The organism is Rhizobium sp. NFACC06-2 (assembly GCF_900101425.1).
GTDB classification, from domain to species: Bacteria; Pseudomonadota; Alphaproteobacteria; order Rhizobiales; family Rhizobiaceae; genus Agrobacterium; species Agrobacterium leguminum.
In genome coordinates this window covers 171,024-286,366 of the sequence record NZ_FMVA01000003.1, presented here as the reverse complement: position 1 = coordinate 286,366, position 115,343 = coordinate 171,024, and the positions used below count along the sequence as shown (strand labels likewise).

The 115,343-nt window shown below is 60.0% G+C and carries 99 protein-coding genes (2 of these 99 cut by a window edge); 32 read left to right on the top strand and 67 right to left on the bottom strand.

Translation table 11 applies throughout. From position 1 onward, the window contains the following. The 5 genes from F3H58_RS08180 to bcsN form a co-directional block, all read right to left on the bottom strand. Positions 1–2,256 carry the 5' portion of a tetratricopeptide repeat protein gene (locus F3H58_RS08180; protein ID WP_188128827.1) on the bottom strand. 78 nt of this gene lie to the left of the window's left edge, so 2,256 of the gene's 2,334 nt are visible here — the first part of the coding sequence; its start codon is at positions 2,254–2,256; the stop codon falls past the left edge of the window. Next, the gene (locus F3H58_RS08175; RefSeq protein WP_149741841.1) at positions 2,247–3,302 is read right to left on the bottom strand and encodes a family 8 glycosyl hydrolase; all 1,056 of its coding nucleotides are present in this window, start codon (positions 3,300–3,302) and stop codon (positions 2,247–2,249) included. The genes F3H58_RS08180 and F3H58_RS08175 overlap by 10 nt, the downstream gene beginning before the upstream one ends. Next, positions 3,299–5,815, bottom strand: a complete 2,517-nt coding sequence (locus F3H58_RS08170; protein ID WP_149741840.1) for a cellulose biosynthesis cyclic di-GMP-binding regulatory protein BcsB — start codon at positions 5,813–5,815, stop codon at positions 3,299–3,301. Before F3H58_RS08170 ends, F3H58_RS08175 begins: the two co-directional genes overlap by 4 nt. Continuing rightward, positions 5,812–8,001 (bottom strand): UDP-forming cellulose synthase catalytic subunit, encoded by a 2,190-nt coding sequence (bcsA, locus tag F3H58_RS08165; RefSeq protein ID WP_065655596.1) that lies wholly within the window; start codon positions 7,999–8,001, stop codon positions 5,812–5,814. Before bcsA ends, F3H58_RS08170 begins: the two co-directional genes overlap by 4 nt. Positions 8,002–8,095: 94 nt before the next feature. Continuing rightward, positions 8,096–8,998, bottom strand: a complete 903-nt coding sequence (gene bcsN, locus F3H58_RS08160) for a cellulose biosynthesis protein BcsN (RefSeq protein ID WP_149741839.1) — start codon at positions 8,996–8,998, stop codon at positions 8,096–8,098. A gap of 446 nt (positions 8,999–9,444) precedes the next feature. Here bcsN and F3H58_RS08155 point away from each other — a divergent pair, with 446 nt between their 5' ends. Beyond that, positions 9,445–10,629, top strand: a complete 1,185-nt coding sequence (locus F3H58_RS08155; protein ID WP_149741838.1) for an AGE family epimerase/isomerase — start codon at positions 9,445–9,447, stop codon at positions 10,627–10,629. A 51-nt stretch (positions 10,630–10,680) separates the two neighbouring features. Here F3H58_RS08155 and F3H58_RS08150 read toward each other — a convergent pair whose 3' ends face one another. The 5 genes from F3H58_RS08150 to F3H58_RS08130 are packed head-to-tail and all read right to left on the bottom strand — an operon-like array spanning position 10,681 to position 16,116. Beyond that, positions 10,681–11,643: a glycoside hydrolase family 26 protein gene (locus F3H58_RS08150; RefSeq protein ID WP_065656277.1), complete on the bottom strand. Its 963-nt coding sequence runs from the start codon at positions 11,641–11,643 to the stop codon at positions 10,681–10,683. A gap of 13 nt (positions 11,644–11,656) precedes the next feature. Beyond that, a complete protein-coding gene (locus F3H58_RS08145; protein WP_003523821.1) occupies positions 11,657–12,160 on the bottom strand; it encodes a DUF995 domain-containing protein in 504 nt (167 codons plus the stop codon). 14 nt (positions 12,161–12,174) lie between these two features. Continuing rightward, entirely contained in the window at positions 12,175–14,112 is a 1,938-nt protein-coding gene (locus F3H58_RS08140; protein ID WP_149741837.1) for a glycosyltransferase family 2 protein, read from the bottom strand. Further along, positions 14,109–15,092: a UDP-glucose 4-epimerase GalE gene (gene galE / locus F3H58_RS08135; protein WP_149741836.1), complete on the bottom strand. Its 984-nt coding sequence runs from the start codon at positions 15,090–15,092 to the stop codon at positions 14,109–14,111. Before galE ends, F3H58_RS08140 begins: the two co-directional genes overlap by 4 nt. Position 15,093: 1 nt before the next feature. Continuing rightward, positions 15,094–16,116: a UDP-glucuronic acid decarboxylase family protein gene (locus tag F3H58_RS08130; protein WP_149741835.1), complete on the bottom strand. Its 1,023-nt coding sequence runs from the start codon at positions 16,114–16,116 to the stop codon at positions 15,094–15,096. A 393-nt stretch (positions 16,117–16,509) separates the two neighbouring features. On the opposite strand from F3H58_RS08130, the gene F3H58_RS08125 reads away from it, so the two are divergent. Beyond that, positions 16,510–16,860: a hypothetical protein gene (locus F3H58_RS08125; RefSeq protein ID WP_149741834.1), complete on the top strand. Its 351-nt coding sequence runs from the start codon at positions 16,510–16,512 to the stop codon at positions 16,858–16,860. Between the two features lie 59 nt (positions 16,861–16,919). Here the strand turns inward: F3H58_RS08125 and F3H58_RS08120 are convergent, their stop codons facing one another. After that, positions 16,920–17,693, bottom strand: a complete 774-nt coding sequence (locus tag F3H58_RS08120; protein ID WP_149741833.1) for a helix-turn-helix domain-containing protein — start codon at positions 17,691–17,693, stop codon at positions 16,920–16,922. 912 nt (positions 17,694–18,605) lie between these two features. Between F3H58_RS08120 and F3H58_RS08110 the strand changes: the two genes are divergently transcribed. The 5 genes from F3H58_RS08110 to F3H58_RS08090 all read left to right on the top strand — a co-directional run bounded on the left by F3H58_RS08110 (position 18,606) and on the right by F3H58_RS08090 (position 25,969). After that, on the top strand, positions 18,606–19,565 hold the full coding sequence (locus F3H58_RS08110) for a fibrinogen-binding protein (RefSeq protein ID WP_149741832.1): 960 nt from the start codon (positions 18,606–18,608) through the stop codon (positions 19,563–19,565). A 152-nt stretch (positions 19,566–19,717) separates the two neighbouring features. Next, on the top strand, positions 19,718–21,736 hold the full coding sequence (locus tag F3H58_RS08105) for a hypothetical protein (protein ID WP_149741831.1): 2,019 nt from the start codon (positions 19,718–19,720) through the stop codon (positions 21,734–21,736). A gap of 81 nt (positions 21,737–21,817) precedes the next feature. Further along, positions 21,818–24,022, top strand: coding sequence for a type I secretion system permease/ATPase (locus tag F3H58_RS08100; protein ID WP_149741830.1), 2,205 nt, complete (start codon positions 21,818–21,820; stop codon positions 24,020–24,022). 8 nt (positions 24,023–24,030) lie between these two features. Then, positions 24,031–25,389, top strand: a complete 1,359-nt coding sequence (locus tag F3H58_RS08095) for an HlyD family type I secretion periplasmic adaptor subunit (protein WP_035262274.1) — start codon at positions 24,031–24,033, stop codon at positions 25,387–25,389. An 85-nt stretch (positions 25,390–25,474) separates the two neighbouring features. Beyond that, positions 25,475–25,969, top strand: a complete 495-nt coding sequence (locus tag F3H58_RS08090; RefSeq protein WP_035262271.1) for a hypothetical protein — start codon at positions 25,475–25,477, stop codon at positions 25,967–25,969. A gap of 78 nt (positions 25,970–26,047) precedes the next feature. On the opposite strand, the gene F3H58_RS08085 is transcribed toward F3H58_RS08090, so the two are convergent. The 4 genes from F3H58_RS08085 to F3H58_RS08070 all read right to left on the bottom strand — a co-directional run bounded on the left by F3H58_RS08085 (position 26,048) and on the right by F3H58_RS08070 (position 30,665). Next, positions 26,048–27,358, bottom strand: a complete 1,311-nt coding sequence (locus tag F3H58_RS08085) for an O-antigen ligase family protein (protein ID WP_149741829.1) — start codon at positions 27,356–27,358, stop codon at positions 26,048–26,050. 7 nt (positions 27,359–27,365) lie between these two features. After that, positions 27,366–28,622 (bottom strand): polysaccharide biosynthesis/export family protein, encoded by a 1,257-nt coding sequence (locus tag F3H58_RS08080; protein WP_065656288.1) that lies wholly within the window; start codon positions 28,620–28,622, stop codon positions 27,366–27,368. Between the two features lie 194 nt (positions 28,623–28,816). After that, positions 28,817–29,497 carry a sugar transferase gene (locus F3H58_RS08075; RefSeq protein ID WP_003523803.1) on the bottom strand — a complete coding sequence of 227 codons (681 nt, stop codon included), beginning with the start codon at positions 29,495–29,497 and terminating at the stop codon, positions 28,817–28,819. Positions 29,498–30,116: 619 nt separating this feature from the next. Next, complete coding sequence (locus tag F3H58_RS08070) at positions 30,117–30,665, bottom strand: cupin domain-containing protein (RefSeq protein ID WP_003523802.1); 549 nt, start codon at positions 30,663–30,665, stop codon at positions 30,117–30,119. 145 nt (positions 30,666–30,810) lie between these two features. On the opposite strand from F3H58_RS08070, the gene aptA reads away from it, so the two are divergent. Next, positions 30,811–32,145 (top strand): omega-aminotransferase AptA, encoded by a 1,335-nt coding sequence (gene aptA / locus F3H58_RS08065; RefSeq protein WP_149741828.1) that lies wholly within the window; start codon positions 30,811–30,813, stop codon positions 32,143–32,145. Between the two features lie 144 nt (positions 32,146–32,289). Continuing rightward, positions 32,290–34,110 (top strand): methyl-accepting chemotaxis protein, encoded by a 1,821-nt coding sequence (locus F3H58_RS08060; RefSeq protein ID WP_149741827.1) that lies wholly within the window; start codon positions 32,290–32,292, stop codon positions 34,108–34,110. A 94-nt stretch (positions 34,111–34,204) separates the two neighbouring features. Here the strand turns inward: F3H58_RS08060 and F3H58_RS08055 are convergent, their stop codons facing one another. The 4 genes from F3H58_RS08055 to F3H58_RS27180 form a co-directional block, all read right to left on the bottom strand. Beyond that, a complete protein-coding gene (locus F3H58_RS08055) occupies positions 34,205–34,990 on the bottom strand; it encodes a L,D-transpeptidase (protein ID WP_149741826.1) in 786 nt (261 codons plus the stop codon). A gap of 19 nt (positions 34,991–35,009) precedes the next feature. Then, complete coding sequence (locus F3H58_RS08050; RefSeq protein WP_188128825.1) at positions 35,010–36,065, bottom strand: L,D-transpeptidase family protein; 1,056 nt, start codon at positions 36,063–36,065, stop codon at positions 35,010–35,012. Between the two features lie 174 nt (positions 36,066–36,239). Further along, positions 36,240–37,025, bottom strand: coding sequence for an SDR family oxidoreductase (locus F3H58_RS08045; RefSeq protein ID WP_149741825.1), 786 nt, complete (start codon positions 37,023–37,025; stop codon positions 36,240–36,242). Continuing rightward, positions 37,022–37,405, bottom strand: a complete 384-nt coding sequence (locus tag F3H58_RS27180) for a hypothetical protein (RefSeq protein ID WP_174036829.1) — start codon at positions 37,403–37,405, stop codon at positions 37,022–37,024. The genes F3H58_RS08045 and F3H58_RS27180 overlap by 4 nt, the downstream gene beginning before the upstream one ends. A gap of 97 nt (positions 37,406–37,502) precedes the next feature. Here F3H58_RS27180 and F3H58_RS08035 point away from each other — a divergent pair, with 97 nt between their 5' ends. Further along, complete coding sequence (locus F3H58_RS08035) at positions 37,503–38,084, top strand: DNA-3-methyladenine glycosylase (RefSeq protein WP_149741824.1); 582 nt, start codon at positions 37,503–37,505, stop codon at positions 38,082–38,084. Here F3H58_RS08035 and F3H58_RS08030 read toward each other — a convergent pair. The 3 genes from F3H58_RS08030 to F3H58_RS08020 all read right to left on the bottom strand — a co-directional run bounded on the left by F3H58_RS08030 (position 38,053) and on the right by F3H58_RS08020 (position 39,861). Next, complete coding sequence (locus F3H58_RS08030) at positions 38,053–38,247, bottom strand: hypothetical protein (protein WP_149741937.1); 195 nt, start codon at positions 38,245–38,247, stop codon at positions 38,053–38,055. The genes F3H58_RS08035 and F3H58_RS08030 overlap by 32 nt on opposite strands. Before the next feature lie 228 nt (positions 38,248–38,475). Then, the gene (locus F3H58_RS08025) at positions 38,476–38,673 is read right to left on the bottom strand and encodes a hypothetical protein (protein ID WP_003523793.1); all 198 of its coding nucleotides are present in this window, start codon (positions 38,671–38,673) and stop codon (positions 38,476–38,478) included. A gap of 174 nt (positions 38,674–38,847) precedes the next feature. After that, positions 38,848–39,861, bottom strand: a complete 1,014-nt coding sequence (locus tag F3H58_RS08020) for a substrate-binding domain-containing protein (protein WP_065656296.1) — start codon at positions 39,859–39,861, stop codon at positions 38,848–38,850. Positions 39,862–40,130: 269 nt separating this feature from the next. On the opposite strand from F3H58_RS08020, the gene F3H58_RS08015 reads away from it, so the two are divergent. From F3H58_RS08015 to F3H58_RS07990, 6 genes are all read left to right on the top strand, one after another. Next, a complete protein-coding gene (locus tag F3H58_RS08015) occupies positions 40,131–41,396 on the top strand; it encodes an ABC transporter substrate-binding protein (protein WP_080857284.1) in 1,266 nt (421 codons plus the stop codon). Between the two features lie 64 nt (positions 41,397–41,460). Beyond that, positions 41,461–42,441 carry a carbohydrate ABC transporter permease gene (locus tag F3H58_RS08010; RefSeq protein ID WP_149741823.1) on the top strand — a complete coding sequence of 327 codons (981 nt, stop codon included), beginning with the start codon at positions 41,461–41,463 and terminating at the stop codon, positions 42,439–42,441. Beyond that, a complete protein-coding gene (locus F3H58_RS08005) occupies positions 42,438–43,271 on the top strand; it encodes a carbohydrate ABC transporter permease (RefSeq protein WP_137004723.1) in 834 nt (277 codons plus the stop codon). Before F3H58_RS08010 ends, F3H58_RS08005 begins: the two co-directional genes overlap by 4 nt. A 10-nt stretch (positions 43,272–43,281) precedes the next feature. Beyond that, positions 43,282–44,310 (top strand): ABC transporter ATP-binding protein, encoded by a 1,029-nt coding sequence (locus F3H58_RS08000; RefSeq protein WP_149741822.1) that lies wholly within the window; start codon positions 43,282–43,284, stop codon positions 44,308–44,310. 57 nt (positions 44,311–44,367) lie between these two features. Next, entirely contained in the window at positions 44,368–45,153 is a 786-nt protein-coding gene (locus F3H58_RS07995; RefSeq protein WP_046801358.1) for a ThuA domain-containing protein, read from the top strand. A 6-nt stretch (positions 45,154–45,159) separates the two neighbouring features. Further along, positions 45,160–46,209, top strand: coding sequence for a Gfo/Idh/MocA family protein (locus F3H58_RS07990; protein ID WP_149741821.1), 1,050 nt, complete (start codon positions 45,160–45,162; stop codon positions 46,207–46,209). 195 nt (positions 46,210–46,404) lie between these two features. On the opposite strand, the gene queE is transcribed toward F3H58_RS07990, so the two are convergent. Genes queE through queC form a run of 3 tightly spaced genes read right to left on the bottom strand, consistent with a single transcriptional unit; the run spans position 46,405 to position 48,223 of the window. Further along, positions 46,405–47,160, bottom strand: coding sequence for a 7-carboxy-7-deazaguanine synthase QueE (gene queE, locus F3H58_RS07985; RefSeq protein ID WP_149741820.1), 756 nt, complete (start codon positions 47,158–47,160; stop codon positions 46,405–46,407). Continuing rightward, positions 47,157–47,513: a 6-carboxytetrahydropterin synthase QueD gene (queD, locus tag F3H58_RS07980; protein ID WP_020811477.1), complete on the bottom strand. Its 357-nt coding sequence runs from the start codon at positions 47,511–47,513 to the stop codon at positions 47,157–47,159. The genes queE and queD overlap by 4 nt, the downstream gene beginning before the upstream one ends. Then, positions 47,513–48,223, bottom strand: coding sequence for a 7-cyano-7-deazaguanine synthase QueC (queC, locus tag F3H58_RS07975; RefSeq protein ID WP_149741819.1), 711 nt, complete (start codon positions 48,221–48,223; stop codon positions 47,513–47,515). The genes queD and queC overlap by 1 nt, the downstream gene beginning before the upstream one ends. 224 nt (positions 48,224–48,447) lie before the next feature. Between queC and F3H58_RS27175 the strand changes: the two genes are divergently transcribed. Further along, positions 48,448–48,585, top strand: coding sequence for a hypothetical protein (locus tag F3H58_RS27175; protein ID WP_188128824.1), 138 nt, complete (start codon positions 48,448–48,450; stop codon positions 48,583–48,585). Next, positions 48,578–48,748, top strand: coding sequence for a hypothetical protein (locus tag F3H58_RS27170; RefSeq protein ID WP_188128823.1), 171 nt, complete (start codon positions 48,578–48,580; stop codon positions 48,746–48,748). The genes F3H58_RS27175 and F3H58_RS27170 overlap by 8 nt, the downstream gene beginning before the upstream one ends. A 94-nt stretch (positions 48,749–48,842) precedes the next feature. On the opposite strand, the gene F3H58_RS07970 is transcribed toward F3H58_RS27170, so the two are convergent. From F3H58_RS07970 to F3H58_RS07940, 7 genes are all read right to left on the bottom strand, one after another. Further along, positions 48,843–49,976: a Gfo/Idh/MocA family protein gene (locus tag F3H58_RS07970; RefSeq protein ID WP_149741818.1), complete on the bottom strand. Its 1,134-nt coding sequence runs from the start codon at positions 49,974–49,976 to the stop codon at positions 48,843–48,845. Positions 49,977–50,000: 24 nt separating this feature from the next. Continuing rightward, positions 50,001–50,765: a sugar phosphate isomerase/epimerase family protein gene (locus F3H58_RS07965; protein ID WP_149741817.1), complete on the bottom strand. Its 765-nt coding sequence runs from the start codon at positions 50,763–50,765 to the stop codon at positions 50,001–50,003. A 57-nt stretch (positions 50,766–50,822) separates the two neighbouring features. Next, on the bottom strand, positions 50,823–51,911 hold the full coding sequence (locus F3H58_RS07960) for an ABC transporter ATP-binding protein (RefSeq protein WP_059758596.1): 1,089 nt from the start codon (positions 51,909–51,911) through the stop codon (positions 50,823–50,825). A 5-nt stretch (positions 51,912–51,916) separates the two neighbouring features. After that, positions 51,917–52,858, bottom strand: a complete 942-nt coding sequence (locus F3H58_RS07955) for a carbohydrate ABC transporter permease (RefSeq protein WP_078052523.1) — start codon at positions 52,856–52,858, stop codon at positions 51,917–51,919. Further along, complete coding sequence (locus tag F3H58_RS07950; protein WP_059758547.1) at positions 52,851–53,753, bottom strand: carbohydrate ABC transporter permease; 903 nt, start codon at positions 53,751–53,753, stop codon at positions 52,851–52,853. Before F3H58_RS07950 ends, F3H58_RS07955 begins: the two co-directional genes overlap by 8 nt. Positions 53,754–53,897: 144 nt before the next feature. Then, positions 53,898–55,130, bottom strand: coding sequence for an ABC transporter substrate-binding protein (locus F3H58_RS07945; RefSeq protein ID WP_003525113.1), 1,233 nt, complete (start codon positions 55,128–55,130; stop codon positions 53,898–53,900). A 341-nt stretch (positions 55,131–55,471) separates the two neighbouring features. Further along, complete coding sequence (locus F3H58_RS07940) at positions 55,472–56,902, bottom strand: mannose-1-phosphate guanylyltransferase/mannose-6-phosphate isomerase (RefSeq protein ID WP_149741816.1); 1,431 nt, start codon at positions 56,900–56,902, stop codon at positions 55,472–55,474. 397 nt (positions 56,903–57,299) lie between these two features. On the opposite strand from F3H58_RS07940, the gene F3H58_RS07935 reads away from it, so the two are divergent. The 7 genes from F3H58_RS07935 (at position 57,300) to F3H58_RS07905 (ending at position 66,146) form a co-directional block, all read left to right on the top strand. Then, entirely contained in the window at positions 57,300–59,588 is a 2,289-nt protein-coding gene (locus F3H58_RS07935; protein ID WP_003524555.1) for an NADP-dependent malic enzyme, read from the top strand. Positions 59,589–59,986: 398 nt separating this feature from the next. Further along, a complete protein-coding gene (locus F3H58_RS07930) occupies positions 59,987–60,823 on the top strand; it encodes a transporter substrate-binding domain-containing protein (protein ID WP_149741815.1) in 837 nt (278 codons plus the stop codon). A 301-nt stretch (positions 60,824–61,124) separates the two neighbouring features. After that, positions 61,125–61,868, top strand: a complete 744-nt coding sequence (locus F3H58_RS07925) for an amino acid ABC transporter permease (RefSeq protein WP_003524557.1) — start codon at positions 61,125–61,127, stop codon at positions 61,866–61,868. After that, on the top strand, positions 61,865–62,647 hold the full coding sequence (locus F3H58_RS07920; protein WP_080854538.1) for an amino acid ABC transporter permease: 783 nt from the start codon (positions 61,865–61,867) through the stop codon (positions 62,645–62,647). Before F3H58_RS07925 ends, F3H58_RS07920 begins: the two co-directional genes overlap by 4 nt. Before the next feature lie 12 nt (positions 62,648–62,659). Then, positions 62,660–63,460, top strand: a complete 801-nt coding sequence (locus F3H58_RS07915; protein WP_078052519.1) for an amino acid ABC transporter ATP-binding protein — start codon at positions 62,660–62,662, stop codon at positions 63,458–63,460. Positions 63,461–63,464: 4 nt separating this feature from the next. Then, positions 63,465–64,811, top strand: a complete 1,347-nt coding sequence (locus F3H58_RS07910; RefSeq protein ID WP_149741814.1) for an MmgE/PrpD family protein — start codon at positions 63,465–63,467, stop codon at positions 64,809–64,811. Between the two features lie 18 nt (positions 64,812–64,829). Then, entirely contained in the window at positions 64,830–66,146 is a 1,317-nt protein-coding gene (locus tag F3H58_RS07905) for an LLM class flavin-dependent oxidoreductase (RefSeq protein WP_188128822.1), read from the top strand. Between the two features lie 84 nt (positions 66,147–66,230). Here F3H58_RS07905 and F3H58_RS07900 read toward each other — a convergent pair whose 3' ends face one another. After that, positions 66,231–67,967 (bottom strand): methyl-accepting chemotaxis protein, encoded by a 1,737-nt coding sequence (locus tag F3H58_RS07900; protein ID WP_149741812.1) that lies wholly within the window; start codon positions 67,965–67,967, stop codon positions 66,231–66,233. 319 nt (positions 67,968–68,286) lie between these two features. Here F3H58_RS07900 and F3H58_RS07895 point away from each other — a divergent pair, with 319 nt between their 5' ends. Continuing rightward, positions 68,287–69,540 (top strand): NAD(P)/FAD-dependent oxidoreductase, encoded by a 1,254-nt coding sequence (locus F3H58_RS07895; RefSeq protein WP_149741811.1) that lies wholly within the window; start codon positions 68,287–68,289, stop codon positions 69,538–69,540. A gap of 16 nt (positions 69,541–69,556) precedes the next feature. On the opposite strand, the gene F3H58_RS07890 is transcribed toward F3H58_RS07895, so the two are convergent. Further along, complete coding sequence (locus F3H58_RS07890; RefSeq protein WP_188128821.1) at positions 69,557–70,090, bottom strand: hypothetical protein; 534 nt, start codon at positions 70,088–70,090, stop codon at positions 69,557–69,559. Between the two features lie 69 nt (positions 70,091–70,159). After that, the gene (locus F3H58_RS07885) at positions 70,160–70,384 is read right to left on the bottom strand and encodes an aa3-type cytochrome c oxidase subunit IV (protein WP_003524572.1); all 225 of its coding nucleotides are present in this window, start codon (positions 70,382–70,384) and stop codon (positions 70,160–70,162) included. A gap of 414 nt (positions 70,385–70,798) precedes the next feature. On the opposite strand from F3H58_RS07885, the gene F3H58_RS07875 reads away from it, so the two are divergent. Both F3H58_RS07875 and F3H58_RS07870 read left to right on the top strand, forming a co-directional pair. Continuing rightward, positions 70,799–71,338 carry a TRAP transporter small permease subunit gene (locus tag F3H58_RS07875; protein WP_149741810.1) on the top strand — a complete coding sequence of 180 codons (540 nt, stop codon included), beginning with the start codon at positions 70,799–70,801 and terminating at the stop codon, positions 71,336–71,338. 32 nt (positions 71,339–71,370) lie between these two features. Continuing rightward, complete coding sequence (locus F3H58_RS07870; protein ID WP_078052517.1) at positions 71,371–72,840, top strand: TRAP transporter large permease; 1,470 nt, start codon at positions 71,371–71,373, stop codon at positions 72,838–72,840. A gap of 384 nt (positions 72,841–73,224) precedes the next feature. Here the strand turns inward: F3H58_RS07870 and F3H58_RS07865 are convergent, their stop codons facing one another. Further along, on the bottom strand, positions 73,225–74,322 hold the full coding sequence (locus tag F3H58_RS07865) for a TRAP transporter substrate-binding protein (RefSeq protein WP_003524575.1): 1,098 nt from the start codon (positions 74,320–74,322) through the stop codon (positions 73,225–73,227). 304 nt (positions 74,323–74,626) lie between these two features. On the opposite strand from F3H58_RS07865, the gene F3H58_RS07860 reads away from it, so the two are divergent. After that, positions 74,627–75,382, top strand: coding sequence for a gamma-glutamyl-gamma-aminobutyrate hydrolase family protein (locus F3H58_RS07860; RefSeq protein ID WP_149741809.1), 756 nt, complete (start codon positions 74,627–74,629; stop codon positions 75,380–75,382). Positions 75,383–75,462: 80 nt separating this feature from the next. Here F3H58_RS07860 and F3H58_RS07855 read toward each other — a convergent pair whose 3' ends face one another. The 20 genes from F3H58_RS07855 to F3H58_RS07760 all read right to left on the bottom strand — a co-directional run bounded on the left by F3H58_RS07855 (position 75,463) and on the right by F3H58_RS07760 (position 99,965). Continuing rightward, on the bottom strand, positions 75,463–76,494 hold the full coding sequence (locus F3H58_RS07855) for an ABC transporter permease (RefSeq protein WP_003524582.1): 1,032 nt from the start codon (positions 76,492–76,494) through the stop codon (positions 75,463–75,465). 32 nt (positions 76,495–76,526) lie between these two features. Next, positions 76,527–78,068, bottom strand: a complete 1,542-nt coding sequence (locus F3H58_RS07850) for a sugar ABC transporter ATP-binding protein (protein WP_080857299.1) — start codon at positions 78,066–78,068, stop codon at positions 76,527–76,529. Between the two features lie 240 nt (positions 78,069–78,308). After that, the gene (locus F3H58_RS07845) at positions 78,309–79,238 is read right to left on the bottom strand and encodes a sugar ABC transporter substrate-binding protein (protein WP_003524584.1); all 930 of its coding nucleotides are present in this window, start codon (positions 79,236–79,238) and stop codon (positions 78,309–78,311) included. Positions 79,239–79,518: 280 nt separating this feature from the next. Then, positions 79,519–79,656 (bottom strand): hypothetical protein, encoded by a 138-nt coding sequence (locus tag F3H58_RS27165; RefSeq protein ID WP_188128820.1) that lies wholly within the window; start codon positions 79,654–79,656, stop codon positions 79,519–79,521. Positions 79,657–79,755: 99 nt separating this feature from the next. Beyond that, entirely contained in the window at positions 79,756–81,198 is a 1,443-nt protein-coding gene (locus F3H58_RS07835; protein ID WP_149741808.1) for a M20 family metallopeptidase, read from the bottom strand. A 126-nt stretch (positions 81,199–81,324) separates the two neighbouring features. Then, entirely contained in the window at positions 81,325–82,869 is a 1,545-nt protein-coding gene (locus tag F3H58_RS07830; RefSeq protein ID WP_188128819.1) for an ABC transporter substrate-binding protein, read from the bottom strand. Between the two features lie 29 nt (positions 82,870–82,898). Beyond that, on the bottom strand, positions 82,899–83,741 hold the full coding sequence (locus F3H58_RS07825; protein WP_188128818.1) for a serine hydrolase: 843 nt from the start codon (positions 83,739–83,741) through the stop codon (positions 82,899–82,901). Positions 83,742–83,754: 13 nt separating this feature from the next. Further along, entirely contained in the window at positions 83,755–85,389 is a 1,635-nt protein-coding gene (locus F3H58_RS07820; protein ID WP_149741805.1) for an ABC transporter ATP-binding protein, read from the bottom strand. Beyond that, the gene (locus F3H58_RS07815; protein ID WP_035221040.1) at positions 85,386–86,204 is read right to left on the bottom strand and encodes an ABC transporter permease; all 819 of its coding nucleotides are present in this window, start codon (positions 86,202–86,204) and stop codon (positions 85,386–85,388) included. The genes F3H58_RS07820 and F3H58_RS07815 overlap by 4 nt, the downstream gene beginning before the upstream one ends. Next, positions 86,201–87,145 carry an ABC transporter permease gene (locus F3H58_RS07810; RefSeq protein WP_149741804.1) on the bottom strand — a complete coding sequence of 315 codons (945 nt, stop codon included), beginning with the start codon at positions 87,143–87,145 and terminating at the stop codon, positions 86,201–86,203. The genes F3H58_RS07815 and F3H58_RS07810 overlap by 4 nt, the downstream gene beginning before the upstream one ends. 180 nt (positions 87,146–87,325) lie before the next feature. Then, on the bottom strand, positions 87,326–88,231 hold the full coding sequence (locus tag F3H58_RS07805) for a LysR family transcriptional regulator (RefSeq protein WP_149741803.1): 906 nt from the start codon (positions 88,229–88,231) through the stop codon (positions 87,326–87,328). 116 nt (positions 88,232–88,347) lie between these two features. Further along, entirely contained in the window at positions 88,348–89,292 is a 945-nt protein-coding gene (locus tag F3H58_RS07800) for an isoaspartyl peptidase/L-asparaginase family protein (protein ID WP_149741802.1), read from the bottom strand. A 45-nt stretch (positions 89,293–89,337) separates the two neighbouring features. Beyond that, entirely contained in the window at positions 89,338–90,876 is a 1,539-nt protein-coding gene (locus F3H58_RS07795; protein WP_149741801.1) for a hydantoinase/oxoprolinase N-terminal domain-containing protein, read from the bottom strand. Next, positions 90,873–91,949: an S-methyl thiohydantoin desulfurase family protein gene (locus F3H58_RS07790; RefSeq protein WP_149741800.1), complete on the bottom strand. Its 1,077-nt coding sequence runs from the start codon at positions 91,947–91,949 to the stop codon at positions 90,873–90,875. The genes F3H58_RS07795 and F3H58_RS07790 overlap by 4 nt, the downstream gene beginning before the upstream one ends. 117 nt (positions 91,950–92,066) lie before the next feature. Continuing rightward, a complete protein-coding gene (locus tag F3H58_RS07785) occupies positions 92,067–93,662 on the bottom strand; it encodes an ABC transporter substrate-binding protein (RefSeq protein ID WP_188128817.1) in 1,596 nt (531 codons plus the stop codon). Between the two features lie 42 nt (positions 93,663–93,704). Continuing rightward, on the bottom strand, positions 93,705–94,838 hold the full coding sequence (locus tag F3H58_RS07780; RefSeq protein WP_149741798.1) for an S-methyl thiohydantoin desulfurase family protein: 1,134 nt from the start codon (positions 94,836–94,838) through the stop codon (positions 93,705–93,707). Further along, positions 94,831–96,387: a hydantoinase/oxoprolinase N-terminal domain-containing protein gene (locus tag F3H58_RS07775; RefSeq protein WP_149741797.1), complete on the bottom strand. Its 1,557-nt coding sequence runs from the start codon at positions 96,385–96,387 to the stop codon at positions 94,831–94,833. The genes F3H58_RS07780 and F3H58_RS07775 overlap by 8 nt, the downstream gene beginning before the upstream one ends. 14 nt (positions 96,388–96,401) lie before the next feature. Further along, positions 96,402–98,051: a nickel ABC transporter ATP-binding protein NikE gene (gene nikE, locus F3H58_RS07770; RefSeq protein WP_149741796.1), complete on the bottom strand. Its 1,650-nt coding sequence runs from the start codon at positions 98,049–98,051 to the stop codon at positions 96,402–96,404. 4 nt (positions 98,052–98,055) lie between these two features. Then, positions 98,056–98,937 (bottom strand): ABC transporter permease, encoded by an 882-nt coding sequence (locus tag F3H58_RS07765; RefSeq protein WP_149741795.1) that lies wholly within the window; start codon positions 98,935–98,937, stop codon positions 98,056–98,058. Continuing rightward, complete coding sequence (locus F3H58_RS07760; RefSeq protein ID WP_149741794.1) at positions 98,937–99,965, bottom strand: ABC transporter permease; 1,029 nt, start codon at positions 99,963–99,965, stop codon at positions 98,937–98,939. Before F3H58_RS07760 ends, F3H58_RS07765 begins: the two co-directional genes overlap by 1 nt. 136 nt (positions 99,966–100,101) lie before the next feature. Here F3H58_RS07760 and F3H58_RS07755 point away from each other — a divergent pair, with 136 nt between their 5' ends. Beyond that, positions 100,102–102,453: a helix-turn-helix transcriptional regulator gene (locus tag F3H58_RS07755; protein WP_188128816.1), complete on the top strand. Its 2,352-nt coding sequence runs from the start codon at positions 100,102–100,104 to the stop codon at positions 102,451–102,453. A gap of 3 nt (positions 102,454–102,456) precedes the next feature. Here F3H58_RS07755 and F3H58_RS07750 read toward each other — a convergent pair whose 3' ends face one another. The 10 genes from F3H58_RS07750 to F3H58_RS07705 are packed head-to-tail and all read right to left on the bottom strand — an operon-like array spanning position 102,457 to position 113,360. Further along, a complete protein-coding gene (locus tag F3H58_RS07750; protein ID WP_065657222.1) occupies positions 102,457–103,167 on the bottom strand; it encodes a ribonuclease activity regulator RraA in 711 nt (236 codons plus the stop codon). A gap of 34 nt (positions 103,168–103,201) precedes the next feature. Beyond that, complete coding sequence (locus F3H58_RS07745; protein WP_149741793.1) at positions 103,202–103,999, bottom strand: NAD-dependent epimerase/dehydratase family protein; 798 nt, start codon at positions 103,997–103,999, stop codon at positions 103,202–103,204. A 10-nt stretch (positions 104,000–104,009) separates the two neighbouring features. Then, positions 104,010–105,734, bottom strand: coding sequence for an L-arabinonate dehydratase (araD, locus tag F3H58_RS07740; RefSeq protein ID WP_149741792.1), 1,725 nt, complete (start codon positions 105,732–105,734; stop codon positions 104,010–104,012). Positions 105,735–105,771: 37 nt separating this feature from the next. Further along, entirely contained in the window at positions 105,772–106,851 is a 1,080-nt protein-coding gene (locus tag F3H58_RS07735; protein WP_003524613.1) for an ABC transporter ATP-binding protein, read from the bottom strand. Between the two features lie 22 nt (positions 106,852–106,873). Continuing rightward, the gene (locus tag F3H58_RS07730) at positions 106,874–107,917 is read right to left on the bottom strand and encodes a carbohydrate ABC transporter permease (protein ID WP_149741791.1); all 1,044 of its coding nucleotides are present in this window, start codon (positions 107,915–107,917) and stop codon (positions 106,874–106,876) included. Then, positions 107,910–108,878 (bottom strand): carbohydrate ABC transporter permease, encoded by a 969-nt coding sequence (locus F3H58_RS07725; protein ID WP_149741790.1) that lies wholly within the window; start codon positions 108,876–108,878, stop codon positions 107,910–107,912. The genes F3H58_RS07730 and F3H58_RS07725 overlap by 8 nt, the downstream gene beginning before the upstream one ends. Before the next feature lie 57 nt (positions 108,879–108,935). Continuing rightward, positions 108,936–110,207, bottom strand: coding sequence for an ABC transporter substrate-binding protein (locus F3H58_RS07720; RefSeq protein WP_149741789.1), 1,272 nt, complete (start codon positions 110,205–110,207; stop codon positions 108,936–108,938). A gap of 21 nt (positions 110,208–110,228) precedes the next feature. Next, positions 110,229–111,302 (bottom strand): Gfo/Idh/MocA family protein, encoded by a 1,074-nt coding sequence (locus F3H58_RS07715; protein ID WP_020813259.1) that lies wholly within the window; start codon positions 111,300–111,302, stop codon positions 110,229–110,231. Next, a complete protein-coding gene (locus F3H58_RS07710) occupies positions 111,299–112,315 on the bottom strand; it encodes a Gfo/Idh/MocA family protein (RefSeq protein ID WP_149741788.1) in 1,017 nt (338 codons plus the stop codon). Before F3H58_RS07710 ends, F3H58_RS07715 begins: the two co-directional genes overlap by 4 nt. Further along, positions 112,308–113,360, bottom strand: coding sequence for a Gfo/Idh/MocA family protein (locus tag F3H58_RS07705; RefSeq protein WP_149741787.1), 1,053 nt, complete (start codon positions 113,358–113,360; stop codon positions 112,308–112,310). The genes F3H58_RS07710 and F3H58_RS07705 overlap by 8 nt, the downstream gene beginning before the upstream one ends. A gap of 103 nt (positions 113,361–113,463) precedes the next feature. Between F3H58_RS07705 and F3H58_RS07700 the strand changes: the two genes are divergently transcribed. Together F3H58_RS07700 and F3H58_RS07695 are read left to right on the top strand one after the other, a co-directional pair. Next, positions 113,464–114,177: a GntR family transcriptional regulator gene (locus tag F3H58_RS07700; RefSeq protein ID WP_035240481.1), complete on the top strand. Its 714-nt coding sequence runs from the start codon at positions 113,464–113,466 to the stop codon at positions 114,175–114,177. A 33-nt stretch (positions 114,178–114,210) separates the two neighbouring features. After that, complete coding sequence (locus tag F3H58_RS07695) at positions 114,211–115,131, top strand: SMP-30/gluconolactonase/LRE family protein (RefSeq protein ID WP_188128815.1); 921 nt, start codon at positions 114,211–114,213, stop codon at positions 115,129–115,131. 24 nt (positions 115,132–115,155) lie between these two features. Here the strand turns inward: F3H58_RS07695 and F3H58_RS07690 are convergent, their stop codons facing one another. Beyond that, positions 115,156–115,343 carry the end of an HlyD family type I secretion periplasmic adaptor subunit gene (locus tag F3H58_RS07690; protein ID WP_149741786.1) on the bottom strand. It continues 1,126 nt past the right edge of the window, so the window shows 188 of its 1,314 coding nt (coding positions 1,127–1,314); the start codon falls outside the window, past its right edge; the stop codon is at positions 115,156–115,158.

Below are 115,343 nucleotides of genomic sequence, written 5' to 3'. Positions count from 1 at the left end.
AGCGGTCAGGCTTTCGAAAATCTGGGCGGCCTCACCATAACGGCGCATGGCGAGATAGGAATAACCGCGCAGCACCATCAGGTCCGTCCGCTCATCCGCCAGCCGCGCCCGCTGGTCGAGCAGGAGAAGCGTTTCGGCATATCGCTTCGACCCGAACGCGGAAACCGCGCGGTCAGCCAGGATCGAGACCTGCAGTTCCGTCGCGCGCGAGCGATCCATACGCGATTTCGTCGCCGACACGGCGGCATGGTCGGTCAGCCCCATGCGCAGATAGGCAAGGCTCTGGCCGTAGGCTGCATCGCTTTTGACATTGGACTGACCGCTTTCAATCGCGGATTCGAAAGCTTTGAGAGCCTCCGCCGGCCGGTTCGTCTCCATCAGGCACCAGCCGAGATCGAGCGCCTGCTGTGGCGGCAGACGTTGCGGATCGGGATAGGCCGCGCAGGAACGCGGGCGCGATGCAGCACCGGCTTCCCTTTGCACCTGCACGGGGCGGCGCGCCTGCTTGCGCGAAGGCTCAGGCTGCTGGACGACAGGCGGGTTATACACCACCGCCGTCTCACCCTGCGGTGCACTGGTCTGCACGGGCGGCGCCGTTACCTGTGCGACAACCGGCGGCGCGGTTATGGGAGCAACCGCCTGCCCGGGCTGGTCCACTATGCGCGCCGTTCCGACATCGGCGATACGTTGCGAACGGCCTCCCCATTGCTGCTGGATGCCACGCAGGCCGGCGAGATTGCGGAGATCGTGATAGCTGACGGCCATGCCATAGGCAGATGGCTCATCATCGGGTTTCCAGCCAAGGGCCGTGCTGAACCATTGCAAAGCAAGCGGCGTCTGCCGGAAGGCAAGCGAATACCAGCCGAATTGCTGCGCCGTCGCTGCATCCTTGCGCGCCACCGTTTCGGCGGCGATACGTTGCAGCACCTCCGGCGGCAGAACGACCGGCGGCTCCAGCGCCAGAAGATTGGCCGTTGCGGCGAGATAAGTCGCAAGCGCATCGTCGGATGCCTTGCGCCATTTATACATGACGTCCTCGGCCTCACGCGGCTCGTTACGGTCGATCAGCGCCAGCGCCAGCCCCTGCGAGGCCGATGCGCTGTCTTCTTCTTCCCGCGCCTTGCGGAACCATTTTTCCGCCTCCGCCATGTTCTTCTGCCGGATATTGTACCAGCCGAGCAGCAGGGCGTCGCTTGCAAGCTTGTCGGTCTCGGCAAGCCGCTGAAGCCGCATCACATAGGCCGAAGGAACGGCAATGCCCTCCTTCTCCCCTGCCTTGGCCACAAACTGGCGGGAAAGATCGTTCTTGACCGGTTCGAATTCCAGCTGACCGTCGGCGCCCGGTTTTTCCTTGGCCAGCAGTTCGTCCATCATTTCCGCCGGCAACAGCGCGGATGCCTTCTGCACGGTGGCGAGCCTGTCGCTGGCGACCGTGCAATTGTTGAGGATGTAGAGATAGGCGTCTCGCGCCCGTCCCATCCGGTCGGTATTGGCGAAAGCATCGGCAACCCGCCACAGCACATCGACCTCGCCGCATGTCAGCAGGCCGGGATTATTGGCGGCTGTATCCACCACTGTGGTATATTGCTTGAGATCGGAAGCATTGACGAGCCGCTGGCGCGCTTCGGCAAGGGAAAGCATGCCCGTCAGATTGTCGGGTGGCTGCCAGCCGGGCTCCGCCTGCTGACGGTCGGCAATCGCCTTCCTCACTTCGGCATAACGGCCGTCGGTATAAAGCTGCCACATGGCGTCAAGCCGTGGATCACCGTTTTCCGGAATAGCGAGAGGATCGGCAGGCGGCGTCCAGTTGGGATAAAGCGCGCGCAGGCGCGCGATTTCGGCCTGAAGACGCTGCGTATCGCCCCTCGCCGCGAAATAGCGCAACGCACTCAGATCGACCTCGGGCATATCGGCCGATGCAGGCTGGGTGGCACGAGGCTCCGGCGCCTGCGCCGTCTGCGTTTGCAGCGCCTGCCCGCCAGCCTGTGTCACCGGCAAGGGGTCGGTCGCGGGCACCGTGACCGGCGGTGTCGCGGGCTGCGTTACCTGCGCCATTTCACGGTTCTTGACGAAAGCGTTGATCTGCGCCGGATTGGCTGCCGTCGGCAAAACACGCTGTACCGCCCGGTTGTCGCCGACCGCCGAGGTATGCACGTCCGACACCCGCCCCAGAATGCTGTCGCGCCAGTGGAAGGCGGCGAGCGCTATCAGAAGCAGAATGAGAGCCGAGGTGGACAGTGGCTTGTTCATCGGCATTCCCCGTTATTCCTTGCCAGAAACGACAATGCCAGAAGATGCAATGTGGAAGGATAATAAAGTGATGGCTGGAAGTTTTTGAGTTCGGCGGAAACCTCCGGCCCGCCGCCGACACAGGCCGCAAGCGCCGGAATGATGCGATAGCCGGGATCGGACAGGACATCCTTGACCGCTCCGCTCTTCAGATCGAAGGTTCCGGCAGCGCCGCTTTCCAGCGTCATGCCGCCTTTCAGCCGGGCGAGCAGCTCCGGCGAACCCATATTCGCCCTTGCGAGGTAAAGCGGTATGCGCACCGCATTATAGCCGAATTCCGGCGGGAAACCCGATGCCGGCTGCGGCTTCGTCTTCACCGATACCCAGTCGGCCGGCAGTTTTCTGTCGCTGAAAGCGAATGTGCCGATCTGCGCCACACCGTCATCGGCAAGCGCTTTCCAAAGCGGCGATGGCGCAACAAGATTGAGCACCGGAAACGCCTCGAAAATCAGATAGGAAGGATTGACCACTGGCCCGTCCTCCCGGTCATCCTCGTCGAAACCGCTGGCCGCCGGCAGAAGCAGCGTTCGCCCGCCGCGTTGCACCACCGTCTTCTTGAGAATAGCGGATGCGATGGCCGCGGATGCTTCGGCATAATCCTGCCGGTTCCATTGCCCGGCCGCCAGCGCCAGCGCATAGGCGATCAGGATATCGCCATCCGTAGCGTTGTTGATATCGGTTACATGCGGTCTGGTGCGCGGATCCCATTTCCAGGCGGAAAGCCCGTCGTCACGTACCAAAAGCTCAGTGCGCGTGAAACTCCAGATCAGCTCGAAGTCGGACAGGTTGTCGGCAAGCACGGCAAGCCACATGCCGTAGCCCTGGCCTTCGCTATGGCTGATATTGCCGTTGCCGGTATCGATGACGCGGCCGCCGGGATCGAGAAACGCGCCTTTATAGGCAGACCACGCCTCCGGCGAAACCGAAGCGGCGCGGCTGACGGAAATACCTGCAATCACCGTCATCATGGACAGGAAGAAAATGCCGGCCAGTTTCGAGATTCCGTTCTTCATCGATGCCGTCCCATCATGCGCAGCATCGTGAAAGTGGCGAGGCCGAGGAGAGATACGAAGCCTATGAACGCCAGCGAATAGGAAAGAACGTTGGACGACAGCCAGTTGGCGGCGACCAGCCTCCAGTTGGAAAAGGAAAACGCCCGCGTGACGTAAAAATACGGCCGTTCCACCTCCACCGTTTCAAGTTTTTCGGCAGCGGCATCGTAAGCGGCAACACGTCCAGTGACACCGCGCCAGCGGTTTTCCCGCGTCATCGCCGCCATCCCGTCAAGAAGTTCCGCGGACGTTGGCGCAGTGGCAAGCGTCCACACCCCTTCGCCGGAGGGGCTCAGTCCCTGGGCCAGCATGAAGGAAACATTGCTTGGCGGCGCATAGAGCTGTTCGGCTGCCGGCAGGAAGCGTAGCGTATCCGAACTCAGGTCGAAATTCCGCTTCATCCATTCCTCGAGAGAAGACACCTGCCCCTCCCATACGCCGCCATCCACCCGCTCGCGCCAGTCGTTGAAAAGGGTTTCGCTGCTCTGGGCGGGCGGCTGAACGCCGGTTCCCATTTTCCAGGATATCTGGCTGGAGGGAACAAGATTGAACTGGCCGATCAATGCCTGCGGGAATTGCGAAATCGTGCCCACGAACAGCGCGTCGCGATCGCCGATCACCAGCGGCGAGGCGACAGTCTCGATGTCGATGGGATGCCCCGCCACGCTTGCCAGCCGGCTGATCAGCGTGGCTGCCGCGGACATGGTATCGGTGTCGAAACGGTCGAGCGACAGGGCAACAGGCGCTCCGCCGGTCCGATAGGGCTGTCCGGCCCCGGCCATCGCGGCAAGATCCGGCTTGCGGCCGATCTGCGCATAGTCCGGAATATGAAGTTCCGACGTGTCGAACAATGCAAAACGCGGCGTCGTGCTGGCAGGGGCGCCCGGCGCGCAGGCCTGATCCTGCGCCGTCATCAACACTGCCTCGATGGTGACCTTGTTCGGCCCGGGCTTGAAATGACGCATCGTCACATTGATCGGCAGATGCCGGAAAATGCCGCCGCCATTGTTGGAAATCGGTACGGTCGAGGCGATCTGGTCGTTGACGTAGATATCGACATGGCTGCCTGGCAGTACCTGCGACGAATAGGCGGCATCGAGCAAAAACGACGCCTCGCCATAGGCCGAGGCGTAGAAGTCGGCGGGCATGCCGACGTAAAATTCGTTGCGGAAACGCCGGCCGCCAAATTCGGTGCTTTCGAAACCAAGTTCGGAAAGCGCGATACGGCGATCCGACATGACGAGCGGCACATCCGGCGCATGCCAGCTTCGGGTCGAAAAAGTCGTTCTCTGCGCACCGGGTGTGCGCGATATCGACGAAAACAGCGTCTCAATTGCCGCCTGCACCGCCTGCAGGGTGGGGCCGCTGACGAAAAGCGGCGAAAGACCGCCCGGCGCCGCGGCGCCAAAGCCGGCGAAAGCGCCCGCGGAAGCCTCGGGTGGCAGCGTTCCGGCAATTCCGGCAATCTCGCGGGCCGTTCCGACGAAGACCGTAAGCGTGCCCGCCTTGCGTTCAGCGGAAGGAGCGGCCACGAAACGGATCGTCTGGTTCGGCATCTGGGTTCTGAGCGCCAGCGCCTGTGAAAGACGCAGGAGAGAATCCGCAAATGCGGGATTGCCGAGCGCCGGTGCGACAATCTCTATAGACGTCATCGCCTTGCCATCCGGACCGGTTGCCTGAATATCGTCGATATTGGCAAAGCTTCCGGCGACATCCGCATTAAAGCCGATATAGGTATTGGCAGGGTCTATATCGGTCCACAGATCGTAGGTGGACTGGATCGTGCAATCGGTTCTGTGGCGCTGCTGCACGCCCAGTCTCACGACATTTGAGCCGACCTGCAAGACGCCTGGCGGTATCTTCAAGGAGACATTGCCCTCGCTGTCGGGCGCTTCGATACGCGCCGGATCCAGCGCGACATTGTTCAGGCTGACCTGAAAATTCGAGCTTTCCGGCGCAACCACGATGGCGTTTTGATACCCGATATTGAGCGAAACGGCGGCATTCACCTGCTCCGGCGTCAGATAGATGCTCCATTGCCGCCGGTCCATCTCACCGGAAAGGCTGAGCTTCTCATAAGGTAGAATGTATCGGCGGCGGCTGTCGGCGCTAAGCGGCGAGGTCCGTGCGGGAACAGGTCTTGCACTTTGCTGAGGCGATGGAGCCGCAACCGGCGGCGGCAAAGGAACGGCTGGGCGCTGTTGCGCCTGCGGCGGCGCGGGCTGAACCGCAAATGGCGGCGGGGCGGATGGCTGAAGCGGCGCCTGGACCGGCATTTGGGCCGGCATCTGGGCAGGTGGCTGCTGACGCGGCGCGGCAGGCGCAACGGCGGACGGCGGCACGGGTGTCGGAGCCGTCTGGGCGGGCCGTTCCGGCGACATGTCGAAGGGGGAGGACTGCGCCATAGCGCCCGTGGCGACGGCCCCCCATACCAACATTGCCAGAGTATCCCGGATGGGTTTACGGCCGGTCATTTTACCGCTCCGACAGGTTTGGCGTCTCTGGGAGCAGGCCGAAGCGTTCGGACCAGATAATAAAGGCCGCGCTGCGTCTGGAAGAGCGATATGGCCAGGAAGATGGCCGTACCACGGATAAGGCCGGGGTTCTTGCGGCGCACCCGCTGGAATTCGCTCCACTGTTCCGAATTGGCGAAGATCAGGTCCGCGATCAGGCGGTGATCGACGGCGCGTTGCGGCGAGAAGGTACAGCCGATCGAGACGAAACCCTCGCCCTTCACCGTTCGCACCACGTTGACAGGCATGGTTTCCGGCACGCCCTCGCTATGCGGCTTGACCTTCACGATGGCCGTCGCGCCTTTTTCGATGGTTGTCGCGCTGTCGAAGAGATTGATCAGCAGGCCATGCACCGAGACGTTATCGATGGAAGCCGGCACCCAGGCGTCGCTACCCTCAAGCTTGACTTCGCAACGCCGTTTGACCGTGATGCGCCGCGACGCCGACTTGTCGCCACGCTCGGAAACGACACCGAGCGCGCAGCCTGCAAAGATGAGATTGAGCAGGTTCCAGCCGCCGACCACGAGCGTGACATCCGCCTTGTAAGGCTCGCTGTAGATGCGCCAGGCGGCAAAGGCCATGGCCACCAGCAGCAGCGCGAAAATGACGAAGAACGGCCGGCTGATTTCCGAAAGCCGTGCCTCGGCAATGGATTCATCCTTCGCCGTCACCTTGAAGGTGGGCTTGCCGGGATTGAAAATCACCGAAACGACGGCAGGCAGGAGGTGAACCGTCTGCACATATTCGTAGAGTTCCGAAATCCACGGCCAGCGGAAGCTGCCATAGAGATAGTTCTGCATCATCAGGTTCACGAGCATATAGGCAGCCGTATAGGCCAAAAACTCGCCGCCCGAGGCCACGAAAATCTGAAGGTCGAAGAACAGGTAGAACAGTGGTGCGAACAGGAAGATGGTGCGCGGGAATGGAAACAGCCAGAACAGCGTCGACGACATGTAGCAGAGACGCTGCGTAAACGAGAGACCGCGCCGGAAAAGGGGCTGGCGGAAGATCAGGATCTGCATCATGCCCTGCGCCCAGCGGCTGCGCTGGCCGATGAAGCTTGCGAAGGTGGCCGGCTGCAACCCGGCAATCAGCGGCTTGTCGACATAGATGCTGTTCCAGCCGCGCGAATGCAGCGCCAGCGCCGTTTCGCAATCTTCCGTGATGCTGACGCCGCTGAAACCTTCGGTGTCCTGCAGCGCCTCACGCCGCAGCACGGCGGCCGAACCGCAGAAGAATGCGCCGTTCCACTTGTCGAGGCCGCGCTGGATGATGCCGTAAAACATCTCGTTTTCGCTCGGCATCGTCTCGAAGGTCCGCAGATTGCGCTCGATGGGATCGGGATTGACGAAGAAATGCGGTGTCTGCACCAGAAAAAGCCGCGGATCCTCTTCGAAATAACCAACCGTTTCCAGAAGGAAGTCGCGGGCGGGCGCGTGGTCGGCGTCGAACACGGTCACGAGTTCGCCGGTCGAATGGGCAAGCCCGTTATTGAGATTTCCGGCCTTGGCGTGGACGTTGCGCTCGCGCGTCAGATAGCGCACGTCGAGGTCCTCGCAGAGCTTCTTCAACTCCTCGTGGCGGCGCTGCGCCGCCTGCGCCTCGACGATATTGCTGGCGTTGCGCTTCTGCACCGAGCCGCCATCGTCCAGCAGCCAGACGGTAAACCGGTCGGCCGGATAATCCATGTTCTTGGCCGCTGCGAGCGTATTGGCGAGAAGCTCAGCGTCCTCGTTATAGCTCGGCACGAAGACATCGACCGTCGGCCGGTAATCGGGTGAACCGGGCCTCGTCTTGCGCGACGGCAGCGGCATCGACACGATGACGAGGCTGAGCGCCAGCATCACGACGCTGTACATTTCCGCCAGATAGAGCAGAAAACCGGGAATGAAGTTCTCGAGCTGGTTGACGGGCGGCAACGTGCTGGTGGTGCGCCAGTAGACATAGCGCAGCACGATGGCCGTGCCGAAACCGAGTGCTACCAGACGCCAGGCCCCCTGCCCATTGAAGCTCTTGATCGTCGCCAGCAGGATGAGCGAAATCGCCGTGGCGACCAGATGCGTCTGCAGGCTGACCGGCATCGTGACGATGGCCAGAACGCAAAGCGACACAAGTAACCAGACAATGATTGTGATGGCCTTGCTCATCCAGAAACTTTCCGTTGTCTTCCCCACCCGGAATTTCGGTCCGGAATTTTTGCGATCTGCGCCTTGGCGTGCTCTTTCCCGCTGGTTCCGGCGATCACCTGCATCCTGACGCCACCCCCGAACCGGACAGACATGCGGGCGACGGAATGGAGACCTGCGGGACCTGCGACGGTTGCCGGCCGATATCTGCCGGCACACCGTCCAGGCGCCTGCCCGCCACCGTTGGCCTTGCAGGCTGGAGGGGTGCGCCAGCCGACGCGGGCGACGGGATACTGACTGCAGCAACGGGTGGAAGCGGCTGTGGTTCCGGCTGGGCGGGCGGCGCAACGGCAGCCGTGCGACGAACGGGCCGGGGGGGCACGCTCGCGGTCACCTCGCTGCCGGGCCGCATCGGCACCTCATCCGCTTTTATGGGATAGACCGGATGGCCCGGACGCCCGAGATTTCTATCCACCGCCTGCGGCGTGCCGTAAGGGTTCCAGCTGGGCGAGGCATAGGTGCCGGTGATCGTGTAATTATACATGACCGCCAGCAGCCGCTCGACGCTGGCGCCCGACTGGCAAAGGCGCAGCCGCACCTTGATGCGCCCGAGATTGCGGAAATCCTGCCGCATGCTTTCCGGCGAGCGTATGTCCTGCCAGCCATAAAGGCAGGTATCGTCGCCACGGCCGCTGCCGGCGGCATAGGAGAACGCGCCATAACCGTTCTGCAGGTAATTTGCCGACATGGCGATATTTTCGCCCGGAAACTCGGCGCGGATTTCCCTCGCGACGGAAGATGCCTTGAAACCGGTGAAAGCCAGAGCGTCGCCATCGGTATCGCCAGCCTGTTGCGGACCGAAAAACTCCGCCTTGATATAGTTCTGCCCGGGCGTCGTGGCTTCAGAGCGCAAAATGACCTGCTGCGCCACCGCGTTGGAATAGGTGCGGTTGACCACGGTAACGATTTCGGGACCGCCGGGTGGCGGGAAAATCAGCGCCTCGGAAGGAGGCAACATCTGCGCGCCCCCGAACGACCGAACGCCCGCGGGAGTATTGCAGCCCGAAAGAACCGCAACGGAGAACAGCAATGAAGTAAAGGCAGAAAATCTCACTGCCTTGCGCCCCTTTATTTCCCCAACGCCGCCCAGGTTAAAAGGAGACCGAATCACTAATGACCAGACCATTGTTACGAAATACGGGAGGGCACCAAATAAGCAATACGAAATTTAGGAAGTATCAAACTCGCGTTGTAATTTCTGACATTTTGGTCTTTCGAATCAACGGCGTGCATCGACCGACCGATGAGACGGCGGAACCGACTGCGTTGTTATCGGTTAGTTTGGATAGAGATCGATAATTTTTACGGTTGCAGCGCAATATGTCCCATGGTCTACTTGGCTCCATAATGACGTATTTTTATTGGTCCATTTTTTATTCAACTGTAAAAACAGAGAGTTGACGCATGACCTTGCCATTTCCGAGCATTTCGCAGACGCTTGCCGAAGAGATCGGAAGATTACGCAAATGGCTGGATGAGGACGCCCTTCCCCTGTGGTGGGAGGCGGGTTCAGCCCGGCCGGATGGCGGCTTTTACGAACGTCTCGGCCAGGATGCCAAACCGGTTTTTTCCGATGACCGACGCGCCCGCGTGCAGCCGCGCCAGGCCTATTGTTTCGCCGCCGCCGGGCAGCATGGCTGGCAGGGACCGTGGAAAGACGCGCTCCTGCACGGGCTTTCCTGGTTCGAGAAGGTCTACCGCCTTGAAAACGGCCTTTACGGCAACCTTGCCGACCAGACGGGCCGGCTGATCGATCCCTCCTTCGATCTCTACAATCAGGCCTTTGCGCTGTTTGCCGCCGCACAGGCGGCTGCAAGCCTTCCCGAACGCCGGGACGAGATGCGCGGCCGGGCGCTCGATATCCTTGCCATCCTTGAACGCGATTACAAACATCCGGTCGCCGGCTTCGAGGAAGCAAACCCGCCGCGCACGCCGCTCTGCTCCAATCCGCACATGCATCTCTTCGAGGCGATGCTGGCTTGGGAAGTGCAGGACCCGGACGGCCCGTGGTCGGCGCTGGCCGACGAGATCGCCGATCTTGCGCTTAACCGCTTCATCGATGGCGGCAATGGCGGCTTGCGCGAATTCTTCACCCATGACTGGACACCGCATGACAGCGACAAAGGCCGGATCATGGAACCCGGCCACCAGTTCGAATGGGCCTGGCTTCTGGTGCGCTGGGGCAGCCTGCGTGGAAACGACGAAGCGATCGGCAAGGCAAAACGCCTGTTCGAGATCGGCGAGGCCTACGGCATCTGCCCGCGCCGCAAGGTGGCGGTGATGAGCCTCTACGACGATTTTTCGGTGCATGACGGGCTGGCGCGGCTATGGCCGCAGACGGAATGGCTGAAGGCTTCGGTGCGGCTTGCGAGCGTCACGGGCGGCGAGGAGCGTCAGCGTTACCTCGCCTCCGGTCTCAGCGCCATCGGCGCGCTGCAGCCTTTCCTCGACACGCCGGTCAAGGGCCTGTGGTTCGACAAATGGCCGGCCGACAGGCCGATGCTCGACGAGCCGGCCCCGGCAAGCACGTTTTATCACATCGTCTGCGCCATATATGAGGCAGAGGCCGTGCTGGCGGCGGTCAACTAATATTGGACCACCGGACGAGCGGCATCGCCGCTCGCCGGTTTTCGGCGTCGATCAGACCTTAGCCGGGCGCACGACGCGCCAGTCCGGTCTGCCGAGATTGTGCGGCCAGGGGTGAACATCCTTGTCGTTAAAATAGACGACCTCTTCCAGCTTCGGAAAATCCGCCTGTTTCAGCGTCACATCATTCATCCACGGACGAACATAGGAATCGCCACCTTCATAACCCAGTTCGGCAACCCAGACCGGCTTGTTGAAGGTTTCGACAAGTCCATAGCCCTTGCGCAGCAGATCGGTGAAGGTCTTCGGTCCGCCATATTCGATCTTGTCGTACTCCTCGAGACCGAAGACCGAGAGGCCCACCAGATCGGCGTAGCTGTCACCTGGGTAGTAGGCCTGCAGACCGTCCAGACCTTTCGGTGACCACATCACCTTCACGCTGGGAACCGCCTTGCGGGTCATGTCCACCATGCGTTTATACGCCGTGATGTAATCACGCGGGTTCCAGCCCGACCACGAGAAGCGGCCGGACGTGTCTTCCATTTCCTGTCCCCAGCGCAGGATCAGCGGACTTTTCATCGCCGACATGCGTGCGGCGATCGCCTGCATGTTCTGGTCATAGTCGCCTCTCATCACCTTGCGGCGCAACTCGTCGGAGGTGAGCCGCCAGTTAACGTCCCAAGACCAGGGTTCTACGGTGATCAGCACGTTGCGCTTGCGCTCCAGAGCGTAGGCATCCGCAAGTGCGAGACTGTCGAGATCCACGTCTTCCCAGGGCAGGAACAGATGTTCCGTCGCCACCCCGGTCTGGGCCGTAAAATCGCCGTGCGGATCGTATGCGCCGAAGCGGATGCCGTCCGCATGCAATGTCGGTCTTTTGTCGGCAAGTGTCTTCATGCCCGTCGACGTCATGGGGGCGACACCCTGTGCGTCGAGCTTGAGCACCGGATACATGCCGGCGGTAAAGGCTGCGGCGGCACCACCTGCGAACAGAAGTTTTCTTCTTGTTATCTGCATGACACCTTACTCCCTACCTTGTTGCCGTCATCGCCTTGTCGTAAGCGGCGATCTGCGGCGTGACATCGTCCTTGCGGACGAGCTTGAGGAATTCATCGCCAGGGCGTGGCGGGTTGTGCCGGAACACGTACCATGGCCCGCCCTGCTTGCGCTGGTAGAGCACCTTGCCAATGCGACCGTGGTCGAAGCAGGTATCGGCCTTGCCGTTTCCTGCCGCGCTTTTCCAGGTGGCGCGCATGCACAGGGTGCCGTTGGCATCGACGGTCCAGCGGCCTTCACCGATGGACTTCTTGCCCTTTTCTTCCGTTGCGGCGATGAATTTGCGGTCTTGGGCGATGAAGCGTCCACCGCCCGTTTCCCATTTCCAGGTCTTGTCGAAGTACATGTCCACGACTTCGCTGGTTCTGAGCGGTTTCGGCGTCTTCGTGCCGCCTGCAGCGTGGACCGCGCTTGGCACGACCACCGCAAGACAGAGTACGAAAGCGGAGAATCCGCATTTGCTTATTGTTGTTTTCATCACAGCCTCCTCCTTCATTGTCCGACCCTATTGTCGGCCAGCATGATCTCTCCGGTCGCCACCGCGGGCGGCGGCGCCACGATGGGTTCCGCCTGCATTTCCTGCGGTCCGCGCAGTCCCGGTACGGTGATGCGCAGTTTCAGACGCACCGATCTCGCACCTTCCACGCCCGCACCGGCGACCGTGAACCGCGTTTCGGTAAAACTGACATAGGGCTGCCCGTGCGACAGGGCCTCCAGCCCGCCGATCGCATGGGAGCTGAGCTGTACGGCACTGCCCGCCACCAGCAGCAATGAACAGGCGGCGGCAGTCGCTCCCCCGCGCAATGCCGGCAGCTTTGGCAAGCCGTTTTCCATCGCATGGCGGATGAGCAGAAACACCGAAAGGCCCGCATAGATCGCCACATTGATGGCGGCGAAGACGAAGAAACCCTCCGCCCCGTTTTCCTGCGGCGCCAGAACCATGGCCACGAGGCTGAGCGCCGCCAGAAGAATGTAAGGCGCGACTACCCTCAGCGGCAGCGGCGGTTTTGCCTGCGTGCCCTTGGGGGTGATGCGGAAATCGACGAAATCGCCACGGATCGTATCGCGTATCGCCGCCAGCACGCCCATCAGCGACCAGGGCCAGCGCAGGAACAGAAATACCATGGCCTCCCAGCTGAAGAGCTTCGCATCATGCGGGCGGAACGCGCCCGTGGCCCGCCAGAAGAAGGCAAACACGATCATGATCAGCGAAACCGGCAGGAAATGCGCCAGAAATGCCGGATAGGATGCGTTAACCAGCACATCGCCGCGTATCAGCGCAACGGCGGGAAGCACGAACATCAGCGCCATGAAGCCGGAAAACAGCGGATACCAGAGCTGCGAAAACAGGAACTGGAACTTCAGCCGCGGCGGCAGCTTCGGCACATAGTGCCTTGAATATTGCAGCAGAATGGTCATCAGGCTGCGCGACCACTGGAATTCCTGCACGATGAGATCGGCAAAGGTCACCGGCCCGTCGCCATGGGCGATGGCGTTGACGGCGTGAACGCCGCGCCAGCCGCCGGCGTTCATCAGAAGCGTGGTGGAATGATCCTCGGCAAGCTCCGGCCCAAGGCCGCCGACCTCCCGCAGGGCTTTCGTGCGCACGGCATAATGAGAACCGATGCAGAGCGGCGCCCAGCCATTATTGTAACCCAGTTGCAGCGCGCCATGCAGGCTCGCCTCGGCATAAAGCCTGCCGCGCGCCGCCCAGCTCTGGTCAGCATTGGCATCGCAGATGCTCGGGGCCGAAACATATCCAACCTTCGGATCGGCAAAGGGACGAATGATCTCGCGCAGATAATCCGGTTCCGGCACGTGATCCGCATCGAACTGGGCGACGAAATCATAACGCTTGTAACCGTAGTGATCGTAGAAATAAGCGAGATTGCCTTCCTTGCAGCGTGTGCGCCGCGGCCAGGTCTTGCGGTGATACTCGGCGACACCCTGTCGGGTAGAAACGAAAACGCCGTGCGCGCCACACCATTTCAGCGTTTGCGCATCCGGAGCCTCGTCGGCCAGCCAGACGTCGAATTCCAGACCCTTCTGCTCCAGCATGGCCAGCAGCGTCTTTTCCACCACGGCAAAGGGTTCCGATGGCGCCTTGGTGACGACCATCGCCACCCTGCCCCGCGGCAGAGGGGAGCGCCGGTCGACAACCTTCGCGTTCAGAAAAATGAAGATGAAATAGGATGGCAGAAGCGTGATCCACGCGAGCGTTATCGTAACGACGGTATAATAAGGCCAGTCGATGACGCGATCGCGGTCGAGCCACCAGATCCAGAAATAAGCGAGCGTCACCAGCCAGCCGCCAATACCGAGAAGATAGGCCATGCGGTTCCAGCCGGCAAAGACCGGCAGCATCCGCAGATCGCTGGCGACTGCGACCGCCCGGGTCGACGGAACGAAAGAGGTGGAACGGGCTTTCATGACCGCACCTCCAGTCCGAAACCGGGACCTGCCGTCCGGATGATGGTGTCGATATCCGAACGCTTCGGTATAAAACCGAGTGTTTCTTCCGCACGTTTGATATCTGCGAACAGGGCTGGCGGATCTCCGGCGCGCCTTGCGCCGAAATGCACCGGAACTTCCTGCCCCGTCACGCGGTGGATCGCCCGGATGATATCGCCGACCGATGTACCGTGACCGGAACCGAGATTGACGCGCAGCGTCTCTCCGCCCTCGGCAAGATAATTGACGGCAGCCACATGGGCATCGGCCAGATCGCTGACATGGATATAATCGCGAATGCAGGTGCCGTCGCTGGTGTCGTAATCCGCCCCGAAGACATCCAGTTGCGGAAGCCTTGCGGCAGCCGCCATCAGTGCCCGCGGGATCAGATGGGTTTCAGGTTCATGGCGCTCGTAAAGCTCACCGTCCGGGTCGGCCCCGGCGGCATTGAAATAACGCAACGCCACGAAACGCAGACCGTAGGCAGCGGCATAATCCTCCAGCGCCATTTCGAAGATCAGCTTCGTGCGCCCGTAAGGATTGACCGGCATTTGCGCCGTTTCCTCACGGATGGGCAATTGCGGCGGCACGCCATAGGTGGCGCAGCTTGAAGAAAACACCAGCCCGCCGATATTCTGGTCGAGACAGGCATCCAGCAGCGCAAGACTGCCGCCGACATTGTTGCGGTAATATTTGCGTGGATCCTCGACGGACTCACCGACATAGGCGTTGGCGGCGCAATGGATGACGAAGGCCGGCGAGAACTCCTTGAGCGTGGCTTTCAAAAGGCCACGATCCAGAATGTCGCCCTCGATGAAGGGACCCCAGCGAACCGAATCCGCGTGACCCGTCGAGAGATTATCGTAAGCGATAGGCTTGAAGCCGGATTGGGCCAGCGCCTTGCAGATGTGGCTGCCTATGAATCCGGCCCCGCCCGTGACGAGGATTGTGCGAGGCATCTCATACGGCCTCCGCCACAGCCTTACCGGCCAGCAATGCATCGAAATAGACGATGGTTTTTTCCAGGCCGATTTCGAGCGGCACGCGCGGCTGCCATCTCAACAGTTCCTTTGCCCGCGAAATATCGGGGCGGCGCTGCTGCGGATCGTCGATCGCGGCTGGCAGATGCACGATGCGCGAACGGGAACCCGTCATGCGGATGACGATATCGGCGAGCTGCCGCACCGGAATTTCGCTCGGGTTGCCGAGATTGATAGGCCCGGTGCAATCCTTCGGTTTGGTCGAGAAGCGCAGGAAACCGTCGATCAGGTCATCGACATAGCAGAAGGAACGGGTCTGGCTGCCATCACCGTAAATGGTGATGTCGGTGCCCTTCAGCGCCTGGACGATGAAGTTCGAAACCACACGCCCGTCATCGGGTCGCATGCGCGGCCCATAGGTGTTGAAGATGCGTCCCACCTTGATATCGACACCGAAGCTACGGTGATAATCGAAAAACAGCGTTTCGGCGCTGCGTTTCCCTTCATCGTAACAAGCTCGCGGCCCGATTGTATTTACATTGCCGAAATAGGTTTCCGGCTGCGGATTGACGTGCGGATCGCCATAGACTTCCGATGTCGATGACTGCACGACGGTTGCACCGCATCTGCGCGCCACTTCCAGTACATTGACCGCCCCCAGGACATTGGTGAGCAGCGTGCCGACCGGATCGCGCTGATAGTCGGGCGGTGAAGCCGGCGAGGCGAAGTTGAAGATCAGCGAGACATCGATGTCATAGGGTTTGCGCACATCGTGCTCGACCAGCAAAAACCGCTTATTGTCCCGCAAATGCGCCACATTCGCGGTGCGTCCGGTCGAAAGATCGTCGAGACAGATCACCTCGTGGCCGCAGCTCAACAGGCGTTCGCAAAGATGGGAACCGAGAAAACCGGCACCGCCATTGACGAGAACGCGTTGGCCAGGTCTCCATTCGGAGTAGATGGTGACGCCGTTGTCGTGTTCGTTGGGAACGAAATTACGCATTACACACTCCTCCCCATGAGGAATCAGCGCAGCTGATTCATCTAAACTGGATCAAACTCCCGATTGTACGATATATTGAATATCAGCCTCCGGTTTTTACTTCTTCTGGAGGTTTAATATTTCGGTCAGATAAATTTCAACTTTCATGATAGGCGCAGAAGAAAACAGGTCAACTTCATTTTATCAAAATATTACAATTGATTACCCAAAATTACTCAAAATAGCCCCTTGATTTAATACTTTTTAACTATGCCTCTATTATGCCTTTCTTATTGAGCATTAGCGCAAGCTTCGCTCAACCAGTCGGGGCTATCCTGGTTTTGTAAGGCTCGGTCCACCGGGAACAAAACCGCCCGGCGAGATGCGACAGACAGTCGATTTCAGGGGACACACATGACGAATGAAATGCCTTATTCTCATAGCGGCAAAGCAGCCCGCCATTGTCGCTTCGCGCTTGTTGCCGCAGCACTTGTAACTTTCACCTTCGCGACGGCTTCATGCTCCGTGGTCGAAGACGCCGTTCTGATCAAGACCGCGTCGGCCAATACCGCCACGACCAAAAGCAGGGTCGTTCCGGCGAAGGCGTCCTACGGTTATCAAAAAACCGGCAACGCGGCCGTTACGCTTGTTGCCGATGCCTCGGGCACACCCGCAGCATCGCGGCAGTTCTACTCGGGCTCCTCTCCCTACATCTGCTCACCGAGCGGATTCGGGCAGAAATCCCGCTGCTTCCTGAGGCCCTGAGCCTCCTGGAGAAATACCGGAGGGAACTGGCGTTAGGACGGCCCTAGCCGCCCTGACGCTCAGTTCTTCCAGCCGCCGGAGAACGTCGTGTCTTCATCTTTGTTGAAGAAGCGCGACGCCGCCTCCGTGCGGTTGCGCACGTTCATTTTCTTATAGATATTGCGAACGTGAACCTTGACGGTGTTCTCGGACAAATGCAGCCGATCAGCGATGATCTTGTTTTGCGTTCCCTTGCAAAGCAGGTCGAGGATTTGCACCTCGCGTGTCGTCAGCGCCGCCACGTCGCCCCTGCTTGCGGCAAGGGCATCCGCGCGGTTGGCGATCACGGCATTGCTTTGAACGCTCTTGCTGTTGACCGAAGGCGAATAGGGCGTGAGCTTGCCGAGAAGAGCGGCAGGAAAATGTTCCCCGCCCTTCATGAGCAGATCGACAGCCGCCATGAAAACATCGAGCCTGAGATTGAGCGGCAGCACGCCATCGATGACGCGCATTCCCACCAGCCTTTTCAGCGGCTCCTCGAATTTATCGATGGTTTCGACGACGAGCGCGATCGGCGCATCGGGATGTTTTTCCCGAACCTCCGAAAGAACGGTATGAAGACGGTCCCCCGACATCCTGTAAGGCAAAACCAGCCGTACATTGTTACCGTAGTCGTCCTCGATGCCCGCCGAGGACCTTACGCTCACTACCGCGAATGTGGGGAACTTTTTGCCCAGCGCCTCCATGAGGCACTCGGAAAACAGGTCCGGATCCGCTATGACCAATAAAGTTCCATTTATAGGAGCAACGGCGTTTTTTTGTTTTGCCGCATAATCTGACGTTCCCATGAACATTGACGCCTCCCTCAAGCGCTTACGCATTACTTTCTTTTGGTTGTGCAGTCTGTCGTCCGCCGGTTATCTTTCCCCTGAATACTTGGGGGCGATTCTCCGCTTTAGGCCATGTCAATTATCATTAATTACCCGTTAATTAACACACGCTAATACGAAAAGCTGTGTAAATAAATGGCCCAAACGGGTTATTTTTTACAATTGACATACAAAATAGGTTAAACCGAGATAGAATCATTCATTCTGTAACCGCTGCAAAAACAAACACATCGGAAAAGCTTTCGCTGTGGTTTTGCCTTCCGGGAAAATATAACTTTTAGTTGATATCCCTTTACATAGCTCGCCGGCGAAGCACGCTGCAGCCTGTTCCTTTTCGGGATAAAGGCCTTTTTCCACCGAAATAAACCATGTTTCTCGAAAACACCGCCTTGCCCTGACGAAGCGGCATTTTTTTGAGGCCAGACCGGCGAAACGACCCGCCGGACACCCCCTCCGACATATATATTCGGGTAAAACGCCGATATGTTTAACCCGAATTGATATCTAGGAAGCGCAATTTTTCTACGGCACAGTCGGACCGTCGCTGAACGGCGGCCGATGGAAAGACAACTCCGGCCTTGACGTGTGTTTGAAAAACGCCGGTCCCTTTTCAAGAAAACATGCAAGCGAAAAGACGAAGCCACCGCGCTCTCCTTATGGAGCGAGGAACGGATTTGTGCGCCGTTTTACCGAGTAGCGCACAAGGGCTGAACGAAAAGAGCCCGATCACGGGCCACTACCGAACCGCAGATGATGCGTACCGAGTGCATCTGCAAAACATCAATCTTCATGCTACCCGGGGCAAGCGCGAAAAAATCCCGTTTGAGATGAGAGGGATTTCGAAAGCTGCTCCGAGCTTTTTCGGAGGAAATCGAAATGGGTTATGATCACAAGGCATCCGGCGACGAGATCACCAAGATCGGCGCGCTTTCCGATGGTTTCGCCAACACGTCTACCAATGACGCCAAGGTGGAAGACAGCAACGTCGGCACCGCAAACGGTGAAAACCGCAACAACGACAACAGCGACAACAGCACCAATGTGGATGTTGACGCCAAGATCGATGTTGAAGCCAATAACGGTGACAATCGCGACAACGACTATGACTGGAGCTATGACAGCAAGTCCTATAGCGACAACGACACGACCACCAAGACCAGTACCGAAACCAACACCGATATCAAGGTCGACTACGACTGGAGCTATGAAAGCAAGTCGTACAGCGACAACGACACCAATGTGAAAACGATCACGGATACGGACACAAAGACGTCCAACTATTCCGACAACGACACCTCCACCAAGACCACGACGACCTCCGACAGCTTCAACTCCGCAGACAGTTTCTACAAGTCGGATGACGACTTCGGCAACATCACTGGCGTCAAGGATGTCGGCAATCTCGGCATCGCCGGCGGAGACCTCACCTTCAACCTGGGTGACGACTTCTCGTTCACTCTCGATGTCGACAATATCCTCAACGGCTCGCTCAACGGCGAAGGCAACGACACCGGCTTCAGCATGGTGCAGGCCAACCACCTGGCAGACCAGGATGAGGCCTACGACATCAAGATGCAGAATGGCGGTGCGGAAAACCACCTGAGCGCCAATGCCGGTGACGCCTATGGCGCCGAGGGCATCGACGGCAAGGGATGGGATCTCAAGGCCGGCGACGACGCAGCAGGTACCAGCACTGCGGATGCATCGGCAATCCTTGCAAATTCCGGCTTCCATCTGGAACTGGTGCAGGGCGCCAACATGCTCTCCAACGCAGTTGATGTCACGATCACAGGCGGTAACTCGCATGTGTCTGATGTCGGTGAGGATCACTCCTGATAACCACCTCTTGACGAAAAGAGCTGCACCGGCACCCGCCGGTGCAGTTCGCGGTTGAAGGACCGGGGTTGCGTAAAACGAAGCACCGCCTCCAGGACGTGTGCCATCCGCAACCTTAAGGCTCTGCCGCGATGATCAGGGAGGGACCTCCAATGCATATCGACAAGATTTCGGACATGATTGCGCATTTCATCGGCCTGTTCGACACGGTGATCGAAGAAGCGCGTCTGAGAGCCAACTATACCGAAGGCCCGGCGCATTCCAATCCGGACCATTTGCCGGACGATGAAGCAGCAAAGCTGCTCGACAGGAACTATGACGTTGCGCTCAAGGACTATGATCCTGGTGTCAACTACCGCGCCGGCTATTATGATCTCGATTATCTGCAGCCGCATTTCGCGCGCATGGTCGAACACGACATGCAGCGGCTCGCAGATGCCATCCCTGTCGATATTTCCGGCGTCAATTTCCGTTTTCCCGGCCGTCTTTCCTTTGAGGAGGAATATGAACTGGTGGTTCACACCGGTCCCGGTTCGGTTATCGCGCATGTGGCGCAGGTCAATATTCTTCAGGACGACGACTATCTGAACATGACGGACGGCCCCTATGTGTGGCGCGACACGAGCTTCGTCACCGAACGCACCGTCGAGTTCTACAATGAAGCGTCCGTCTTCACGCCTTTCGCCGGTTTCCAGCGCACCGACAGCTACGACGCCCTGCAGGCGCTCGCCAAATCCGCGCACGACTATATCGACCATGCCCGCGAAAACGACGTGACGTCGCTCGGCACCGGTGCGGATCAGGATTTCGTTCTGGCCGGCAATGACATCGACGGGCTTTACATCAATGGCTCGATAGCCAGCGAAAAGCCAATGCTCGACGACTACATGCCCGATCGCGGTATCGCCAAGCCGGCGGAAGAGCCGGAAAAGAGCGATGTTTCGCTGCATGAGGACAGCCCTGCCGGCAACAGCCTCGATGTCGCCGCAGGCGCCAATGTCGTCGCCAACATCGCCACCCTGGTCAATACCGGCGTCATGACGTCGGTAACGGCCGTCATGGGCGACTATCACCAGATCGACGCGATCACACAGGCCTATATCTATAGCGACCGGGACGAGATCGACTCCGTTTTCACGCGGTCGGAAGATCAGGCGGCGACGGCAGCCTTCAATATCGCCAGCTTCGAGCGCAGCGTCTATCCGGGCGCGGAAAACACGGAGAACAGCAGCCAGGAAAACGGCGAACCGCCGATATTTCCCACCGCCTGGCGCGTCAGCGTGCTGGAAGGCGACGTTTCCTTCGTGCACTGGATCGAGCAATACCAGTTCGTCAGCGACAACGACACGCTGACGATAACGACCTCGGGCGCCACCGTAAGCCTGCTGACAGGCGGGAACGCCGCGCTCAACATTGCGAATTTCCTCGGCATCGGCATGCAATACGACCTGATCATCGTCGGCGGCAATGTGCTGGACATGAACATCATCAGCCAGATCGCCGTGCTTTACGACAATGACTGGGCGCGCGCCAATCCCGATGCGCCGGAAGGCGCCACCATCCAGTCCGGCAACAACCTGCTGTGGAACGACGCCGCCATTCACAATGTCGGCAGCAACGACCGTTTCGAAACCATGCCGGACTATATGAACCAGACGGTGAACGCCATCAACGAGCGCGATCCCAACATGCCGGATGCGCTTGCCCATGACGTCAATTTCGTCGGCTATGAGGGTCTGAACGTCCTCTATATCACCGGCAATCTCTACGATGTCAGCATCATCAAACAGGTAAGCGTGCTCGGCGATTCCGACGATGTGACGCAGGCCGCCGCCAAGGTCCTCGAAAATAATGAGGGCGCCACCATTCATATCGATACCGGCAGCAACGCCGTGGTCAATCTGGCGCAGATCGTCGACTACGACAGCTTCGGCTCGACCACCTATGTCGCCGGCGGCGTCTATTCCGATGCCATACTGATACAGGGCGGCATCATCGAAAACGACACCTCGCAACCCCAGCAAGGCCAACTGGCGAACGAGGTCATCGCCTTTCTTCACGACGATCCCGCCACCATCGAAAACGAATCCAATGGCGTCATCAATGCCGGTCACGACCTGTCATGGTCGAACGGGCATTCGGCCGACGTCATGCAGGCGGTGACCGCGTAGATTTGGCTGGCGGGGCGGTAACCGCGTCCCGTCACGGCCGAACCGCAAACACCGTGAGATCACCGAGGGGACAAATATAAAATGGATCATATTTCTAGAAAAACCATTGCCGACGGACGCTCGCTGGACTTGCCGCTGGATCAGGACGCGGAAGACAGCAAACTGACGGACGCCTGTATTTCAGCAATCAATGAAGCCGTCGAAAACCTGCGCCAATTATCCGGCGCGGAACAAGCGGCAAAAGAAGTTTCCACCCCTGCACAGACCGCCTCCCCACAAGTTCTCTCCCAACCGCATGCAAAAACGGAGCAGGCGGAAGAGTTGCGGGATGTTCCCGCAGAAAGGCCGGCACCGCAACGGGACCGGCAACCCGCCTCCCCGCCGGAACCGCAGGCCAAGATTGACAATGCCGACCTGCCTTTCGTCAAGACCATCGACAATAATGACGGACCGATCCGTGAAAACGAACGCCGGCCGGTGACGGGCGGCGGCGGCAAGGAGCCGACGGACAATGGCGGTGGCGGCGGTGGTGGCGGCGGCGGTGGAAGCCAGAGCGGTTTTCACAAGCGCAGCGAGCCGATCAATTTCGCCGCAAGCCTTGCCAAGGGCATCGCCGCCGTGCGGCGCAACATGGTGGTGGTGATGCTGTTCACGGTCGCCATCAATGTCCTGCTGCTCGCCATTCCGCTTTATCTGTTCCAGATTTCCGACCGGGTGCTGACCAGCCGCTCGATGGATACGCTGGTGATGCTGACGGTCGCCGTCCTTGGCGCGGTTCTGCTGCAGGCCTTCATGGACGCCATCCGCCGCTTCATCCTGATGCGCACCGCCGTCGAACTCGAGGTACAGCTTGGCGCGCCGATCCTGTCTGCCGCCGCCCGCGCCTCCCTGCATGGCAGCGGCAAGGACTACCAGACGCTGCAGGATCTGCAGCAATTGCGCTCCTTCCTCACCTCCGGCACGCTCATCGCCTTTCTCGATGCGCCGCTGATGCCGCTCTTCATCGTGGTGGTCTATCTCGTCCATCCACATCTCGGCATCATCATCATGGTCTGCTGCGCCGTGCTGTTCGGCATCGCCTGGCTGAACCAGCGCTTCACCGCAAGACAGTTTTCCGAGGCTTCCGGTTATTTGAGCCGCGCCAATTTCCACCTCGATTCCATGTCGCGCAATTCGCAGATCATCAATGCGCTCGCCATGATCCCCGAAGCGGTGAAGATGTGGGGCCGCGAAACCGCAGGCTCCCTAAAATCGCATGTGGCGGCGCAGGATCGCAACATCATGTTCTCCGGCGTTTCCAAGGCGGCGCGTATGATTACCCAGGTGGCGCTGCTCGGCTGGGGCGCGCATCTGTCGCTATCCGGCGAACTGACCGGCGGCATGGTGATTGCAGCCTCCATCATTTCCGGTCGGGCGCTGGCGCCCATCGAAGGCGCCATAGAAGGCTGGCACCAGTTCAACAAATCTGCCGCCTCCTATGGCCGCATCAAGCAGCTTCTCATCAATTCGCCGCTGAACTTCCCCCGCCTGCGCCTACCCAATCCGGAAGGGCGTCTCGATGTGGAGCGCATCCTCTTCGTGCCGCCGCCGCAGAAGAAAGTGATTTTGAATGGCATTTCCTTTTCGCTGAAAAAGGGAGAGTCGCTCGCCATCATCGGCAATTCCGGCTCCGGCAAGACGACGCTCGGCAAGATGCTGGTCGGCTCCATCCTGCCCACGTCAGGCAATGTGCGCCTCGATCTCATGGATCTGCGCAACTGGGACCAGCGACAATTCGGTGAAAGTATCGGTTATCTGCCACAGGACGTCCAGCTTTTCCCCGGCACCATCAAAGCCAATATCTGCCGCATGCGCGACGATATCGAGGACCGGCAGATCTACGAGGCCGCGGTGCTGGCCGATGTGCACGAGCTGATCGCCGGTTTCCCGCAGGGCTATGAAACCGTGGTCGCCGCCGATGGCGCACCGCTTTCCGGCGGCCAGAAACAGCGCATCGCGCTTGCCCGCGCCTTTTTCGGCGATCCGAAATTCGTGGTGCTGGATGAGCCGAACTCCAATTTGGATACGCAGGGCGAACAGGCGCTGGCCAAGGCGCTGCTGCATGCCAAAAGACAGGGCATCACTACCGTCACCATCACGCAGCGGCCGGCGCTGCTTCAATGCGTCGACAAGATCATGGTGCTGAAGGACGGATCGGTCGCCATGTTCGGCGAAAGAATGGACGTGCTGAAGGCGCTTTCCGGCAATGGCCGCCAGGCCAACCAGTCCCCGCAGATCGAGGGTTGAGAACCGTCATGTTCAAGAAGAAAAACGCCATTGCCGAAGTCAAACCCCAGGGCCAGCTCGAATGGTACAGCGAGGTGCCGCGCTCGATCCGCCTGCATAGCTCGATCGGTCTTGCCGTGCTGCTCGCCTCCTTCGGCGGTTTCGGATTCTGGGCCGGAACCGCACCGCTCTCCTCCGCCATCATTGCCCAGGGCAGTTTCGTCGCCACTGGCAACAACAAGGTGGTCCAGCATCTGGAAGGCGGCATCATCAAGGAAATGATGGTCAGCGAAGGCGATACGGTCAAGGAAGGCGACGTTCTTCTGACGCTGGACAAAACGACGGCGCTTGCCAACGAGCGCATGTTGCAGTTGCGGCGGCTTCGCCTCGAAACCATCGTGGTGCGCCTGCGCGCCGAGGCGCAGGGCGCAAAAAGCTTCAAGGTGCCTGATATCGTCATGAAGGAAGCCGGCGATCCGGATATCAATTCCATCATCCAGAGCCAGAACATCGTGTTCCACAGCAAGCTCATCAAGCTTGAGGAACAGATGAACCTGATCGACAAGAATATTCGGTCGCTGGAGTTCCGCTATGCGGGCTATGACGGCCAAAAACAGTCCTTCGACCGGCAATTGGCGCTTTTGACACAGGAGCGCGACTCCAAGGAGCGGCTCGCCAAGGACGGCGTCATCCGCAAGACCGACATGCTGGCGCTGGAGCGCGCCATCGCCGACGCCATGGGCGATATCGCACGGCTGAGCGGCGAAATGAACCAGAGCGAGGCGGAAATCGCCAAGTTCCGACAGGAAGCGGTCATTGCCGTCAACGCCAACAAACAGGCGGCGCTCGATGCGCTGGAAACCGCCGAATCCGATCTGGACAGCGTGCGCGAACAGGTGCGTGGCGCCGCCGAAGTGCTGGAGCGCACCGTCATCCGCTCCCCCGTCAACGGAACCGTGGTGCGCGCCTATTATCATACACCGGGCGGCGTCATCACCACCGGCAAGCCGATCATGGAAATCCTGCCCGCTCATGTGCCCCTTATTCTGGAGGCGCAGGTGCTGCGAACCTCCATCGACCAGCTGCATGAGGGGCAGACTGCCGCGATCCGCCTTTCGGCGCTCAACCGCCGCACCACACCGGTTCTGAACGGCAAGGTCTTTTACGTTTCAGCCGACAGCATCGAGGAAAATGCCGGCCTTCAGGTCAAGGACGTCTATATCGTGCGGGTGCAGATACCCGACGAGGAAATCGCCAAGGTTCACAATTTCCACCCCGTGCCCGGCATGCCAGCCGACGTGCTGATCCAGACTTCGGAGCGTACCTTCTTCGAATATCTGACCAAGCCCATCTCCGACAGCATGTCCCGTGCTTTCAAGGAAAGATGAAGAAATATCAGTAACCTACACTGTCTTTTCCGCAGCGGTCGGCATATAATATACAAATATGTTTCGTCGGGGCGGGAGAAGCAGCATGGCGGCGATGTCGGATGTATTGCTGCTGGTCGGCAGGCTGAATTACGTGTGGACCAACACGGAAAGCCTGATGATCTATCTGATCGTCCATCTCCTGAAAGTGGAAAAGGAAGCGGCCATCGTCGTGTTCCTGACGCTCAACACCACGCGGGCGCGCATGGACCTGATCGAGCGCCTAGCGAAGCTTCCTTCCACCGATGCGAAGGACCGCAAGACCATCCTCTCCATCATGGCGCGGCTGAAGAAGGAAGCGAAGACGCGCAACAAATATAATCACTGCATCTATTCATTCGACGAAAAAGGCGAAATCGCCAGCACGCAGCTCATGCGGCTGGTGGAGGATGACAGCCAGGTGCGCTACGGCAAGGTGGAGCGCATGGACGAGAAGGAAATCGGACAGCTCGAAAAATCGATCGCCGACATCGTCGAGGTCAGCAAGGACATGTGGAGTTTCATCCACGCCAGTCCGCATGTCTCTGCGGATTATCTCTAAAACACCTCGACTTCGTCATTCCGGCCTTGAGCCGGAATTCCGCCGACGCGGCTTCGCGCGCGGCGAAGACGGGTTCTTTCAGCCCAAGGACTTGGGCTGGCTGGATTCCGGCTCAAGGCCGGAATGACGGAGAGAGAAGCCGCCACGAACCCCAGTTAGGTGAACGCTGCCCTCCGCAGCCCTTGCCGGAAGGCACAGTTTACCAGCTGCGAAATAAAGCAGGAACGAGCCGATCTGGTAGGGGAAGATGATGTCGATCTCCACGAAGGAACGCACGACAAACAGGGCGCAGATCGCAAACAGGATGACGCCCTGCGGATCGCTCTTGCGCATCAGCACCGAGCGCAGATGCCCGAGCAACGTTCCGTAAAGCACCATGCCAAGCAGCAGCATGCCGACAAAGCCGTTTTCCACCACGGTTTCGATATAGGTGTTATGGAAATGGAAGCCGCTGCGGCCGGTAATGAAGAAATCGTTCCACAGCCGTTCGGCATCGGGAAAACCCGCAACCCAGAACCCCTGATAACCGACGCCGAGGATAGGCGTCTGTTTCGCAGCCTCGATGCCCTGCTGCCAGAGGTAAGTTCGGCCGGTCAGCGTCGAATCCTTGCCGAAAATGCCGAGAATGGCATCCAGCAGGCCGAATTGCAGGGATGCAACCGCCAGCAATGCGCCGAGACCACCGAGCACAAAAAACGTCATCTTTCGGTTCGCCGGCGAAAGCATGCCGATGGGGATGAAGCCGATGATGAGCGCGACCACCGCCGCCGTGGTAATAGTGGATGTGGCCGATTGGGACGCAAGGAGGCTATAGGCCGACAGTAGCCCGGTGACGCCGGCAATCGGCAACCAGATGCCCCTTTGCTTGAGCACCAGCACCGATGCGGCGGCAAAAATGACGCCGAGCGAGGCATAAAAGCCGAGCTGGTTCTTGGACGAAAAAGCGCCGACGAAACTATAGGTGCCATCCAGCGCATCGAAGAGATAAATGCCGAACAGCAGCGAATAGAGCAGAACGACGGCGATGCCGATCAGCGCGCCGCGCGTCAGGGTCCGGATTGAGATCACCCGCATCGCGATCAGCGCGCAGACGATATGTGTCATATACTGGATGGAGGCGCGCATGGTCACCGACGCCGCTTCCGACCAGAAGCTGGACAGAACCGTCAAGATGCCGAAGGCGAATATCCAGAGATAGCGCGGATAACTGCCGAGCACGCGCCGGTAATCGACCACCACCAGCGGCAGCCACATGCCATAATAGGCCAGAACCGAGATTTGCCCGAAACGCGACGAGTAAGCGAAGACGAAGAATGACAGCGCAACCGCCGCCATTCCGTAAATCTCATTGCGTTCGGGATCGATCAGCGCCGATTTGGCGATCCGCATTGAAACCTCACTGCATCAGGATTTCAGACGAGACCTTGATGACATCGCCGGGCTGGAGCATGGCGTTTTCATCCACCTTCAGCTCCTTCGGCTTGCCGTTTTCCTCACGCACCACGACATAGCTGATCGTCGCTGATTTGCCCGAGGGATCGAAACGGATCGCTTCGGCCGATTGCGCCAGCGCTTCCGACATCAATTCGCGGCTGGTGGTCAGTTGCAGATTGAGCTTGTCCAGTTCGGCTTCCGTGTCCTGCAATTCCTTGGAGCGCTGCGCCACCCAATCGTTACGCAGGTTGATTTCGTCCTGCGTCGCCTTGTTGATATCCTGTTTGGCGCGCAGCGACTGCGTATCGATATCGAGCAGGTTGGATTCCACTTCCGCCGCGCGTTCTTCCGCGGAAATACGCCGCTGCGACAACGCGAGCCCCTGCTCGTTCAGCCGGTTGACCCGGTCGCGGTCCTCGTTGGCAAGCTGGAGCTGACGATTCTGCGTCTCTGATTTCTTCTTCAGGGATTCGACTTCGCTCTGCAGAAGGGCATGCAGGTCCGTCAGCGCCTTGAGCTGCAGGGTGTAACGTTCGGTGCGCGATTTCATCAGCGCGCTTTCGCTGGCCAGCAGCACGTCGATCTCGCCGATCTTTTCCATTTCAGGCGTCTTGGCGATGGTCGCGTCACCCTTGACCTCTGCGACCAGTCGCGCCTGACGGGCCAGCAGCCTTGCACGCTGGTTGTCATAGACGGCGGCGTCACCACGGGCATTGATGAAGTCGCGGGCAAAACGCTGCCCGGCATCCGAGCGCCGCAGGCCGCCGGCAAGGCTGACGGCCTTCAGCACCGTGAGATTGGCGGCATAAGGATATTCGCCCGGCGTCTGCACGTCCCCGCTCAAGAAGATCGGTCGGAACTGCGCGATCTCGACGGAGGCCGAAGGCAGGTTGCGAAGGGCGAACTTGCTCTGAAGCTGGGCTCCGATCTCTTCGCTGACCTCCGATGGGGTCTTGCCCGCAACATCCAGCTGACCGATGAAAGGCAGCGACAGCGCCCCAGACGGACCGACGGAATAATCGCCGTTGATCACATCCCAGTTGCGGATGCTGCCATCCGCCGGCTGCCATTCGGCAACACGGATACGCAGCTTGTCAGCGGTACCGAGCTTATATTGAGCGCCATCCGCAGCCATGGCGGAGAGCGGCGCGGCAAGGGCGACGGAAGCGGCAAATACGAAGGCCACAAACGGGCGGCGGGCGGCAGACAAGCCGTTCATCGGGAAACTCCCTGTTAGCGGATCGCCACACGGGCGATCCGGCCGTCGCGCAACTGGGCAGGGCCGGCTGCACAGTGCCGCGAAAAGCGGCCGGTATGATTAGCACCAATGACGCACCCAAAGACCGGACTTGGGATCCCGGTCGGGGTGCGTGTCGAAACGAAGATCGATAAAGCCGAACTCAATATCGGTTTTCAGTAGCTTCCGCGTGAAAGGCACACGGCGGGAATGGTCTTGACGATGATGAAGACATCCTGCCGCATCGACCAGTTCTGCACATAGTGCGTGTCGAAAGCGACGCGGGTCTTGTAGGATACGTCGTTGCGGCCGCTGATCTGCCACAGGCCGGTCAGGCCAGGACGGGTGCTGAGATAATAAGCGGCAGCGCTTTCATAATAGCTCAGTTCCTCATCCACGACCGGGCGTGGACCAACCACGCTCATTTCACCGCGGATGATGTTGAGCAGCTGCGGTAGTTCGTCGAGCGAGAGCTTGCGCAGCACGGCGCCGACAGCCGTAACACGCGGGTCGTTCTTGAGCTTGCGGGTGGCGCGCCATTCTTCGGCGGCTTCCGGATTGGCGGCAAGATATTGCCGCAGAATTTCATCGCCGTTCATCGCCATCGTCCTGAATTTCAGGCAATGGAAATAGCGGCCATTATGTCCCACACGCCGGTGGCCATAAAAGATTGGGCCGGGATCGGACAATTTCACCAGCGCGGCGATCAACAGGAATATCGGGCTGAAGATGAGCAGCGCAAGCGCAGCCGATGTCATATCGAAGCTGCGTTTTGCGATGCCCCCGATAGGGAAACTGACATCGAAGTCTTCGGAGCTGCTGAGTGTCTGTTCAGCCGATTGGGTCGCGGACTTCATAGAGAGAACTCCATTTATGTTTTGCGATTGGTCGGTGCCCGGAGGCGCGTCTTTCCGTCTAAAAGAGATAACAAGTCTGTGTTCGGAATTTGATGCTAATGGATTTTTTGTAAGGCACATTGGCCATGACCGTCTATGCGATTTCTTGCGCGAGCGGCCGATCAACGTCCGGGCAATATTAACGGTTGCATAAAAAAGCAACAAATGTGCCGACGGCCATGTGTTGAGAGCATGGGTACCGCCCCGGCATGTATTGGGTTTTGTGCCAGCGACAGTCTTTTCTTATGTGTTTCTTATGACTTGGCGAGATGAGACAGGAACGTTAAGAACAGCCACGTCTGTAACAGAATATAAAAATTTTTTGCATCGCAGCAAGATTGTGGCAATGCATATAAAATTTGACATATCCGTAGGGATTTTTTTGCCTGACATTGCCGGGCCGCCAAGAAAAAGCGATGGAAAAATTGCTAAAAGGGCGCAAACACGGCAAAAGAGTGGCAAGAAACTGCATTCTGGTCATGGCAGCCACGCAAAATTGCCGTAGCTGCTGGCCATTTTTTACCGACTCGACCCGACTTGGCCGTTCTAAGAGCGTTACGAAGCTCCAAAACCGCTGGAATCAGAAGGTTGGCGGTGTGCAGGCGCTGATGACCTCACAGGGCACGGGACCGACGCAACGGAAACGATGCGGCCTGCGGCTTTCGAAATAATAGGCATCCCCCGGCCCGAGCACCCGCCTCTCCTCATCGACCGTCACTTCCAGCCGTCCGGAAAGGATGATTCCTCCTTCCTCGCCATCGTGAACCAGCGGCACCTTGCCGGTATCGGCGCCCGGCTGGTAACATTCCTTGAGGATTTGCAGGCTGCGGCCGAAGACATTCTCACCCACCTGCCGGAAGGATATCGGCCCCTTGCCGATTTCAACCAGTTCATCCGCCCGGTAAAAAGCCTTGCGGCTCGTCTCCGGCTCGAAAGCGAAAAACTCGGCAAGGCCTATCGGTATGCCGTCAAGAATGCGCTTCAGCGCGCCGACGGAAGGGTTCGAGGTGTTGGATTCGATCAGAGAAATCGTCGAATTGGTGACACCGGCACGCCTTGCCAGTTCCCGCTGGGAAATATTGTGGCGCAGCCGCAAATGGCGCAAACGCCCGCCTATATCCACCGACATGCCTGAGCCCCCGTTGCCCTTGTTCGAAATATCGAAAACCCGAGTTCAGGCCTATAGCATTTTCAAGGGCTTGGCCACAGAGAGAAAAGGGCTTGTTCAGTCGCGAAAATAGCATTCAATCACCGGCAACGAACAGGAGACCACCATGGACAACCCGAGCCGATCCAATTCCACCTCGCTTGACAGCTACTGGATGCCGTTTACCGCCAACCGGCAGTTCAAGACCAATCCCCGCCTGCTGACGAGCGCCGAAGGCATGTATTACACCAGCAATGATGGTCGCCAAGTTCTCGACGGCACGGCTGGCCTCTGGTGCGTCAATGCCGGCCACGGCCGCCAGCAGATCGCGTCTGCCGTCAAACACCAGCTTTCGACAATGGATTACGCGCCCTCATTCCAGATGGGCCACCCGGTTGCCTTCGAATTCGCCGAGCGGCTGGCGGAAATTGCGCCCGGCCCGGAAGGTGCAAAACTCGACCGTGTCTTCTATACGGGCTCCGGGTCGGAATCGGTCGATACGGCGCTGAAGATTGCCATCGCCTATCAGCGCGCCATCGGCCAGGGCACCCGCAGCCGGTTGATCGGTCGTGAGCGCGGTTATCATGGCGTCGGTTTCGGCGGCATCTCCGTAGGCGGCCTCGTCAACAATCGTCGTGTTTTCCCGCAAATCCCCGCAGACCACCTGCGTCATACCCATGATCCGGCGAAGAACAGCTTCGTGAAGGGCCAGCCCGAGCACGGCGCCGAGCTTGCGGACGATCTGGAACGTCTGGTCGCCCTGCATGGCGCGGAAACCATCGCCGCCTGCATCGTCGAACCGGTCGCCGGCTCCACCGGCGTGCTGGTGCCGCCAAAGGGTTATCTGGAGCGTCTGCGCGCCATCTGCGACAAGCATGGCATCCTCTTGATCTTCGATGAGGTCATCACCGGTTTCGGCCGCATGGGCTCCACCTTCGCCACCAACTATTTTGGCGTTACCCCAGATATCGTCACCACCGCCAAGGGGCTGACCAACGGCGCGATCCCGATGGGCGCGGTCTTCACCAGCCGCAAGGTGCACGATGCGCTGATGCATGGGCCGGAAAACCAGATCGAGCTGTTCCACGGCTATACCTATTCCGGCCACCCCGTCGCCTGCGCCGCGGGTATCGCGACGCTCGACATCTATCGCGATGAGGGCCTCTTCACCCGCGCCGCAGAATTGCAGGATGTGTGGCACGACGCCATCCACTCCCTGAAGGGCCTGCCGAACGTCATCGATATCCGCACCATAGGTTTCATCGCCGGCATCGAACTGCAATCGCGCGACGGTGCTGCCGGCGCACGCGCCTATGATGTCTTCGTGGATTGCTTCGAGCGCGGCATGCTCATTCGCGTTACCGGCGACATCATCGCCCTTTCGCCGCCGCTGATTGCCGAAAAATCCCATTTCGACGATATTGTTTCGATCCTCGGCGACGCCCTGAAACGCGCGCTGTAAAAGTACAAATTTCTAATATAGAAAGGGCTGCAATACAAAATGCAGCCTTTTTTTGCATTTATCAGGCCTTCAGCGGAAATAGAATATTTATTAAGCATGTTCTATTATGTTCCTAAAGTATAACAATTGCGTGGGAACGCTCATATGGCATCGATTCAAAAAAAGATAATATTGGCAGGCATTGCAATCTTTTCCATCACCGGCAGCGCCGCGGGTGTCGGCATATGGGCGGCGGAGACGCTCAACCGTAACAGCGAATATGTGGCGCTTTCGGCGGACGTGCTTCGCAACCACATGCAGGCGGACATGATGCATGACGCGCTGCGGTCAGACGTGCTTGCCGCCATTCTTTCCGCCGATGCCAGAATGGACCTCGACCTCAAGGCCGTTAAGGCCGATCTTGCCGAACACGAGGCCAGTTTTCGCGAAGTGATCGAGGCAAACAAGTCACTGTCATCAGGCACGAATGTCAAAGCCGTCATAGACGGGGTCGAAAAGCCGCTTCTCGCCTATATGGATGCCGCCAACGCGGTGGTCGGACTTGCCGAATCCAGCCCCGAAGAGGCCATCAAGCTGATGCCGGAATTCATGCGGCAATTCTCCGCGCTTGAAAAAGCGATGGAAGCGGCGGGCGACCAGATTCAGGCACTTTCCGACACTGCATCGGCCGAAAGTGAAAAGACCAAGGCGGCAATCAACCTCGCCTTACAGGGACTTCTGGTTCTGGCGGCGCTTTTCTCCACCGGGCTTTTTCTGCTCACCCGCAAATCGATTATCCGTCCCATCCTACAATTGTCGAAAAATATGGAGACCCTGGCGGGCGGCGATACGTCTCAACCGCCCTCAGGCACGGACCGCAAGGACGAGATCGGCTCCATGTCCAGCGCTGTCGAGATTTTCCGACAGGCCGCTATCGCCAACCGGGCACTAGAGGAGCAGGCAGCGGCGGCCCGCAGGCAGGCGGAAGCCGATCAGGAAGCAACGCGGCGGCAGGCGGAAGAAGACGCTTCGGAAAGGCTGCGCATCGCAACCTCCGGCCTTGCGGCCGGTCTCAAGCGGCTCGCCTCCGGTGATCTGGCCTTCCAGTTGAATGACGCCTTCGCCCCACAATTCGAGGCCCTGCGTCATGATTTCAACACTTCGGTCCGGCAATTGGCCGAGACCCTTTTTGCCATTTCCGACGGGATAGGCACAATCGACGGCAGCAGCCGGGAAATCGCCGCAGGTGCCGGCGATCTTTCCCGCCGCACCGAAAATCAAGCCGCTTCCCTTGAGCAGACGGCAGCGGCGCTCGATGAAATCACCGTCAATGTCTCGAATGCCAACAAGCGGGCCGCAGAAGCGCGGCTCGCTGCCACCGATGCCAACCATAGCGCCCTGAAATCGGTGGAGGTGGTAAGCCATGCCGAGGAAGCGATGCGCCGTATCGAAGCCTCGTCGCGGCAGATCACCGGCATCATCGGCGTCATTGACGAAATCGCCTTCCAGACCAATCTTCTGGCGCTGAATGCCGGGGTTGAGGCTGCCCGCGCCGGCGAGAGCGGCAAGGGCTTTGCGGTTGTTGCACAGGAGGTGCGCGATCTCGCCCAGCGCTCGGCAAAGGCCGCAAGCGAAATCCGTGACCATATCCGGCAATCGTCCGTGGAGGTCGAGAGCGGCGTGAAGCTGGTTCTCGATACCGGCACAGCACTGAAGGATATCAGTGAACGCATCGCCGGCATCGACCGCCATATGAATGCCATCGCCACATCGGCCACCGAGCAATCAACCGGTCTGTCCGAAATCAACGCGGCGGTGAACTCCATGGATCACGCCACCCAGCAAAATGCGGCCATGGTGGAGCAATCCACCGCCGCGTCAGCCACGCTTGCCTCGGAAACAGCAAAGTTGCGTGCCCTGGTGTCGCGCTTCCGCCTGGAAATGGAAACGGCCGGCAGTCAGGATCAGCCACGCCGAGTAGCTTGATGTCTGCGACGAGGCGCGGATATCTCCGCGAAATGCCGGAAATCAGCCAGCACGCACCCACGGCGAGCCTCCGCCGTGGGTGGAACTCCAGCGATCAATAAGTCTGCATCGGTTGCGAGAGGCCGTCGCCGATCACGCCGTTACCATATTGCGCCACGGGCACACCTTCCTGGCCGATCGGCACGCCCTGCTGTGCGGGGCCGAGCGCCGTCACCACGATCGGCGTGCCATCGGGCACACGGTTGTAAAGGTCGATGATATCCTGGTTGAGCAGGCGCACGCAGCCGGAGGATACCGACTTGCCGATGGTCCACCATTCCGGCGAGCCGTGAAGGCGGTAGATCGTGTCCTTGCCATCCTTGAATATATAGAGCGCGCGCGCACCGAGGGGGTTCTTGAGGCCCGGCTCCATGCCGCCGTTGCGGCTGCTATAGGGTTCCAGTTCCGGCTGGCGCGCGATCATCTCATCGGGCGGCGTCCAGCGCGGCCATTGCCGCTTGTACTGAATGACGCCGCGACCGGCCCATTCAAAGCCCGCGCGGCCGAGGCCGACGCCATAACGCATGGCCTGATTGTTCTCATAGGTGAGATAGAGGAAATGATTGGCTGTATCGACGACGATGACGCCGGGGCGTTCACCCGTCGGGTTCGCCACCATCTGCCGCAGGAACTGGCGCGGAATCCGCTTGTAGGGGATTTCCGGCAGCGGGAACTGCTCGTCCGGCTTGGGGCCGTACATCAGGGCATACATCGGGTCGTCCGCGGGTGCTGCAGGCCGGGCGACCTCACGCGCAGTTGTATTGCAGCCCGCAAGGCCGGCAAGCGCCAGTCCACCTGCTCCAAGCAGGAAACCCCGCCGGGTCGTCGTCGTCTCGTTCAATTGAAAAACCTCATTTACGTCATCTCACGCCGGCAAAGGGATCTGCCAGCGCCGCCTCTGGGCGGCTGATAGGGTACTTCGTGCCGGAAACCTGCGATGCCATGGCCTTGGCGCCGTTCGATTTCAAAATGGCCCGGAAGCTCGGATGCATGCCGCCGTCTACATACGCGCTGAGCGGGCTGGAAGTTCCCTCACTCATGGCGGCGGCAAATTTTTGTTGCTCTTCGGCCAGTTTCGAAGCCACCAGCGGATCCTGCTGGTTGATGGCCGGCGGGCAGGCCGCCAGCGGATCGGCAGGTTCGCCTTCGGCAAATTCACTGTTGAAGACATAACGACGGCCGCAGACGGAAACCTTGGGTTGGCGGCGCGTTACCTCGAAATAGTCATAGCCTTCTTTCAGCGTCTTCCAGAACGGCATATTGGGGTCGTCCCGATGCGCCACCATATTACGGGCGCTCATGCGGAAGGGATAGGCCTGTACCTGAAAGCGGTCCTGCCCGCCCTGAAGTGCCCGCGCCACAATGGCGTAGATCTCGCCGACCTGCTGGTCGGTCATGGCGTAACAGCCGGAAGAGGAGCAGGCGCCATGCACCATCAACGCCTCACCGGTGTAACCGAGCGCCGATTCCAGCCGGTTGGGATAACCGAGATTGAAGGAGACGTAATATTGTGAGTTCGGGTTCAGCATGCCGGCCGAGACATGATAAAACCCTTCCGGCGCCTGCCGGTCACCCGTCTTCATCTTGGGGCCGAGCTTTCCGGACCAGCGGCACATGGGATAGGCCTTGAGCAAGGCGTAGTTTCCGGTCTTGTCGACCTTCCAGACCTCAAGCTCGCTTTCCTGTTTGAAAATGCGAACGAGAACCGGACTTTCCGGGCGCATGCTCTTGGCCGACATCTGCGCCATCATCTTGGACGACAGTTTCGGTGGGTCTCTCTTGACGCTGTCGAGCCCCATGGAAGTGCACGCGGCAAGGCCGCCACCGATCGCAACGATCGCGGCCATTCTTGCCCCTGCCCTTACCTTCTGCCGCAACCCCGCAACCGCGAAATCCAGCAATGCCTGCATGCCCATGGATCGTTCTGCCCGCCTGATTTGCCCGCCTTTCCGGCAGACGCTTAACTATCGAAGGTGGCCACAACACGGCAACCTCGCCCATGGACAAAGTCTCGTGAACAGACGTTACCCATTCGTTAATCATAAGGACACAAGCCCGTGATGGGGTGGCCGTGAAGGTGCGGGCCGCGATTATCGAAGCAGCCCCTGGCCGCCATCGATCCATACCGGCGTGCCGGTAATGTGGCGGGACGCATCCGACGCCAGGAAACCGATCAGCGCAGCGACATCGTCGCTCGTCCCGGCCACGCCGCCGGTTACCGGAATATCCCCAGCCGGGAAACGAACTGGAACCTCCGTTTTTTCCCGCCGGCGTATATCGGTATTTTCATCGATTGCCGTTTCGATTTCGCCCGGACACACCGCATTGACGCGAATACGATGACGCCCCAGCTCCAGCGCCAGTTGTTGCGCCATGGCGAATTGCCCGGCCTTCGTCACGGAATAGGCCGTAGCACCGGGCGATGTGAAGGTGCGGGTACCATTGATTGACGAAATGATGATGATAGACCCACCGCCGGCTGCTTTCAGATGCGGCACGCTGGCATGGACGGTGAGATAGGTGCCGCGCAGGTTGATGCGGATCGTATCGTCCCATTCGGACGGTTTCAGCTCGTCGATGGGCGCCCAGACGCCGTTGACGCCGGCATTGGCCACCACGACATCAAGCTGGCCGAAATTCTCAACCAGCGCTGCGACCGCGTGACGCATGGCCGCTTCATCCGCCACATCGGCCACAAGCACCTTCGAAGAACCGGATGCGGCACCTATTTCCCGGGCGACATCGTTCAATTCCGATTCGGTGCGGCCCAACAGACCGACCGAGAAGCCCTGCGCCGACAGATGAAGGGCGGCGGCGCGCCCAATGCCGGAGCCAGCGCCAGTCACTAGTGCAACTTTGCGAGCGGCCAATGTCATCGCCCTCCTTTTCGGGAAGCAATGGAGGTGACCGTCGCAGAGACGGGATCACTCGCCGGAAAGCTGTCCTCCAGCCCCTCCTCCAACTCTTCCTCCAGAATGTCGCGATCCTTCGATGTGCGGGCGCTCGCCTGTCCGTGCGGAGCTTCATCCTGCGCCGTACCTAGAGCGGAAAATTGCGAAGGCGCATCTGCCCCATGGCGCGTTCCGAACGCGGTCAGTTGCACCATCACCGCGCTCGCCCGTTTGATGGCCTCGGCATCGTCGATCCCTTCAAGACCGTCGGCGAGGCGAACCGAGACCTGATCGCCGTCGTTGCCGACGAACTCGATGGAGATAACCCCGTTATTGCGTTTTACATAGGTCGTCGAAAGTTGCATGACATGCCCTCCGGCTTGGAAAGCACCGGTACGAGTCCGATGCTGGAAAACGGTTAGAACCTGAATTCACAACGACGGCAGAGCGGAAGGGTTCCAGATGAATCAGGCCTTTGGCCCGGAAATGCAGGAGAGTTTCTTCCTGCGCGATGCGCTGGATGTGGCCCACGCCCTCATCGGCGCGGAGTTCCGCGTCGGCAATACTGGCGGCATCATCGTGGAGACCGAAGCCTATCATCCGGACGACCCGGCATCCCACAGTTTCAACGGGCAGACCCCGCGCAACAGGGCAATGTTCGGCCCGGCCGGCCGTCTTTATGTCTACCGGTCCTATGGTATTCACTGGTGCGCCAACTTTGTCTGCGCCCCGGGTTCCGCCGTGCTTCTGCGCGCCATCGAACCCCTGACCGGCATAGACATGATGAAACTGCGACGGGGAACTGACAAGCCGAAACTTCTCTGCTCAGGTCCGGGCAGGCTCTGTCAGGCGCTGGCCATTACGGGGGAGATGGACGGCGCGCCACTGAACGCAGCGCCGTTTTTCCTGCGGTTGCCGAAAGAAGCTGCGGCCGTCACCAGCGGCAGACGAATCGGCATCAGCCGCGCGACGGAATATCCGTGGCGCTTCGGGCTCAAGGGTTCGGCTTTCGTCAGCAAGAAATTCGAGAACGGAGAGGCCTGACAGGCGCGAGCACCTTCGGCGGCCCGTCATTTTCGTCGGGATTGGGTGTCGGCATCTCGTCCGGCAACCGGTCGGGTTCCGGTTCTTCCACCGGCGGAATATCCGGCTGCGGCGGCACGGGCATCGGCGGTTCGGGATAGGGTTCGACGGGAACGGCTGGCATCGCGGCCTCCTGATAAACACGCTTGGCCACGATGGGCACAAGCTGCGTTTTTATCTCGTGCGACAGCGCCTTTGCGCTGTCGTCAATCAGGCGGCGCAACACCCAATTCGCCCATCGGTCAAATGCCGGTCAGGTCCCTTCGGTCCGGTTGCGCCGCCCTGCGGGTCGTACAGGGAAAACGCGGGCACGGCCTGTCCGTTCCGTTTTTGAGGAAGGTTTTGCGATGGCTCAGGCGAAACCGAGCGCGCTGCGGGAAATATCGCGATTTTCGCAATAGTCGCGGGAGTGAGCCTCGTGACCATGCTCGCGAGCGGTCGAACGGTTAAGTTCCGGGCTCGGAACGTTGAGCAGCGCATCGGCATAGGTGCCGGTCGCCTCGACATCATCGATCACCGTCTGCTGTTGCGGTTTTAAAAATTCAAACATCCGTCCACCTCCTTAGACACGTCCCCTCAACGCGCCGGCCCGGGTCCTGTTCCATAACGCCCGTGACTGTTCCGATTATACATGAGACGGCGCAGACGTATAGATGACGAAAGGCGAACGTTATCAACTGACGTTCACAAAATGGAGTGGAATCAGTGAGCTATGGCGACAAGTTCAGGCAGGGCCGACAGATTCCCGCAAGATGAGCTCGACCGGCCACAATTCCTGAACCTCGCGAACGGGACGACCGCCGATGATCTGCAAAAGCAGGTCCGTCACCCGCATGCCCGCCATGCGCATGGGCGAGCGGGTGGTGGAAAGCGGCGGCATCATGCTTTCCGGCGTAAGATAAGGAAACACGTCGTCATGGGCTATGACGGAGACATCCTTGCCGATCGTCAACCCCATCTGCGTCGCGGCGCGATAGACACCCTGCGCCGTCATCATCGCACCGGCCACAAAGGCCGTCGGGCGCGGCGTCTGTTCCAGCAGCGAGCGGGCGAAACGAAAGGCCGTCTCCTCGCTGAAGTGCTCATTCATCATGAAACGCGGATCCGGCGTAATGCCGTGCGTGGCCAGCGCCTCGCGAAAACCCTGCTCGCGGTCCTGCACGAAGGTGCGGCCCACCGGACCATTGATAAGGGCGATGCGCCTGTGTCCGCGCTCCAGAAAATGAATCGTCGGACGATAGGTCACATCGTGATTGTCGATATCAAGCCAGGCATGCTCGAAAGGCGTCTTTGAGCGGCCATGCACGATGAAGGGCACACCCAGCCGGTTGAGCAGCGCGATGCGTTCATCTTCCGGACGCGGCGAATGCACGATGATGCCATCCACCCGGCCGCTCGCCGCCAGTCGGCTGAAAATCGCCAGTTCCTCATCGAGATTATTGTCGACGGTAACGCTGACGAGAATATCGGTCTCCTCCCGCTCCAGCCGGGTCGCCATGCCGCCCATGAATTCGGAGAAGAAGTGCCCGCCGCCCGAACGGCCCATGACGACACCGATGGCGCCCGCCCTGCCCGTCGCCAGCCTGACAGCATTGGCATTCGGCCGGTAGCCATATTTCAGCGCAGCCTCCATCACCCGCTGACGCGTTTCCTCGCGCACCTCGGGGTAGCCGCCCAGCGCCCGGCTGACGGTGGTGGGCGAGAGCCCGACTTTCTCTGCGAATTCCTTGAGCTTCATAATTTTTTGCCAATTTGCCCCTGCATGCGTCGCCGCCGCGGATTTTTCAAGCCGACAAAAATTGAAAACGATTTCAATTTTCCTCCACCTGAAACCTTACAGTTGATCATTCCCAAAGGCAAACGCCGAAAAATTACAGGCGAAAACAGCCGATTTCCTGGGAATTAGAAAGAGTATTGACATATTGTTCGGCTTTTGAGAGCCTCGCGTCAGTCAAAAGCGCTTTCAATTTTGAGGACAATCGGAAGCGTCAACGGAGGAGTTTGACAATGAATATTTCCATGAAGACTTTGTTCCTGTGCGGAGCGGCGTTTTCCGCCGCCGTTTCGGCTGAGGCGGCCGAGCTTTCCATCGCCGCCAATTCGACAGGCAAGAACGTCGCGTTCTTCCGCGAACGGATCGCCGCCTTCGAGAAAGAGACCGGTCACAAGGTGAATCTCGTCACCATGCCGTCATCGTCCAGCGAACAGTTCAGCCAGTACCGGCTGTGGCTTGCCGCCGGCAACAAGGATGTCGACGTCTACCAGACGGACGTGATCTGGGCGCCGCAGCTGGCCGACCAGTTCGTGGATTTGACCGCAGCGACGAAGGATGTGATCGGCGATCATTTCCCTTCCATCGTCGCCTCGCAGACGGTGGACGGCAAGCTCGTTGCCATGCCGATGTTCACCGACGCGCCGGCGCTCTTCTATCGCAAGGACCTTCTGGAAAAATATGGCAAGCAGCCGCCGAAGACCTGGAAGGAACTGAGCGAGACCGCCAAGGAAATCCAGGACAAGGAGCGCGAGGCAGGCCAGAAGGACCTCTGGGGCTTCGTTTTCCAGGGCAGCGCCTATGAAGGCCTGACCTGCAACGCGCTGGAATGGATCGCTTCCGCCGGCGGCGGCCATATTGTCGAGACCAACGGCGATATCTCCATCAACAATGAGAAGGCCGCAGCCGCCATCGAAACCGCCAAGGGCTGGGTCGGCACCATCGCGCCGCAGGGCGTGCTCGCTTATAAGGAAGAGGAAGCGCGCGGCGTCTGGCAGACCGGCAATTCCGTCTTCATGCGCAACTGGCCCTATGCCTATGCACTGGGTAATGGCGACGACAGCGCCATCAAGGGCAAGTTCGGCGTCACCCCGCTGCCGGCGGGCGCGGAAGGCGAAGCCCCTGCCTCGACACTCGGCGGCTGGAATCTCGCCGTTTCGAAATATTCCGACGATCAGGAAGCGGCCATTCAGCTCGTGAAATTCCTGGCATCAAAAGACACCCAGAAGATGCGCGCGATTCAGCTCTCCAACATGCCGACGATCGCATCCCTTTACGACGACAAGGATGTCGCTGCCGCGCAGCCCTTCATGCCGACATGGAAGCCGATCTTCCAGACCGCCGTTCCGCGTCCTTCCGCCTCGGCCAAGGTGAAATATAACGAGGTTTCCGCCAAGTTCTGGGGCGCCGTGCATAACACGCTCTCCGGCAACGGCACGGCAGCGGAAAATCTCGAACTTCTCGAGGTTGAACTGACCGATCTCAAAGGCAACGGCTGGTAATCCGGCCCGCGCGGGAGGCGGTCTTGACTGATCGTCTCCAGCGCCCCAACCGCGAGATATCCCCATGAACGACATCGCCCTTCAAAGACCGATCGCGGCATCCGACGCCGGCACCGGCTCTGACCTGCAGTCGGAAAGACTGAAATCCGCCTGGCTGTTTCTTGCCCCCACATTTCTGGTGCTAGCGCTGGTGGCGGGCTGGCCACTTGTGCGCACCGTGTGGTTCAGCCTCACCGACGCCTCGCTCACCAATCTCGACGGGGCGCAGTTCGTCGGCCTCAAGAACTACCTCACCTGGATCACGCTCAGCAGCGGCCGCACCATCTATCGCGGCCTACTTGCCGATCCCGCATGGTGGGGGGCGGTTCTCAATACGCTGAAATTCACCGTGGTCTCTGTCAGTCTCGAAACGGTGCTCGGCCTGATCGTTGCGTTGGTGCTGAACGCGGAATTCAAAGGCCGCGGCCTGGTGCGCGCCGCGATCCTCGTGCCCTGGGCCATCCCCACCATCGTCTCGGCGCAGATGTGGGCATGGATGCTGAACGACCAGTTCGGCATATTGAACGACTTGTTCCTCAATCTCGGGCTGATCTCCAACAAGATCGCCTGGACCGCCAATCCCGAGACCGCGATGATCGCCGTGCTGATCGTCGATATCTGGAAGACCACGCCCTTCATGGCGCTGCTCATTCTCGCCGGCCTGCAAATGGTGCCGAAGGACATGTATGAGGCGGCAAAGGTGGATGGCATTCATCCCATCAAGGTGTTCTTCCGCGTCACTTTGCCGATGATCCGCCCGGCCCTCATGGTCGCCGTCATCTTCCGGATGCTGGATGCGATGCGCGTCTTCGATCTCATCTATATCCTGACGCCCAACAACGCCCAGACCCGCACCATGTCAGTGCTGGCGCGTGAGAACCTGTTCGATTTCGACAAGTTCTCCTATGGCGCCGCCGCCTCCACCATGCTGTTCCTCATCATCGCCTCGATCACGGTCATCTATATGTGGCTCGGGCGCGTCAACACCGATGGAGCCGCGCGATGACCCTGCCAAGCATCCTGAAAACCACCGCTTTTTATGCGCTGGTCGCCGTCATCATGGTGATTTCGGTATTCCCGTTCTATTATGCGATCCTGACGAGCCTGAAATCCGGCTCGGCGCTGTTCCAGGTCAATTATTGGCCGCGTGACTTCTCGCTGACCAATTACAGCTTCGTCATCGGCAACGGCACTTTCCTGCGCAATCTCGGCAATTCGCTGTTCGTTGCATCTTCGGTTGTCGTGCTATCGCTGTTTCTTGCGGTAACGGCGTCCTATGCTCTCGCCCGCGTCCGCTTCCGTGGCCGTGCGCTGCTGCTGCTTACCATCCTGTCGGTTTCGATGTTCCCGCAGATCGCCGTTCTCGCCGGTCTCTTCGAACTGATCCGCTGGGCCGGCATCTTCAACACGCCGCTCGCGCTGATCTTTTCCTACATGATCTTCACCCTGCCCTTCACGGTCTGGGTGCTGACAACCTTCATGCGCGACCTGCCGATCGAGATCGAGGAAGCGGCTATCGTCGATGGCGCAACGCCATGGGTCATCATCACCCAGGTGTTCATGCCGCTGATGTGGCCGGCACTCGTCACCACAGGGCTTCTCGCCTTCATCGCGGCGTGGAATGAGTTCCTCTTTGCGCTCACCTTCACCTCATCGAACGAGCAGCGCACGGTGCCTGTCGCCATCGCGCTTCTGTCGGGCGGCTCGCAGTTCGAAATCCCCTGGGGAACGATCATGGCTGCGTCCGTCATCGTCACTGCACCCCTCGTCGTCCTCGTTCTGATCTTCCAGCGACGCATCATCTCCGGCCTCACCGCCGGCGGCGTCAAAGGCTAGGAGAAAACAAATGACCACCATTCAACTGCGCGATCTTCGCAAATCCTTCGGCGCCTTCGATGTCATCAAGGGCATCGACATGGACATCCGCTCCGGCGAGTTCATGGTCTTCGTCGGCCCCTCGGGCTGCGGCAAGTCCACGCTTTTGCGCCTCATCTGCGGGCTGGAGGAAATTTCCAGTGGCACGCTTTCCTTCGACAGCGAGACGGTGAACCGCCTGCCGCCCGCCAAGCGTGGCGTCGCCATGGTCTTCCAGTCCTATGCGCTTTATCCGCATATGACCGTATTCGAAAACATGGCCTTCGGCATGAAACTGTCAGGCGCGGACAAGGAACAGCGCAAGAAGCGTGTCGAAGCCGCCGCCGAGATGCTGCAGCTCACACCCTATCTGGAACGTCTGCCGAAGCAGCTTTCCGGCGGCCAGCGTCAGCGCGTCGCCATCGGCCGCGCCATCGTGCGCGATCCGAAGGTCTTCCTGTTCGACGAGCCGCTCTCCAATCTCGATGCGGCATTGCGCGTCGCCACGCGTCTGGAAATCGCCAAGCTGCATCGCTCGATGCATGACACGACGATGATCTATGTCACCCACGACCAGGTGGAGGCGATGACACTCGCCGACCGTATCTGTGTCTTGCGTGACGGCAGGGTCGAGCAGATCGGCACGCCGCTGGAGCTTTACGAAAGCCCGGTCAACACCTTCGTCGCCGGCTTCATCGGCTCACCGAAGATGAACTTCCTCACCGGCAAATATGCGGAGGCCGAAGGGGCGAAAACCATCGGCATCCGCCCTGAACACATCACCATCGCCACCGATGGCAGCGGCTGGAGCGGCGAGATCGTGCATTCGGAAATGCTGGGATCGGACAGCTATATCTATGTCGAGATCGGCGCGGGCGAACCCGTCGTCGTTCGTGAAGAGGGCGTGACCGGCCGCACGGCCGGTGAACGCATCGCCATCGCGCCGGATGCGACGCAGATACATCGTTTCGACGCAGACGGCCGGGCGCTTGCCCGCAACCCTGCCCGGGGTGCCGCCTGAACATTCAACTTTCGCCGGGCTCACCCAAGGTCCCGGCTTTCACCGAGGAGCATGACAATGACCATCAACACCGTTGTATGGGGCGAAAATATCCACGAACACATCAATGAGACGGTGCGTTCTATCTATCCAAACGGCATGCACAACACCATTGCCGACGCGCTGAACCAGAATCCTGAGATCAACGCCACGACCGCCACGCTGCAGGAGCCGGAACACGGGCTTTCGCAGGAGCGCCTCGACAAGACCGACGTGCTGGTCTGGTGGGGCCACAAGGACCATGGCGCGGTGCAGGATGAAATCGTCGAGCGTGTCGCCAAACGCGTCTGGGAAGGCATGGGCCTCATCGTCCTGCATTCAGGCCACTTCTCCAAGCCGTTCAAGCGCCTGATGGGCACGCCCTGCGCGCTGAAATGGCGTGAGGCGGGCGAGCGTGAACGCCTGTGGACCATCAATCCGCGCCACCCGATTGCAGCTGGCCTGCCCGAGCATTTCGAGCTGGAAAACGAGGAAATGTACGGCGAACAGTTCTCCGTGCCGGAGCCGCTGGAAACCGTCTTCATCTCCTGGTTCCAGGGCGGCGAAGTCTTCCGGTCCGGTCTTACCTGGCGCCGTGGTGCAGGCAATATCTTCTATTTCCGCCCCGGCCACGAGACCTATCCCACCTATCACGACGCCAATGTCCAGAAGGTCATCAGCAACTCGGTGAAATGGGCCTATAATCCGGTTGGCGCACTGAAAAGCATTCACGACGCCCCCAATGTTCCCGTCGACAAAGCTCTGGAGCCCATCGAAGAACGCGGCCCCAAGCTGCACAAGGCAGGCGAAGCAGGTTACAGGTAAAAAGCCATGAGACTTCTCATTCTCGGAACCGGCGGCATGGCCAACAACCATGCCACCTATTTCTCTCAAATCCCCGGCGTCGAACTGGTCGCGGCAGTGGATGTGGACGATGTGGTGGTGCGGGGCTTTGCGCTGCGCCACAATATCCCGCTCTCCTTCACCTCACTGGATGACGCCATTGCCTGGGGTGAATTCGATGCGGCGGCGAATGTCACGCCGGACGCGATCCACCACCCCACCAGCCTTAAACTGCTGGCGGCCGGCAAGCATGTCTTCTGCGAAAAGCCGCTGGCGGAAAACTACGCCAGGGCCGCCGAAATGGCCGATGCCGCCGAAAAGGCCGGCCTCATTGCCATGGTCAACCTCACCTATCGCAACGTTGCCCCCTTGCAGGCGGCGCGTGAGATGGTGCTGGCAGGCAAGATCGGCAAGGTGCGGCACCTGGAAGCCTCCTATCTCCAGAGCTGGCTCGTTTCCAAGGCCTGGGGCGACTGGATGACGGAGAGCAAGTGGCTGTGGCGGCTTTCCACCAAGCATGGCTCTAACGGCGTGCTGGGCGATGTCGGCATCCACATTCTCGACTTCGCATCTTACGGTGCGGGCAGCGATGTTGAACGCATCTTCACGCGGCTGAAGACCTTCGACAAATATGAAGGCAACAAAATTGGCGTCTACGACCTCGATGCCAATGACAGCTTCACCATGACCGCCGAGCTTGAAAACGGCGCCATGGGCGTCATCCATGCCAGCCGCTGGGCGACGGGGCATCTGAACGAACTTCGCCTACGCATCCATGGCGACAAGGGCGCATTGGAAGTGATCCACACGCCTGACTATTCCAGCCTGCGCGCCTGCATCGGCGAGGATGTGGAAAAGGCGATCTGGAAGACAATCGATGTAGACCCGGTGCCGACGAATTACGAAAAATTCGCCAGGGCCGTCATGGAAGGCGGCCCCGCCGATCCGGATTTCCGTCACGCGGCCAATCTGCAGAAGGTGCTCGATCTGTCGATCATTGCGGATCGGGAGAGGCGCGAGGTGGCTGTTTCGGCTTGATTTGCGAAAGTGCGGCGGCACAAGCCGCCGCATGGATTGCTGCAAAGGGCGCTCCTCGCTCTCCGTCACCCCGGACTTGATCCGGGGTCCAGCGCGATCAAGTCGTTGATCGCAAAAAACTCTTTTCACGGCGCAGACGCGCCTTGGCCGGATGCCGGATCAAGTCCGGCATGACGGAGGGAACTTATAACTCCCTCAAACCCCGCGCTTATTCCCCCACAACAGCACATGCAGCTGCGGCAGCACCCGCGCCGAAAACCAGCGGTCATCGCTCACCTTATCCACCAGCCACAACATCCGGTCCATCACCCCGTCGATATCCACACGCGCATCGTCGTCATCGGGCGGCGGCGGGGTGTGGTTGCCGGGCTGGAGGTAAACCGGCAAATGCGGGAAACGCGCGGATGCCGCTTTGGCATAGGCATAATCCGCATCGTCGAACACCACGATCTTCAGCGCCGCCTGCGGTCCGTCGCCGGCGGCGGCAAGACAGTCTTCGAAGGCCTGCCAGTCCGTTTCCATGCCGCTCGATGGCGGCTTGGGGCTGAGAACGAGGTAGTCGAGATCGGCAAACCAGTCTTTCGCGATGCTGCCCTGCGTTTCCAGCGCGAAGCGATACCCTTCGTCCTGCCCTCTGGTAATCAAAGGCCCGAGGGGCTGGATAGCCGGATTGCCGCCTGAAAGCGAAGCCGTCAGCGGCACGCCGCCAGAAAGCCGCCGCACCTCCTGCCAGATCGCCTCGACCGGCATCGGCTTCCATGTATCGCGGTACTCGCTGTCAACGGCATGCAGTGTATCGCACCATGAACAACGATAGTCGCAGCCGCCGGTGCGCACGAAAACGGTCGGCAGACCGATCAGCAGGCCTTCGCCCTGAATGGTCGGGCCGAAGATTTCGCTGATGCGGATCGTGGTCTCCTTGGCTGCAATCTTGTGTGCATCCGCCGTCATGGCCGGTATTCCGCCCAGGTCTTGGCGGTTTCGCTCACCCGCACGGCGCTGGTTTCCGGCAGGCGATCCTTGCACCAGTCGTAGAAATGCTTCGCCAGACATTCCGCCGTCACCCGGTCATGGCCAAGAACGTCGTTCAGGTGGCGATGGTCGAAATGATCGTCGATATAACGCTTCAGCGGTGCAAGCTCGTGATAGTCGCGTACGAAACCGTGCTCGTTCAGCGCTTCGCCCGCAAGCTCGATCTCGACAATGTAATTATGCCCGTGGAGGCGATTGCACTGATGATCCGACGGCAGGCTTTTCAGCTGGTGCGAGGCGGAGAAGTGAAATTCCTTGGTGATGCGGAACATCAGCGCACCTCCTGCGCCGCATAGGCATGGGTGGCCGCCACCCAGAAATCCGGGTCCTCATAGTCTGTCGGATCGGTGACACCGGCCAGATGAAAGGCCTCGCGCCGTTCGACGCAGGTGCCGCAGCGGCCGCAATGGCGCAAGCCGCCCTTGTAACAGGACCATGTTTCGCCAAAGGGCGTGCCGTATTTCGAACCATCGGTCACGATCGCCGCCTTGGAAACGGTGACATAGGGGGCAAAGAGCTTGACGTCGGCATAACCTTCAAGCGCATGCGCCTGCATGGCGTTGAAGCTGTCGATGAAGCCAGGCCGGCAATCGGGGTAAATGAAGTGATCGCCGCCATGCACGGCAATCGCCACGGCATCCGCCTGCTGCGCGGCGGCCAGCCCGAAAGCGATGGTGAGCATGATGGCGTTGCGGTTCGGCACCACGGTGGAGCGCATGGTCTCCTCCGCATAGTGCCCGTCCGGCACCTCCACGTCGTCGGTCAGCGCCGAACCGGTGAGATGGGCGCCGATGGTTCTGATATCGATGACATGATGCGGCACGCCGAGACGCCTTGCGCAATCGGCCGCGTATTCCAGCTCCTTCCTGTGGCGCTGGCCATAATCGAAGGAGACGAGAGCGAGAAGTTCGTGTTCCGCCGCGATTTTATGCGCAAGCGAAACGGAGTCCAATCCGCCGGAGCAGATGACGATGGTTTTCATAATTTGGGATCCCTTGTTTTGACCGGGTGGGCTGCGACCGGATTACGGGGAGCGGCTTTAAACCAAAGCGACGGGCTTGTGAAGGGGCCTGCGGAAATCGCGCAAAGCCGCGCCATCACGAAAACGCCCCTCGGCAGCAACAAGATGAAACAATCGGGACATATGCGGGAAACCGGCACGATCTAGAACGATGCGAAATCTGCTGTTCTTGAAAGGTCTTGCCAATGGTGGCGGCTGATACATTTCTGTTTTCGCTGAGCAACCTCAGCTCTCTCGGCACCGGCATCCTGATGGCGATGGCGGGCATGCTTTATGTCACGCTCACCATTCGCGGGCTGATCACCGCCATACGTCATGGATAAGGCTCTCTACCCAAAACGCCACCGGTTCAGGCGCAATCTCACCACAACGCTCATTATCGCCTCGGTGGCGCTCGTCGCGGCTGTTGGCATAGCCCCTTTCGTGTTCCTGATCTGGATGGTCAGGACCGTTGCGCGCTGGCTGGGTCTTTTTGTCGGCCTATGAAAATGTGATGAACACGCGACGCTCGCCACTAAATGGCTGAGCGGAAAAGGCCCGGCGAACTGGCAGTGCGCCGGGCCTTTTTTGGGCTGTGCGCTCAGCGCAGCAGCGCCTGCGCCTCCTCGATACCAAGTGCCGCCGGCTGGGTGCAGGTCGTCGTCATTTCGATGAAACGGCCCTCCTCCCCGGATTTGAGGATCGAGGTCATCACATCGATACCGTGCAGGGAGCGATCCAGCGAGCAACGGGCATCACGCCCCTCCAAAATCGCAATCGCCATATCGGCAAGGCCTGCCGTGCGATAATTGGCGCGCGGGCCGTTCGGGCTTTCCTGATTGGCAATGCCGAAGGGATGGGCCCAGTCTTCCAGCGGCTGGATATTCTTGTCCCGTCCGCTCGCTTCCACCACGCCGCCGAAGAAGTTCGGATCCGGCACATAGATCGAGCCTTCCGTGCCATAGAGCTCCATATTGGCGTGGCGATGCGACCAGACATCCCAGCTTGCCGAAAGCGTGATCGTCGCGCCGTTCACGAATTCCAGCAGGGCATGGATATTGGTCGGTGTTTCAACGGGAATGATCGCGCCGTTCAGCGGCTGGCTGGTCACCGTACGGGTCGGATTGGCCATCGAGGTCAGCGCGCCGACGCGCTTCACTGGTCCGATGAGGTTGATGAGATTGGCGACGTAATAGGGGCCGAGATCGAGGATCGGACCGCCGCCCTTCAGGAAGAAGAAGCCCGGATTTGGGTGCCACATCTCCATGCCGGGGCTCATCACATGGCAGGTGCCGGAGGTGATGCGCCCGACCTTGCCGTCATCGATATATTGCCGAGCAAGCTGATGCGCGCCGCCGAGGAAGGTATCCGGCGCGCAGCCGACGGAGAGGTTCTTCTCCCGGGCGATGCGCCGCAGCTCCTCGCCTTCCTCCAGCGAAAGCACCAGCGGCTTTTCCGAATAGACGTGCTTGCCTGCCTCAAGGGCGGCTTTCGACACCGGAAAATGCGCGGCGGGAATGGTGAGATTCACCACCACGTCGATATCCTTGTTGGCGAGCAGCTCCTCGATGGACTGCGCGACAACACCGAATTCTTCCGCCCTCAGCTCCGCCGCATTGCGGTTGAGGTCGGCGCAGGCCAGCACCTTGATGCCCTTGAAGAGCGGTGCCAGCGAAAAGTAAGCAGACGAGATATTGCCGCATCCGATGATGCCGACGCCAAGATCCCTGGCCATGATGCAAACTCCGAAAATTGAAACTTAGTAGGTTTTGAAAGATGCGATCGAGCGGGTGATCAGCCGGTCGATATCCTTGGGATTGTCGTGCTCGACCACGAAATGTTTCGTGGCGGATTTTGCCTTCAGCGCCGCGACGAGGCCCTTCCAGTCCACGGTCCCATGGCCGACATCAGCCCAGCCATCCTCATCCGCATTCTCGCCTGCTGGTGCGATATCCTTCACATGTACCGCAGTAATGCGTTTGCCGTAGCTTTCGATCCAGGCGAGCGGATCGGCATTGCCGCGAATGATCCAGGCGATATCCGCCTCCCATTTCAAATCCGGGCCACCTGCAAAAATCTGCTCCTGTGGGGTGGAACCGTCGCCAAGCGTCTTGAACTCGAAATCGTGGTTATGCCAGCCGAAGACCAGTCCGGCATCCGTAAATGGCTTGCCGGCTTCCTCCAGGCGCTTGCCGAAAGCGAACCAGCCTGCGGCATCTGTCGGGCGCTGGTCAGGCATCAGATAAGGGCAATAGATCGCCTCAACACCCAGAACTTTCGCGATGTTCAGCGCCTTTTTCGGGTCGCCCTCAAGAAGATCGAGGCCGAAATGGCCGGTCGGCATGGCAAGGCCATTGGCGTCGAGTTCGGCGCGCAGGCCTTTCAAACCGGCATCATCCAGCGAAGCGTACATCGCGCCATAACCTTCGACATGTTTATAACCCGCCGCCGAAAGCTTCTTCAGAATGTTGGAAAAAGGCTGGAAATTACGGGCGCTGTAAAGCTGGAAACCGAGTTCTGTCATTGTCTCCTCCATAGAGATCTGGGTCTTGGGATTGTGTGGGGGTAAATCGAAGCTATTCTAGAGCCGGTCCTCGCTTTGCGCGTCGAACAGCGAGGCCATCGTCATGTCGAGGCCGAGGCGCACTTTGGTGCCGGGTGAAAACCGCCTGTGGCCACCGACGCGCACGGACATGGTGTGCCCGGCATGTTTCAGCCAGATCAGATTGTCGGCGCCCATCGGTTCCTCGATATCGACAATCGCCTCATGCACTTCACCGCCGACAATATCGGCATCGACGCGCACATGTTCGGGGCGGACACCCAGAACCACGGCACGGCCGGCTGCGAGCGGCGTTTCCGCATGATAACCGTCCAGTGCGAAAGTCACGCCATTGGTGGTGAAAACCACCTTGCCGTCCTTTTCGATCAACTCGCCGCGCAGGAAATTCATCGAGGGCGAGCCGATGAAACCGGCGACGAAGAGGTTTCGCGGCTTGTTGTAGATGGTGACGGGATCGGCGAGCTGCTGGATGACGCCGCTTTTCATGATGGCGATGCGGTCCGCCAGCGTCAGCGCCTCGATCTGGTCATGCGTCACATAGATCATGGTGTTCTTCAGCGACTGGTGCAGCCGCTTGATTTCGACGCGAAGCTCCGAGCGCAGCTTGGCATCGAGGTTGGAGAGCGGCTCGTCGAACAGGAAAACATCCACATCCCGCACCAGCGCCCGGCCGATGGCCACACGCTGGCGCTGGCCGCCGGAAAGCTCGGCGGGTTTGCGCTTCAACAGCGGCTCGATCTGCAATATGCCGGCCGCTCTTTTCACACGCCGGTCGATCTCCTCTTTCGGCACCTTGGCGACCTGGAGGCCGAAAGACAGGTTTTTCTCCACCGTCATCTGCGGATAAAGCGCATAGGACTGGAACACCATGCCGATGCCGCGATCCTTCGGCTCTTCCCATGTGACGTTGCGGTCCTTGATGAATATCTGTCCGTCGGTCGGCTCCAGAAGACCCGCGATGCAGTTGAGAAGGGTCGACTTTCCGCAGCCGGAAGAACCGAGCAGCACGAGGAATTCGCCGTCGTAAATATCGAGATTGAGGTCTTTCAGCACGGTGACGGCACCGAAGGACAGGGAAAGATCGCGGATGGAAACGCTTTTGTTCATATAGCTCAACCTTTTACTGCGCCTGCGGCAATGCCGCGGACGAAAAGCCTGCCGGAGACGAAATAGACGATCAGCGGCACGGCACCCGTGAGAAGGGTTGCGGCCATGTTGACGTTATATTCCTTCACGCCCTGCACGGAGTTGACGATATTATTGAGCTGCACCGTCATCGGGTAATATTCCGGCCGCGTGAAGACCACGCCGAACAGGAAGTCGTTCCAGATGCCGGTCACCTGCAGGATCATCGCCACGACGAAGATCGGCAGCGACATGGGCAGCATAATGCGGAAATAGATCTGCCAGAAATTGGCGCCATCGATGCGCGCCGCCTTGAACAATTCCTCCGGCAGCGAGGCGAAATAATTGCGGAACAGCAGCGTCAGGATCGGCATGCCGAAAATGGTGTGCACGATGACGAGGCCGGTCAGCGTGCCATAAACACCCATTTCGCGCAGCACGATGACGATCGGATAGATCATCACCTGATAGGGAATGAAGGCGCCGATGATGAGGATGGAGAAGAAGAGTTCCGATCCCTTGAACTTCCAGTTCGCCATGGCGTAGCCGCTGACGGAGGCGACGACGATCGAGATCACCACCGAAGGCACGAGGATGCGCACCGAATTCCAGAAGCCGCGTGAAAGCCCGTCGCAGTTCAAGCCTGTGCAGGCATTGGCCCAGGCCTTCACCCAGGGCTCAAAAGTGATTTCCACCGGCGGCGCGAAGATGTTGCCGAGCCGGATTTCCGGCATGCCCTTCAGCGAGGTGACGACCATCACGTAAAGCGGCAGCAGGTAATAGGCGGCAGCCACGAAAAGCGTGCCGTAAAGTATGATGTTGCGGCGGGAAAAGGTTTTCCTCGGCTTCCTGCCGCGCGGGCCGGAAAGGTCCTGGGCAACCGCATCGCTGGCGGCGACAACCGTGTTCAATGTGCTGATATTAGCCACGCTTCTTGCCTCCGAATTCGAGGTAGGCCCATGGAATGATGATGATCGCGACCGTCAGGAGCATCATTGTCGAGGCGGCGAAGCCCTGCCCCAGGTTCTGTGCCTGGAACATGTAGTCATAGACATATTTCGCCGGTACTTCAGATGCGATACCCGGCCCGCCGCTGGTCTGCGCCACGACGAGATCGTAGACCTTGACGATGCCGCTGGCGATGATGACCAGCGTGGTGATGAAGACCGGCCGCATCATGGGAATGATAATGAGAATATAGGTCTTCCACATCGGAATGCCGTCAACACGCGTCGCCTTCCAGATGTCCTCATCGATACCGCGAAGGCCCGCCAGCATCAGGCACATGACGAGCCCCGTGCCCTGCCAGAGTGCCGCGATCAGGATGCCGTAGATAACGATCTGGGAATTATAGAGCGGGTCGAAGGTGAAACTTTCCCAGCCCATCGAGCGAACCACGGACTGGATGCCGAATTCCGGGTTCAGCAGCCATTGCCAGACAAGGCCGGTGACGATGAAGGACAGGGCGAAAGGATAGAGAAAAATGGTGCGAAAGGTGTTTTCGAAACGAATTTTCTGATCCATCAGCGCCGCCAGCACAAAACCGATGACGAGGCTGAAAATCAGCGACAGCACGCCGTAGATCGCCAGATTCTGGATGGACACGATCCAGCGTGGTGCTGCCCACAAACGCTCATATTGATCGAAACCGATGAAACTCGCGCGCGGCAGAAGCTTTGAATTGGTGAAGGAATAAACCACCGTCCAGATCGTTCCGCCGAGGAAGATCACCATGGCGGTCAGTATCATGGGAATGGAGGCAATCTTGGAATTAAGATTGCGGAAAAGCTGGTTGGGGCGCCCCGAGCGCGCTTGACCTGCCATGTTACCTCCTCCTGTAACGTTACAGTCAACAGTCAGGCAATAGCCTCACCGCATGAAACCCCCTGCCCGTGCTGATGATTGTTGCACAGGCAGGACGCTGGAAAGGAAAGCGGCGAACCGCTTTCCCACCCGGAGAGATCACACTCAGTCCGCCGAACCGATAATGTCCGCGAAGCGCTTCTGCCCGTCTTCCGCCGACATCGAGCCCGCGAAGAATTCCGCCATCAGGTCTTCCTTCTGTTTCTGCGTATCGGCGGAAATCAGCTGGTCGGTGCTGGTCAGGGCATTGCCCTTGGCCAGAATTGCCAGACCCTTTTTCATGCAGTCATTGGCTGCATTCAGATCGACGTCGCCGCGGATCGGCAGCGAGCCTTTCTTCAGGTTAAAGGCCACCTGCGTTTTTGGGTCGACGATGGTTGCGGCGAGAACGTCCTGCGCCTTGGTTTTCGCCTCGTCCTTCAAAACAGGGAAATAAAAGGCGTCGCCACCCGTGGTGAGATATTCACTGAGGCCAAGACCGGGAAGGCAGGAATAATCCGTGCCGGCCTTCTGGTTTGCAAGCTGGAATTCACCCTGCGCCCAGTCACCCATGATCTGGCCGCCGGCCTTGCCGGTGATGACCATGTTGGTGGCCTGGTTCCAGTCCTGAACATTGGTGCCCTTGGCCATGTCGCGCGCCTCAACGGCAGCCGCGAAAATCTTCGCCATCTCGGGCCCGGCTGCCGCCTCGGCATCCTTGTCGCCATAGACCTTCTGATAAAGGTCCTTGCCGCCGATCGAAAGCGTCAGCGTGTCGAACAGGCCGTTGGCCTGCCATGCCTGCCCACCGAGCGCAAGCGGCTGGATGCCGGCCTTTTTCAGCGCCGGCGCGGCGGCAACGAATTCCGTCCAGTTCTTCGGAACCTCGACGCCCGCCTTCTTGAAGGCTTCATTGGAAAGCCATAGCCATTGCCAGGAATGGATGTTTACCGGCGCGCAGTAAATCTTGCCGTCGATGGTGCAGCTGTCGAGCAGGCTTGCCGGCTTGATGACGTCCTTCCAGTTGCCCTTTGCGGCAACATCGGACAGATCGCGCATCAGGCCTGCCTGCACCAGCTCTTCCGCCTGACGGCCGTGGTTGAACTGGGTCGCGCCCATCGGGTCGCCGCCGGTGATACGGCTGATCATGATCGGACGGGCCGTGCCGCCCGAACCGGCAATCGCGCCATCCACCCATTTGTTCCCGGTTGCGTCGAAAGCCTTGGCCAGTTCGGCGACCGCTGCGGCTTCGCCGCCCGATGTCCACCAATGGGTCACCTCAAGATCGGTGGCCCCGGCGATACCCGCCGGAATCATGACGCTGGCCAGAAAAGCCGCAGAAATAACACGCATTCGCATGAGTCTCCTCCCTCACTGAAACGTTGCAGTTGGAACGTATGCGAAGATTTTTGATTAGGCAACCGCCTAAAATACGAATCTATTCCGGGTCATTGCGGGGCTTTTACAGAGCGAGAAACCGAGCGAACCGGCGGCGTAAAAATCCTCGTCCCGCCGCGTAACATATTGGCTATGCTGCTCTTCAAAGTTTCGAGCCGAGGCCGTCTCTCGCATCGCGATCGGACCTGCCGGATGTTTTCCCACGCCTTTGCCCATTGCGTGAACGCACTGGCACCGTGAAAGGGAAAAGGCGAGACGAACAATGTCCGGCTCGCCTTCGATCTTCAATGCGGCCAGCGAGGTTATTGCCGTTTATAATCGTCCTCGATGCGGATGACATCATCCTCGCCGATATAGGCTCCGGTCTGGATTTCGACCAGTTCGAGCGGGATCTGACCCTCATTGGCAAGCCGGTGCGGCTGGCCGATCGGGATATAGACCGACTGGTTCTCCGTCAGCAACTTCGTCTCTTCGCCGATCGTCACCGTCGCCGTGCCTTTGACGACGATCCAATGTTCCGAGCGGTGATAATGTTTCTGGAACGAGATGCGGTGGCCGGGATCGACCGTGATATGGCCCACCCTGTAACGCTCGTCCACATACATGTGTTCGATATAACCCCAGGGGCGATAGACGCGCTTGTGGGTCTGCGTCTGCGGCGCATGTTCGCCGTCCTTCAGCGTCTCCACCAGACCCTTCACGTCTTGCACCCGGTTCTTCGGCACCACCAGAACCGCGTCCTTGGTGGCCACCACCACCATGTCCCTGGCGCCCACCACCGTCGTCAGCAATTGCGTCGAATGGATGAGGCAGCCTTCAGAATCGATGAAGACGCCGTTGCCTTCCAGCGCATTGTCGTTGCCGCGCTTGTCGGCAATTTCCCAGATCGCATCCCAGCTGCCGATATCCGACCAGCGGAAATGGCCATGCACCACCGCCATGCGTTTGGTCTTCTCGATCACCGCATAGTCGATGGAGTTTTTCGGGGAAGCCTCGAAGCTTGCCTGATGCAGGCGCACGAAACCGAGGTCGCTTTCATATTGCTCGACCGCCTGCGTCACCGCCGCAAGAATCTCCGGGGCGAAGGCCTTCAGTTCGGCGATCATCACATCGGAGCGGAACAGGAAGTTGCCGGAATTCCAGAGATAACCCTTTTCCAGATAGGAGATCGCCGTCTTCATATCCGGCTTTTCCACGAAGGCGTCGACGGTGCTGAGGTCTTTTTCGCCATCGATCGCATCACCCGGCTTGATATAACCGTAGGAGGTGCGCGGTTCGGTGGGCACCAGGCCGAAGACGACGATATTGCCCTGATCGGCGGCTTTTGCGCCGAGTTTCACGGCCTCTGAAAACTTGTCGGCATCGAGCACCACATGGTCGGCTGCAAGCGCCAGCACCAGGCATCCGGGCTCGCGGCGCTCGGCCAGCACGGCAGCGGCGGCCATGGCGGCGGCGCTGTCGCGGCGGGCGGGCTCCAGCACCACGGTTGCCGGCAGATCGATCTCTTCGGCCTGACGGCGGGCGAAGAACCGGAAATCCTCATTGGTGATCACCAGCGGCTCGGCGTAAAGGCTCTTGTCTCCCACCCGCTGCAGCGTCTGCTGATATGTCGAAAGATTGCCGACCAGCGGCTGAAACTGCTTGGGCAACTGATCGCGCGATACCGGCCAAAGCCGCGAACCAGCACCGCCGGCCAGAAGAACCGGCGTGATCTTTCGAGAGTGTTCCTTCACAACAAAACCTTTCCAACTCTAAAAATTTCCCGGCGCGCCGGACAATATACATATTTCGAAATACCGCCATCATCGGTTCACGGGCGGATAAGCGCAAGCTCATAAATTCGCCTTGTGAAAGCTTGGTGAACGGACGATGGGGCATTTAGAGGCATGTCGATTGCCTGCGGACGCACCCAGCTAACGCCAGTCGGCGGGCGAGGTTCCACGCGTGGCAGGCACGGTAGGCGGCGAAGCGGATGGTGAGCGGGAATTAATCGATTGAATCGGCCGCAAATTTCATCACGCTTAAATTTGCTGCACTGAACAACATTCAAGGCTTGGCAGGCGCGCGAAAAATACAATAACAACGGCGGATATTTTTACATTGTTATCGACACGAAAGCACGCACAGCCCATGTCCGACACGACCAAACCCGCCAGCACAAGAACATCGGTTACGGATCAGGAAGCCCTGGATTTCCACGCGGAAGGCCGGCCCGGGAAACTGGAAATCACCCCGACCAAACCGATGGCGACGCAGCGGGACCTGTCGCTCGCCTATTCGCCGGGCGTGGCCGTGCCGGTGAAAGCCATCGCCGAAAATCCGGCGACCGCTTACGACTATACCACGCGCGGCAACATGGTTGCGGTCATCTCCAACGGCACCGCCATCCTCGGCCTCGGCAATCTCGGCGCGCTCGCCTCCAAGCCGGTCATGGAAGGCAAATCCGTTCTATTCAAGCGCTTCGCCGATGTCGATTCCATCGATCTTGAGGTCGATACCGAAGACGCCGATGAGTTCATCAATTGCGTGCGTTACCTTGGCCCCTCCTTCGGCGGCATCAATCTGGAAGACATCAAGGCGCCGGAATGTTTCATCATCGAAAGCCGCCTGCGCGAGCTGATGGACATTCCCGTTTTCCATGACGATCAGCATGGCACCGCCATCATCGCCGCCGCCGGCCTCATCAACGCCATCGAACTGACGGGCCGCGACTTCAAGACAACGAAGCTCGTCTGCAACGGCGCGGGTGCGGCGGCAATCGCCTGTATGGACCTCATCAAGGCCATGGGGTTCAACCCTGAAAACATTACGCTCTGCGATACCAAGGGCGTGATCTATCAGGGCCGTACCGAAGGCATGAACCAGTGGAAATCCGCCCACGCGGTGAAAACCAACAATCGCACGCTGGCGGAAGCCATGAAGGGCGCTGACGTGGTATTCGGCCTCTCCCAGAAGGGCGCTTTCAGCGAAGAGATGATCCGTTCCATGGCGCCGAAGCCAATCATCTTCGCCATGGCCAATCCCGACCCGGAAATCACCCCCGAGGAAGTGTCGCGCATTCGCGACGACGCCATCATGGCGACCGGGCGCTCGGATTACCCGAACCAGGTCAACAATGTCCTCGGCTTCCCCTATATCTTCCGCGGCGCGCTCGATGTCCGCGCCAGCCAGATCAATGACGCGATGAAGATCGCGGCGGCACAGGCGCTGGCCGATCTTGCCCGCGAGGATGTTCCTGATGATGTGGCCGCCGCCTATCAGGGCAACCGCCCGCGCTTCGGATCGCAATATATCATTCCGGTTCCCTTCGATCCGCGCCTGATCTCGGCCATCCCGGTGGCCGTGGCGAAAGCCGCCATCGAAACCGGCGTCGCCCGCCGTGAGCTGCCCGATCTCGACGCCTATGCCCGCGAGCTTTCCGCCCGCCGCGACCCAATGGCTTCCACCACGCAGCGCCTTTACGAGCGGGTGCGCCGCTCTCCGAAGCGGGTCGTTTTTGCGGAAGCCGAAGAAGAACAGGTCATGCGTGCGGCGATTTCCTTCACCGCGCAGGGCCTCGGCACCGCCATCCTGCTCGGCCGTGACGATATCATCAAGGCCAATGCGGAACGCGCGGGCATCGATCTCGACCGTGCCAATATCGAGATCACCAACGCCCGCCTTTCCAGCCGCGTCGATGCCTATGTCGATTATCTCTATGCGCGTTTGCAGCGCGGTGGTTTCCTGCTGCGCGACGTGCAGCGTCTGGTCCACAACGACCGCAACCATTTCGCCGCCTGCATGGTGGCGATGGGCGATGCGGACGCCGTGGTCACCGGCGTTACCCGCAACTATTCGACGGCGCTGGAGGATATCCGCCGCTGCATCAACACCAAGCCTGGCCATCGCGTCATCGGCGTTTCGCTGGTCGTCTCGCGCAACCGCACCGTCTTCGTTGCCGATACCGCCGTGCATGATATGCCGAACGCGGAAGACCTTGCCGATATCGCCGAAGAAGCAGCCGGCCTCGCCCGCCGTTTCGGTTACGAGCCGCGCGTTGCCATGCTCGCCTATTCCACCTTCGGCCAGCCGACCGGCGAACGTTCCGACAAGGTGCGCGAGGCGGTGAAAATTCTCGACAGGCGCAACGTCAATTTCGAGGTCGACGGCGAAATGTCGGCCGATGTGGCGCTGAACCATCACCGCATGCAGAGCCAGTATCCCTTCGCCCGGCTTTCCGGCCCGGCCAATGTGTTGGTCATGCCCGCCATCCATTCGGCCTCAATCTCCACCAAGATGCTGCAGGAACTGGGCGGCGCAACCGTCATCGGCCCGCTTCTTGTCGGTCTCGACAAATCGGTACAGATCACCTCGATGGGCGCGAAGGACAGCGACATCGTCAACATGGCGGCAATCGCGGCCTATAATGCCGGACGATAAGAACAGGGCGTGCGGCTTTTTTCTTCTCCCCGGCGGGGAGAAGATGCCCCAAAAGGGCAGATGAGGGGGCACGCTCTCCGCATATCGCTCGCCCCCCCTCATCCCGCTGCCGCGACCTTCTCCCCGACGGGGCGAAGAGACGAGCCGGATGCGCTTGCTCCGCATGGGGCCATCCGGTCCTCAGCGACATCCGGACAACCCCCCCCCTCCTGACAAACTGGCACATAGCAAGGGAGGAAAAGAACAGGATTCTACAATTCAAAATTATTAGGATAATTTTTCTCTCCAAAAGATTTATTGGAACCGGATTTTATTCATACTATTTTTCACGCAATGCCAATTCTCGCTCTTGGCGGGTGCCTCATGTAGTTTCCACCTACAATCAAAAGGAAATACCCATGGCCCTCTCTTTCTCCAGATTTGCCGCAAAACTCATTGCCGGAACGGTTGTCATCGCTACGATGGCCACCGCCGCTCACGCGGACGCAACGCTCGACCGCATCAAGGGTCGCGGCAAGCTCACCGTCGGCGTCATCCTGTCCGGCGCGCCTTTCGGCTTTATCGATCCGAAGACGCAGGAGCAGAAGGGTCTCAACATCGACGTCGCCAAGGCGCTGGCCGCCGGCCTCGGTGTCGAGCTGGTCACCGAAACCGTGACCCCGCCGAACCGCGTGCAGTTCCTGCAGCAGGGCAAGGTCGATATTCTGATCGCCAACATGCAGTACACAGAAGAGCGCGCCAAAACGCTCGATTACGTACCGACCCCCTATGACCGCCAGGGTGGGGCCGCCATCGGCCGCAAGGACAGTGGCATCAAGGACTGGCCGGACCTGAAGGGCAAGATCGCCTGCGTTTCGCAAGGCTCCAACTACACCCAGCCGCTGATCGAGCAATATGGCGCGCAGGTAAAGGCGCTGCCAAGCCAGCCGGAATCGCTGCTGGCGCTCAAGGGCGGCAATTGCGACGTCTCCGTTCACGTCAACGGCACGCTGAGCCTGATGCTCCAGGACCGCGCCGATGAGTGGAAGGATTACGGCATCCTTATTCCCACCGACCTCATCCCATCGGATTCCGTGATCTGGCTGCGCAAGGGCGAAAGCGACACGCAGGCCGCTCTCGACAAAATCGTCAAGGAACTGCACGCGTCGGGCAAGATGCTCGAATTCGCCAAGGCCAACCGTCTGCCGAGCATCGGCTATATGGAAGAGCAGCAGAAGAAGCTTTCGGCGCAGTAAGGAACCGGGCAACTCGCTCACTCCGTCACCCCGGACAGGATCCGGGGTCCAGCGCGGTCAAATCCTTGTTCGCGAAAGACACCTTCACGGCGCAGACGCGCCGTGGCTGGATGCCGGATCATCATCCCCGGGCTTGTTCCGGTGGCCGGCATGACGCAAGGGCGGCTGCTATCATGGCGATTTCCCCTGACTATCGGGAACGGTCGGTTTCGCCCACCGTTCTTTTCTGCTTTAAAGCAAGACAGGTCATTCTGGGGCCGCCTGCAGGGCGGCGCACCCGCGACAACAGCATGGATTTCCGATGCAGGATGGATTTACAGCGCGCTTCATAGAACTGGCCGCGCATCTCGGCCTCAACTATGACTTTCTGAACAGCGGTTACGAGGTTCAGATCTGGCTCGACGGCATGAAGATGACGTTGATCCTCGTCGCCGTCACTTTGCCGCTCAGCCTCGTCTTCGGCTTCATTTTCGCGGCCATGCTGACATCGGGCAAGGTCTGGCTTGCCGGCCCCGTGCGCGCCTATGTGGAACTGACGCGCAACACGCCGACGCTGGTGCAGCTGATGTGCGGTTTCCTTGTGCTTAACATGCTGATTTCCAACGCTCTCGGCGGCGCGCAGAACAATCCGCTGACACCCTTTTTCTGGGTCGTCGCCATCACCGGCCTGCACATTGCCGCTTTCCATGCCGAAGCGTTGCGCGGCGGTATCGAGGCAGTGCCGGCCACCACCATCGAGGCGGCGCGTGCGATCGGTTTCAGTTCCTTCGAGATTTTGCGTTATGTGGAGTTTCCGCTGGCCATCCGCACGGCGCTGCCCTCCATCATCAACAACCTCGTCAATCTGGTGAAGCTCACCACGGTCGGCTCGGCAATTGCGGTGGGTGAAATCACCTATGCCTCGATCCTGATCTGGACACAGCGCGACAATGTGGTCGAGCTGATGATCGTCATCCTGATCTTCTTCAGCGTCATCAATTTTATCGTCGCAAGGGCCGGTCTCTGGCTTGAACGGCGTCTTGCGGTTCCGGGGTTCGGTCAATGAGTGCGGTGGTTTCTCCAACACAGGCGGTGAAGAAGCCACCTTTCGGCACCATTCTGCTGCTCGGCGTGTTGATTGCCGTCATTCTGTGGCTGATCCTCGATCCGTCCCTCGGTCAGGTGCTGCTGCAATGGCTGCCCTATCTGGCCAAGGGTTTTGCCATGAATGTGCTGATCAGCATCCTTGCGATCGCCATCGGCACCTTCATCGGCGTCCTCCTCGGCATCATGGAGCTTGCGCCCTATCGCCTCGTGCGCGCGCCTGCGCTCACCTATGTCCAGATATTCCGCAACGCCCCGCATCTGGTGCTGATCTTTGCCGCGACCTACATCTTCCCCTTCGAGATCGTCGCTTTCGGCAACTACATTCCCTTCCCGGACTGGATCAAGGCCGTCGTCGGTCTCGCCATTCCGGCCAGTGCCCATATCGCCGAAATCACCCGCGGCGCCATCCAGTCCATTCCGACGGCGCAATGGGAAGCGGCGCAGGGGCTGGGCTTTTCGCGCAACCAGACACTGCGCTGGATCATCCTGCCGCAATGCGTGAAGCGCTCGCTGCCGCCATGGATGAACCTCTATGCGTCGATCACCATGGGTACGGCGCTCGCCTCACTGGTCGGCGTGCATGAACTTCTGCACGCCGCGACAGACGCCAGCACCGCCGTACAGCGCAACGATTTCACCGTTGTGGTTTACCTCACCGTTCTGATGGCGTTCTTCCTGTTCTGCTATCCTGTCTCCCGTTTCACGCAGCGCCTCGAGCGGCGCTTCGCTTCCCGCTGATTGGAACAAGCCATGTCCGCACCCGCACCACAAACCGCCGCAAAAGCACTGGTTGAACTGGAAGGCATACACCTGTCCTTCGGTGACAATCAGGTCCTGAAGGGCATCGACCTTACGGTGAACAAGGGCGACGCCGTCTCCATCATCGGCCCTTCCGGCTCCGGCAAGTCCACCATCCTGCGCTGCATCAACGGCCTGCTCATTCCGCAATCGGGCAAGATCACCGTCGGCGGCACGCGAGTGGACCTGCTGAAGACCGAGGCTGAGCGCATCGCGCTGCGCAAGCGCATCGGCATCGTGTTCCAGCAGTTCAACCTCTTTCCGCATCTGACGGTGATGGAAAATATCACCATCGCACCGATCAAGATTCTCGGTACGCCGAAGGCGGAAGCCGAGCGCCATGCCCGCGAATTGCTGGAAAAAGTGCGTCTTTCCCAGAAGGTCGATGCCTATCCCGGCCAGCTTTCCGGCGGCCAGCAGCAGCGTGTGGCGATTGCCCGCGCACTTGCCATGCGGCCGGAACTGGTGTTGTTCGATGAGGTCACCTCCGCACTCGACCCGGAAACCGTGGGCGAAGTGCTCGCGGTCATCCGCGATCTCGTCAATGACGGCATGACCAGCATTCTCGTCACGCACGAAATGCGTTTTGCCGAAGAAATCAGCGACAATATCGTCTTCACCGAAAACGGCCTGATCGTCGATCAGGGCACGCCGGAGCACATCTTCTACAAGTCGACCAATCCGCGCATCAACGCCTTCGTCAAGGGGCTCGGTGGGCAGGTGGCACGGGTCAATGACGGCGAAGGGATATGATGCCATGACCGCCGACGAAAAACTCACCCTTCATCTTGCAGAAGCGATTGCCGCCTCCGATCCCCTGCGTGACGAGGATGCGGTGGCCATCGCCCGCACGGCGCTGATCGATTTTTTCGCCTGCGTGCTGGGTGGCGCTGCCGACAGAAGCACGAAAATCCTGATCGACAGCTTTACACCTGGAACCTCAGGCGCGGCGGGCATTATCGGCCACGATCTGCGCACAGATGCCTTCACCGCCGCCCTCATCAACGGTCACGCCGGGCACGTGCTTGACTATGACGATGTGCACGGCAGCGTGCGCGGCCACCCGACCGTCGCCATCATTCCCGCTTTGCTGGCTGTCGCGGTCGAAGAGAGCTCCACGGCCGATGCCTTCATCGCCGCCTATATTGTCGGGCTGGAAACCATGGCGCGGCTTGGCCTGTCGCTCGGAACGAAGCATTACGAAAACGGCTTCCACGCCACCGCCACGCTCGGCCCCATCGGCGCTGTAGCAGCGATTGCCCATCTCCTGAAATTCGATCCGCAGACAACAGCCGTTGCGCTCGGACTCGCTGCCACCCAATCGGCCGGGCTTCGCCTGCAATTCGGTTATGACGCCAAGCCGCTGCATGCCGGGCTCGCCACGCGCGCCGGCCTTACCGCCGCGCGGCTGGCGCGATCAGGTTTTCAGGGCGCGCCGGATTTTCTGGAAAACCCCATCGGTTTTTATTCCGCCTACGCCTTCGGCGCCGAACAGCCAAAACGCGTTCTCTCCGGCTGGGGCGCACCCTGGCAAATCGTCTCCCCCGGCCTCACCCTAAAGGCCTTTCCCTGCTGCACCGCCAGCCATCCCGTTGCCGTCGGCGCGCTGGCGCTGCGCAACAGCAATAATCTGACGCCGGACGAGATCGAAACGGTCACCATTACCTTCCCGCCCGGCGGCGATGCCGCCCTCGTCGGGCCGGCCACGCCCACGACCGGCATCGATGCGCGCTTCAGCGCCGAATATGTCTTTGCCGCAGCGCTGACGGATGGAGCGCTCGGCATCGGCCATTTCGACGAACGCCCGACGCGCGACGACCTGCTTGCCCTTTCCGCCAAAGTCTCACGCCGGCATGACGAGACCGCCCGCCGCCTCTCGCCCGATCCGACCACCCGGTTCGTGGTCATCGACGTGACGAAGAAGGACGGCACGGTGCTGTCGCGCCGTGTCGACGGCCTTCCTGGCATCGATGACCCGACCGAAAAATTTGCCGACGCGACCGGCGGCAATGAGAAATTCGCCGGCATTCCGGCACTGGTGCGGTCCATGAAAACCGCAGCTGACCTCAGAAAGCTCGAAACGCTTCTGGTATCGCAAATATAACTGGACCGACATGAAGGCATGATCCCCATGACCACCACGACACGCAAAAGACAGATGCATCTCGGCCTTTTCCTGCAGGGCGCGGGGCACCACGTTTCCGGCTGGCGTCACCCCGATGCCGAAGCCGGCAGCGAAAATTTCGATCTGCTCACCCGTGTTACGAAAATGGCCGAAGCGGCGAAGTTCGACATGGTATTCTTGGCCGACGGCCTGACCAGCGGCGTCGACGCCCATCCCTCGATGATCGCGCGTTTCGAGCCGCTGACCCTGCTGGCAGCCCTTGCCATGGTCACCGACAAGATCGGGCTGGCCGCAACCGCCTCCACCACCTATGGCGAGCCCTACCACACCGCCCGCGCCTTCGCGTCCATCGATCATCTGAGCCATGGCCGTGCGGCGTGGAACATCGTCACCACCTCTTATGCCCGCACGGCGGCGAATTTTTCCAAGGACCATCCCGAGCATGACGAGCGTTATGCGGTGGCGGAAGAATATGTGAATGTCGTTCGCGGCCTGTGGGACAGCTGGGATGACGACGCCTTCGTCAAGGACAAGCAGGCGGGCCGCTACGTCGATCCGGAAAAGGTCCATATCCTCAACCACGCGGGCAAATATTTCACGGTCAAGGGACCGCTCAATATTCCGCGCTCGCCGCAGGGCCACCCGGTTCTCATCCAGGCGGGCTCTTCCGGGCCGGGGCAGGATCTCGCCGCCCGCACCGCCGATATCGTATTCACCGCCCAGCAGGCGATTTCCGAAGCGCAGGCCTTCTATACGAGCCTTAAAGCCCGCGTGGAAAAATTCGGCCGCGATCCGGCGAGCGTCGCCGTGATGCCCGGCTTCATGCCGATCATCGGCAGGAGCTTTGAAGAGGCTGGCGAAAAACTGAAGGAACTGAACCGCTGGACCGATATCAAGAGCGCCATGCCGCTGCTTGAAGAACGCATCGGCCACAGCCTCACTGATTACGATCTCGATGGCCCGCTGCCGGACCTGCCGATTTCCGACCAGCTGCGCAGCCGCGCCGAACTTCTGACCGAACTGGCGCGCCGCGAAAAGCTGACGATCCGGGAGCTGGCGCTGCGCGTTGCCGCCGGCCGCGGCCACCATATCGTCATGGGCACGGCCAAGGATGTGGCGGACCGGATGCAGGAATGGTTCGAAAACGGCGCGGCTGACGGCTTCAACGTCATGCCGCCCTTCTTCCCCGGCGGGCTGGAGGAATTCAACCGCGAGGTCGTTCCCCTGCTGCAGGAGCGCGGCCTGTTCCGCAAGGACTACGAAGGCTCGACGCTGCGCGACCACCTCGGTATCGAACGACCGGCGCTGAGGTGAAAAAAACCATGCGGATGCCCGTTCAAAGGCATCCGCATCCACCGAATCCCATTCTCAAGCTGAAGCGGGCCTGAGCCCGCTCCTTTACGCGGCCGCTCGTGCCGACATCTGGTCGCGCCGGGCCGTATTCGGAGTATCCGGGCGGGTGGACGATCCGTCTTCCCGCTGCACCGTACGGCGGTTCAGCTTGAACAGGCTGACAAGCTGCGCCAGCGCATCCGCGCCCTGCGCCAGCGTCGTGCTGATCACCGTGGTACGGGCGCTCATCGCCGCATTCTCCTGCGTCATCCGGTCCAGCCGGTTGACCGCCTTGTTGATCTCGCTGATGCCGACGGCCTGCTCGTCCGCCGCCTTGGCGATCATGTCGACATTGCCGTCAATGTGCCTGACCAGCGCGTCGATCTGCTTCAGCGCTTCGCCGGTTTCGCCCACCAGCCTGACGCCTTCCAGAACCTCGATGCCGGAATTGTTGATCAGCGCCTTGATTTCCTTCGCGGCATTGGCGGAACGCTGCGCCAGCTCGCGCACTTCCTGCGCCACGACAGCAAAACCCTTGCCCGCGTCACCCGCGCGCGCAGCTTCCACGCCGGCATTCAGCGCCAGCAGGTTCGTCTGGAAGGCGATTTCGTCGATCACACCGATGATCTGGCTGATTTCCCGCGAAGCCGTCTCGATACGCTGCATGGCATCGACTGTCCGCTCCACGACCTCGGTGGAAGCCACGGTGGATGTCCGCGCGCTCTGAACGAGCTTGCGGGTCTCTTTCATGTTTTCTGTCGAGGAACGGACCGTCGCGGTGATTTCTTCGAGTGCTGCCGAAGTCTCCTCGAGCGCCACCGCCTGCTCACGCGAACGTTCGGCGAGATTGACGGAGGCTTCGCTGACTTCCTGGCTGCTGCGGGTCAGGTCTCCGGTCTGGCCGAGAACATTTTCCAGCGTCTTCTGGAATTCAGCGATGGATTTATTGAAATCGTGGCGCAGCCGTTCGAACTCGCCGACGAAGGGTTTGTCCAGCGTAATACGGATATTGCATTGAGAAAGCCGCTCGAGCGCAGCACCAAGTTCCTCAACCGCATGCATCCGGTCCGTCACATCGAAAGCGAATTTCACTACCTTGAAGACGCGGCCCCGATCATCAATGATCGGATTATAGGAGGCCTGAATGAAGACGCGTTTGCCATCCTTGCCAAGGCGCATGAACTGCCCCGTCGAGAAGTGGCCCTTTCCGAGTTCCTTCCAGAAATCCCGATAGTCCTGAGACTGGACATAGGCAGGCTCGCAGAACATCGAATGATGTTTGCCGATGATGTCTTCCGCCGTGTAACCGAGCGTCGCGAGGAAATTTTCGTTGGCGCTGAGGATTTTCCCTTCGGGCGTAAATTCGATTATGGCCTGCGCGTGGGAGAGCGCCGCCAGTTTCCCGTCATCCTCAGCGCTCTTGCGCTTGATCGAGGTGATGTCGGTTGCAATCTTGACCACCTTGTAGGGCTTGCCGAAACGGAACACGGGATTGTAGGAAGCTTCGATCCAGATTTCGTCGCCATTCCTAGCCCGACGTCGATACTGACCCTGATCGTATTCGCCACGCGACAGCTTCGCCCAGAAGCTCTTGTATTCAGGCGAGGCCGCATCTTCGGGAGACAGGAACATGCTGTGGGTACGCCCAACGATTTCAGACTGCTGATAGCCGACGGCCTTGCAGAAATTATCGTTCGCTTTCAAAATCTTGCCGGTCAGATCGAACTCGATGATGGCCTGTGAGCGGCTAAGCGCATCAAGCACCGCAGAAGCTTCAAGACCAAGTTTAGAAAAGTAAGACATCTTTTTGAAACCCCCAAACAGTAATCCATATGCAGACCTGCTCCACCCTCGAAATATAGAGATGAAAAACGGTCGGCCCGCCTGCACGCGAAACTAGCCGGACACTGTTAAATAGCGATTAATAATGAACCATAACTATTGATCCGGAACATCAATCGACCGCGAGTATGCTTCATCGCGAATATATTCGCCTTGTTTATTTCGGACCGCTTATTTGCCACAGTGCTGATATTTCTGCGCCGGCAATACGATACGGCCTTTCATCGGGGCGGCATTCATTGTTATGCGGGGTTGAAAGATTTGTGTTGCAGGAGCGCCGATGACCAAAACCCTGAAATGCGATGTGCTGGTGATCGGCACCGGCATTATCGGTTCCATGGCGGCGCTTTATCTGCAGAATGCCGGACGCGAGGTGGTGCTGCTGGAGCGCGGCGAGGTTGCCCGGGGCGCGAGTTCCGGCAATGCCGGCATTCTGGCCTTCCCTGAAATCATCCCCATTCCCGCGCCCGGCATCATGAAAAAAGCGCCGCGCTGGCTGTTCGATCCGCTCGGCCCGCTCAGTGTGCCGCCCGCCTATGCGGCGAAGATCGCACCCTGGCTGTGGCGTTTCTGGCGCGCGAGCGCCGAGCGCAACTTTCGCCATGGGCTGAAGTCACTCACGGACATCAACCGCCTGGCTGCCGTGGAAATGGCTCATGTAGCGGCGATGCCGGAACTTTCGCATCTCGTTTCGAAAACCGGCACGCTCGATCTTTACGACAGTGAGGCAAGTCTCAATGCCGCCCGCGGGGACTGGGACGAAAAGGAAAGCGCCGGCTTCACCTTCCAGCGCGTCGGCCGCCCCGAAATCGAGGAACTGCAGCCGGGTCTCGCGCCCCAGTTCCGCCATGCCATGTTTTCGCCGGATGGCCTGCAGGTCACCGACCCTTACGATTTCACCCGCGCCATTTTCGATCTGGTAATCGCCCGCGGCGCCAGCCTGCGCAAAGGCGAGGCCGAACGCATCGATGCCGTCGGCGAAAGTACGATCGTGACGCTGGAAAATGGCGACAAGATCGATGCCGACAAAGTGGTGATCGCTTGCGGCGCCTGGTCGAGAAAACTTGCCGCGACGCTTGGCAACATCGTGCCGCTGGAAACGGAACGTGGTTACAACACCACGCTTTCCCCCGAAGCCTTCAACCTGACGCGCCAGCTTTATTTCAACGATCATGGCTTCGTCGTCACTCCGCTATCGACGGGCATCCGCATTGGCGGCGCGGTCGAACTCGGCGGGCTGGAATTGAAGCCGAATTTCCGCCGTGCGGAAGCCATGCTGAAGAAAGCAGGACGTTTCCTGCCCGGCCTCAAACTGGAAGGCGGGAAACAATGGATGGGGTTCCGCCCGTCCATGCCGGACTGTCTTCCCGTCATCGGCACGGCACGCGCCACCCCGTCCGTCATCTATGCCTTCGGCCATGGCCATCTGGGGCTGACACAATCGGCAGCAACCGCCCGTCTGGTGACGCAACTGGCCAGCGGAGAGGAGACGGAAATCTCGATCGATCCTTTCCGGCCGGGACGTTTTTCCTGAGTTCGGGAAGGCGGAGCTATTTCACCGGCTGCATGGAACCGTCCGGAAACACCACCTCGGCGAAGGACGGATAGACCTTACGCAGGATCGTGACCTGCTGTTGGTCGCTCACCCCCAGCAAATACCAGTCCGCACCGTCCATCAGCGCCAGCGTGTGGGATTTCGCCTCTATCGTCTGGCCGCCGGTTTCCATCACCGTCCTGGTCGGAATGAGCGCATAGGGCGTTCCATCGGACGTTTGCGCAAGGCTGATCGCCTGCGTATCCATGGTGAACTCGGTTATCTTGACCGCCGCGAGCGCCATCTGCATCTGCGCGGTCAAGGCGCCACGCAATTGCTTCGCGGTAATACCCGCTTCGCCTGCGATGAATTCAAAGATTTTCGGCGGCACCGTCTTGCCGACGACATCGAAATCCTGCGTGCTCAAAGCCGTCTGAAATCGCTCTATCTGCGTGCGAAGACTATCCTGCTCGGCAGGTGAGAGATCGCGTGACAAAGCGGGATGCGCAATCGCCACCAGCAGAAACAGACAATATAACAGACGATTCATGGCTTGGCCTTTCCGGTTATCCGGCATCGCCCGGTCCCCGGCACGGGAACCGCTCATGAACGGGATCGTTCAGCGCAGCAAAAAGAAACCCGCAGCCGACAGCACGACGAAGACGACCAGGCCACCAAGGAAGCCGGCGGTGGTGAAGAAACCCGCGACCATGGCCAGCATCAGGACGCACAGCATCATGGTGCCGTACTTCGTCAAGGCCAGAAAACCGTTATAGGTCTTTTCGTGCTCGGCGTAGTTCATCTCGGCGCCGACTTCGACAGGACCCGTGTGGTGTTCGCTCATTCCGCTTCCCCTTGTGCTCCATCCGTCATACCCGTCACACGGTAAATCTGCCCGTGGACGATCACGGGCCAATGCCGGATTCTCCGTAACCAGAGGTAACATGAAGTCGCCGAAAAGCGCAATGCGTTCTCAGCGAAAGAGCGGCAACGGCATGCATCGTTGCCGCTCAACCGGGCAAAACATGTCATTGGGCAACATTCTTTCGCAAACGGTTGAAAACGGCGGTCCGCCAAGCTGTTTCATGGTGGTTTTGGTTGCTTTTCGAACCGCCTGACCATACACGGGATTCTGTGGGGAGGAGCTCTGGAGCCTGTGGCAGCGGAAGCACGTGGAGGCGTGGCCGCAGCAGGGCCACCGGGCTTTACTCTCCGCCATAAACCCGCAAAGGGCCCGAAAAGGGAAGAGGGGAAAGTTATGAAATCGCTTTTAAAACTAAGCGCGCTGATAGACCTTGCAAGCGAAGCTCTGGGCAAGGCTGCCGGTTATCTCGTGCTCATCTGCTGCCTCGTCAGCGCCGGCAATGCCATGGTCCGTTATGCCTTCAATTACAGTTCGAACGGCTGGCTGGAGATCCAGTGGTACATGTTCGCTTTCATCGTGCTGATCGGCGCATCCTACACGCTGCGCATGAATGAACATGTGCGAGTGGACATCATTTATGGTGCGATTTCACCGCGCAGCCGCATCTGGGTGGACATTATCGGCATTGTGCTGTTCCTGCTTCCCGGCTGCTTTTACCTCGCCTGGCTTTCCTGGCCCATGTTCACGCTATCCTGGCATCAGAGCGAAATGTCCTCCAATGCCGGCGGCCTCATCCGCTGGCCGGTGAAATTCATCATCTTCGCCGGTTTCGCCCTTCTGGTTCTTCAGGGTTTTTCCGAACTCATCAAGCGCATAGGCGCCCTCAACGGGCTTTATGCGCTCGATACGAAGTACGAAAAACCCCTGCAATGATCGCACCGATCTGAACCTTCAGGATATTTCCCATGTTCGAATATGGTATTCTTCCGCCACTGATGTTCCTCGGCATGATCATCTTCATGCTTTACGGATTTCCGGTTGCTTTCTCGCTCGCCACCGTCGGTCTCGTTTTCGGCGTCATCGGCATCTTCACGGAGCATTTTTCGCCGGCCTTCCTTCAGGCCCTGCCGCTGCGCATCTTCGGCATCGTCTCGAACGACCTTCTGCTGGCCATCCCCTTCTTCACCTTCATGGGCGCGATCCTCGAGCGATGCGGGCTTGCAGAGGATCTGCTTGAAGGAACGGGCAAGCTGTTCGGCGCCATTCCCGGCGGCCTTGCCTATGCCGTCATCATCGTCGGCGCGATCCTTGGTGCGATTACCGGCACGGTTGCCGCCTCGGTCATCACCATGGGCGTCATCTCGCTGCCGATCATGCTGAAATATGGTTACAACCCGCGACTTGCCACCGGCGTCATCGCCGCATCGGGAACGATCACGCAGGTCATCCCGCCTTCGCTGGTGCTGATCGTGCTTGCCGACCAGCTCGGTAAATCCGTTGGCGACATGTATCTGGGCGCCATCGGCCCCTCGATCCTGCAGGTCGCCATCTTCATGCTCTTCATCCTGTTCATGTCGGTCGTGCGGCCGAAGGACCTGCCGGCGCTGCCGCCGGAAGCGCGGGGAGAGCTCAACCGGGCGCTGGTGTTCCGCGTGCTGGCGGGCATGATCCCATCCATCGTGCTGATTTTCCTCGTGCTCGGCACCATTTTCCTCGGCCTCGCGACGCCCACCGAAGCCGGTGCGCTCGGGGTCGTGGGCGCCATGGCGCTGGCCGCCGCGCACCGCCGCCTCACCTGGGACCTCATCAAGCAGGGCATGCATTCCACCATGCATATCACCTCCATGGTGGTGTTCATTCTGGTCGGCGCCACCTGCTTCTCCCTCGTCTTTCAGGGCATGGACGGTTCGCTCTGGATCGAGCATATGCTATCGGGCATTCCGGGCGGCCCCATTGGCTTCCTGATTTTCGTCAACATCTTCATCTTCTTCCTCGCCTTCTTCCTCGATTTCTTCGAAATCGCCTTCATCGTCATTCCAATGCTGGCGCCGATCGCCCAGTCGCTCGGCATCGACCTCATCTGGTTCGGCGTTCTGATCTGCATCAACATGCAGACGAGCTTCATGCATCCGCCCTTCGGATTTGCGCTGTTCTACCTGCGCTCTATCGCGCCGCGCACGGTCAAGACATCGGATATCTACATGGGCGCGATTCCCTGGCTCGGCATGCAACTTATCCTCGTCGCCATCGTGATCTTCTGGCCGGAATCCGTCACCTACTGGCTGGACAAGGCGCCCGAAGTCGATCTGAATTCCATCAAGATCGAAGTGCCCGCCTTCGGCAATCAGGGTGGCAACACCATGCCCAATTTCAGCCAGCCGGGTGGATTGCCGGGCATGCCGAATCTTGGCGAGCCCCCGAAGATCGGGCCCTGATCGGCATCTTGTAAGGGCTAGGCGAAACGCTTATGATTGTGGAGTGGAAGACAGGGTTGCGCCCCTGCCTTCCGTTTATTCTCTTTAGAAATGGAACCGGACAGTCACTGACCAGCCTGTCCGGTTTTTCCTAATGACGAATGCAATGCTCAGCGTTTTCCACATCGCATCACCTCCACAGTTGAGAGCAAGGCCTTTGCCGAGGTCGGCGTGGCCAATCCTCGCCGACACTCCAGCTGGCCCCGGAGCCTGCTACTTTTGCCCACAACGGAATTGATCGTAAATCATCCTTTGTTGTCGGATGCGTGAAGGCATGCGCGAACAACAAAAACCCCGGAGACCGAAATCCCCAGGGCCTTTGCTCGGTCCGCCGTCACCGAATAATCAGAGCTTGCCGTTACGCTGCTGGATCATCATGAAAGTATCGAACGTGTATTCCGCAAGCTGCATCCACAGATAACCTTCGCGCTTGAAGGCGACCTGATCTTCGTAGATCTTCTTGAAGTCCGGATTGGAGGCCGAAATATTGGCATAGACCTCCAGCGCAGCCTTGTAGCAGGCCTCGAGGATTTCCTGGCTGAACGGCCTGAGCACAGCACCTTCAGAGACGAGCTGCTTGATGGCGATCGGGTTTTTCGCGTCGTATTTCGCCATCATGCTGGTGTTGGCGAAGGCGCAGGCGTCCTGCAGCGCCGTCTGGTAGTTTTTCGGCAGGCTGTTCCACTTCTCCAGATTGACGAAGGAATGGATGACCGGGCCACCTTCCCAGAAGGCGGGATAATAGTAATATTTCGCCACCTTCTGGAAGCCGAGCTTGTGGTCGTCATAGGGACCGACCCATTCCGCCGCGTCGATGGTGCCTTTTTCCAGCGCCGGATAGATATCGCCGCCGGCGATCTGCTGCGGCACAACGCCGAGCTTTTCCACCACCTTGCCGGCAAGACCCGCAATGCGCATCTTCACGCCCTTGAAATCGTCGACGGTGTTGATTTCCTTGCGGAACCAGCCGCCCATCTGCGCGCCGGTATTGCCCGAAATCATGCCGTAGAGATTGTGCTTGGCGTAAAACTCGTTGAGCAGCTTGTTGCCGTTGCCTTCATAGAACCATGAGTTCGTGAGGCGGGCATTGAGGCCGAAAGGTATTGCCGTGCCGATGGCGAAGGTCGGGTCCTTGCCGACGTAATAATAGGAGCAGGTGTGGCACATTTCCACCGTGCCGGACGATACGGCATCGGCCGCCTGCAGGCCGGGCACGATTTCACCGGCGGCAAAGGGCTGGATGGTGAAATTGCCATCGGTTGCGGCGGCGACATGCTTGGCGATATCTTCCGCGCCGCCATAGATCGTGTCGAGCGATTTCGGAAACGACGACGTCAGGCGCCAGTTGATCTTGGTATTTTGCTGTGCAATGGCGGGCGCGGCCAGCGCTGCCGTAGCAGCTCCCGCAAGCGCACCTTTTTTCATAAAGGAACGGCGATCCATCTATATCCTCCCAGATATGAACGCTGCCCGCAGCTTTGAATTCCCCTCGTTGCTGTTCAGGCATCGCAGCAAAGTAAGCACGGTTACGGCCTGGCTGACAAGCACCCGCACCAAGAATTAATCGCGGAAAAACCGGCCTTTCCTGGAATTTTCGGAAACTCTGCTTCGTATTTTATTTTCAACTGAAATATCCCGGCATCGCCTTATACTTTAGGCGCATAAAGGATCCTCATAACGCAAAACGCATGCTTGACTTGGCCAGCCGGCAGTCGCACAAATTTCGAATATTCGTCCCGGAGCCACCATGCCAAAACCCATTATCGCCGTTCCCGCCGACATCCGGCATTTCACCGGTGCCGACTGGCACGCCGCGCAGAACCAGTATGTTTCCGCCGCGCTGAAGGTGGCTGGTGTCATGTCCTTCATTGTCCCGGCCTTCGAGGACGGAAACGAGGTCGACGCTATTCTCGACCGGGTGGACGGCCTGCTCGTGTCCGGCTCCGCCACCAATGTGCATCCTTCCCTTTACGGAAAAGAGGCGAAAGAAAGCGACGGCCCGTTCGATCAGGCCCGCGACGCCACCAGCCTGCCGCTCATTCGCCGCGCTATCGAACGCGGCATCCCGATGCTGGCCATCTGCCGCGGCATTCAGGAGCTGAACGTCGCGCTGGGCGGTACGCTTGCGTCCGAAATTCAGGAGCAGCCTGGCATATGGGACCACCGCAAGCCGGAACATGACGACCGCGACGTGGCCTTCGCCATCCGCCAGCCGGTGCATGTGCGCGAAGGCTCCTGCATCGCACAACATCTTGGCATGTCGGGCGAAATCCAGATCAATTCGCTGCACCGGCAGGCAATCGCCGAGACCGCTCCACGCCTGCAGGTGGAGGCGACGGCGGCGGACGGCACCATCGAGGCCGTTTCGGTCATCGACGCGAAGGGATTTGCCGTCGGCGTGCAATGGCATCCGGAATATTGGGCTGAGACCGACGCCCCGTCGCGCGCTTTGTTCGAGGCCTTCGGCAAGGCCGTCCACGACTATCGAAACAGCAAGGCATGAACCTTAGCTAATCCCCCCGGCTCATAAGAACACAAAAAAGGGGCAAGCCTGACGGCCTGCCCCAAGTCTGGGAGGAGGATTTAGCGCTTTGCGCGTTTCTTCTGTCGGTAGACGTCGGCAACGACCGCGGCCACGATGATCAGGCCCTTGACGATTTCCTGATAATAGGCGTCCACCCGGAGGAAGGTGAAGCCCGACGTCATGACACCGAGGATGATGGTGCCGATCACCGTTCCGGTGATGCGGCCTGCACCGCCGGCGAGCGATGTGCCGCCAATAACGGCTGCGGCGATGGCGTCGAGTTCATACATCACGCCCATGCCGGCCTGCGCCGTCTGGGCACGGGCGGCGGTGACAACACCGGCGAGACCGGCGAGCAGGCCAGCAATGGCATAGACCTTGATCAGATGCGCCTCGATATTGATACCGGACACGCGTGCCGCCTGCTGGTTGGCGCCGATGGCATAGGTGAACTTGCCGTAGCGGGTGTAACGCAGCGCCACGTGGAAGATGACGGCGACGACGAGGAACACCACGACCGGCCAGATGCCCGTGCCGATGAAGTTGAAACCGTCCGTCAGACCGGAGATCGGCTGACCCTTCGTATACCACTTGGAAAGGCCACGCGCCGTCACCATCATGCCAAGCGTTGCGATGAAGGGCGGAATTTTGGTGCGAGCGATGAGTTGCCCGTTGATGAAGCCCGCAAGGGCGCCAGCCAATATGCCAACGGCGAGCGGTATGAAGAAGGGCAGATCGGTCAACCCCGGATAAAGCGCCCGCGGCCATGTGGACGATTGCGCCACGCTGGCGGACAGCATCGCCGTCAGGCCGACGACGGAACCGGAAGAGAGATCGATACCACCGGTGATGATGACCTGCGTGACACCAACCGCGATGATGCCGATCACCGAAACCTGCAGGATCATGATCGTCAGGCGCTGCTGGTTCATCAGGAAGCTCTGGCCGATGAAAATCCAGCCGAGAATTTCATAAACCAGCGCGATGCCGATCAGCACGAAAAAGATATTGGCCTCCGGCGGGATGCGCCGGTGCGGCTTGCGTCCGGATTTTGCGTCCAGCTCTGTGTTGGCGGCGGCGTTCGTATTCATAGTCATTCCTCCTCGAGAAATCCCGGCGCGCCTCACCGCGATGCGAGATCCATCACTTTAACCTGCGTGGCTTCACTTCTATCAAGGAAGCCCGTCACCCGACCTTCATGCATGACCATGACACGGTCGCTCATACCCAGAACCTCCGGCATTTCGGAGGAAATCATGATGACGGCGACGCCCTGGCGCGCCATCTCGCAAACCAGCTTGTGAATTTCCGCCTTGGCCCCGACATCGATGCCGCGTGTCGGCTCATCCAGAATGAGAATCCGCGGCTTGGTCAGCATCCAGCGGCCGATCAGCACTTTTTGCTGGTTGCCGCCAGACAGGTTCTCGATGCGCTCGTAAAGATGCGGCGTCTTGACCCGGAGCTTGCGGCACATCTCCTCGCAGGCATCAGACAGCGCATTTTCCTGCACGAAGCCATTGGCGACATATTTGTCCTGCAGGACGGCGATCTGCATGTTCTCCAGAATATTCAGGATCAGCAGGCATCCCGTATCCTTGCGATCCTCCGTCAGGAACGCCATACGGTGACTGATGGCCTTCGTCGGGCTGTCGATCGAAACCGGCTTGCCGTCGATTGCAATCGTGCCCGAGGATGCGGGCGTTACACCGAACACCGTTTCCGCCACATTGGAGCGGCCCGATCCGACAAGGCCGGCAACGCCGAGAATTTCACCGGCGCGCACCTCGAAGGAAACGTCGTGGAAAACGCCGTCGAGCGTGAGATTCTTGACCGAAAGCACCACGTCGCCGATCGGAACCTCTTCCTTCGGGAACATCTGGGTGATTTCACGGCCCACCATCATGCGGATGATGTCGTCACGCGTTACATCGGTCGAGGCGTGGGTGCCGATATATTTGCCGTCGCGGAAAACCGAAAACTCATCGGCGATCTCGAACAGCTCGTTCATCTTGTGGGTGATGTAGACGATACCGATACCGCGTTCCCGGAGATCGCGGATGATGCGGAAGAGATGCTCGACCTCGCGCTCCGTCAGTGCGGATGTCGGCTCGTCCATGATGAGAACGTCGGAATCATAGGAAACCGCCTTGGCGATCTCGACCATCTGGCGACTTGCCACCGAAAGCTCGCCGACGCGGGTTTCCGGATCAAGATCGATGCCAAGCCTTTCCAGCAGCGTTTCGGTGCGGCGATACATTTCGCCATGGTCGATGAGGCCCAGCCGGTTCTTCGGCTCGCGGCGTATCCAGATGTTTTCCGCCACCGTCATATAAGCCATCAGGTTCAGTTCCTGATGGATCATGGCAATGCCGTTTTCCAGCGCATCGAGCGGGGAATCGAGACGTATGTCGGCGCCTTTCAGGCGGATTTCGCCACTGTCCGGCTGGTAGATGCCGGCCAGGATCTTCATCAGCGTCGATTTTCCGGCGCCATTCTCGCCCATCAGCGCATGCACGGTGCCGCGCTTCAGCTTGAACTGCACATCATCAAGCGCCACGACGCCGGGAAATTCCTTGCGTATGCCTTCCGCCGCGAGAAGATACTCAGCATTCGGCACGGCTCCGCTGGCGCGCACGGCGGCCATTGTCGATGGACTGACGACCATCTCATCCTCCACAATAGACAAAAATGACCGGAAACAGGCTTTGCCAGATGGCGCACCCTTGCCTCCGGGGAGGCTTGCAGCGCCATGTCGATCACGACATGGAAGGCGCTGCAACACTTTGAATTCACTGAAATTCAATCGTAATCCGCTCGCGCACCGAAGCTTGTTTTCGGCGCCGTCGGAAACCGGCATCTGCCTCCAATATCAATCTGAACGGGCGCAGATGCCGGAAGGCGGCCGTTAGTTCTTGGCCACGTAGTCCTTGACGTTTTCAGGCGTGACGAGCTGGAAAGGAATGTAGACCTTCTTCTCCACCTTGTCGCCCTTGACGAGCTTCAGCGCAGCATCGAGAGCGCCCTTGCCCTGCCCTGCCGCATCCTGGAACACCGTCACATCCAGATCGCCCGCCTGCATCGCGGCAAGGGCGTCCTGCGTGGCGTCAACGCCGGCGACGACATAGCTTTTCATGTCCTTGCCTGCGGCCTTCAGGGCCTGGATCGCGCCAATCGCCATTTCATCGTTGTTGGCGATGACGGCATTGAATTCGATACCGCTGGAAAGCCAGTTGGTCACGAGGTCGGAACCCTGCGTGCGCTGCCAGTTCGCGGTCTGCTCTTCAACAACCGAAATGCCCTTGCATTCGTCGGTCTTCAGAACGTCCTTGGCAGACTGCGTGCGCATGCGTGCCGCCTGGTTGGAAAGCTCACCCATCATGATGACCGCATTGCCCTTGCCACCGAGAAGGCGGCAAACTTCTTTCGCTTCAAGCGTGCCGGCCACCGTCTCGTCGGAGGCGACGAATGCCTGGCCGTCCGGCAGGCTATCGACGTTCACCGGCTGGCGGTTGACGTAAACCAGCGGAATCTTGGCGTCGGCGGCGAGCTTCGACATGGCCGCCGTCGCATCCGTATCAACCGGGTTGACGATGATCGCGTCGACCTTGGACGCGATGAAATTCTGGATCTGGCTCTGCTGCTTGGCAACGTCGTTCTGCGCGTCCTCGACCTGCAGGGTCACGCCCTTCAGTTCCTTGGAATAATCCTGCATGCCGTTGCGCAGCACGGTCAGGAAGTTGTCGTCGAACAGGGCCATCGAGACACCTACGGTCTCCGCATGCGCCGCCGTGCCCAGAAGCACAGACATGGCTGCGCCGATGATAAATTTCTTCATTGTTTTCTCCTCCTCGGTGTCCGGCGCCACCTCTCCCAGCCGGAGGCGAACCCGAGAGCCCGCCGCTACCTCCTCACAACCAGAAAACGGAATAATGAAACCGATTTTCTGTCTGTTCGATATATTTATTCCATTTTTGGTCCAAACGTCAATGCTTTCTTCACGGCAAGGCGGCGAAGCGGCACACAAGGCGGTGATGAGGCAGGATTTCAGGAGGAAGGAGTTTCGTGGCGGATCGCCCGGAACTGCGCCGAAGCTTCTTCAACGTTACCCCCACTCGTCAGGGGAGGATCGATAAGCCGTTGAAATCATGGATGCGCGGGCCGAAACCGAGGATCACGAAGAATATGGCGGAAGGTCCGTTTTCAATGCCGGACCCGCAGACCCCGCCATTGGCAAAGCCACCGGCGGGTCTCATCTTTTCGCTTAGCGCGCCCATGTGAGGCACCATTCCACCGGCGAAAATGCGCGAGAAGGAAACGGGTTCAGCAGAATGGGCGTGTTGGTGCACCACGTTCTATCGATGGGAACCGGGCATGACATCGGCGGGAATCGGGCAGACATATTTGCCACCCTCGGTCTTTTCGTGCCACTCCCTTTTAGCGTTGGCGAGCAGTTCCGGCGAGGTCATCAGCGCAAAGCCGGTCGATGCGAGTGTTTTGGCGGCATGGGCCATGGCCTTGTGGGCGGCGGGGCTTTTGCCCTGCGCCACCACCTGCCAGGTATGCGGATTGGTGCCGATTGCCCAGGCGGGCGTCCAGCACTGCGCGGTTGGCGTCACCCAGCTGACATCACCGACATCGGTGGAACCCGCCCGGAAATGCGACTGGCCCTCGAAATCGCGCAGGCCGAGATGCAGGAGTGTCGACCCATCGATCTTCCGGTTGGAAAAGACGTCGCCCTTGATTTGGTAGAGCCGAATGCTGCTTTTGATCGCCTCGTCGGTGAAAGTGTCCTGAATGCGTTTGGCAAACGCGATATCCGCCTCGTCGAAGGCGATGGGGCCAAGCGCCACCATGTTTTCATGCATCGCCGTTTCCAGCGTGATGTTGGGCAGGAGATTGGTGGAGGCGGTATCGAAGACGATTTCCACCTCTGTTTCGGTCATCATCGCCGCGCCTCGCGCCACCTTGTCCACCCGCGCGGCAAGATCGAGCGCCTGGCGCATTTCCGGGGCTCGGATGAGATAGAGCACTTCGGCCTTCGCCTGCACCACATTCGCCGCATTGCCGCCAGTGTCAGTGATTGCATAATGTACGCGGCAATCCTGCGGCATGTGTTCGCGCAGGAAGTTGACGCCGACATTCATGAGTTCGACGGCATCGAGCGCCGAGCGGCCGAGATGGGCTGCATTGGAAGCGTGGGCCGCAACACCCTTGAAACGGTAAAAATATTCCAGCACGGCCAGATTGTTGGTCGAGCGTACTCCGTTGAACGGTGCCGGGTGCCAAGTCAGCGCAGCATCGACATCGTCAAACAGGCCGGCACGCACCATGAAGGTCTTACCGGAACCGCCCTCCTCGCCGGGGCAGCCGTAATAACGGACGGTGCCGGGCATATTATTGTCCTTCAGATGCCGGGCGAGCGCAATAGCGGCCATCAATGAGCCGACGCCAAGCAGGTTGTGGCCGCAGCCATGGCCGGTGGCGCCCACCTCACGCGGCTGCACCTCAGCCACATCGGCCACCTGGCTCATGCCGGCCAGCGCATCGAATTCACCGAGAAAAGCGATGACCGGCTTGCCGCTGCCGAATTCGCCGATGAAGGCCGTTTCCATGCCTGCCACGCCGCGGCGAACCGCAAAGCCGTTTTCCTCGAGCGCGGCGGCCAGAACGCCAGCGGATTGCCGTTCTTCAAATTTAAGTTCGGCAAAATCCCAAATGCTGTCGCTTAGGGTGGTGAAGTCGGGCTTCATCGCCTCGACTTCGGCGGCAATCGACATCACGGCGTCACGGTTCATGCCTTGTCCTCGCATTTTTGCCCTTTACGGGCACGCGCAAGCGCTTCGGCGGATGCACCGCCAAATTTCTGCGCCTCATAATGGAAAGCCCGCGCCGGGGTCCGCTTCCGGCGCGGGCATAGTGGATTAGTTGTCGACCGAGACTTCCCAGAGACGGGCGTTCGACTGCCAGACCGGCTGGCCCTTCAGCTTCTTCGTCGCGCCCCAGACATCGACCATGTCGTAAAGGAAGATACCCGGCATTTCCTTCAGCATCAGTTCGTGGAACTCATCGAAAATCTTCTGGCGCTTCGTCTGGTCGGCTTCGACATAAGCCGCCTTCATCAGCTCTATCGCCTTCGGATCGTCCCACATCAGCGAAGCGTTCTTGTCCTTGTTGCCGACATAGAAGGCATACATCAGCGCCGGGTCGAGACGTGGGGCGACCGACTGAGAGATCACCTGATAATTGCCGGAACGGCGGCGATCCACCTGCGTGGCATAGTCCAGCACCTCGATCTGCACGTTGAGACCCGCCTGCTGCATCATGGCCTGCGCCATGACGGCGGCCGGGAAGCTCGGCACGTTGCCGCGCTTGTTGGCGATGATGGAGATCGGCTCGCCATTGTAACCGGCGGCCTCCAGCTCCTTCTTCGCCGCCTCGACATCATAGGCCGGGCGCTTTTTCTGGGCCTCGTCATAATAAACCGAGTCCTGCGAGACCATCGAGCCGTTGGCTTCACCCGTGCCGTTCGATGCGGCGGCGACCAGTTCATCGAGATCGAGCGCCATCGCCATGGCGCGGCGCACGCCGGGATTGCTCAGCACCTTGTCGCGGGTCTGGATGTAGAACAGGTTCTTGCCGTTGTTGCGGGCAACGATCAGCTGCATCTTCTCATTGGTCTTGAATTCCGGAATGAGATCGGGAGAAATCTCGGCCGTATCGAGCACACCGGATTCAAGGCCCGCCTTCACCGTCGAAGCATCGGGAATGACCATAAATTTGATACCGTCGGCGAGCGGCCGCTTGGAGCCGACCATGCCGTCCGGCTTGCCGTCATTTGCCGGCGAAACATAATCGGCAAATTTGGCGAGGCGGATATATTCTCCTTTCTTCCACTCGTCCCACTGGAACGGCCCGGTGCCGATGGGCTTGGCGAAACTGCCATCGGCAGCAACCGATTCCGGCGAGATCATGCCGGTATAACCGCATTCCGGCCGCGACATCAGGCCAAGGAAAACGGCGGAGGGTTTTTCGAGGGTAATCTCGACCGCGGATGCATCCGTGGCCTTGACGCCCGTGACGTGAGCGGCCCCGCCCTCCGCAAAATCGTTGAGGCATGCCCATTTGGTTTCCGGCTTCAGGTAGCGCGTCCAGTTCCAGACGACATCCTCTGCGGTGAGCGGCTTACCATTGTGGAATTTCACGTCCTTGCGCAGCTTGAACGTATAGGTCAGGCCGTCAGGCGCGACCTCGACACTCTCGGCGAGAAGCGGCTTCACCTCGCCGGCATTGTTGTAACCGACGAGACCCTCGACGATGTGCAGGATCACGCCATCCGTATTGCCGTCGCGGTTGACGCCCGGATTGTTGCTGCGCAGATCAGAGCTCTGCGCAATGGTGATATCGCGGGCCGCCGCGATATTGGCCGTTACCAGCAGGGCAACGCCTGCGAGAAGAAGTTTTTTCACTGTTCTACCCTCTTTGTTGTCATTGATTGTCATTGGTGAAAGCCGTCCCAGCAGGCCTGTGCCAGCCGGCCGATCGTTTCGAGCGCGATGGTGTATCCCGGCGTACCGTCAGGCATCACCTGCGGCACCTCGTCGGTATAAGTGGTGATGATGAAGGACGGCGCGCCGTTTCTGTAGACGATGCCGGCATCCATGCGCCCGCGCTTGCCGCGACCGCTCTTGCTGGCCACCACAGCCTCGAAGGGCAGGCGAGAGCGGATTCCATACCGCAAAATCTGGTTCTTCAGCGTCTGCATGGCCCATTCGCACAATTGCGGGCTGCAACCGAGCTTTGCCTGCGCATCCGGCGACGATTGCGCATCGAGAATGGTCTGCAGCAGAAGCACCTGATCCGCCGCCGAGGTGGTGGTGACGGTTTTCAGCGGATGGTCGGCCGCTAGCGCCAGCGGCGGGATGAGGAAACGGTGGTGGGTATTGGCCATGCCGAGCGATTTGCAATAGCCGTCCACCTCTTCCAGCGTCAGCCTCTCCAGTACCATCTTGGTGCAGACATTGTCGCTCAGCACCATCATGCCAGCGACGGCATCGCGTAGCGAAATGACGATGCCTGGCGTCATATAACGGAACATGCCGCTCGCAACCTCTTCCGCCAGCCGCTTTTCATAGGTAACGGGCTGGTTGAGATCGATCCGCCCTTCGCTGGCGGCCTTGAGCACGGCCATCATGATCGACGTCTTGCGGGTGCTGCCCGATGGCGTCTCCTCGTTTTCTCCCCGGCCGATCTCTTCACCGGTCAGGAGATTGCGCACCATGAAGCGCGTCACGAAAGGCTGTGCATCGCAGATCGCATTCAGTTGGGCAGCCACGGTCATAGTCATCTTCCTGTTAAACTTCATCTTCCAGACGCCACTTCAGTGTCACGCCGCCCTTTTCATTCTGGTCGAGGGCGGGAATGGCCGAGAGGAGCCGGCGTGTGTAGGCCTCTCTCGGACTGTCGAAAATCGTGTCGCGGTCACCCTCTTCTATGATGCGGCCGTCCTGCATGACGACGACACGGTCGGCCACCTGCTCGACCACGCCGAGATCGTGGCTGATGAACAGGCAGGAAAAGCCGTAACGTTTCTGCAGATCGGAAAAGAGATCGAGCACCTGCGCCCGCACTGTCACGTCGAGCGCCGAGACCGGCTCGTCGGCGATCAGGAACCGCGGACGGCGGGCAATGGCGCGGGCAATCGCCACGCGCTGGCGCTGGCCGCCGGAAAGCTCGTGCGGATAGCGAGCGGCAAAGTCGGCGCCGAGCCCCACTTCCTCCAGCGTTTCCAGCGCCCGCTTGCGCTTGGCGGCCTGATCGAGACCGGGAACGAGGCGCAGCGCCTCTTCCACCAGCGCCAGAATGGTCATGCGCGGATCGAGCGAGGAATAGGGATCCTGAAACACCATCTGGCAATTCAGGCGGTAATCCTTCCAGTCCTCGTTGCGCTCGCGGCCCTGAAAGCGGATATGCCCTTCGCTCTCCTGCACCAGCCCGGCGATGGTGCGGCCGAGCGTCGTCTTGCCGGAACCGGAACCGCCAACGAGCGCCACGACCTCGCCCTCATGAATGTCGATGCTGACGCCATGCAGCGCCCGCTTCGGTTTGGCCTTCTTCAGCAGAGATTTGCGGCCGGCATAATCCACAACGATATCGCGGGCCGAAACCATTGGCGCCTTGGAGGTGTCGATATTGCGTGGCTCGCCGCGGAATGGCAGGGAGGAAAGCAGTTTTTTCGTATAGGGGTGCTGCGGCGCATCCAGCAGGTCCTCGGTGCGGCCCTGTTCGACAATCGCGCCTTTTTCCATCACCACGATACGGCTGGTATAACGTGCCACCATCGGCAGGTCGTGGCTGATGAGGAGAACGGCGGTGCCTTCCGCCCGCGTCAGCTCCACCATCAGCTCCATGACATCGCGCTGGATGACCGCGTCCAGCGCCGTCGTCGGCTCATCGGCGATCAGCAAAGCGGGTTTCAGCAGCATGACCGAGGCCAGCATGATGCGCTGGCGCATGCCGCCGGAAAACTCGTGCGGATAGGCCGTCAGCGCGCCTTCGGGATCGCGGATGCCCACCCGGCGCAGCATGTCGAGAATTTTCTCGCGGCGCTCTTCGGGCGACAATTTGGTATGAAGGATCAGCCCCTCCTCCAGCTGCCGGCCAATCGTCATCGATGGGTTTAGGGAGGTCATCGGCTCCTGAAACACGACGCCGATCTCCGCGCCGCGCAGACGCCGTAGCTCCTTCACCGGCAGGGACATGACATCCTGCCCCTTGTAGACGATCGACCCGCCGGTGACGGCGATAGCCGGAGGCAGAAGCGAGATGAGCGCGCGGGTTGCGAGCGTCTTGCCTGAGCCGCTTTCGCCGACGATGCCGAAGATTTCGCCCGCGGCAATATCGAAGGAAACATCCTTGACCACCCCGTGGCCGGTTCTGGCGACTTCGAGCGAAAGGCCGCGAACGGTGAGAAGTGTGTTGTCCGTCATTTGAGACCTCTCATGCGCGGGTCAAGCCTGTCGCGAAGGGCATCGCCCAGAAGATTGATGCCAAGCAGCGTCAGTGCGATGCACAGACCGGGGAAAAGCCCGAGCCAGACGGCCTGCTGGATGAAGGGACGGCCGGCGGCCAGCATGTTGCCCCAGGTGGGCGCCGGCGGCGGCACGCCGAGGCCTAGGAAGGAGAGCGCGCTTTCCGACAAGATGGCCCAGCCGAACATGGAGGTGGCAAGAACCGTGATCGGCGCAATGCAATTGGGCAGGATATGGCGGAACATGGTGTAGATTTCACCATTGCCCATCACCAGCGACGCCTCGATGAATTCCCGCTCACGCAGGGAAAGCACGGCACCGCGCACCACGCGGGCCATGGATGGCGTATAGGCGATGCCGAGCGCGAAGATGATGCCATACTGGTTGGCGCCGAAAACCGCGAGCAGGCCGAGCGCCAGCAGAATGCCCGGAAAGGCAAGAAGCGCATTGTTGATGGCCATGATGACGCCATCCACCCAGCCACGCGCATAACCGCTGACAAGGCCGATCAGCGTGCCGCAGATCGTCGCGAAGCTGACCGTCAGGAAGCCGATCCAGACACTGGCGCGCGCGCCGACCATCAGACGGCTCAAAACATCGCGCCCGAATTCGTCGGTGCCGAGAAGATGACTGGCGCTTGGGCCGGCCAGACGCGAGGCAAAGCCGAGCTTCATCGGGTCATAAGGGGTCCAGAACAGACCGGTTGCGGCGGTGATGAGCAGGAGGGCGATGAGAAAGCCGCCAATAAGCCCGTTAAGTGTGAACTTTTTCATTCGGCAACCACACGCGGATCGAAGAGGGGATAAAGAAGGTCGACGAACAGGTTGACCAGCACATAGGACAGCGAGACGAACAGCAGGCAGCCCTGAATGACGGGGTAATCGCGGGCGAAAATACTGTCGACCATCAGCCGCCCGAGGCCGGGAATGGTGAATACCGTCTCGATGACGGCGATACCGCCGAGAAGATTGCCGAGGATGAGGCCGATCATCGTCCAGGTCGGGCCGAAAGCGTTCTTGAAGGCGTGCCGCCAGAGAACGGCGCTTTCCGAAAGGCCCTTGGCGCGGGCATGGGTGATGTAATCCAGCCGCAGCACTTCCAGCGTGGAGGCACGCGCCATGCGGATCAGAACGCCCATTTCATGGATCACCAGTGTCATGACGGGCAGGACTAGATAGAGTATGCCACCGACGAAATTGTCGCTGATCGACACATATCCCAGCACCGGCAACCAGCCGAGCTTGAGGCCGAAAAACAGAAGAAGCAGAAGACCCAGCCAGAATGTCGGAATGGACAGAAGCAGGGTCGCCGTTCCCACCAGCGCAAGATCAGTGAGGCTGTTCTGTTTCCAGGCGGCGATCACACCGGCCGGAACCGCAATCAAGCTGGCGAGCAGCACCGCGACCACAACGATCTCGGCGCTGACGAGAAAACGCGACACGACCAGCGGCAGCACCGCCTCATCATTGACAATGGAGCGGCCGAAATCGCCCTGCACCACATTGCCGGCCCAGATGAGGAACTGTTGCGGCATGGATTTGTCGAGGCCGAGTTCGGTCCTCATCGCCTCGATCTGCTCCGGTTGCGCCATGTCGCCCAGCATCAGGGCAGCCGGATCGCCCGGAATGAAGCGGATGAGCGCAAAGACCGTAATCGACACGAATGCGATCGTCGGCAGCGCCATCAAAAGACGGCTCAGTATGAATCTTATCATCGGTTCCCCACGATTGATGGCGGGGAATGGTATCCCGCCTCTATCGGTTTCGTTGCTGGTGACTATGACGGATTGATAAATAAGGCGCAATATTATGCATAAACGTCATATATCTATGCAGAATGACGGCGCGTTTCATCCTGATGAGGACAATGAGATTTTCCGCTCAAAATCCCGTTTTCAGTCGATTTTTTGCGAAAGCTGGATTTCCCGCTTCAAGGCATCGCTCAGCGCCTGCGCAGCGATGGACAGCGGTGCGCCGGAAGCACGGGCCAGGCCGAATTCCTGCGTCGCCTGCGGAACGAATGGCCGGGCAACGACGGGAAGATGCCGGTAGAGGTTCGCATAAAAACTGCTGATGATCGTCACCCCCAGCCCATGCGCGACATAGGCGCAGGCGGAACTGTTGGTGTGGGTCTCGATCTTCACCATCGGCTTGACGCCGGCCTTCTTGAAAACCTGATCGAGCGCCATGCGGTTCGGCCGCTGCCGGCCGATCAGGATGAGCGGAACATTGCGCAGGTCCTTGACGGTGATTTCCTCAAGCTTGGCCAAGGCATGATCCTCCCGAACCACGCAGACACTCTTGCCACTCGCAACACGTTCGACATCGATGCCCGGCCCGATCTCGCCTTCCATCCGCAGGAAACCGAGATCGATCACCCGCTCGCCGACGAGCTTGTTGATGGCGGTCGTCGTTTCGAAAAATGTCTCGATGCGAACGCCAGGAAAATCCCGGACATAGTCGATCAGCATGGCAGGCGCAAAATTTTCCCACATGCTGCTCGGCAGTCCGATCCGGACGATTTCCGGACCGGCTGCGCCATTGCGCAAATCCTCGGCGTGGCCGGACATGCGGTCCACGGCAAGCAGCACGTTTTCCGCGTCCCGCGCAAGAAGGACCGCCTCCGGCGTCGGTATCAGTCGCCCCTTGTCGCGGGCAAACAGCGTCAGCGACAGGTCGGCCTCAAGTTGGGCCAGAAGCCGGCTGATACCGGACTGGCTGAGACCCATGGCCTTGGCGGTGGCGATGGTGGAGCCGGTGGAAAGAAGCGTGCGCAGAACTTCGAGCTGCTTGATGTTCATGAGGCCAGCACCATGGGTGAAGAGACGAGCCGGTTTCGGTTCAGACGTTTTGCCGCCGATAGACCTTTATGTCACCGGTTTTTTTAACGCCGCCACTTGGCCGGCACCGTCGCCGGTTACAATTCCACCTCATAGGCGGTGTCATGGGTGGCTACGCGCGCCTCTCCCGAGCGCGTCACCCAGCCGCGAAACATGCCTGATGTATTGTATGGCGCGGATATGCCGCCTTCGGCATCGATTGCGACGAGGCCCGCGCCGATATCGTAGGGTGCCAGATCCTTGTGAACGAGATTGCCGGCGGCGGTCTCCAGATCCTGCCCGAGATAGGCGACACGCGATGCGATCTCGTGGCCGACGACATAACGGATGAAAAATTCGCCCTTGCCGGTGCCGGAAACGGCGCAGGCCCCATCCCGCGCATAGGTGCCGGCCCCGATCACCGGGCTATCGCCCACCCGGCCATCCGGCTTGTTGGTGTAGCCGCCGGTCGAAGTGGCCGCCGCGAGATGCCCCTCCGCATCGAGCGCCACCGCGCCGACAGTTCCGTGCTTTTCGTTTTCCGTCGCCTCCGTGCCGGTGGCGGCATGGCGCTTCATCGCCGCCAACGCCTCAAGGCGCTTTTGGGTGGTGAAATAGGATTGCGGCTCGGTGGCAAGCCCCTTTTCCTTCGCGAAGCGGTCAGCCGCCTCCCCCGTCAGATAGACGGCACGCTCATCCGCCATCAGCGCACGGGCCGCCTTTACCGGGTTGCGGATGGCGCGGGAGGCGCTGATCGCACCTGCCGCCAGCGTTTTACCATCCATGATCGAGGCATCGAGTTCGTGAATGCCGTTTTCGTTGAGCGCCGCCCCGTGGCCGGCGTTGAAATGCGGGCTGTCCTCCATGACGACGACCGCCGCCTCAACCGCTTCAAGCGCCGTTCCGCCAGCCTTCAGCACGCCATAACCGGCACGCAGCGCCGCTGCCAGATCGTCGCGCGCAGCAGCCCACTCCCCGGCCGTCATGCTGTCTTCCGGCATCACGCCGCAACCACCGTGAATGGCCAGTGCGATCTTCGTCATGTGCTCACTCCCTCGTCGCCCCACCAGCGGCAGGGCCTCTTAGCATCAATGAAAGGCGATATCGCCGATGACCCGCACGCGCACCCGCCGCGCGCCGCCAGGCAGATAGGCGATCGGAATATCCTCCACCTCAAGCGTCTTGAGGCTCGCCCGCTCCGCGCCGGATGCGATCGCTGCGTTCTGCGCTTCGGTCTCGGCTTTCGCAAGGGCTTCGTCGCGGCTCAGGCCGGAAAAGACCTGATCGACCTCGCCGGAAACCTGCGCCATCGCCGCGCCCAGCGCATTGGCAACGCCGGCATTTTCCACGCGCAGCACTTCCGACGCACCCGGAACCGTCTCGGGGATCAGGAACGCTCCGCCGCCGACAGCAACCAGCGGCACGTCTTCGGCTGATGTTTTCATCTGGTCGAAACTGTCGGCCACCATGTCGCGGATGCGTTGAAGCGTGGCCTGCACGAAAGCCGGATCGAGGTCTTTCACACGGTCGCGATCACCCATTTCGATCAAGCCTGCGGCAACGGCGATATCCGATGTCGTCAGCGTCTCACCGCCGAAAACGCGGGCTTCCGTCAGAATGCGATAACCGACCGAGCGCGGACCGATCTTGCCCGTCTCACGGTCGACGATGGTGCCACCGCCGAGCGCAATCGGCAGAAGATCGGGCATACGGAAGAGCGTGCGCACCCCACCGATATGAACGATATTGTTAGCCTCCCGCGGAAAACCGCCGACAAGGCAGCCGATATCGGAGGTGGTGCCGCCAACATCTACCACCATGGCGCCGGAAAGCCCGGTGAGGAAGGCCGCACCACGCATCGAGTTGGTCGGGCCGGAAGCAAAGCTGTGCACGGGGTTGGCAGCCGCGACATCCGCCAGCGCCACCGTGCCGTCATTCTGGGTCAGATAAAACGGCGCTTTTACGCCCGCTTCGCGCAGCGCATCCGAAAATGCCTGAACCGTGGTCTTGCCGAGCGTTTGCAGCGCTGCATTCAAGAGAGCGACATTTTCTCGCTCGAGCAGCCCGATGCGGCCAAGCGTATGGGAAAGCGTGATGCGTGCATCAGGGATCACAGAACGGACGATTTCCGCCGCCCTCACCTCGCACTCCGTCGTCAGCGGTGAGAAGGTCGCGGAAATGGCGATGGAGGTGATGCCAGCATCGCGAATTTTCGTCGCCGCTTCACGGATTTCATCGGGCACCATCGGCACCAGCGGACTGCCGTCATATTCATGGCCGCCGTGGACCATGAAGATCAGCGGATCGACGGCATCGCGCAAATCCCGAGGCCAGTCGCACATCGGCGGCAGTGAAGAACCGGTCGGCAGAGCGATGCGGATGGCGGCAACCCGCTCCAGGCGGGCGCGCTCCACCACCGCATTGGTGAAATGGGTGGTGCCGATCATCACCGCATCAATCGGCCGGTCCGCCGCGCCGACATGGCCTGCCACATGGGCAAGCGCCGCCTTTACGCCGGACAGGACATCCTGCGTAGTTGGAACCTTGATGGAAGCAACGATGGTTTCGCCATCGATCAAAACGGCATCCGTATTGGTGCCGCCAACGTCAATACCGATGCGTTTCATGGGAATACCGATCTGAAGTCAATGTCATAACCGAAGGCGCGCGGGCCGACGGCGGCGATGCCGGCAGGTGTCGTCAAAAGCTCTGGTGCCGGCAGGGCGACAACCGTCACGCGCTGACCGTAACGCACCGATTCCGTACCGATGGCGCCGCCCGAGACAGTGTCGAGAAGGCAAAGGAGGTCGGGCGTCATGGCGACCGGCTGGCCATCGCGGAAGGCGACCGCCCATTCGTTCTGGAAGGCCAGCTCCATGCGCGAACCGCGGTCGGCATCGATACCTTCAATGCTCGTGCTGCCGCGCAGGAAACCACCTGTGGTCTCGCGGGCCACGTCCACCACCTTCCCGCGGAACAGCTGCTTGCCGCCCTCGTGGTCGAGAACCGCCTGAACCGGATCGTCATGGCGTGCACGGGCTTCCATCACCGCGCGCCCGAGTTCGGTCGCCTTGGTAACGGTGTAATGAATACCCCACTCCTTCACTTCCTTGCCGGTGCGGGGGGCCTTGCATGTGGCGGCGGTGGAACCGACTTCGGTGCAGACCTTGCGCGAGATGCGCTCCATCCATTTCCAGGAGGCCGCGCGGGTCACGATCACCTCATTGTCGCGCACATCGACCAGCGACAGCGGAAACATCGGCAGATTGCCGATGGCGAAGGATGTCATCTGCGCTTCGGGATAGGCGCGCCCCATGGCATCGGCATTCACGACCGGCCGGTCGAGCACAGCGGCGGCGAGGAAGGATGACAGCGCATTGGAACCGCCGATTTCAACGCTCATGATCGCCCGGAACGGCTTGCCGAGATAATCCTCCATCACCTCGACGGCACGGGCGAGATGCACGGGATCACCCAATCGTTCCTGACCGACAAGCGGCGCACCCATCTTGGAGACGACGGCAACCATATCGTCATCGGCAAGCGCCATGGGATCCATGACCTTCACCCGCCGCCCCTCGGCATAGAGACGGCGCAGATTGAGCGTCGAGATATAGGGATTGCCTCCACCGCCGGTTCCCAGAATCCAGGCACCGGTGGCCAGAGGTTCGATATCGTCTTCGGAAAATTCCTGGATCATGCGTCATCCTCAGGCATGCCTAAGCCTTTCCGGCCGCAGGCGATGCTCCTTCCCTTTGAAGTTCCAAGTCTGGCCGATCCCGCCTTTGTGGCGGGGTCGGTTTTCATGAGGCGGAGATCACTCCGCCTTGCAGTCCCAATGGAAGTTGGAGAAGTTCAGGTCCCAGCTCTGCATGGGAATGAACTCGTAACCCTGAAGGCACTTGTTCGCCGCGTAACGGCGGTTCGGCGCAACGGCCCAGACGTCGGGCTGAAGATCGGCGATCTTCGTCTGCAGTTCCTTGTAGGTGGCGTTCTGCTCGTTCACATCCGTGGTGGCGCGGACCTTGTCGATCAGGCCGTCGATCTCCGCATTCTGCAACCATTCCATCGACATCCAGGTACCGGAGGCCTTGGAGTGATACTGGTTGTAGAACATCGAATCCGGCGACGGATAGGTCGGCGAGATGTTCACCTGCGTCGATGCAGGCGTCGTTTCGGGCTTGGAAGACAGCTCGACGATACGGTTCCACGGCTCTGGCTTGATATCGAGCGTAATGCCGATCTGCTCGAGGCTGGATTGCAGAAGCAGCGCCACTTCCGCCTCAAAGGCCAGCGAAGCGACATAGCTGTTGACCAGCGTGATCTTCTGGCCGGCATATTTCGACTTCGCCAACTCTTCTTTGGCTTTCTCCAGATCGTAAACGCCGGGCTGGATGTCGCCGTTATGCGCATCCTTGAACGCGTCGGAGAGCGGTCCCTTCATATCGAAGCCCGGATAGATCACTTCCTGGATCGTCTTGTAGTCGGTCGCATAGGCGATGGCGCGGCGAACGTGGACGTCGTCGGTCGGATAGACCTTGGTGTTGAGTTTGATGACGAAACCACCGGCGGTGCGGGTCTGGATCAACTTGTAACCCTTCATGCGGCCGATGGATTCATAGGTGTCGTTGCCAAGCCCGTGCGAGGAAAGGCCGAGTTCGCCCTTTTCCGCCAGCGCCTTGACGGTGGCGTCGTCGCTGGTCTGCACGAAGCGTACTTCATCGATCGGCTTGCCCTTGGTCCAGCCGAGGAAATAATCGGCATTGCGGGCAATGACCATATCGGCCGAACGATTGTAGCTGACCAGCTTGTAGGGGCCGGAACCGGCGGAATGTTCGCCGACATAGGCCTCGCCCCATTTGTCTTCAGGCTTGGCATTGGCTTCGATCAGCGTCTTGTTCATCGCCATCATCAGCGGCGTTGCCGCCATGAAGGGCGAGAACTGGCGCTCGATCTTCATGACCAGCGTGGCATCGTCAAGCGCGGTGACGTTTTCAGGCTTAAGCACGCCGACGATGAGGTTCGACGGGCCCTTGTTGATGCCGAGCAGGCGCTGGATCGACCAGGCAAGATCGGCAGCCTTCACCGCCGTGCCATCCTGAAACTTCGCATCGTCTCGCAGGTGGAAGGTATAGGTCAGGCCGTCCGGCGAAATATCCCAGGATTTTGCCAGATGCGGCACGATTTCGCCCTTGGCGTTCACCGTGGTCAGGCCGTCATACATGTTCACGATGGCCATGTAGCCGGTGTAATCGGTCACCTTCGCCGGGTCGAGCGAGCTGAATATCTGCATGGTGTTGACCGCGACCGACACCTTGTCTTCCGCAAGGGCTGCGGAAGAGATAAGCGGCAATACGAGCGCCGTGCCGAGCGCCAGCGCGGCGAGACGGGAAGAAAGTACAGGCATTTTCATTTTTGTTCTCCTCTTTATTGCGGGTCATTGGCCCGCTTATGGTTAGGCAGCCTTGCTGACCGGAACGGGCAGCGGTGAGAAAGGAATGTCCGGATAACCGAAGGCCGCCGGCCCGACGACCTCAAGTGCGCGGGCGCTGCGCAGCAGGTCGTGGCAGGGGATAGCGATGACGGCCACGCGCTGGCCATAACGCAGCACTTCGGTGGTGATCGGATAACCGGTGTCGACATCCAGCAGGACGATCAGGTCGGGCACGGTCACTTCCACCTTGCCGTCACGGGAAAACAGCAGGAATTCGTTCTGGATGGCGACGCCCGCCGTCTGGCCTGCGCAATCATCGAAGCCGGAGAGCGTGAGATCGCCGACTGCGAAACCGCCGCGCAGGTGGCGCTTCAGATCGGTGATCTTGCCGTTGAAGATGCGCCGCCCGCCTTCCAGCGCGCAGACCGCGGCAATCGGGTCTTCCTGCTGCTTGCGGGCGCGGATCACTGCCTCACCGATGGCAATCGCCTTGGTATAGGTTTTCGGAATGCCGTACTGGTGCACGTAATGCGCCTGCATCGGCGCGGTCGCCAACATCGCACCGCCGCCCTGCGAGACGACGCAGGCGCGCGCCATGCGCTCGTGCCAGACTTCGGAAACGGCGTGGCTGAAAATGACGGCATTGCCGTGCAGATCGCACATCACCGACGGTGTGGAACTATGGCCATAGATGGAGAATGTGGTCATCTGCATTTCCGGGAATGCCCGGCCCATGCCGTCGCAATCGAGGATCGGCAGGCCGCCCAGCGCCGCCGTCACCAGCGGGTTCATGGAATTGGAACCGCCGATTTCCTCGCAGACGATGGCGTCGACAGGCGTGCGGATCAGCTCTTCCATAGCCCGCAGGCAGCGCAGGCCCTCGCGCCCTTCGCGAATGCGCTCGACGCCGACGACAGGCGCGCCGATGCCGCCGATGGACATGCAGAGCGCGTCCGGCTCGATGGCGTCGGTTGCGAGGATCTTCATCTCGTAACCGGCCTTCATGGCCTCCAACGCCAGAAGCTTGCCGAGATACGGATTACCGCCGCCGCCCGTGCCGAGAATGCCGGCACCGATTTCCAGCGCATCGAGATCTTCACGGGTCAGCGTCCGCAATGCCGTTTCGTCATATTTCAGCTTGCGTGTCTCAGCCATGATTGGCTCCCATTTCTCCAACAACCTTTACGTGAATGCGGATGGCATTGCCGGGCAGGTAAGCCAGCGGCATATCCTCGCGCTCGATCACTTCGAGCGTTTCGGCAATCGCGCCGGCGGCAATCGCCTTTTCGCGGGCCTCCGCTTCTGCCTCCGCCAGTGCGCTCTCGCGCGTGCGTCCATCGACGAGTGAGAAGACCCGGTCTGTCTCACCGCTGATCTGCGCAATGGCCGCGCCAACGGCATTGGCCACCGAAAAATTCTCAGGCCGGATAACCTCAAGATCACCGATGCGATCCGGCATCAGGATGGAACCGCCGCCAACGGCGATAACCGGCACCGGTGACGACGAGATGCGGCTGCGCTCCACGCAGGCTTCAAGCATGTCGTTGATCTTGCTGACGGCAGCATCCACCAGTCTTTTATCAAGGCTGGAGACCAGCGCCTTCTCGCCCACATCCGCCTTGCCGGAGGCAACGGCGATATCGGTCGCCGTCAGGGTCGAGCCACCGAAGCAAAGCGCCTCGCGGCGGACGCGGTAACCGACGGATTTCGGGCCGACGGTCAGGCCGTGATCGCCATTGACCACCAGCGAGCCACCGCCGAGACCGATGGAGAAAACGTCAGGCATGCGGAAATTGGTGCGCACGCCGCCAATATCCACCGTGGTCGAGGCCTGACGCGGGAAGCCGTGCGACAGCGAGCCGACATCGGAGGTGGTGCCGCCGACATCCACCACCACGGCATCCCTGAGACCGGTGAGGAAGGCTGCACCGCGCATGGAGTTCGTCGGACCGGACGCGAAGGTGAGCACGGGGAAACCGCGCACCACATCAGCCGCCATCAGCGTGCCGTCGTTCTGGGTGATATAGAAAGGGCAGGTGATGCCCGCAGCCTTCAGCGCCTCGCCGAAAGCCGCAACCGTGCGGTCGGCAAGCGACAGCAGGCTGGCATTCATGATCGCCGCACTTTCCCGTGCAAGCAGGCCATGGCGGCCAATATCCTTGGACATCACCACCGGCAGACCAGGGCAGCGTTCCTGAAGGATTTCCTTCGCTCGCAGCTCCATCGCATCGTTAATGCCGCTGAAAACGCAGGTGACGGCAGCGGCCTTCAGGCTCTTGGCGCGAATATCGGCGGCGATGCGAACGATCTCGTCCTCATCGAGCGGCGAAATTTCGCGGCCGTCGAATTCATAACCGCCGCGCACCTGATAACCGTGATTGCCGACGATTTCCCGGAGGTCATCCGGCCAGTCGACCATGGGCGGCAGGCCGGCGCCGGACGGCAGGCCGAGCCGGATGGCTGCAACCTCGTCCATATGCCGACGCTCGATCACCGCATTGGTGAAATGTGTGGTGCCGATCATCACGGCACCGATGCGCACCCTGTCTATGGCCGATGCCTCGATGACCTTTTCAAGGGCTTCGATGACGCCTGACGTCACATCCTCTGTCGTGGAGGCCTTCACCCCCGCCAGAACGGTCTTATCCTGCAACACAACGGCATCGGTATTCGTGCCGCCGACGTCAATTCCAACGCGATACACGTCAGGCTCCTCTTTCATAAATCGGTCGATTTAACGAGGAAGCGCATGCGCTCCTCCTCGGTCACCGTGGGTTTGAGACGTTCTTCCTCGTCGGTGACGACGGGGATGGCCGCGATCAGGGCGCGGGTATAGGGATGGGCCGGTTCGGCGAAGACCGCCGACGTCACGCCCTCTTCGACAATTTCGCCCCGCAGCATGATTGCGATGCGCGAACAGAAATTGCGCATCAGCGACAGGTCGTGCGAGATCATCAGATAGGTCAGGCCAAGCTCCTCGCGCAGTTGCAGCAGAAGGTCGATCACCGTCTTCTGCACGGACACATCGAGTGCGGCCGTCGGCTCATCGAGGATGAGAATTTTCGGCTCGGCCGCCAGCGCGCGGGCAATCGCCACACGCTGCTTCTGGCCACCGGAAAGCTCATGCGGATATTTGCCGAGATAGGATTGCGGCAGCCGCACAAGCCCCATCAGTTCCTGCATGCGATTTTCACGCGCCTGCCCATCTATGCCGATGGATTTCAGCGGCAAGGCAAGCGTCTGTTTCACCGTGCGCTTCGGATTGAGCGAGGTGCCCGGATTTTGATAGACGATCTGCGTCAGCCGTTTGCCGCGCGCAGGCGCCGGGGCGTCAATGACAAGATTGCCTGACGTCGGGCGCGAAAGGCCCATGATCATGCGCGCGACCGAGGTCTTGCCGGAACCGGATTCGCCCGCAAGGCCAAAAACCTCGCCCTGCTTCAGCGTCAGGTTCACATCCCGCACGGCATGGTAGCCATTGCGCCGGCCATAAATCTTGTTCAGCCCTTCGATGGTGATGATCGGCTGCCGCGTGCTCTGCACCAGATCGGTGACGCGCGGGCCATAAAGCGGCGGCACGGCATCCAGAAGCGAGCGCGTGTAATCCTCGGCGGGGCTATGCAGGATTTGAGTGCAGGGTCCGGTCTCGACGATATCGCCGTGATGCATGACAACGACGCGGTCCGCCACCTTACGCACGACGCCGAGATTGTGGGTGATCATCAGCAGCGCCATGTTTTCTTCGGCAACCAGCTGGTTGATGAGGTTGAGGATTTCATCCTGCGTCGTCACGTCAAGCGCCGTGCCCGGTTCGTCGGCGATCAGGAGCTTCGGCTGGTGCAGCAGCGCAAGTCCGATCAGCACGCGCTGGCGCATGCCGCCCGAAAGTTCGGAGGGATAGGCGTTCATCACCCGTTCGGTATCCGCAAGCTGTACCCGACGCAGCACGGCCGCGATACGGTTGCGGCGCTCGGCCTTGGACGAGTTGATTCCATCGCGTTTGTCGGCAAAACGCATGACATCATCGAGATGCGTGCCGATCTTGAAGACCGGATTGAAGGACGATAGCGGGTCCTGCATGATCAGTGAAAACGCAGTCCCCTTCAGCGCCTCACGCTCCCTGCGCGGTAAGGAAAGCACATCCCGGCCATCGATGACGATCGCACCGGAGGTGATCGCGGCGTTTTTCGGCAGGGTACCGATGATAGCCTTCGCCGTGACCGATTTGCCCGACCCGGTTTCGCCGATCAATGCCACGCGCTCGCCGGCGGCGACCGTGAAGGCGACATCGCGCAGCACCTGCCGGGTGCGGCTGTAATTGGTGAAGGTGACGTTGAGGTTTTCGACCTTGAGAAGCGGTTCAGTCATGGCCTTAGCTTTCCAGGTCGAACATGTCGCGCAGGCCGTCGCCCAGCAGGTTGAAACCCAGCGTCACGTAAAGCACGGCCGCACCGGGGCAGAGCACTTCCCACCAGAAATCCGGCATGAACTGGCGCCCGTCGGCGACCATCGATCCAAGGTCAGGCGTCGGCGGCTTGACGCCGAAACCGAGGAAGCTCAGCGTCGCGCCGAACAGAATGACGAAGGCGGCATCGAGCGTCGTCTTGACCGATATGACCGAAACGCAGTTGGGCAGTATTTCGCGGAAGAGGATGTGTAACGGGCCGGCACCGGCAAGACGCGCCGCCTCGATGTAATCTTCCGAAGCGATGGACTTCGATACCGAATAGATCAGCCGCGCGTGCCAGGTCCACCACAGCAGCGTGATCGCGATCATGGCGTTCATCAGTGTCGGTTCCAGGAGGTTGGAGACCGCGAGCGCCATGACGAGTGGCGGCATGGCCAGCATCACATTCGTCAGGCCGCTGATAAGTTTTTCAGTCCAGCCACCGAAATAACCGGCGATCAGGCCAAGAACAGTTCCGACCGGAACGGAAATGCCGAGCACGCCGATGACGAGAAGCAGCGAGACGCGGAGCCCGAAGATGGTGCGGGAAAAAATGTCGCGTCCTGCCTTGTCGGTGCCGAACCAGTGTTCGAGATCCGGCGGCATGTGGCGGGCGCGGAAATCGACAACCGCGCCAATATGTTTCGGATAGGGCGTAAGCCAGGGTGCGAAGACCGCCAGTACCAGCACCGACAGAAGGATCAACGAGCCGATGACCGCCGCCGGATTGCGGCTGAAGCGATACCACATCATGTAACCGGCGCTTAAGCTCCGATCGGTGGGTTCGAGCATTTTCATATCAGCCATCAGCGAGCCTCCTTGCGGCGCAGGCGCGGGTCGATGATCGAGATCAGGACATCCACGATCAGGTTCGCAACGATGAAGAACAGGCCGGCCACCAGCACCACGGCGGTCACGGCATTGAGGTCTTTCTGCAGGATGGCGTTCAGCCCGTAGGAAGCGAACCCGCCCCAGGCGAAGACCATCTCGATCACGAAGGCATTGCCGATCAGCGACGCGAATTCGAGACCCATGATCGTCAGCGGCGCGATGGAAGAGAGCTTCAGCAGGTAACGGAAGATGATGACCCGCTCCGGCACGCCGAAGCTTTGCAGGGTGAGCACATGGTCCTTGCGCTGGTTCTCGATCATCGAGGAGCGCGTGATGCGGGTGATCTGGCCGATGCCGGCCATGGAAAGTGCGAAGGCCGGCAGTGCGAGATGCTTCAGCGCATCGAGCACGACGTCGAAACGTCCGGCAAGCACGCCGTCGACAAGGATGAAACCGGTCGGGCCGCCCTGCCAGCCGAGCGCGTGGTCGAGCCTGCCGATGATCGGCCAGCCGGAGAGAAACCGGGCGGCCAGCAATTGCAGCGTGATGGCGAAAAGAAAGCTCGGGATCGTGACCCCGGTGAGCGAGAGGATGCGACCGATATGGTCCAGCGGCCGGTCGCGGTAATGCGCCGTGATGACGCCGAGCGGGATGGCGACGAGGAACATGAAGATGACCGAGACCAGCACCAGCTCCACGGTGGCGGGAACGGTCTGCGCGAGATCGGTCGTAACCGGACGCTGCGACACCAGCGAAAAACCAAGATCACCGTGCAGCGCCTTGCCGATGTAGTCGAGATATTGAACGGCGAGCGGCTTATCGAGGCCCATTTGCCCGCGCAGCGCATCCACCTGCTCCTGCGTTGCCGCAGGACCGAGCGCCATGCGGGCGGGATCGCCCGGCACCACGCGGGCCAGCACGAAAATCATGATGGACAGGGCGATCATGACCAGCACGAAGGTGCCGAGCCTGTTCAAAATCGCGACCAGCGGATGTTGCTGCATCGGTGGAACGTTCCTTGTGCATCGGTTGCGTGAGCACAAGTTTTCACCACATGTCCGTTTGAACAATCTGGAAAAGGTATAGTTTTTTGAAAGATGAGTATAGGTTTTTAAGATTAAATCCCCTAAGCCTTTGCGAATGATGCTCCTTCCCCGCGCCCGCCTCTGCCGCCGCATCGCCAGCGAGACCGCCGGCGTGGTCTTTCTGCGGGCGCCTGCGGGTGCGGGAAAAAGCGTGCTGCTGGAAATGCTCGCAAAAGAGCTCGGAACCGAAGTGTGCCGCACGCACCAGCCGCGAAGCGACGAGACCGCGAATGGCTGTCTCCTGTGGGACGTGCCGGTTTTCGCACGGGCCGCGCGCATGCCGGCCGCCATTCTGGAAGCGGTGCGTCTGGTGGTGATCGCCTGCAGGCCGGATCAACGGATCAGCGGACTGGCCCGGCAAATCCTGCATCGCGGTTCGCTTACCATCGGAGCGAATGAACTGCTTCTTGGTGAGGACGAGGTGAAAGACCTGCCACCTGAGCAGAAACGTCTCGCACTCCACGACTATGCGGGTTGGCCGGCTTTTCTGTCACTGGCGCGTTTTCCGAATGAAACACTGTGTGTCGACTATCTGCGGGAAAACTACCTGCCGCATCTTTCCCCCGCCCAGACGGTTGAGCTTTCGTTCTGGCTGGAAAACCCTTCTGCGGAACCCGAGGCGGACTGGACCGAACTGCTGCCGCCTTCCCTCACTGGAAATCCCGACAGCCACCCCACCCTGATACGTCTTCTGGGCGTGGCTGCACGGGAACGTCTCGCCACCCTGCAGGCAGGCAGCGCCGTGGTGGAGGTCGCATCGGCTTTCGAAAAGGAAGGGCGGGCGCTTGCGGCCATGGCGATGCTGCTCGACCGTGGTTATGAGACCCATGCCGCGCAAATCCTAGAACGCGCCCATGGCCGCGAACTGATCTATCGAAGCAGCGTCGACAGGTTTCGCGAAATCATCATGCGGTTTTCGCAGGATATGATCGCAACGAATGAAACCGTGCTCTTCGCCGTTACCCGCGCCCTGCTGAAACAGGGGGAATTGCAGCGCGTGCGCCATCTGCTCGGCAAAAGCCTCGGGTCGGATTATCTCGATCCGCTGAAAGTGCTTGCCCGTGGCTCGCGGTTTTCCTTCGCCGCACGCACCTTCCGGCTGAACCTGATGATTGCCGAGGACCTGACGCCCAATGACGCGGTGATAACCCGCCTCGCCGAGTTCATGGCCGACTACCCCATGGACGACCACGCCAAATGGGCGGCCTATTACAATGCACTGCTGGAATTCGAAATCCGCCGCCGCAATTTCCGCGAGGCGGAGGCTGCCGCAGCGCGTGCGCTCATCTATCTGCGCAAGATGGGCGGGCAGCCGCTGCTCGAATTTTTCATCCATCTGCACCAGATCGTGCTGCGGCTGATGAGCGGCGATACGCTTCTGGCGCGCCACGCGGCGCAGGAGGCGCGTGCGCGGCTGGAACAGGTGCCGCATGACGCCGTTCAGGAGTTCCGGATGCTGCGGCTGGCGGAAGCGTGTCTTGCCTATGAGGCGGGAAAACCGCGCGATCTCCTGCATTTCGTCGAACATGAATTCGATCATTTCGCGGCGGCCGAGATATGGCCGAGCCTGATGCAGTTTGCCCTACATTATGCTTCGCAGGTGCTGATCGATCATTTTCCGATGACTGTGCGCCCCGGTTTTCTCGACGGTCTGTGGATCCATCTTTCGGAAGGGCTGCAATTCCATGCGATGATGGAGATCAGGACGGCCATCGCCTATCAGAACGCCAACCGCTGGGGGGACGCGGCCGCAACGCTTTCGGCGATCCGCATGCCCATGGGCCGCAACTGGGTGGAGAGCGCGCATGAGGATCTTTCTCGCCTGACGCGGCGCGATGAAATCGCCTATGTCATGGCTTGGCTGCGCGATGCGGTGCATCTTTTCACGCCGCGCGCCTATCTCTCCCGCCAGATCGACGCGATGATCGCCAATCCCAAGGTCACCAACCGCGAGAAGGTCGCGCTGCGTATCTGGCAGAGCTATGCCGCGCACCAGCGCCGCGACAACGCCGCCGCCCGCGCCCATATCCTCACCGCCCTTGAATCCGCGACCCGTCTTGGCTGCAGCGGTGTCCTGTCGGAGGAGCGCATCTTCCTCTCACCGCTTCTGAACAATCGCCGCATCCGCAGCTTTATCGAAACCTCTTCCGATGTCCGCACCGCGCTGTCGATTTTCGCCGCCTCGGTCAACTCACCGCAGGCGCGCGCCCTGCATGGCGGGCTTTCGCAGCGGGAAGCGCAGATGCTGCAACTGCTCGCCAGCGGCATGTCGAACAAGAAGATTGCCCAGACGCTCAACATTTCGGAAGTGACGGTGAAATTTCATCTCGGCAACCTGTTCCGCAAGCTGGATTGCAAACGCCGCGCGGAGGCGATCCGCGCGGCGAAAGCACTGGGCTGGTTGTAAGGTTCAGCGGTTGTTCTTCTTGCGCCATTCGGCAAAAGCCGTCTGGTGCTCTTCCTTCGTGCAGGGGTAAAGCCCGATGATCGTCTGGCCGGCCTTGACCTGCTCCACCACGAAATCCTCGTAAGCCGTCATTTCCACCGCCTCGGTCGCCACGTCGTCGGCAATGCCAGCCGGGATGACGATGACGCAATCGGCGTCGCCGACGATGATGTCACCCGGAAACACCGGCGCATCGCCGCAGCCAATCGGGCCGTTGATTTCGATTGCCTCGTGTTTGGTGAGGTTGGTGGGGCTGGAAGGGCGGGTGTGGTAAGCTGGAATATCCAGCTCGGCAATGGTGGCCGCATCCCGGAAACCGCCATCGGAAACGATGCCGGCACCGCCGCGAACCATCAGGCGGGTCACAAGAATATCGCCGGCTGAGGCGGCGGTCGCATCCTTGCGGCTGTCCATGACAAGCACATGGCCCGGCGGGCAGGTTTCGATGGCGACACGCTGCGGATGGGCGGGATTGCGGAATTCGACAAGCTGGTTGCGGTCTTCGCGCGCCGGCATATAGCGCAGGGTAAAGGCCGGGCCGACCATATTCTTGCCCTTGTAGCCCAGCGGGCGCACACCCTGAATGACCTGGTTGCGCAGACCCCGCTTGTAAAGCGCCGTCGCCAGGGTAGCGACGGAAATCGTCATCAGTTTTTCGCGCGTTTCATTGTTCATGTCTGTCTCCTCGCAGTGGGCGGATGGATGTGTTTCAAGTCCTGTGAATGGGCTCGTCTGTGAAGACACCGCCCTGATATTTTGCGATTGCGGCCTCGGGATCGGGGCGCGGCACATCGCGTTCGACTTCCGCACGGTAGCGCGCGGCATTGTCGCGGCGCTGCCAGCCGAGAAAATCGACATGGGAATTATCCCACCAGCTGTCGTCATTGGCGGAAACGCCCCAGATGACCGGGCAACCAAGTTTCTGCACGCGGAAGGTGGCCTCGATCAGCGAGACGAAGTCACCGTAGCTGAGCCAGGTCGATAGCATCCGCCAGTTGGAGGGCTTTTCTTCGCAGGACCCGATACGGACGATGGCCGTCTCCTGGCCGAATTTGGAGTGGTAGAGGCTTGCCATCGCTTCACCGAAAATCTTCGAGACGCCGTAAAGGCCGTCCGGCAGAAAGGGCGTTTCCGGCTCGAGCTGCTGTCCCTGCGGATAATAACCGATCGTGTGGTTGCTGGAAGCGAAGAGAATGCGCGGCAGGCCGTTTTGTCTCGCCGCTTCGTAAAGATTGTAGACGCCGCGAAGATTGGCGGCCTCGATGGGATCAAAAGCCTTTTCCACCGAAATACCGCCGAGATGGACGATGCCGTCGCAGCCCTTCACCAGTTCATGAACCGCCGCCTCGTCTTCGAGCCGGCAGTGAAAAAGCTCCTCATAGGGGGCTGCCTCCCCGAGATCGACGACATCAGAAAGGCGGATGGTCTCGGCGATATGGCCGAGCCGCCCGCGCAGCATGCTGCCCAGCTTGCCGCCGGCGCCAGTGAGGAGCAATCGCTTCAACATGATCGCGTCCTCAGAAAATATCGGGCTCGCCGGCGGTGCGGCCGAAATCCGTCTGCAGGAAGTCGAAATCGCAGCCTTGATCGGCCTGCGTGACATGCTTGGAGAAGAGATAACCATAACCGCGTTCATAACGCGGCGCGGGCGCCTGCCAGGCGGCGCGGCGGCTGGCGATTTCCTCTTCGCTGACCAGCATGTCGAGGCGGCGCTGCGGCAGATCGAGGCGCACGATATCGCCGGTCTTCAGAAGCGCCAGCGGGCCGCCGACGAAGCTTTCCGGCGCGACATGCAGCACGCAGGCGCCATAGGAGGTGCCGGACATGCGGGCATCCGAAATGCGCACCATGTCGCGGTGACCCTTCTTGATCAGCGCCTTCGGGATGGGCAGCATGCCCCATTCCGGAAAACCGGGACCGCCCAGCGGACCGGCATTGCGCAGCACCAGCACATGATCCGGCGTGACATCGAGGTTTTCGTCGTCAATTGCCTTCTTCATCTCCGGATAACTGTCGAAGACCAGCGCCGGGCCTTCGTGAACATGATATTTCGGATCGCAGGCGGCGGGCTTGATGACAGCGCCATCCGGACAAAGATTGCCGCGCAGCACCGCAAGCGAGCCTTCCGCATAGACGGGATTATCGAGCGAGCGAATGACGTCGTCATTATAGACCTTCGCACCCTCGAGATTTTCGCCCATGCTGCGGCCGGTCACGGTGAGCGCCGAACAGTCGAGACGGCTTTCGAGCTGCTTCATCAGCGCCCGCAGGCCGCCGGCGTAATAGAAGTCCTCCATCAGATAGTCTTTGCCGGAGGGGCGGACATTAGCGATGAGCGGCGTGACCCGGCCAAGTTCGTCCAGTTCATCCAGCGTCATCGGAACGCCGGCGCGCCGCGCCATGGCGATCAGATGCACGACGGCATTGGTGGAGCAACCGGTGGCCATCGCAACAATTGCGGCATTACGGAAAGCCGCCGCTGTCAGTATCTGGTTTGGTGTCAAGTCTTCCGACACCATCTCAACGATGCGGCGGCCGCAGGCGGCGGACATGCGCTGATGTCCGGAATCGACCGCCGGAATGGAGGATGCTCCCGGCAGGGTGAGGCCAAGGGCGTCGGTGATGGCGGTCATGGTCGAGGCGGTGCCCATGGTCATGCACACACCGGCGGAGCGGGCGATGCCGCCCTGCACGCCGCGCCATTCCTCGTCGGTGACGTTGCCGGCACGGCGCTCGTCCCAATATTTCCACGCATCCGAACCCGAACCCAGAACCTTGCCGGCATAGTTGCCACGCAGCATCGGGCCGGCCGGCAGATAGATCATCGGCACACCGGCCGAGATCGCGCCCATGACGAGGCCGGGCGTCGTCTTGTCGCAACCACCCATCAGCACCACCCCGTCGAGCGGATGCGAGCGGATCATTTCTTCCGTCTCCATCGCCAGCATATTGCGATAGAGCATCGATGTCGGCTTGGTGAAGCTCTCATCGACCGAAAGCGACGGCATTTCGACGGGGAAACCACCGGCCTGCAACACGCCGCGTTTCACGTCCTTCACCCTTTCCGGGAAATGCGAGTGACAGGTATTCAGCTCCGACCAGGTGTTCAGGATACCGATGACGGGTTTGCCGACAAAATCCTCCTCCGCATAACCGAGCTGCATCATGCGTGAGCGGTGGCCGAAGCTGCGCAGGTCATCGGGTGCGAACCAGCGGTCGGAACGGAGTTTTTTATCGGTCATGTCAATGGTCCTGCGTTGCGGGTTGCGCCAAAGGCTGTCAGTCCTGCCGGAGCGTCAGCCCGCTCGTCGTATCGAAAAGATGAATGTGTTCCAGCGGCGCCGACAGGCGGATAACTTCTCCCGCCGAAGTCGAGGTCTGGCCGGAAAGATGCAGCGTTACCGGAGTGCCGTCGCCGAGATTACCATAGAGATAGGATTCCCCGCCCAGCTGTTCTGCGGTGCGCACAGACATGGTCAGCGCGCCGCCCTCACCGGGCTGCACATGGTTCGGGCGGACGCCGAGCGTCACCTTCTGGCCGGGCTTATAGGAAAAGCCGGTCTGCGGTAGCGGGATCAATTCGCCGGTCGCGATCTTCAGGGACGGCGTTGCATCCGAGGTCACTTCGCCGGCAAAAAAGTTCATCTTCGGCGAACCGATGAAGCCTGCCACGAAGAGATTGGCCGGGCGGTTATAAAGATCGAGCGGCACACCGAATTGCTCCAGCTTGCCGGCACGCAGGACGGCGATCTTGTCGGCCATGGTCATGGCTTCCACCTGATCGTGCGTCACGTAGATCATGGTATTGCCGAGACGCCGGTGCAGGCTTGAAATCTCGCCGCGCATGTCGACGCGCAGTTCCGCATCGAGGTTGGAAAGCGGCTCATCGAAAAGGAACACACGCGGCTCGCGCACGACGGCGCGGCCGATGGCGACGCGCTGGCGCTGGCCACCCGACAGGTCCTTGGGGCGGCGCTCCAGAAGCTGGTCGATCTGCAGCATCTTGGAAACCTGGGAGATCTTTTCGGCGATATCCTTTTTGGAGGTGCCGATGTTCTCAAGCCCGAAGGACAGGTTTTCACGCACCGTCATATGCGGATAAAGGGCATAGGACTGAAACACCATGGCAAGGCCACGATCTGCGGCCGGCACCGTGTTGACCACATCACCGCCGATGACGATATCGCCGCCGCTCAGTTCTTCGAGACCGGAGATCATGCGCAGCAGGGTCGACTTGCCGCAGCCGGAAGGGCCGACGAAAACACAGAATTCGCCGTGTTTGATATCGAGATCGACACCCTTGATCACATCGAGGGCACCATATGTCTTTTTGACCTGACGAAGCTCTATACTTGCCATTGTCGTGTTTCCTCCCTGAGGATTATTTGCCGCCCGTCGATGCAATGCCGGTGGCGATGTATTTTTGCAGGAACATGAAGACCAGCGCGATCGGGGCGAGTGTCAGCACCGTCATGGCCAGAAGGTTGCTCCATTCCGTCGTCATCTCCCCCTGAAAGGAGTTGAGCGCCAGTTGCAGGGTGAAGTTGTCGTTGCGGGTCAGAACGATCAGCGGCCAGAGGAAGTCGTTCCAGCGCCACATGATCGCAAGGATGGCAAGAACGGCAAGCGCCGGAGCCGAAAGCGGCAGAATGATGCGCCAGTAGATCTTCCACTCGCTCGCCTTGTCCATGCGGGCAGCATCAAGGATTTCATCCGGGATCGTCAGCATATATTGCCGCAGCAGGAAGACGCCCGTGGGTGTCGCTGCACCGGGAATGATGACGCCCCAGAGACTGTTGATCATGCCGAGCTGGCTGGTGATGAGAAACAGCGGCACCAGCACGACGGTCTGCGGGATCATCAGCGTGCCGACAACCAACGCCAGCACCGCCCCCCTGCCCTTGAACTGGTATTTCGAGAGCGCGAAGGCCGCCATGGAATTGACGATCAGCATGATGATGGTGGAGGTCACCGTGATGAAGGTCGAGTTCCAGAAATAGAGCGGGAAATTGAAGCGCTGGAAAAGCTCGGTGTAGTTTTCCGTCGCCAGCGCCACTTTTTCAGCCGGTTTCAGCTCGTTGAACGGCATCTTCAGGACTTCGGTTGGCTTGGCCGGGTCAACCACCTGGGCCACGAGACCGATGCGGCGGACCATGCCGAACTTGCGGCCATCCTTGTCGACATAGGCCGGCAGCGGCGCTGCCTGCCCATCCACCACCACGGTTTCTTGCGTATAGGGCAGGAGGCGCGGCGGAAAGCGCTGGAGATCGGCCTCCGTCTTGAACGAGGAAAGCACGAGCCAGACGACGGGACCGAACATCATCAGCACCGCCACGCCGAGATAGGCGTAGGACAGCCAGTCGGTCCAGTGCAGCTTGCCGTTGCGGCCGCGGGTACGGGTCAGAAATGCGCCAATCCTAGCCATCGACCTTGCTCCTGTTTGCCCGGAATTGCAGGGCGGTCAGCACCACGAGGACGACGGCGAGCAGCAGCGAAGCGGCAGCCGCAAGGCCGAAATTGCGGGGCGTCCCGGCAAAGCCGGTCTGATAGATGAATTGAATGATGAAGGTGGTCGCCGAACCGGGGCCACCGCCGGTAAAGGCAAAGACTTCATCGAAAGTCTGCACGCCCTTGATGACCGACAGGACGAGAACGACAAGCATGGTGGGCGCAAGCAGCGGCAGGGTAATGCGCCGGAAGATGCGCCATGGGCTTGCCTTGTCCAGCTGCGCCGCCTCGTAGACATCGCGCGGGATCGCCTGCAGGCCGGCGAGGAGAATGAGCGTATAGAAGCCCATATGCGCCCACACCGACAGGAAGACCGACCAGCCGAAGGCCAGATTGGCCTCGAGCAACCAGTCCACCGAACCGAGGCCGAGCCCCTCCATTGCGGCGTTGAGAACGCCGAAACGCTGGAGAATCCACTTCCAGATCAGCGCGACCACGACGGGTGACAAGAGAACCGGGAAGAAGAAGACCGCGCGAAAAAAGCCACGGGCGCGGATATCGCGATTAAGCACGATGGCCGTGATCAGCGAAAAGCCGACCATGAAACCCACCTGCAGCACGACGAAGAACAGCGTGTTCCAGACGGAGCGCCAGAACAGGTCGCGCTGACAGGAATTGGGATCGAGGTAGTTCTGACAGGAAAGAAGGACCGAGAAATTTTCGCCGCCCACGGCAGGGCGTTCGGAAAGCAATATGTGTTCGCTGCCGGTCACGGAATAGGCCATGTTCAGCACGATCGGCAGAAAGGCGAAGACCGCAAACAGGATCAGATTGGGTGTGAGAAACACCCAGGCAATTCGCCGATGGCCGAGAACCTTTTGCAGAAAGGCAAAGGGCAGTTCGACGATGCCCATCGCGGGCGCAAGAAATTTATACATGAGGGTCCTCCTTCGATCCGGCGCGGCGCGGCATACGCCGCGCCGGAAGGCGATGGATCACTTCGCCTGTTTCAACGCTTCCTCGAGGTCCGTCTTCGCGCGGGCCATGGCCTCATCAACGGTGCTTTCACCGACGATGGCCTGCGTGATGCGCTGGACGGAGATGTTGAACATGGCGCGATTGTTCTTGTAACCCTGATAGGCATAGGCAATCGGGCTGAGGCCGGGAATCTGATCCAGCCAGGCGTTCATGGCCTTCTGCGTCGCAGGCGTCGCACCGGTATAGGTCACACCCTTGTCGGCCACGGCCTTGTGGGCCGGAACGTTGCGGGTGCGAACGGTGAAGTCGAGATAATTCTCGTCCTGAGCCATGAAGTTCAGGATATCGGCAACGATCTTCGGGTTTTTGGTCTGCTTGAAGCCGACGATGCCGGTACCACCAGGCATGCCGGTGCAGGCTGCGCCACCGCAGGGCTGCGGCACGACTTCCCAGTCGAACGCATCGCCCACCTGGCTGTCGAAACGCGCAGTCTGCCAGCTGCCCGAGTAATAATAGACGAGCTGGCCGTTGATGAATTCCTGTGCGGCATCGCGATAGGTATTGCCGCCCTGCCCGGCCCATACGTCACGCGCCATGGTGCCGTCCTTGTTCCATTCGACGAATTTCTTCACGAACGTCGTGAAACCTTCATCGACCAGAATGGGCTTGCCGTCCGCATCGAAAATCTTCGCGCCATAGGAAATGGCCGGGCCGGCAATGCGGTGGCCGGAACGGTCGATGGCCATCGGGTAAGGCGTACCGGTTGCCTTGGCGACGGCATTTGCAGCCTTCGCCCAGTCGTCCAGCGTCGCATCCTTGCCGGGAACCGCGACATTGGCCTGATCGAACAAAGTGCGGTTGATGAAGGCGCCGGTGATGGTGAGCTGGGTATGCATGCCGTAGATGCCCTTGTCGTCAGGGCCGCTGCGATACCATTTCAGCACGTTGGAGAAATTGTCTTCCCAATATTTCGCGTCCACATAGGGCGTGAGATCGAGATAATAGCGGTTTAGGCCGCCAAGGTCGGTCACGGTTGCGAAATCCGGGCCGCTGCCGCCGGCTAGCTGCACGGGCAGGCCTTCCAGCAGCGCCTTGTAGGGTACGACGTCGGTGACGATCTTCACGTCCGGATGCTGCTTTTCGTAACGCGCGAGAATGTCTTTCAGAATTTCGCAGCCGTTGCCGTCATAAGCGCAGGTGAAGCGCACTTCCTCAGCCGCCTGGGCGGTGCCTGCAAAGGACGCCGCGCCAATGGCGAGCGCCAATGCCATGCTGTATTTACCGATCATCTCTTTTCCTCCCTTAGATGATTATGCGTTGGCGGATGCGCGCGGAGCCCAGCCCTTGATCCATTCGCCTTCTGCGGCGTCGGACAGGCGGACCGGCTTTCCTTCCCTGACCGAGCGATAGATGGCGGTGACGAGTTCGATGGACTGCAAGCCGTCGTTCACGGTCACTTCCTTGCCGCCGCGTCCTTCCATCGCGTCGGCAATGGCTTCGACAAAACCGGCAAAGCCGTTTTCGCCATCGGCGACCGTCGCCAGAACAGCGTCGATCTGGTCCTGCGTGGTCGGTGCACGGGCGATGAAACGCCATGTGTCTTCGGCCGGGCGATAGGGCAGCGTGCCGCTCTCGGCGGTGAAGCCTTCGAAGCAGAAGCGGAGTCGGGACGTATCTTCGGCGGCACCGAGCGTCACCGAGCTCGTCGCCAGCGCACCGCTTTTCATGCGGAAGCTGAGCGCCGCGCAATCTTCGGTTTCGATCGTGTTGACGCGCGTATCGGCCATGGCGAACACTTCGTCGACGGGGCCGAGAACATGGCAGAGAAGATCATGGGCGTGGATGGCATGGCCAAGGATAGCGCCGCCGCACTCGCCCTTCCACGTACCGCGCCACGGAATATCGTAATAGCTGGCGCCACGGTTCCAGTGAACTTCCGAACTCGCGACAAAGGCCTTGCCCGCAAGGCCGGCATCGATGAGCGCGCGAAGCTGCCGCATCGCATGTCCGAAACGGTACTGGAAGACGGGAAACACGCCACGGCCGGTCTTTTTGACGGAGTCGATGAGCGCATTTGCCTCCTCAAGCGAGCGGACCAGCGGCTTTTCGCAAACCACATCCTTGCCCGCCGCATGTGCCTTCAGCGTCACGGGAAAATGGAGGTGCGGCGGCAGGCAGACGTCGATGAGCTGGATGCTCTCATCGGCCAGAATCTCATCGAGATCGGTCGTCAGACGGATGGACGTATCCTCACCCGCCACGGAGCGGGCGCGCTCGAGATCGAGGTCGCAGATCGCCTTGACGGAGAAGCGCTCCGGCAACGCCTGATAACCCTTCAGATGCAGGGCGCCGATGCCGGCACCAACGATTGCGACGCCAATCATGCCTTTGCTCCTTCGGCCTTGGCCTGCGCCTGCAGCGACAGGTCGCATACCTTGAACACATGCTCCTGCGTCATCGCCGTTTCGGTGCGGTTGCGGATGTCGTCGCACAGGCGGCCGAAATAGGGCAGGCCGGCACCGGAGGCATCGATATATTCGCAGCGGTCGCCATTCACGAGAACGAGGCGGTCGGTGCCTTCCTTGTTGCCGACATCGACATATTTACGCAGCTCGATGTAACCCTCGGTGCCGAGGATCGTCAGGCGGCCGTCGCCCCAGGTCGGCAGCGCATCGGGCGTGTACCAGTCGACGCGGATATACCCATGACCCTTGTCGCCGCGCAGCACGACTTCGCCGAAATCCTGCAGGCCCGGATCACCGGGGTTGGCATAATTTGCAACGGTGGCGGCCACGATCTCCACTTCGGTCGAGCCGGTGAAGAACATGAACTGGTCGATCTGGTGGCTGGCGATATCGGTGATGATGCCACCGTAAGCTTCGCGCTCGAAGAACCACTTCGGACGAATCTGGCGGTTCAGACGATGCGGGCCGAGGCCAACGGTCTGGATGACGCGGCCGATGGCGCCCTGCGCGACGAGTTCAGCCGCCTTGGTCACGCTCGGAACTTCAAAGCGTTCGGAGAAATCGACGGTCCAGATACGCTTGGTCTTTGCCACGGTCTGGCGAAGGCGATCGAGCTGTTCGAAGGTGGTGCAGCCGGGCTTGTCGGACATGACGTCCTTGCCGGCTTCCATGGCGGCGATTGCGAGATCGGCGCGCTTGGAGGGAATGTCGGCGATCAGCACGAGATCGATGCTGCCATCGGCCAGCAGAGCTTCCTTGGAGGTCGCGCGCGGCACATCCGGGAAGCGCTTGACGAAGCCTTCCACCACGTCTGGCTCGCCTTCGGTCCACCAGCCGGCGAATTCTGCGCCGGCATCCAGCATGTTCTGGGCCATGCCGAAAATGTGCCGGTGCTCAATCCCGAGAGCGACGAACTTGATTGCTTTAGTCATCCTGCAGTTCCACTTCCTTGCCGGTGTCGGCCGAGTTGATGATCGCGTCGATCAATCTGTGAGACAAAAGAGCCGCTTCGCCGGTGACGACCGGGGCGCGCCCTGAGGAGATGGCGTCTGCGAAATCTTCGAAGACGCCCTGATGCCATTCATGCGTGAAAGCCATGGGGTCGGCGCCGCCGCCCGTGCCGGATGCCGCGCCGCCAAAGGTCTCCTGCCGGCCATCGCGCCAGTCGACATGCAGGAGGCCCGAGGCGAGCCGCAGGCTGGCATTGTCGAAATGCAGGACAATCGATTCCGGAGCGCCGGGGAAACTTGCGGTGCTTGCGACCAGCGAGCCGACGGCGCCATTCTTGAAACGAAGGCCGGCCGCGACGTAATCTTCGGTTTCCATGCGATGAAACCGCGTCGTCGCTGCCATGGCCTGAACGCGCGAGACCGGCCCTGTAAGGCTCAGCGCCAGATCGATGGTGTGGATTGCCTGGGAGATCAGAACACCGCCGCCGTCGCGCGCCAGAGTGCCGCGGCCGGGTTCATCATAATAGGATTGCGCGCGCCACCACGGCACGGAAATTTCGCAGAGACCGAGCGCTCCGAGCGTCCCGCCATCCACAAGCTCGCGGGCTTTTTGCGATGCAGCCCGCATGCGGTGCTGGAAGATGATGCCAAGCGTGACGCCGGCCTCACGACATAGGGCGACAAGACCGCCGGCTTCCTTCGTGTTCCGGGCGACGGGCTTTTCCATCAGAATGTGTTTGCCCGCCTTTGCGAGCTGTCCGACGATATCGATGCGGGCATTCGGCGGCGTTGCGATGATGGCGAAATCGACATCCGCATCGCGCGCTGCTTCCTCGACCGAGGAATAAACGACGACCTCATATCCAGTATGTTTCGACGCTTCGGCGGCCAGCGCCCTGGCGCGACCGGAGCCGCTATCGACTAAACCCTTCAGGCGAATTTTTTCCGGACTTGCCGCACAGGCAAGCACATGCGTTTTCGCCACCATTCCGGCGCCAACGATGACGCAGGTCTTGATATTTTGCATTTCGGGAGCCTCCTTCCCAATACGCGATCATTTGCATACCGGTATGCCGGTTGTCAACAGACTTGTGTTCCGGTATACCGGTTATGAAAGCGCTGGAGGGTATATGCCAAAAATTCCCGTAACAGGTGGGACCGTGCCGACAATGGAGCGATTGGATCTTAATCGTCCGGTCGTGGACCAGATCTATTCCGCGCTGAAATCGGCGATCCTTTCCCGGGAGCTTTTTCCCGGCCAGGCGGTTTCGGAGAACGAGATCGGCCAGTTGTTCAATTCCAGCCGAACGCCGGTGCGCGAAGCGCTGAGCCGCCTGCGGGATGACGGCCTGATCGTCACCCTGCCAAGCCGTGGCACCTATGTCTCCAGATTATCGGAAAAGCACATTCGCAGCGCGCAATTCATTCGCGAGGCGCTGGAGGTCGCTGCGGTTTGCAGGCTGTGCCAGATCGGCATAACCGCGGAGGCCGAACAGGAGATCGAACACGCCCTCACCGGCCAGCGCGCAGCCATGCATCGCGGGGACAGAAAGGCTTTCCGTGTACATGACGACCAGTTCCATAGCGCGCTTGCCGCCGCGACGGGGCTTGAGAGGCTGGAGACGCTATTGATCCGCGAAAAGGCGGGGCTGGACCGCCTGCGCGCGCTCGCCATCACCGACGAGGCGCATATGGCGCGGCTGCTCTCCGAACACGAGGCGGTTTACGATGCGATCAAGGCCGGGGACGAAGCCCGTGCGACCGATGGTTTGCGCAAGCACCTGAGACGCGTCCTCGGCATTCTTTCGCAGGTTTTCGAGAACCACCAGGACTATTTCGAATAATTCTGCGCCATCATCTTCAACGGTTCGAGCATCATGAATACGGCAACTCCTGAAAAAGCGCTTGCCATGTCGCAGGCGAAACTTCTGTGCGACACGATGAGCACGCTTGCAGAATCCCCCGTTTGGGATGAGCGGCGACAGGTGCTTTTCTGGTGCGATATACTCGGCAAGGCGGTGCGGTGCGCAGCGCTTGAGCCCGGCCTTTATCGCGAATGGGCGTTTCCCCATACGGTCTCGAGTCTCGGTCTCTGTCGGAACGGCGATCTCATCGTCGCCTGCGGCATGGATATCGTCATCCTCGATCCGGAGAGTGGCGAAACACGCCTTCTCCACTCCCTCCCGTCACCGGACGGCATTCCCTGCCGGCTGAATGACGGACGGATCGGCCCCGACGGCGCCTTCTGGGTGGGAACCATGCACAATGTTCCACTCATGGACATGGAGCCCCATGGTGAACTTTGGCGGATCACCGAAAAAAGCGCCGAGCGCATGCAGACCGGCCTGACATGCCCGAACGGTCTCGCCTTTTCCCCGGAAGGCTCCATCATGTGGCAGAGCGATTCCGTCCAAAAATGGATACGCCGGCGAAAATTCGACAGCAGAAACGGCACATTCGATGAGGGCGTGCTGGTGGCCCGGATGACGGAAGAGACGGGAAGACCCGATGGCGGCTGCCTCGACAGCAGCGGCACCTATTACAGCGCGGGCGTTTCCGCCGGCCTGTTGAACGTTTTCACGCCCGACGGCAGGCATGCGGAGGTGCTCGCAGCGCCCGTCCCGCACCCCACCATGCCGTGCTTCGGAGGACCTGATTTCAGCATCCTTTTCCTGACATCACACCGGCACAACATGTCCGAAGACCGGCTGGCGAAAGCACCATTTTCGGGCGGCGTCTGGGCGATCCCGACACAGACGAAAGGCTTTGCCGCCTTTCGTTTTGGCGAAGGCGGATAAAGCCCGGAAACCGGGCCCAGATTCCTACTCCTCACGGAAGGCGCGGCTGATCTGGTCGGTCAGCGGCTTGGCGATATAGGACAGCGCCGTCCTTTCACTGGTCTGAATGAAGGCCTCGGCCGGCATGCCCGGCACCAGCGGCGCATTGTTCAGCTTCCGCCGCTCGGAGACCGGTACGGAAATCCGTGCCAGATAATAGGAGAGACCGCTGC

Excerpts from the sequence above, each read along its gene's own strand:
- F3H58_RS08175 (WP_149741841.1), bottom strand. The coding sequence starts at position 3,302 with ATGAAGAACGGAATCTCGAAACTGGCCGGCATTTTCTTCCTGTCCATG.
- F3H58_RS08170 (WP_149741840.1), bottom strand. The coding sequence starts at position 5,815 with ATGACCGGCCGTAAACCCATCCGGGATACTCTGGCAATGTTGGTATGG.
- bcsA (WP_065655596.1), bottom strand. The coding sequence starts at position 8,001 with ATGAGCAAGGCCATCACAATCATTGTCTGGTTACTTGTGTCGCTTTGC.
- bcsN (WP_149741839.1), bottom strand. The coding sequence starts at position 8,998 with ATGTTGCCTCCTTCCGAGGCGCTGATTTTCCCGCCACCCGGCGGTCCC.
- F3H58_RS08155 (WP_149741838.1), top strand. The coding sequence starts at position 9,445 with ATGACCTTGCCATTTCCGAGCATTTCGCAGACGCTTGCCGAAGAGATC.
- F3H58_RS08150 (WP_065656277.1), bottom strand. The coding sequence starts at position 11,643 with ATGCAGATAACAAGAAGAAAACTTCTGTTCGCAGGTGGTGCCGCCGCA.
- F3H58_RS08145 (WP_003523821.1), bottom strand. The coding sequence starts at position 12,160 with ATGAAAACAACAATAAGCAAATGCGGATTCTCCGCTTTCGTACTCTGT.
- F3H58_RS08140 (WP_149741837.1), bottom strand. The coding sequence starts at position 14,112 with ATGAAAGCCCGTTCCACCTCTTTCGTTCCGTCGACCCGGGCGGTCGCA.
- galE (WP_149741836.1), bottom strand. The coding sequence starts at position 15,092 with ATGCCTCGCACAATCCTCGTCACGGGCGGGGCCGGATTCATAGGCAGC.
- F3H58_RS08130 (WP_149741835.1), bottom strand. The coding sequence starts at position 16,116 with ATGCGTAATTTCGTTCCCAACGAACACGACAACGGCGTCACCATCTAC.
- F3H58_RS08125 (WP_149741834.1), top strand. The coding sequence starts at position 16,510 with ATGACGAATGAAATGCCTTATTCTCATAGCGGCAAAGCAGCCCGCCAT.
- F3H58_RS08120 (WP_149741833.1), bottom strand. The coding sequence starts at position 17,693 with ATGTTCATGGGAACGTCAGATTATGCGGCAAAACAAAAAAACGCCGTT.
- F3H58_RS08110 (WP_149741832.1), top strand. The coding sequence starts at position 18,606 with ATGGGTTATGATCACAAGGCATCCGGCGACGAGATCACCAAGATCGGC.
- F3H58_RS08105 (WP_149741831.1), top strand. The coding sequence starts at position 19,718 with ATGCATATCGACAAGATTTCGGACATGATTGCGCATTTCATCGGCCTG.
- F3H58_RS08100 (WP_149741830.1), top strand. The coding sequence starts at position 21,818 with ATGGATCATATTTCTAGAAAAACCATTGCCGACGGACGCTCGCTGGAC.
- F3H58_RS08095 (WP_035262274.1), top strand. The coding sequence starts at position 24,031 with ATGTTCAAGAAGAAAAACGCCATTGCCGAAGTCAAACCCCAGGGCCAG.
- F3H58_RS08090 (WP_035262271.1), top strand. The coding sequence starts at position 25,475 with ATGGCGGCGATGTCGGATGTATTGCTGCTGGTCGGCAGGCTGAATTAC.
- F3H58_RS08085 (WP_149741829.1), bottom strand. The coding sequence starts at position 27,358 with ATGCGGATCGCCAAATCGGCGCTGATCGATCCCGAACGCAATGAGATT.
- F3H58_RS08080 (WP_065656288.1), bottom strand. The coding sequence starts at position 28,622 with ATGAACGGCTTGTCTGCCGCCCGCCGCCCGTTTGTGGCCTTCGTATTT.
- F3H58_RS08075 (WP_003523803.1), bottom strand. The coding sequence starts at position 29,497 with ATGAAGTCCGCGACCCAATCGGCTGAACAGACACTCAGCAGCTCCGAA.
- F3H58_RS08070 (WP_003523802.1), bottom strand. The coding sequence starts at position 30,665 with ATGTCGGTGGATATAGGCGGGCGTTTGCGCCATTTGCGGCTGCGCCAC.
- aptA (WP_149741828.1), top strand. The coding sequence starts at position 30,811 with ATGGACAACCCGAGCCGATCCAATTCCACCTCGCTTGACAGCTACTGG.
- F3H58_RS08060 (WP_149741827.1), top strand. The coding sequence starts at position 32,290 with ATGGCATCGATTCAAAAAAAGATAATATTGGCAGGCATTGCAATCTTT.
- F3H58_RS08050 (WP_188128825.1), bottom strand. The coding sequence starts at position 36,065 with ATGGGCATGCAGGCATTGCTGGATTTCGCGGTTGCGGGGTTGCGGCAG.
- F3H58_RS08045 (WP_149741825.1), bottom strand. The coding sequence starts at position 37,025 with ATGACATTGGCCGCTCGCAAAGTTGCACTAGTGACTGGCGCTGGCTCC.
- F3H58_RS27180 (WP_174036829.1), bottom strand. The coding sequence starts at position 37,405 with ATGCAACTTTCGACGACCTATGTAAAACGCAATAACGGGGTTATCTCC.
- F3H58_RS08035 (WP_149741824.1), top strand. The coding sequence starts at position 37,503 with ATGAATCAGGCCTTTGGCCCGGAAATGCAGGAGAGTTTCTTCCTGCGC.
- F3H58_RS08030 (WP_149741937.1), bottom strand. The coding sequence starts at position 38,247 with ATGCCAGCCGTTCCCGTCGAACCCTATCCCGAACCGCCGATGCCCGTG.
- F3H58_RS08025 (WP_003523793.1), bottom strand. The coding sequence starts at position 38,673 with ATGTTTGAATTTTTAAAACCGCAACAGCAGACGGTGATCGATGATGTC.
- F3H58_RS08020 (WP_065656296.1), bottom strand. The coding sequence starts at position 39,861 with ATGAAGCTCAAGGAATTCGCAGAGAAAGTCGGGCTCTCGCCCACCACC.
- F3H58_RS08015 (WP_080857284.1), top strand. The coding sequence starts at position 40,131 with ATGAATATTTCCATGAAGACTTTGTTCCTGTGCGGAGCGGCGTTTTCC.
- F3H58_RS08010 (WP_149741823.1), top strand. The coding sequence starts at position 41,461 with ATGAACGACATCGCCCTTCAAAGACCGATCGCGGCATCCGACGCCGGC.
- F3H58_RS08005 (WP_137004723.1), top strand. The coding sequence starts at position 42,438 with ATGACCCTGCCAAGCATCCTGAAAACCACCGCTTTTTATGCGCTGGTC.
- F3H58_RS08000 (WP_149741822.1), top strand. The coding sequence starts at position 43,282 with ATGACCACCATTCAACTGCGCGATCTTCGCAAATCCTTCGGCGCCTTC.
- F3H58_RS07995 (WP_046801358.1), top strand. The coding sequence starts at position 44,368 with ATGACCATCAACACCGTTGTATGGGGCGAAAATATCCACGAACACATC.
- F3H58_RS07990 (WP_149741821.1), top strand. The coding sequence starts at position 45,160 with ATGAGACTTCTCATTCTCGGAACCGGCGGCATGGCCAACAACCATGCC.
- queE (WP_149741820.1), bottom strand. The coding sequence starts at position 47,160 with ATGACGGCGGATGCACACAAGATTGCAGCCAAGGAGACCACGATCCGC.
- queD (WP_020811477.1), bottom strand. The coding sequence starts at position 47,513 with ATGTTCCGCATCACCAAGGAATTTCACTTCTCCGCCTCGCACCAGCTG.
- queC (WP_149741819.1), bottom strand. The coding sequence starts at position 48,223 with ATGAAAACCATCGTCATCTGCTCCGGCGGATTGGACTCCGTTTCGCTT.
- F3H58_RS27175 (WP_188128824.1), top strand. The coding sequence starts at position 48,448 with ATGGTGGCGGCTGATACATTTCTGTTTTCGCTGAGCAACCTCAGCTCT.
- F3H58_RS27170 (WP_188128823.1), top strand. The coding sequence starts at position 48,578 with ATGGATAAGGCTCTCTACCCAAAACGCCACCGGTTCAGGCGCAATCTC.
- F3H58_RS07970 (WP_149741818.1), bottom strand. The coding sequence starts at position 49,976 with ATGGCCAGGGATCTTGGCGTCGGCATCATCGGATGCGGCAATATCTCG.
- F3H58_RS07965 (WP_149741817.1), bottom strand. The coding sequence starts at position 50,765 with ATGACAGAACTCGGTTTCCAGCTTTACAGCGCCCGTAATTTCCAGCCT.
- F3H58_RS07960 (WP_059758596.1), bottom strand. The coding sequence starts at position 51,911 with ATGAACAAAAGCGTTTCCATCCGCGATCTTTCCCTGTCCTTCGGTGCC.
- F3H58_RS07950 (WP_059758547.1), bottom strand. The coding sequence starts at position 53,753 with ATGGCAGGTCAAGCGCGCTCGGGGCGCCCCAACCAGCTTTTCCGCAAT.
- F3H58_RS07945 (WP_003525113.1), bottom strand. The coding sequence starts at position 55,130 with ATGCGAATGCGTGTTATTTCTGCGGCTTTTCTGGCCAGCGTCATGATT.
- F3H58_RS07935 (WP_003524555.1), top strand. The coding sequence starts at position 57,300 with ATGTCCGACACGACCAAACCCGCCAGCACAAGAACATCGGTTACGGAT.
- F3H58_RS07930 (WP_149741815.1), top strand. The coding sequence starts at position 59,987 with ATGGCCCTCTCTTTCTCCAGATTTGCCGCAAAACTCATTGCCGGAACG.
- F3H58_RS07925 (WP_003524557.1), top strand. The coding sequence starts at position 61,125 with ATGCAGGATGGATTTACAGCGCGCTTCATAGAACTGGCCGCGCATCTC.
- F3H58_RS07920 (WP_080854538.1), top strand. The coding sequence starts at position 61,865 with ATGAGTGCGGTGGTTTCTCCAACACAGGCGGTGAAGAAGCCACCTTTC.
- F3H58_RS07915 (WP_078052519.1), top strand. The coding sequence starts at position 62,660 with ATGTCCGCACCCGCACCACAAACCGCCGCAAAAGCACTGGTTGAACTG.
- F3H58_RS07910 (WP_149741814.1), top strand. The coding sequence starts at position 63,465 with ATGACCGCCGACGAAAAACTCACCCTTCATCTTGCAGAAGCGATTGCC.
- F3H58_RS07905 (WP_188128822.1), top strand. The coding sequence starts at position 64,830 with ATGATCCCCATGACCACCACGACACGCAAAAGACAGATGCATCTCGGC.
- F3H58_RS07900 (WP_149741812.1), bottom strand. The coding sequence starts at position 67,967 with ATGTCTTACTTTTCTAAACTTGGTCTTGAAGCTTCTGCGGTGCTTGAT.
- F3H58_RS07895 (WP_149741811.1), top strand. The coding sequence starts at position 68,287 with ATGACCAAAACCCTGAAATGCGATGTGCTGGTGATCGGCACCGGCATT.
- F3H58_RS07890 (WP_188128821.1), bottom strand. The coding sequence starts at position 70,090 with ATGAATCGTCTGTTATATTGTCTGTTTCTGCTGGTGGCGATTGCGCAT.
- F3H58_RS07885 (WP_003524572.1), bottom strand. The coding sequence starts at position 70,384 with ATGAGCGAACACCACACGGGTCCTGTCGAAGTCGGCGCCGAGATGAAC.
- F3H58_RS07875 (WP_149741810.1), top strand. The coding sequence starts at position 70,799 with ATGAAATCGCTTTTAAAACTAAGCGCGCTGATAGACCTTGCAAGCGAA.
- F3H58_RS07870 (WP_078052517.1), top strand. The coding sequence starts at position 71,371 with ATGTTCGAATATGGTATTCTTCCGCCACTGATGTTCCTCGGCATGATC.
- F3H58_RS07865 (WP_003524575.1), bottom strand. The coding sequence starts at position 74,322 with ATGGATCGCCGTTCCTTTATGAAAAAAGGTGCGCTTGCGGGAGCTGCT.
- F3H58_RS07860 (WP_149741809.1), top strand. The coding sequence starts at position 74,627 with ATGCCAAAACCCATTATCGCCGTTCCCGCCGACATCCGGCATTTCACC.
- F3H58_RS07855 (WP_003524582.1), bottom strand. The coding sequence starts at position 76,494 with ATGAATACGAACGCCGCCGCCAACACAGAGCTGGACGCAAAATCCGGA.
- F3H58_RS07850 (WP_080857299.1), bottom strand. The coding sequence starts at position 78,068 with ATGGTCGTCAGTCCATCGACAATGGCCGCCGTGCGCGCCAGCGGAGCC.
- F3H58_RS07845 (WP_003524584.1), bottom strand. The coding sequence starts at position 79,238 with ATGAAGAAATTTATCATCGGCGCAGCCATGTCTGTGCTTCTGGGCACG.
- F3H58_RS27165 (WP_188128820.1), bottom strand. The coding sequence starts at position 79,656 with ATGAGACCCGCCGGTGGCTTTGCCAATGGCGGGGTCTGCGGGTCCGGC.
- F3H58_RS07835 (WP_149741808.1), bottom strand. The coding sequence starts at position 81,198 with ATGAACCGTGACGCCGTGATGTCGATTGCCGCCGAAGTCGAGGCGATG.
- F3H58_RS07825 (WP_188128818.1), bottom strand. The coding sequence starts at position 83,741 with ATGACCGTGGCTGCCCAACTGAATGCGATCTGCGATGCACAGCCTTTC.
- F3H58_RS07820 (WP_149741805.1), bottom strand. The coding sequence starts at position 85,389 with ATGACGGACAACACACTTCTCACCGTTCGCGGCCTTTCGCTCGAAGTC.
- F3H58_RS07815 (WP_035221040.1), bottom strand. The coding sequence starts at position 86,204 with ATGAAAAAGTTCACACTTAACGGGCTTATTGGCGGCTTTCTCATCGCC.
- F3H58_RS07810 (WP_149741804.1), bottom strand. The coding sequence starts at position 87,145 with ATGATAAGATTCATACTGAGCCGTCTTTTGATGGCGCTGCCGACGATC.
- F3H58_RS07805 (WP_149741803.1), bottom strand. The coding sequence starts at position 88,231 with ATGAACATCAAGCAGCTCGAAGTTCTGCGCACGCTTCTTTCCACCGGC.
- F3H58_RS07800 (WP_149741802.1), bottom strand. The coding sequence starts at position 89,292 with ATGACGAAGATCGCACTGGCCATTCACGGTGGTTGCGGCGTGATGCCG.
- F3H58_RS07795 (WP_149741801.1), bottom strand. The coding sequence starts at position 90,876 with ATGAAACGCATCGGTATTGACGTTGGCGGCACCAATACGGATGCCGTT.
- F3H58_RS07790 (WP_149741800.1), bottom strand. The coding sequence starts at position 91,949 with ATGATCCAGGAATTTTCCGAAGACGATATCGAACCTCTGGCCACCGGT.
- F3H58_RS07785 (WP_188128817.1), bottom strand. The coding sequence starts at position 93,662 with ATGAAAATGCCTGTACTTTCTTCCCGTCTCGCCGCGCTGGCGCTCGGC.
- F3H58_RS07780 (WP_149741798.1), bottom strand. The coding sequence starts at position 94,838 with ATGGCTGAGACACGCAAGCTGAAATATGACGAAACGGCATTGCGGACG.
- nikE (WP_149741796.1), bottom strand. The coding sequence starts at position 98,051 with ATGACTGAACCGCTTCTCAAGGTCGAAAACCTCAACGTCACCTTCACC.
- F3H58_RS07765 (WP_149741795.1), bottom strand. The coding sequence starts at position 98,937 with ATGGCTGATATGAAAATGCTCGAACCCACCGATCGGAGCTTAAGCGCC.
- F3H58_RS07760 (WP_149741794.1), bottom strand. The coding sequence starts at position 99,965 with ATGCAGCAACATCCGCTGGTCGCGATTTTGAACAGGCTCGGCACCTTC.
- F3H58_RS07755 (WP_188128816.1), top strand. The coding sequence starts at position 100,102 with ATGATGCTCCTTCCCCGCGCCCGCCTCTGCCGCCGCATCGCCAGCGAG.
- F3H58_RS07750 (WP_065657222.1), bottom strand. The coding sequence starts at position 103,167 with ATGAACAATGAAACGCGCGAAAAACTGATGACGATTTCCGTCGCTACC.
- F3H58_RS07745 (WP_149741793.1), bottom strand. The coding sequence starts at position 103,999 with ATGTTGAAGCGATTGCTCCTCACTGGCGCCGGCGGCAAGCTGGGCAGC.
- araD (WP_149741792.1), bottom strand. The coding sequence starts at position 105,734 with ATGACCGATAAAAAACTCCGTTCCGACCGCTGGTTCGCACCCGATGAC.
- F3H58_RS07735 (WP_003524613.1), bottom strand. The coding sequence starts at position 106,851 with ATGGCAAGTATAGAGCTTCGTCAGGTCAAAAAGACATATGGTGCCCTC.
- F3H58_RS07730 (WP_149741791.1), bottom strand. The coding sequence starts at position 107,917 with ATGGCTAGGATTGGCGCATTTCTGACCCGTACCCGCGGCCGCAACGGC.
- F3H58_RS07725 (WP_149741790.1), bottom strand. The coding sequence starts at position 108,878 with ATGTATAAATTTCTTGCGCCCGCGATGGGCATCGTCGAACTGCCCTTT.
- F3H58_RS07720 (WP_149741789.1), bottom strand. The coding sequence starts at position 110,207 with ATGATCGGTAAATACAGCATGGCATTGGCGCTCGCCATTGGCGCGGCG.
- F3H58_RS07715 (WP_020813259.1), bottom strand. The coding sequence starts at position 111,302 with ATGATTGGCGTCGCAATCGTTGGTGCCGGCATCGGCGCCCTGCATCTG.
- F3H58_RS07710 (WP_149741788.1), bottom strand. The coding sequence starts at position 112,315 with ATGACTAAAGCAATCAAGTTCGTCGCTCTCGGGATTGAGCACCGGCAC.
- F3H58_RS07705 (WP_149741787.1), bottom strand. The coding sequence starts at position 113,360 with ATGCAAAATATCAAGACCTGCGTCATCGTTGGCGCCGGAATGGTGGCG.
- F3H58_RS07700 (WP_035240481.1), top strand. The coding sequence starts at position 113,464 with ATGCCAAAAATTCCCGTAACAGGTGGGACCGTGCCGACAATGGAGCGA.
- F3H58_RS07695 (WP_188128815.1), top strand. The coding sequence starts at position 114,211 with ATGAATACGGCAACTCCTGAAAAAGCGCTTGCCATGTCGCAGGCGAAA.